Genomic DNA, 115,343 nt, shown 5'->3' on the forward strand with positions numbered 1-115,343 from the left:
AACACACTGTTGAGTTCTCAAGAAACGGACGCGTACACCATCACCCACACCCGACCAACCGGTCCGGCAGAACTCCGGGGCGTTCCATTTCGTATTTCAACCGTACAAGCCTATCAAGATTGTGTCAAATTGCTGACCGGCAGCTGTATTGTCACAAAACCTGTAAACTCGCTAGGATTCTCTCTGCCTCACTCTCGAGGCAACCCACTGAACCAACCCTGCCATCCAGGAAACAGCGAACTCAACCGGTTTTCCGGTGACCTACGCGGAGTCCGAACGCTCAGGTTCGTTCAGGTGGAGTGGCCCTGGGCCCGTCCGCCGATCGGCGTCCGGCTCGCTCCGGGGCATTGAAAAGATTATGCCCCCTTCGAAGCATCGTCAAATCAGCTGCTCCCGACAAAACCGCAGGTCAGCGCGGTTGCTTAGGAAAACCAGAAGCGTTCGCTACCGGAATGTTACTCAACAAGACGGTCGGCGCCCCGACCGGAGCCGGACGCCGACCGCTCGGGATCTTCCGCGTTGACCTGGCCAAAGGCCAAAAGCCAACAAAGGCCAGGACAACGCGGAAGATCCCCATCGCACCAGAGACCCGGGGAGCGGTGCGGATGTGCGGAAGAAAAGTCAGGGCGCGAGGATCTCGACGCCGCCGACGGAACGCTTGCCACGGCGCAGCACCAGGAAACGTCCGTGGAGCAGATCATCGGCGGACGGCACGTACGCCTCGTCGGTGACCTTGACGTTGTTGAGGTAGGCGCCGCCCTCCTTCACCGCTCGGCGCGCCTCCGACTTCGACTTGACCAGGCCACTCTCGGCGAGCAGGTCGACGAAGGACGCCCCCAAGGTGGGAACCTCCGCGCGCGGCACCTCGGCGAGGGCCTCCCCCAGCGTGCGCGCCGGCAACCCCTGCAGGGAGCCCTGGCCGAACAGGGCCGCCGAGGCGGCGATCACCGCGGCGCACTCGTCGGCGCCGTGCAGCAGCGTGGTGAACTCCTCGGCGAGCGCTCGCTGTGCCTCGCGCCCGGCGGGCCGCTCGGCGGCGGCCTTCTCCAGCCCTTCGATCTCCTCACGGGACCGGAAGCTGTAGATCTTGAGGAACTTCACCACGTCACGGTCGTCCGCGTTCAGCCAGAATTGGTAGAACGCGTACGGGGAGGTCATCTCCGGGTTGAGCCAGACCGCGCCACCGGCCGTCTTGCCGAACTTGGTCCCGTCGGCCTTGGTGATCAGTGGCACGGTAAGGGCGTGCACGTGGCTGCCCGTCACCCGGCGGATGAGGTCCGTTCCCGCCGTGATGTTGCCCCACTGGTCGCTGCCACCGATCTGGAGCGTGCAGCCGTGGCGCCTGTTCAGCTCCAGGTAGTCGTTGGCCTGCAGGATCTGGTAGCTGAACTCGGTGTAGCTGAGCCCTTCTCCGCCCAGTCGGGCCGAGACCGACTCGCGGGCGAGCATCCGGTTGACCGGGAAGTGCTTGCCGACATCGCGCAGGAAGTCGATCGCGGACATGCCCTCGGTCCAGTCGAGGTTGCTGACGAGGATCCCGGTCTTCTCGTCCGAGAAGTCAAGGAACTTCTCCACCTGGACGCGGATCCGCGCCACCCATTCGGCCACGACGTCGGAGGAGTTGAGCGAGCGCTCGGTGCTCCGTCCGCTGGGGTCGCCGATCAGGCCCGTCGCGCCGCCCACCAGGCCGATGGCCCGGTGGCCCGCCCGCTGGAGGCGGGTGAGGGTGAGCAGCGGGACCAGATTGCCGACGTGCAGGGAGGGGGCGGTCGGGTCGAAGCCGCAATAGACCGTGATCGGACCCTCGGCCATCGCCGCACGCAGGGCGTCGATGTCGGTGGACTGCGCGATCAGGCCGCGCCAGGCGAGGTCATCCAGAATGTCGGTCACGATCCTTGCTTTCCAATGCTCGAAGGGACATTTAGCGCTCTTGTACACCCTGCCCGATCACGGCACCACCACGCCACTCGAAACCCTTCTCGCGCACGAGGACAGCCGGGAGGAAGACCGACAGGGGAGAGCACGCGCGGCCTACCGGCGGCGTGGGACATGCGGGCGGTGGGGTGAGACCGTGGGCTCGCCGTCGATCCAGAAGCGCCACGGCGTCTCCTTTCCTGACGAGACGCCGGTGCGTGGCCCCGACAGGATGGACGACGCCTTGGCCGGTTCACCCTCGATCACGGAGAGTGATCCTGGGGCGCAGGCGTCGAGCCCGTTGTGCTCGCGGGTGAAGGCGAGCGCCACCGCCAGTCGCGCCGGCCCCCTGGCGAGATCGACCTCCCTGACGGGCTTGGTGCTCCCCGCGCCCCGGCGGGCCAGGGCGGTCTCCACGCCGGAGATCACCTCTCCGGCCCGCAGCAGCACACCGGAGCCGATCATCTCGGGAAGGCACGTGAGGTTGGCGCAGAAGTGCATACCGTACGTGAAATAGACGTACAGGTGGCCCGGTGGGCCGAACATCACCGCGTTACGTGGCGTCCGGCCCCGGTAGGTGTGCGACGCGGGATCCTCACCCGGCAGCCCGTAGGCCTCGACCTCGGTGAGGCGCAACGCGACCGGTCCGTGTACGAGCACCCGTCCCAGCAGGTCGGGGGCGACCTCGTGGGCGGGCCGGTCGAAGAAGCCGCGGGCCAGCGGCGCGTCGGACCGGCCCTCGTCCTGCATCAGCTTCCGCTCGCCCAGGCGGCCTGAGCGTCGACGATCTCTCGCAGCGCGATGAGCTGGCCGCGTACCCGGTCGGGTGCCGTACCGCCGTGCGCCTTGCGGGCCGCCAGGGCGCCGGGCACCGAGAGGACCTCACGGGAGTCGGGTGTGAAGTGCGGTGAGACCTTGGCCAGTTCCTCGTCGGTGAGCTCGCCGAAGTCCTTGTCGTTGACCTGGCACCAGACGACCAGATGCCCGACCGCCTCATGAGCCTCACGGAAGGCGACCCCCCTGCGGACCAGCAGCTCGGCCAGGTCGGTGGCGAGCGCGAACCCGTCGGGGGCCGAGGCCTCCAGCTTGGCGGTGTTGACGCGCATGGTCGCGACGAGCCCGGCCATCGCGGGAAGGACCAGCAGCAGGCTGTCGACGGAGTCGAACACCGGCTCCTTGTCCTCCTGCAAATCGCGGTTGTAGGTCAGCGGCAGGCCCTTGAGGGTCGTCAGCAGCGCCATGAGGTTGCCGATGAGACGGCCGCTCTTACCTCGGGCCAGCTCGGCCACGTCGGGGTTCTTCTTCTGCGGCATGATCGACGAGCCGGTGGAGTAGGCGTCGTCCATCTCGATCCAGCGGAACTCCTGCGAGGCCCACAGGACGATCTCCTCGCCCAGCCGCGACAGGTGCACGCCGATCATCGCCGCGTCGAACAGGAACTCGGCGGCGAAGTCGCGGTCGGCGACGGCGTCCATCGAGTTGGGCGCGGCGGAGTCGAAGCCGAGCTCTGCGGCCACGGCCTGGGGGTCGAGCGGCAGGGAGGACCCGGCCAGCGCTCCCGCTCCCAGCGGGGAGACGGCGGCGCGCCTGTCCCAGTCGCGCAGGCGATCGATGTCGCGGGCGAAGGCGTGCACGTGCGCCAGGAGCTGGTGGCCGAAGGAGACCGGCTGCGCGTGCTGCAGGTGGGTCATACCGGGGGCCGCGGTCTCCGCGTGCTCCTCGGCCTGGCTCATCAGCGCGGTCTCCAGCTCCACCAGCCTGGACACGATGTGCCTGACGTGGTCGCGGAGGTAGAGCCGTAGGTCGGTGGCGACCTGGTCGTTGCGGCTGCGACCGGCCCGAAGCTTGCCGCCGAGCGTGCCGAGGCGTTCCAGCAGGCCGCGCTCCAGCGCGGTGTGGACGTCCTCGTCGGCGACGGTCGGCCGGAACTCGCCCGCCTTGCAGGCGCGCTCCAGGTCGTCCAGGGCGCCGATCATGCGCGCCAGCTCGTCGTCGCTCAGCAGGTTCGCGCGGTGCAGCACCCTGGCGTGCGCGCGCGAGGCCATCAGGTCGTACGGCACCAACCGCCAGTCGAAGTGCACGCTCACCGAGAGCCTGGTCAGCGCGTCGGCCGGACCTCCTTCGAACCGGCCGCCCCAGAGCCGCATGGGCTTGCCACCATCAGTCACCGTTGTTCTCCCTCCCAGTTCAATCCGCGACCTTAGCCCAATCAGACCGATCGGGCGTCACGAGCGGAGGCAATCTTGGAGGGCAGGCTCCACAGCTCGACGAAACCCCTGGCGAGGGACTGGTCGAAGGTGTCGCCGGTGTCGTAGGTGGCGAGGTTGAAGTCGTACAGCGACGCCTCGGAGCGGCGCCCGGTCACGGTGGCCCTGCCGCCGTGCAGGGTCATCCGGATCTCGCCGGTGACGTGCTCCTGTGCCTCGGCGATGAAGGTGTCGAGGGCCTTCTTGAGCGGGGAGAACCAGAGGCCGTCGTAGACGAGCTCGCCCCAGCGCTGGTCCACCGACCGCTTGAAGCGGGCGAGGTCGCGCTCGACGGTGACGTTCTCCAGCTCCATGTGGGCGGTGATCAGGGCGATGGCGCCCGGCGCCTCGTAGACCTCTCGGGACTTGATGCCGACGAGCCGGTCCTCGACCATGTCGAGGCGGCCGACGCCCTGGGCGCCCGCGCGGCGGTTGAGCTCCTCGATGATCCGGAACGGGGTGAGGTGACGCCCGTCCAGCGCCACGGGGACGCCCTTGACGAAGCTGATGATGACCTCGTCCGCGTCGCGCGGCTGTGCCGGGTCGGCGGTGTAGGCGTAGATGTCCTCGATCGGGCCGTTCCAGATGTCCTCAAGGAAGCCGGTCTCGATGGCCCTGCCCCAGATGTTCTGGTCGATGGAGTACGGGTTCTTGTTGGACGTCTCGATCGGCAGGTTCTTCTTCTCGGCGTAGGCGATCGCCTTGTCCCGGGTCCACGCGTAGTCGCGGGCGGGAGCGATGACCTTGAGCTCGGGGTACAGGGCGGCCAGGCCCGCCTCGAAGCGGACCTGGTCGTTGCCCTTGCCGGTGCAGCCGTGCGAGACGTGGGTGCCGCCGAACTCCTTCGCCGCCGCGGCCAGGTGCTTGACGATCAGCGGCCGCGACAGGGCGGAGACCAGTGGGTAGCGGTCCATGTAGAGGGCGTTGGCCTGCAGGGCGGGCACGCAGAAGTCGGTGGCGAACTCCTCGCGGGCGTCCACGACGACGGACTCCACTGCGCCGCAGTCGATGGCGCGCTTGCGGATGACCTCCATGTCCTCGCCGCCCTGGCCGACGTCGACGGCGACCGCGACGACCTCGGCACCGGTCCTCTCGGCGAGGAAGGGAATGGCGACGGAGGTGTCGAGTCCTCCGGAGAATGCGAGTACGACCCGGTCGGTCATGATGGATATCTCCAAGATCTTGTTGGCACAGTGTCAGATGTTGCCAGGGATGACCGCCTGAGCAGGTTAAATACGTCGGTCGGCGTGCCGCAGCAATCCCTCGGCGACAGCTGCCCCGCCCATCGGGTCGCGGCTGATGACGAGAATCGTGTCGTCTCCCGCGACGGTACCGAGGATGGACTCCCAGTCGGCGTGGTCGATGGCGGAGGCGAGGAACTGCGCGGCGCCCGGCGGCGTACGGACGATGACCAGGTTGGCGGAGGCCTCGGCGGAGACGAGAAGTTCCTCCGCGAATCTGCTGAGCCTGGCGGCGGGCGACTCACCGGTGCCGAGCCTGGCGAGTCCTATCCGGCCGCCGCCCTCCCCCGGCAGGGCGTAGACCAGGGAGCCGTCCTCGGCGCGCAGCTTGAGCGCGCCGAGTTCGTCCAGGTCGCGGGAGAGGGTGGCCTGGGTGACCTCGACACCGCTCTCCAGCAGGAGTTTGGCCAGTTCTGGCTGGGATCTGACCGGTTGCCGCTGCAGGAGGTCGGCGATCCGTGCCTGGCGGGCGACCTTGGTCATCGGGATCGTCATGCGGGTCACCCGCCTCCGGGCGTGTCACCCGCGAGGTCGGCGTTCTGGGCCCCGTCGCGGCCCGCCATCGAGACCAGCCAGTACAGCAGGGCCTTCTGGGCGTGCAGCCGGTTCTCCGCCTGGTCCCACACCAGGCTCTGCGGGCCGTCGAGGACCTCGGCGGAGATCTCCAGGTCGCGGTAGGCGGGCAGGCAGTGCAGGACGACGGCGCCGGGGGCGGCCCGGCTCATCAGCGCGGCGTTGACCTGGTACGGCATGAGGTCGGCGATCCGCTGTTCCTTGCCGTCCTGCCCCATGGAGACCCAGGTGTCGGTGGCGATCACGTCCGCGCCCGCGGCGGCCTCGGCCGGGTCGGCGAGGACGGCGACGGATCCGCCGGTCTCGGCGGCGACCTCGCCGGCCCGCCGGAGGATCTCCGCGTCCGGCAGGTATCCGGCGGGGGTGGCGATCCGCACGTGCATGCCGGCGACGGCCCCGCCGAGCAGGTAGGAGTGGGCCATGTTGTTGGCCCCGTCTCCGAAGTAGGCCAGGGTGAGCCCCGCCGTCCTGCCGAAGTGCTCCCTCACGGTCTGCAGGTCGGCGAGGATCTGGCAGGGGTGGAACTCGTCGGTGAGGGCGTTGACCACCGGCACCGAGGACTCCGAGGCCATGGCCTCGATCCTCTCCTGGCCCGAGGTGCGCCACACGATCGCGCCCACCTGGCGTTCCAGGACTCGGGCGGTGTCCTCGATCGACTCGCCCCGGCCCATCTGGGAGGACCCGGCGTCGAGGATGAGGGGGAGCCCGCCGAGCTCGCCGATACCGACCGCGAAGGAGACGCGGGTGCGGGTGGAGTGCTTGTCGAAGAGGACGGCGACGGTCTGCGGGCCCTCGAAGGGGCGGTAGGCGTAGCGGTCCTTCTTCACGGCCTCGGCCAGGTCGAGCACCTGGGCCTGCTCTGCGGGCGAGAGGTCGTCGTCCCTCAGGAAGTGCCTGACGTGCGCCTGTCCGGCGAGGTTACTGGGCATCTGCGGCCTCGTCGAGGATGGCGGGAAGCGCGGCCACGAAGGCCGCGACCTGGGCGGATGTGATCACCAGCGGGGGCGCGAGCCGTACCGCGTCGGGCTGGAGGGCGTTGACCAGGAAGCCCGCGCGCTGCGCGGCGGCCTGGACCTGGGCGGAGCGGTCGTCACTCAGCACGACGGCCCGCCACAGCCCCCGGCCGCGGACACCGGCGAGCAACGGGTGGTCGATCGCGGCGATGCCCTCCGCGAGTTCGGCGCCGAGGGTCCGGACGTGCTCCAACAGGCCGTCCCTGTCAATGGTGTCGAGCACGGCGAGCGCGGCGGCGGCGGAGACGGGGTTTCCACCGAAGGTGGAGCCGTGGTCTCCCTGGGCGAGGACGGTGGCCGCCGTGCCGAAGCCGATGCAGGCGCCGATCGGCATGCCGCCTCCGAGGCCCTTGGCCAGGGTGAGCACGTCGGGCAGGATGCCCTCGTGCTGGTGGGCGAACCAGTGCCCGGTGCGGCCGATCGCCGACTGGATCTCGTCGGCGACGAGCAGCGCGCCGGTGGCGTCGCAGATCTCCCTCGCGGCCGTGAAGTAGCCCTCGGGCGGGGGCACGACGCCCGCTTCGCCCTGGGTGGGTTCGAGGAAGACCGCCGCGCACTCGCCGGTGACCGCGTTCTTGAGCGCGTCCGCGTCACCGTAGGGGACGAAGCGGACATCGATCGAGAACGGGCCGAACTGGTCGCGGATCGAGGGCTTGCCGGTCAGGGCGAGCGCGCCGAGGGTACGGCCGTGGAAGGCGTTCTCCGCGGCCACGAAGTAGGTGCGGCCGTTCGACTTCCCGTACTTGAGGGAGAGCTTCAGCGCGGCCTCGTTGGCCTCGGTACCGGAGTTGCTGAGGAACACCTTGGCCGGGGCTCCGAGCAGGCCGAGCAGGCGCTCGGCGAGCAGCACCTCGGGCTCGTGCAGGAAGAGGTTGCTGGTGTGGGCGAGGGTGGCGACCTGACGGGAGACGGCCTCCACCAGCGCGGGATGGGCGTGGCCGAGCGAGCTGACCGCGATGCCGCCGATCAGGTCGAGGTACTCGCGGCCGTCGACGTCCCAGACCCTCGCGCCCTCGCCTCGGGCCAGCGCCAACGGGGGCACGCCGTAGTTGGCCATGAAGGCGGCCTCGAAGCGCCTGGCGAGCGCCTCTCCTGCGGGGCTTTCCTGCGTGCTCACTCGTCGTTCCCCTTCAGCTGGGCGGGGGCCGCGGGCCGCCGCCTGACCGGCTCCGGCGCGGCCGCCGCCTCGGAGGCGTCCGGCAGCACCATGGTTCCTATGCCCTCGTCGGTGAAGATCTCCAGCAGCACCGAGTGGGGCACCCTGCCGTCGAGCACGTGGGCCCGTGACACGCCGCCCTGGACGGCGGTCAGGCACGCCTCCATCTTGGGGATCATGCCGCTGGACAGGCTCGGCAGGAGCTTCTCCAGCTCGGTGGCGGACAGCTGCTCGATGATCTCGTTCTCGTCGGTGCCGGGGCGCCAGTCGCGGTACAGGCCCTCGACGTCGGTCAGGACGATCAACTTGGAGGCCTGGAGCGCCACGGCGAGCGCGGCGGCGGCGGTGTCGGCGTTGACGTTGTAGACGGTGCCGTCGTCGCTGCGCGCGACCGAGGAGATCACCGGGATCCGCCCGTCGTCCAGCAGGGCTCGCACGGCTCCGGCCTCGACCTTGACGATGTCGCCGACCTGGCCGATGTCGACGCCGACGCCGTCCACGAGGGCGTGCTTGCGTACGGCGGTGAACAGGTGGGCGTCCTCGCCGGACATGCCGATCGCGAACGGCCCGTGCCGGTTGATCAGGCCGACCACGTCGCGGTTGACCTGGCCGACGAGGACCATCCTGACGACCTGCATGGCCTCGGGGGTGGTGACCCTGAGCCCCGCGGTGAAGGTGGACTCGATGCCGAGGAGGTCGAGCTGGGCGTTGATCTGCGGCCCTCCCCCGTGCACGATCACCGGCTTGAGCCCGGCGTAGCGCAGGAAGACGACGTCGGCGGCGAACTTCTCGCGAAGGTGCTCCTCGGTCATCGCGTTGCCGCCGTACTTGATGACGACGGTCGCGCCGTGGAAGCTCGCGAGCCAGGGCAGGGTCTCGATCAGCGTGGTGGCCTTCGTCAGTGCCTCGGCGCGTCTCATGTGGAGTACGCCGAGTTCTCGTGGACGTACTCCGCGGTGAGGTCGGTGGTGTGGATCGTCGCCGTGTGCGGTCCCGCCGACAGGTCGATGGTGATCGTCACCTCGCGCGGGGTGAGGTCGACCTTGGAGCGGTCGTCGCCCGCGGCGCCGCCCCTGCAGATCCAGATGCCGTTCATCGCCACGTTGAGCCTGTCGGGTTCGAAGACGGCGTCGGTGGTGCCGACGGCCGACAGCACCCGGCCCCAGTTGGGGTCCTCGCCGTAGATGGCGCACTTGAAGAGGTTGGAGCGGGAAACGGCGCGGCCGACGGTGACCGCGTCGTCCTCGGAGGCGGCTCCGACGACCTCGATGGCGATCGCCTTGGAGGCGCCCTCGGCGTCCATCAGCAGTTGGCGGGCGAGGTCGGCGCAGACGACGAGAAGGACCTGCTCGAACTCGGCGAGGTCGGGAACGACCCCGGAGGCACCGCTGGCCAGGAGCAGAACGGTGTCGTTGGTGGACATGCAGCCGTCGGCGTCGAGGCGGTCGAAGGTGACCCGCGTCACCTTACGGAGCACCTCGTCGAGTTGCTCGGCGGGCAGGTCCGCGTCGGTGGTGATCACCGACAGCATGGTGGCGAGGCCGGGGGCGAGCATGCCCGCGCCCTTCGCCATGCCGCCGACCATGTAGCCGCCCGCGCCTTTTCTGAAGGAGATCTTCGAGACGGTGTCGGTGGTGCGGATGGCGTCGGCGGCGGCCAGACCACCGTCCCTGGCGAGCTGGGAGACCGCGAGGTCGACCCCGGCCAGCAGCGAGTCCATCGGCAGCCGCTCGCCGATCAGGCCGGTGGAACAGACCGCGATCTCCCCCGCCGAGTCTCCCAGCGCTTCGGCGACCTTCTCCGCGGTGGCGTGGGTGTCCTGGAAGCCGAGCGGCCCGGTGCAGGCGTTGGCGCCGCCGGAGTTGAGGACGACGGCGTGAACCCGGCCTCCGGCCAGCACCTGGGCGGACCACAGGACCGGCGCGGCCTTCACCCGGTTGCTGGTGAAGACCCCGGCCGCGGCGCGCGAGGGGCCGTCGTTGACGATCAGTGCCAGGTCGCGGTCGGCGCTGGACTTGATCCCGGCGTCGACACCCGACGCCCGGAAGCCGAGAGGTGCGGTCACGCTCATGGGGCGACTCCATTGAGAGGTAGGCCGAACTCTTCCGGCAGGCCGAGGGCGAGATTGGCGCTCTGGATCGCGCCTCCGGCCGTGCCCTTGGTGAGGTTGTCGATGGCGACGACGGCGACGACGCGGCCCGCGCGCTCGTCCAGGACGACCTGGAGAGCGGCGGTGTTGGCGCCGAGGGTCATCGAGGTCGCGGGCCACTGGCCCTCGGGGAGCAGCCGCAGGAACGGCTCGTCCTTGGTGGCGGTCTCATACGCCTCGCGCAGGACCGCCGGGGTGAGGCCGGGCCTGGCGGGGGCGGTGCAGGTGGCGAGGATGCCACGGCTCATCGGCGCCAGCACGGGGGTGAAGGAAACGGTGACCGGCTCACCCGCCAGGGGGGAGAGGTTCTGCTCCATCTCCGGGGTGTGCCGGTGGACGCCGCCGACGCCGTACGCGCTGGCGGAGCCCATCACCTCGCTGCCCAGGAGGTTCGGCTTGGGCGCCCTGCCGGCCCCGCTGGTGCCGCTGGCGGCGACCACCACCACGTCGGGTCCGACGAGTCCGGCGGCGAAGGCGGGGAACATGGCCAGGGTGACGGCCGTCGGGTAGCACCCCGGCACGGCGATCCTCCGGGTGGCGCGCAACTCCTCGCGCCGCCCCGGCAGCTCGGGCAGTCCGTAGGGCCAGGTGCCCGCGTGGACGCCACCGTAGAAGTGCTCCCATGCGGCGGGGTCGGCGAGCCGGAAGTCGGCGCCGCAGTCGACCACGAGGGTGCGGTCGCCGAGCTGCTCGGCGACCGCGGCCGACTGCCCGTGCGGCAGGGCGAGGAAGACGAGGTCGTGGCCGCCGAGGGTCTCGGGAGTGGTCTCCAGCAGGATCCTGTCGGCCAGCGGGGCCAGGTGTGGCTGGTGGGCGCCGAGGGCGGTGCCCGCACTTGAGGCCGCCGTCAGCGCGCCGATCTCGATGCCGGGGTGGGACAGCAGCAGGCGCAGGAGCTCACCTCCGGCGTAACCGCTGGCACCCGCGATCGCCGCTCTCATCCGACCCCTCTCGATTTCTGCATAGTCATGCACTACTTCTCATGGACTTACTAGAAAGATTATGCATCTTGGAGGATTGCCATGCAAGCCCGGCGCGGCAGAGGCTCCCAGCCCCAGAAAAACCCCATCCAGGCGGAAAGATCAGAAAATCACGCTTCGCGACTTGTGAATACGGGCACGAGGTCATCGGTAATGTTTCGGCACTGTTGCACGTACCTACCGGTCGGTATCGTGACGTTTCCGGTCCCTCGTTCTCCGGGAGTGCGAACGCATGACTGTCACCCATGACCAGCTCCAAGCCCGGCTCACCGCGCCGGGGCAGCTTTTCGAGACGGAAGAGATCCTCAGCCACGGCGGGACCGTCAGAACCTGGAAGCACGCGCCCCGCGACTTCCGGGCACTTCTCGAGACGAGCAGGTTCCACGGCGACAAGGTCTTCCTGGCGTACGAGGACGAGCGCATCACCTACGAGGAGCACTACCGGCGGACCGCCACGCTCGCGCGACGCCTGGTGGACGACTACGGCGTGGTCAAGGGCGACCGGGTGGCCATCGCCATGCGCAACTACCCCGAATGGGTGATCGCCTTCTCGGCCGCGCTGGCCGCGGGGGCGATAGCCGTTCCGCTCAACGCGTGGTGGACACCGCAGGAGCTGGAGTACGGGCTTTCCGACTCGGGGGCCAAGGTGCTGATCGCCGACGGAGAGCGGGCGGCCGGGCTCGCCGGGCCGGGCCCGGCGCTCATCGTGACCCGCGGCGAGACACCCGAGGGCGCCCGCTCCTTCGAGGACGTGATGGGCGAGGTGGAGGCGGACGTGACGCTGCCCCCGGTCGACCTCTCCCCCGAGGACCCGGCGACGATCTTCTACACCTCCGGCACCACCGGCCGCCCCAAGGGGGCGCTCGGCAGCCACCGCAACCTCGGGCAGTCGCCGATGACCGTCGCCTACGGCATGTACCGGGGTGCGATCAGGGCGGGCAAGGATCCGGGTGAGACCTCGGGGCAGCGGCGGATCACCCTGCTCACCGTGCCGCTCTTCCACGCCACCGGCTGCTTCGCGGCGATGACCACCACCATGTTCAGCGGGGGTGGCCTGGTGCTGATGTACAAATGGGACCCGGGCCGTGCGCTGGAGCTGATCGAGCGCGAGCGGATCACCGGTCTCACCGGCGTACCCACCAACGTGTGGCAGCTCCTGTCGCACCCCGACCTGGGCAAGTACGACATCTCCAGCCTCAGTGGCCTCGGGTACGGCGGCGCCCCCGCCCCGCCGAAGCTACTGGAGCGCATCACCGCGCAACTGCCCAACCGCTCCTCCTCCAACGGGTACGGCATGACCGAGACCACCGCGCTCGCCATCAGCAACACCGGAGCCGACTACCTGGCCAAACCCGACAGCATCGGCCTGCCGATGGCCGTGGTCGAGGTGAGGATCACCGACCCGACCGGCGCCGAACTGCCGGTCGGCGCGATCGGCGAACTCTGCCTGCGCGGCCCGAACGTCATCCTGGGCTACTGGAACCGGCCCGAGGCCACCGCGGAGACCATCGTCGACGGGTGGCTGCACACCGGAGACCTCGCCAGGGTGGACGAGGAGGGATTCGTGTTCATCGTGGACCGGGCCAAGGACATGGTCATCCGCGGCGGCGAGAACGTCTACTGCGCCGAGGTCGAGGCCGCGCTGTTCGAACACCCGGCGGTCGAGGACGCCGCGGTGATCGGGATCCCCCACGAGGAACTGGGCGAGGAGGTCGGCGCGGTACTCCGGCTGTCGTCCCCGGCGAGCGACGAGGAACTGGGGGCCTTCCTGCGCGAGCGGATCGCCCCCTTCAAGATCCCGGTCAGGTTCTGGGTGCGCGAGACGGAGCTTCCCCGCAACCCCGGCGGCAAGATCCTCAAGACCCGGCTGCGCCAGGAGGTCCTGAACCTCTGACGCCCGCTCCACCCCCGGGCCCCGCACCCGTCGTCTCCCGCGAGGGCGGAAACGGTTTTCCGATACCCCACCACGGCGGTGACCCGTTCGGAAAATGATTTGCCCCCGCACGGGTCGCCGCCGAAACTAACTGCTCGTGCCGGAAAACGCCGATCGACCGATCAAATCCCTGCTTCGCCGCCTGGTGATGGATCTCAGCCCCCTGCGCGACTCACGTGACTTCCGGCTGCTCTTCGGCTCCGGCGTCATCACGATGTTCGGCACCTTTCTGACACTGGTCGCGGTCCCGCTGCAGATGAAGGAGCTCACCGGCTCCTACCTGGCGGTCGGCCTGGTCAGCGTGGCCGAGTTCGTCCCGATGGTGGTGTGCGGGCTCTGGGGCGGGGCGATCGCCGACGCCCTCGACCGGCGCAAGATCATTCTTCTCACCGAGGTGGGCCTCTGCCTCACGGTCGCGATCCTGACCCTCAACGCGCTGCTGCCGAAACCACAGGTCTGGGTGCTGTACGTGGTCGGCGCGCTCTCGGCCGGGCTGGGCAGCCTGCAGCGGCCCAGCCTGGAGGCGCTGCTGCCGCGCGTGGTCAAGCACGACCAGCTGACCGCGGCCGCCGCCCTCAGCGCCTTCCGGTGGAACCTGGGCGCCATCGTCGCCCCGGGTCTCAGCGGCCTGATCGCGGCCTGGTTCGGCGTCGCCGTCGCGTACGGCATCAACGTCGTGACCTTCCTGGCGTCCCTGGTCCTGCTCTGGATGGTCCGGGCCCAGCCGCGCTCGGAGGACGGCCCCGAAGCCTCGATCAGCTCCCTGATCGAGGGGGTCCGCTACGCCGTGGGCCGTCCCGACCTGATGGGCACCTATCTGGTCGACATCGCCGCGATGATCTTCGCGTTCTCCACCGCGCTGTATCCGTTCCTCGCCGACGAACTGGGGGCCCCCGAGGCTCTCGGGCTCTTCTTCTCCGCCTCCGCCATCGGCTCGCTGATCGCCTCGGTCACCTCCGGATGGACCGCGCACGTGCACCGGCACGGCCTCGGCGTGATCGTCGCGGCGGCCGTGTGGGGGGTGGCGGTGGCGCTGGCGGCGCTGATGCCCAAGGTCTGGGGCATCTTCGCCTTCCTGGCCGTGGCCGGGGCAGCCGACATGATCAGCGGTGTCTTCCGCTCGACCATCTGGAACCAGACCATCCCCGACGAGTTCCGCGGCCGTCTGGCGGGGATCGAACTGCTCTCCTACACCAGCGGCCCGATGCTCGGCAACGCCAGGGCCGGCCTGATGGCCCAGCTCGGCGGCACCCGCTTCTCCCTGGGCGCCGGCGGGTTGCTGTGCGTCGGCGCGGTGGCCGCGATGGCCGCGCTGCTGCCGAGGTTCCGCACCTACGACGCCCGCACCGACGAGTACGCGGTCAGGGAGCGCGCCCGCCGTGAGGAGGCCGCCCGCGCCTGAGACGGACACCGGCGAATATCCTCACGGAACGGAATCACATTGCTACCGTAAGGGCATGACGATCGACGTACGGAGCCCCGAGATGACGGAGTCCTCGCTGCCCGCCTGGGCCTTCCCCCCGCCGGAGGGGTTCGTCGCGGCGGACCTCGATCGCATTTCGCAATTGCCCGCACACACAGAGTTAATTGACGGAAGCCTGGTCTTCGTGAGTCCTCAGGCTTCTTTTCACACGAGCACCATGTATCTCCTGGAAACGGGTCTTAACCGGACCATTCCAAAAGATCTTCGAGCGCGCCGAGAGATGAGCGTCGTCCTGGGCGAGCGGCAGCGGCCCGAGCCCGACATCAGCGTCATCCATGCCTCCGCCGAGCACAGTCCGGAGCAGACCTTCTACCGGGCCGAAGACGTCGTGCTGGTGGTGGAGGTCATCTCCCCGACTCCAAGGAGCGCGACCGCGACCGCAAGCCGACGCTGTACGCCGAGGCGGGCATCGCACACTTCTGGCTGGTCGAGAACCAGTCGGGAAAGCCCGCCGTCTACGTCTACGAGCTCGACCCGGTCGCCAGGTCCTACGTTCTCACCGGTATCCACCACGACCAGCTCAAGATCTCGGCGCCGTTCGACATCGACATCGACCTGACGGACATCGACCGGCTCTAAAGCCTGGTCCCGCGCCCCGGACACCCCGAGGCGGGCTCCGCCGCACCGGCCGGACATATCCCCCGTCCCTGGCACCGGTCGGCGCCGCGTCTCACCAGCGCCTCACCCACTCTCGTGCCAGCCCTCGTGCCTCTCGGCCAGCGCCTCCAGCCGGGCAACCCCCTCCGGCGACAGCGCGCCGGAAGGGTCTTCGACCACCACCAGCCACTGAGCGTCCTCGGCGTCGTCCTCACCCGCGAGAGTCTCCCTCACCACCTCGGGCACCCCGACCACCGGGAACTCCCCTGCCACGCTCTCGGCGACCTCCTCGGCGGCGTCACGCTCGGCGAACACCAGCAGATGCCTCATCATCCCCTCCTGGGGAAAGCTCTTCTCCGCTCCGGGCGGGCGATCCGCCCCGAGCGACCGGCGAGGTATGCCATCGCCACCTCCCAGAAAACAGGCATCCCGGCCCGATACGGCGAAAAGGGGGCCCGGGACACACCCCGAGCCCCCTGTGAACCGGTCAGGCTCCGCGCTGTCGCGCCCCGGTGCGCTCCCCCGCCAGAGCCACGGCCGCGTCGCGGGCCGCGGTGGTCTCCTCCGCGGTGAGCGTCCGGTCGGACGCCCGGAAGCGCAGCGAGTAGGCGAGGGATTTTCCGCCCTCGCCCACCTGGGCGCCGGTGTAGACGTCGAACAGCCGGATCGACTCCAGCAGCGGGCCCGCGCCCTCGCGCAGCGCCGCCTCCACGGCGGCCACCGGGGTCGCCGCGTCGACGATGAGTGCGACGTCCTGACTCGCGACAGGGTAGGCGGAGATCGCCGGAGCCTGCGGCGAACCGGCGGCGAGCGACTCCAGCCGGGTCAGCTCCAGCTCCATCGCGCAGGTGCGCGGCGGCAGGCCGTACGCCTCGACGACGCGCGGGTGCAGCTCACCGGCGTGACCGACGAGCACGTCACCGGCGTACAGCGCGGCGCAACGGCCTGGGTGCCAGGGTTCGTGCCGGTCCGCGCGGACCTCAAGGGTGACTCCGGCCTCCGCGGCCACCACGCGGGCCGCCTCGACGGCGTCCGCCCAGCCGGCCGGGCGACCCTTGCTCCACCAGCCGGACGGCTCGAACTCCCCGGCCAGCACGACCCCGACCCGAAGCGGCTGGGCGGGTAGCGCGGACTCGATCGAGGCGAGCTCCTCCGGGCTCGGCCTGCGGTCGACGCCCAGCACGGGAGCGACGGAGGGCACGTCGGACGAGGGCCGGTAGACCAGACCCACCTCGAACAGCGCCACGTCGCCGAATCCCCGGCCCACGTTGCGTACCAGCGTCTTGAGCAGGCCCGGCAGCAGCGTCGTCCGCATCAGCGGCTCGTCCTCGCTGAGCGGGTTGGCCAGCCGTACGGCCATGCGGCGCGCGTCATCGGCGGGCAGCTGCAGGTTGTCGAGATCGTGCTCCCCGGTGAAGGGATAGGCGAGGATCTCGACGTACCCCGCGGCGGCCAGGGCGCGACCGACCCTGCGGCGCAGGCGCTGGCTCTCGCTGAGACCGGCGCCCGCAGGGGCGGCGGGCAGGATCGAGGGCAGGTTCTCGTAGCCCTCCAGCCTGATGACCTCCTCGGCGAGATCGTTCGGGTCGGTCAGGTCCGGCCGCCATGAGGGTGGGGTGACCGCCAGCATGTCGTCACCGGTGACCGCGAGTTTCGCGGCGATTCCGGCGGAGGCCGGGTCGCCCGTGGCGGCGGTGCCGCCTGCCGTGCCACTCGTCACCGACCCGGTCGCGGCGGCGGGGCTCTCCACCGTGCAGCCGACCTGCTCCAGGCGGCGGATCACCGTCTCGCGGTCGTAGGCGGTGCCCGCGACCCTGCCCGGGTAACCGCTCGGGACGGCGATGTGGACCGGTTCGACCTCCACCTCGGCGTGGGTGACGCCCGGCTGGATCGTACCGCCGCCGAGCTCGGCCAGCAGCTCGGCCGCACGCCAGGAGGCGTACAGCGGGAGCTCCCTGTCGACGCCCCGCTCGAAGCGCTTGGAGGCCTCGCTCACCAGGTTGTGCCGGCGCGACATGCGCGCGGTGCCGCTGGCGGAGAAGTGGGCCGCCTCGATCACGATGTCGGTGGAGGTGTCGGAGATCTCGGTGTGCAGGCCGCCCATGGTGCCGGCCATCGAGATCGCACCCGACCCGTCGGTGATCAGGATGTCGTCCGGGTGGAGCTTGCGGACCACGTGGTCCAGTGTCTCCAGCGTCTCGTCCGGCTCGGCCCTGCGCACCACGATCTCGCCGGTCAGCTTGGCCGCGTCGAAGGCGTGCAGCGGCTGGCCCATCTCCAGCATGACGTAGTTGGTGACGTCGACGGCGAGCGAGACCGGGCGCATACCGGCGCGGGAGAGCCGGGCGCGCATCCACAGCGGACTCGGCGCCGACGGGTCGAATCCGCGGATCTCGCGAAGCACGAAGCGGTCGCAGGCCGACGGGTCGGCGATCGAGGCCGGATAGGACGGGGCCGACGCGGCGGGCGGGGAGACGTCGGCGGGGTCGATGAACGCCGAGTCGAAGGCGGTGGCGGCCTCGCGGGCCACACCCCGGATCGAGAGGGCGTAGCCGATGTCCGGAGTGATCTCCAGCTCGATCACGTCGTCACGCAGGCCGAGCAACTCGACCACGTCCGCGCCGATCGGCGTGCCGGCGGGCAGCACGAGGATGCCGGGTGAGGAGTCGGCCATGCCGAGCTCCGCCTCCGAGCAGATCATGCCGTCGGACAGGCGCCCGTAGGTCTTGCGCGAGGCGATCTCGAATCCGCCGGGCAGCACGGCGCCGGGCAGCGCGACCGGAACGCGGTCGCCGGCCTCGAAGTTGGTCGCGCCGCAGACGATCTCACGCGGCGCGGCCTCCCCCACCTCGACCTGACAGTGGCGGATGGGCTTCTTGAAACCCTCCAGCGTCTCGAAGGAGATCACCTCGCCCACGACGACGTTCTTGATGTCGTGGCCGTAGGAGGTGACGGATTCGAGCTTGAGCCCGGCGGCGGTGAGCTTCTCGGCGATCTCGTGCGCCGTGACGGCGGGGAGATCGACATACTCCCGCAGCCATGAAAGCGGGACCTTCATCAGATCTCCATTCCGAAGGGAAGCGTGAAGCGGACGTCTCCCTCGACCATGTCGCGCATGTCCTCGACGTTGTGACGGAACATCAGGGTGCGCTCGACGCCCATACCGAAGGCGAAGCCGCTGTAGCGGGCGGGGTCGACGCCGCAGGCGACGAGCACCCGCGGGTTGACCATGCCGCAGCCACCCCACTCGATCCAGCCCTCCGACTTGCAGGTGCGGCAGTGCGGGTTGCCCGGCAGCGCGGAGGCGCCACGGCAGACGAAGCACTTCAGGTCCATCTCGGCGGAAGGCTCGGTGAACGGGAAGTAGTTGGGCCGGAAGCGGGTGGTGATGCCCTCACCGAACATCACCTCGGCGAACCGGTCGAGGGTGCCCTTGAGGTGGGCCATGGTCAGGCCCTCGTCGATCGCCAGCCCCTCGACCTGATGGAAGACCGGGGTGTGGGTGGCGTCGAGCTCGTCGGTGCGGAACACCTTGCCCGGCGAGATCACGTAGACCGGGAGCTCCCGGGTGAGCAGCGCCCGGATCTGGACGGGAGAGGTCTGGGTGCGCAGCACCTTGCCGGAGTCGACGGACTCCACGAAGAAGGTGTCGTGCTCCGAGCGCGCCGGGTGGTCGGGAGAGATGTTCAGCGCGTCGAAGTTGAACCACTCCCCCTCCAGCTCGGGCCCCTCCGCCACCTCGTAGCCCATCGCGACGAAGGCGTCGGCGATGCGCTCCTGAAGGGTGGTGAGCGGATGCCTGGCGCCGCGGGGGGCGCGGGTGGAGGGCAGTGTGACATCGACGGTCTCCTCGACGAGGACCCGCTCGTCGCGCTCGGCCTCCAGCTGTGCCTGCCGCTCGGCGAGGGCGTCGGCGACCGACCGGCGGGCGCCGCCGATGCGCTTGCCCGCCTCGGAGCGGGCCGCCGGAGGCAGCGCGCCGATCTCACGGTTGGCCAGGGCGATCGGCGAGCGGTCACCGGCGTGCGCGAGGCGCACCTGCTTGAGTTCTTCGAGGTCGCGCGCCGCCTTGATGGCGTCGAGCGCTTCGGCCTGCATGCGCGCCATCTCGTCGGCGTGCAGCGGGGTCACCTCGACCGGGTCGTAGTTTGACAAGAGAGAGCTCCGAATCCAGGGCTTGAGCGGCCATGAGTCTAGTCGGGTAAGCCCACCGGGCCGACATTCGCGATCAGGCGAAGTCGGGGGTGCCGGTGGGCACCATAAATCGAAACTCGGCGCCGCCCTCGGGCCCGCGCTGCACGGAGATGGTGCCGCCGTGAGCCTCGATCAGCCCCTTGACGATGAACAGGCCGAGCCCGGTGCCACCGCGACGGCGGGCGTTGCCCCGCCAGAACTGCCGGAAGACGCGCGTGACCAGCTCGGGCGGGATGCCCTCCCCCTGGTCGCGGACGGACACGCTCACTCCCCATTCACTCGGCTCGACGACTATTGTCACCGTACCGCGCCCGTGCCGCACCGCGTTTTCCATCAGGTTGGCGAGCACCTGATCGATCTTGTCCTGGTCGAGCCAGGTCTCGGGCAGCTCACCGCGCACCTGGAGCACGAAGCGGTCCTCCGGCTCGCCCGCGGCCACCCGGCCCGCGATGATCCTGGAGATCCTGGCCGGGACGTCGACCACCTGGCGGTGGATCTCCAGCCGCCCCGACTCGATGCGCGAGACGTCGAGCAGCTCGGTGATCAGCCGGGTCACCCGGTCGGCGTCGGCGTTGACGGTCTCCAGCATGACGAGCTTCTGATCGTCGGTGAAGCGGGTCCACTTGGCCAGCAGGGTCGCGGTGAACCCCTTGACGCTGGTCAGCGGGGAACGGAGCTCGTGGGCGACGGTGGAGACCAGGTCGGCGCGGCTGCGCTCCAGGCGGGCGCGGGCCCCGGCGTCGCGCAACGTGATGACCACCCGGACGACCGCGCCACCCCGCCTGGGCTCGCGCACCAGCCGGGCGGCCACCAGCAGCTCCTGGCCGCCGGAGGTGCGCAGCGGCAGCTCGGGCTGGCGGGCCCGGCTGGACAGGCCACCGTAGGGGTCGAACCACTTCCACCAGTCGCGCCCGTCGTGGTCGTGGAAGGAGAACACGTCGCGCAGGTGCCGCCCCGCGGCCCGCTCGCGGGTGACGCCGGTCAGACGGGCCGCGGACCGGTTGACGGTGAGCACACGGCCTTCACCGTCGGTCACCACGAGGCCGTCGGGAAGCTCGTCGACGTCGATCACAGAAGCGGCATCGGTGCTCCGCTCACCGGTGTGTTCGCCGTGCACGACCCCGCCTCCTCGACGCTACATCGCCGACAATAGCGGGTTTCTCACGCCGTACGGCAGCCTCGCCGGGCGGGCGGCGTCACCTGGGGCCGGGGCCGGTGCGCTGAGAACGGGCAGATGCATACAGACAGACCGCGGCGGCGGTCGCGAGGTTCAGGCTCTCCGCCCGCCCGTAGATGGGAACCCGGACGACCTCGTCCGCCAGCTTCAGGATCTCCTCGGGGAGCCCCCACGCCTCGTTACCGAAGATCCAGGCCGTCGGGCCCGACAGGTCCACGTCGTCCAGGGTCTGCCTGCCCGCGCCGTCGGCGGCGAGCACCCGCAGCCCGGCCCCCTTCAGGTGTTCCACGGCCCGCGCCACCGGGACGCCCGTGGTGACGGGAAGGTGAAACAGGCTGCCGGCGCTCGCCCGCACACACTTGCCGTTGTAGGGGTCGACCGAGGCGTCGGTGAAAAGGACGGAGTCGGCGCCCGCGGCGTCGGCCGTACGCAGCACGGTGCCCGCGTTGCCGGGATCACGGACGTGAGCCAGCACCGCCACCAGCGTGGAACCGGAGACGACGGAGGTGTCCAGGGGCACGTGCACGAAGCGGCACACGGCCAGCACCCCCTGGGGGGTGACGGTCTGGGCCAGTTCGGCCATCACCTCGCCACTGGCCCGATGGACGGGCACCCCCGCGGCGGTGGCGGCGGCGACGATGTCGGCGTGACGCGACTCGGCCTCGGCCGTGGCGAAAAGCTCCACCACGACCTCGTCCAGCGCCAGCGCCTCGCGGACCGCCTGCGGCCCCTCTGCCAGGAAGGAACGGTCGCGGTCCCTGAAGGCCCGCTTCGTCAGCCTCCGCGCGGCCTTGACCCGCGGCGACTTGATGTTGGTCAGCTCAGACCCGGCCATGCCCGTCCCCCAAGAATGCGAATGCGGCCCGCAGCGTCATCGCTGCGGGCCGCACGGTCGTCAGTACCTCGCTCAGCCGGCGACCGGCGCGTTCACGTCGGCGGGAAGCGCCTTCTTGGCGGCCTCCACCAGCGTCGCGAACGTGGCGGCGTCGTTGACCGCGAGGTCGGCGAGGATCTTGCGGTCGACCTCGATGGAGGCGAGCCGCAGGCCCTGGATGAGCCTGTTGTAGGTGATGCCGTTCTGGCGGGCAGCGGCGTTGATGCGCTGGATCCAGAGACGGCGGAAGGTGCCCTTGCGGTCCTTGCGGTCGCGGTAGGCGTACGTCATCGAGTGGAGCATCTGCTCCTTGGCCTTGCGGTACAGCCTGGATCGCTGACCCCGGTAGCCCTTCGCCCGCTCGAGAACGACCTTGCGCTTCTTTTTGGCGTTGATCGCCCGCTTCACGCGTGCCATGTGTATCTATCTCCCCGGGGGCGGTTACTTAGCGAGCAGCTTCTTGATCTTCTTGGCGTCGGCCTCGGAAAGCACGACCTCGGGCTTGAGACGACGCGTCAAGGTGGACGGCTTGTGCTCGTTGTAGTGCGCACGGTTGGCGCGGCGGCGCACAAGCTTGCCGGAACCCGTGAGCCTGAACCGCTTCTTCGCACCGCTGTGCGTCTTCATCTTCGGCATCTCAGCCGTCTCTCCCTCGATCGTGCCGATGTCCCGGGCCGGTAACCCAAGTCAAGGGCGTGCCTGACTACGAGACCGGACCCGGTCTCGGACTGATCTCGCGACTACCTGACGATCCAGGCTATGCGAGTTACTCCTGCGGAGCCGCCACCGCTCCGTTGACGGACACCTCGTCGTTGACGCGCGTCCCGTCCTCGGCCGATGACGCGTCCCCCGAAGGGTTCTCGTCATGTCGCGCCTTGGCGGCGGCCTTCTCGGCCTTGGCCTCGGCCTTCTTCTTGTGCGGCCCGATCACCATGATCATGTTTCGACCGTCCTGCTTGGGCTGGGACTCGACGAAGCCGAGCTCCGTCACGTCCTCCGCCAGCCGCTGCAGGAGCCGGAAGCCCAGCTCGGGCCGGGACTGCTCCCGCCCGCGGAACATGATGGTGACCTTGACCTTGTCGCCGGCCTTGAGGAACCGCACCACGTGACCCTTCTTGGTCTCGTAGTCGTGCGGATCGATCTTCGGCCGAAGCTTGATCTCCTTGATGATGGTGTACGCCTGGTTACGGCGCGCCTCACGTGCCTTCATCGCGGACTCGTACTTGAACTTGCCGTAGTCCATGAGCTTGCACACTGGCGGGCGAGCCGTTGCCGCGACCTCGACCAGGTCGAGGTCGGATTCTTGAGCCAGCTTCAAGGCGTCGCCGATGGAGACGATGCCCACCTGCTCGCCGTTCGGGCCGACGAGGCGGACCTCGGGCACGCGAATGCGGTCATTGATGCGGGGCTCGGCGCTGATGGGGCCTCCTAGGTTGCGATCCGCGGCCGTCCGGGAGGAGGCCGCAACATGCTCGATCGTGCCGGGAGGTCGTAGAACGCACACCCTGTTGAGGGCGTTCGAACGCAAGATGCCCCGCACGTCACGCATGCGGGGCCACATGAACTCGAAGGCTTCACGCCGTAAGCTCTGCCGGAGGTTTAACCCCGGTTGTGATCCTGACCTGTCAACCTTGCGGCCGACGAGGTGGGAGGACGACCTCCGCTTGCGCGTCCAGCAGGCACGCCGGACCGATCGAGTCGTTACTCTACCACAACAGCCTGCTCACACAGAATCATCCCGGCCCCGCGAGCGATCACTCCGCCGGAGCGGCACGCCTGACGATCTCGGCCTTACCCGCCTCGCGCATCGCCTCCACCGGCACGTCCGCGCGGCCGGTCATCATCTCGACCTGCCGGACCGCCTGGTGCAGAAGCATCGGGAAACCACCGACGACGATCCCGCCCCGCTCGGCCACGGCCACGGCCAGGCGGGTGGGCCAGGGCGCGTAGACCACGTCGAAGAGGGCGGGCACGCCCGCCAACGTCCCGGCGAAGTCGTCGGCCACACCGGAGGGCAGGGTCGAGACGACCAGGTCGACCTCGGTCGCGGTGTCGAGCTTGTCGAGGGTCCGCACCGAAAGGTCCATGCCCAGCCGCTCGGCCACCCGGGTGGTCTCCCCCGCCCTGGCGGGGTCGCGGACCACGAGGATCGCCTCGTCGAGGCCCAGCTCGCGCAGGGCGGCGAGCGCGGAGGCCGCCGTCGCCCCGCCGCCCAGGACGGTCGCCGCACGTGGCGGGGCCACGCCCGCCTCGGCGAGCGCCCGGACGATGCCGTACACGTCGGTGTTGTCCCCGTGCCGGACACCGTCGCGCAGGATCACGGTGTTGGCTCCGCCCACCTGGAGCGCGAGCTCCGAGACGGTGTCGAGCAGCGGCAGCACGGCCCGCTTGAGCGGCATCGTGAGCGAGAGCCCCGCCCAGTCTCCCTCCAGGCCGGCGAGGAGGGCGGGGAGTCCGGCCTCGTCGCACTCGATCGCCTCGTAGCGCCAGTCGTGCAACCCCATGCCCTCGTAGGCGGCGCGGTGCAGGTGAGGGGAGAGCGAGTGGACGATCGGCGACCCCAGGACCGCCGCCCTCAGCACCCGTTCACCTTGTTCCTCTCGTACTCGGCCTTGAGCACGAAGAAGTCGGACTCCGCCGAGGCGAACTTGGTGACGCGCTTCGCCGGACAGGTGGTCACGAACCAGACCCAGTCGCCCTTGGTGGGGTTGAGCGCCGCCTGGATGGCCTCGTCACCCGGGTTGGCGATCGGGCCGGGGGGCAACCCCAAGTGCTTGTAGGTGTTGTAGGGCGACTCGCTCTCAAGGTCCTTGTGGGACGCCTCGATGTTGTACTTGTTCAGCGCGTACATCACCGTGCTGTCCATCTCCAGCTTGCGGGGCGGGTTGCCGTCGAGCCGGTTGTAGATGACACGGGCCACCTTGCCCATGTCCTCCTTGGTGCCCGACTCGGCCTGGACGATGCTGGCGATCGTCATGATCTCGTGCGGGGTGTGCCCGAGAGCCTTCGCCTTGCCCCGCAGGTCGTCCTTGTCGGCGGTCTGGTTGAAGCGGTCGACCATCTTGGTCAGGATCTCCGAGGCCGTCATCTTGGGCGTGATCTCGTAGGTGGCCGGGAAGGCGTATCCCTCCAGCTTGCCCCTGGAGTAGGAGGGCAGGCCGAGCTCGCGGGTGTTTCTCGCGGCCTGCTGGAACTCCCGCAAGGGCTTGCCCGTCTGCTTGGCGAGCTGCTCAAGGGTGTCGCTCACGCGCAACCCCTCCTTGAGGGTGACCCTCTCCCGCAGCCGCTTGTCCGGGTCGAGGAGCTTGACGGCCTCGGCGGCCGCCATCTGCTTGCGCATGGTGTATTCGCCCGGTTGCAGGGAGGAGGTCTTGCCCGCGGCGGCGACGGCGTTGACGAATGCCTTCACGCTCTTCACCACCCCCTGCTCCTCCAGGGTCTGGGCGATGTCGGAGGCGCTGTCGCCGTCCTTGATCTCCACGACGACCTCGCCGCTCCCCTGGCCGGCATAGTCGTCGGGGGTCATCACGTCACGGACCCAGGTGTAGCCGTAGAATCCGGCGGCGCCGACTCCGCCGATCAGGACAATGATCGCGAGCATGGGGGCGAGGAAGCCGCCCCGGTTGCGGCGACGCTTCCTGCGGCGGCCTCGGCGGCCCGAGTCGCGGCCGGAGGACGCGTTGGAACCTCGGCGCGACCGACCTTCGTCGTCGGAGCCGACCAGGAAGTCCATATCGAGATCGTTCATAGAGGCGCTGGCCAATCTCCCGCTAGAGACGGCCTGGCGTCAAGCGGGTGTGCCGAACCGAAGGAGAGCACCCGGGAGGACGTCCCGGTGCTTCGGGAGCCGTCATCCGATCCGCGAGTGCGGGTCGCCGCCTGGGGCGGAACGAGGGGTATTCCGCCGGGCATCAACGCTTCCCGAGGTGTTTGTTCAGCTCTTCCCGGTATCTCACAAACTCACTCTCTGTGTCAGTGAATTTCGTGATTCTATGCTCCGGATCGATAGTGACAAACCAGAACCAATCACCTTGATCTGGCTGGAGTGCCGCGATCAATGCCTTCTCCCCGGGGTTCGCGATGGGTCCTGGTGGCAGGCCCGGTTTGAGGTAGGTGTTGTAGGGAGACCTTACCTCGGTATCCCTCTGCGAGACCTCCAGGGTTCTGCGTCCCTGTGCGTACAGCACCGTGGTGTCCATCTGGAGTGGCGTCCGGGCCCCGATCCTGTTGTAGATCACTCTAGCGATCTTCGGGTAGTCCGGATCCCGCCCACCCTCCGCCTGGACGATGCTCGCCACCGTGACGGCTTCCAAGGGAGACAACCCTTTCTTCTTTGCCCGTTTCCTCAGTTTCAGCTGAGCGGCCATCTGTTTGTAACGTTCCACCATCGCGGTGAGCACACCCGAGGCGGTCGTGGCGGGCTCGATCTCGTAGGTGGCGGGAAACAGGAAGCCCTCGGCGCTTTCTGCGTATCGGGGCAGGCCGAGCGCCCGTTCGTCGGCCGCGGCCCTGGCCAGATCGGCCCGGCGCATACCGGTCTGGTCGGCGAGCCTGTCGAGCAACTCGGGCAGGCGCAGCCCTTCGGAAACGGTGACCGTACGAACGATCCGCGACCCGGGCGCCATCAGCATGCCGAGCGCCGACAGTGCGTCCATGCCCCTGCGGAACCTGAAGCGCCCCGGGGGCAGGCTGGCCGTCCTGCCCTGCTCCTTCGCCACCGCGACGAACCCCCTGGCACTCGCCACCACCCCGGCGTCGGCGAGCACCAGCCCGATCTGGGCGGCACTCGCCCCCCTGGGGATCTCGACGACGACCGCCCCCGAGCCGGGGCCCTCGAAGTCGGCGGGCACGAGATAGGAGCGGATCATGACGAAGCCGGCCGTCCCCGTGGCGACGGCGAGCACGGACGTCCCGGCCACCAGCAACCACATCGGCCGCAGGCGATTCACCGAACGGACCCGCCGCCCGGTCTTCCGACGTCCCCTCCGCCCGGGGAGGGCCCGCCCGAGGTGGACCCGACGGGAACGCCCGGCGGCCTGCCGGTGGCGCGCTCGGCGTCCAGCGCGGCCTGGAGCAGCACGATGGCGGCCGCCTGGTCCACCACGCCACGTTGGTTCTTCGCCTTCACACCGCTGGCCCGCAGCCCCTGCTGGGCGGTGACGGTGGTCAGCCGCTCGTCGAACAGCCGCACCGGTATCGGCGCCAGCCGCAGCGAGATCCGGTTCGCGAAGTCGCGGGCGGCCTCCGCCGCCTGCCCCTCGCGCCCGGAGAGCGAGGTCGGCAGGCCGACCACCACCTCGACGACCTCGTACTCGGCCGCGATCTCCGCGAGCCGGTCGAGGTCACCCTTACCGCGCCGGACGGTCTCCACCGGCGTGGCCAGCAACCCCGAGGGGTCGCTGCGTGCCACACCGATGCGAACCGAGCCGACGTCGACGCCCAGCCGAATGCCGTTTCTCATCGTTTCCGTCCCCACCCCGGTGCCGGACACGGCGCGAGGGCGTCGTTCGTCGTCAGGTGAGCGTCTGCGCGATCGCCTGCTCGACGGCGGCGAGCGCCTCGCCGATCGCCTCGGGACGCACACCGCCGCCCTGCGCGACGTCGTCCTTGCCGCCACCGCCACCTCCGAGCGCCTTCGCGGCGACGCCGACCAGGCGGCCCGCCTTCAGGCCCCGGCCGCGCCCCGCCTCGTTGACCGCGGCCACCACGACCGGCCGGTCACCGGGGACACCGGCGACGACGACCACCGCGGCGCGATCGCCCGGGATCCGGCCACGCACGTCAAGCGCGAGCTTACGCAGGTCGTCGGGGGAGGTGCCATCAGGCGCGCGGTGCGTCACGACGGACACTCCGTGCAGATCGCGGGCCTTTTCCGCCATCTCCCCCGCACCGGCGAGCACCTGGGCCGAGCGCAGCGCGCCCAGCTCCTTCTCCGCGGCGCGCAGCCGGGTGACGATGCCCTCGATGCGCTCGGGCAGCTCCTCCCTGCGGGCCTTGAGCTGCTCGGACAGCTGGGCGACGAGCACGCTCTCCCTGGCCAGGAAGCGGAACGCGTCGAGGCCGACCAGGGCCTCCACCCGGCGCACACCCGCGCCGATCGAGGCCTCGCCCAGCACCTTGACCAGGCCCAGCTGCCCGGAGCTGGCGACGTGGGTGCCGCCGCAGAGCTCGCGGGAGTATTCGCCGACCTCGACGATGCGGACGGTGTCGCCGTACTTCTCTCCGAACAGGGCGAGCGCGCCCATCGCGCGGGCCTCCGCCTGGGAGGTGTGGAAGGCGTTGACCCGCAGGTCGTTGATGAGAACGGCGTTGACCTCGTCCTCGACGTCGCGCAGCACACTGGGCGGCACCGCGCCCGCGGCGGTGAAGTCGAAGCGGAAGCGGCCGGGGGAGTTCTCCGAGCCGGCCTGCGCCGCGGTCTCGCCCAGCGCGTTGCGGAAGCCGCGGTGCACCAGGTGGGTGGCGGTGTGGCTGCGGGAGATGGCCCGGCGCCGCTCGACGTCGATCTCCGCCTGGGCCTGGTCGCCCACCCGGATCTCTCCTGAGCGGACCTTGCCCCGGTGCACGACGACGCCGGAGACCGGGGACTGCACATCCACGATCTCCACCTCGGCCCCACCGGTGCGGATGACACCCTGGTCGGACAGCTGGCCGCCGCCCTCGGCGTAGAAGGGGGTGCGGTTCAGCACGACCTCGACCGCCGTGCCCGTGCCCGCCGCGGGCACGGAGACGCCGTCGACGAGGAGGCCGACGACCTCGGCCTCGGCCGTCACGTGGTCGTAGCCCAGGAACTCGACCTTGCCCGTCTTCTCCAGGAGCGTGCCGAAGATCGAGATGTCGGCGTTGCCGGTCTTCTTGGAGGCGGCGTCGGCCTTGGCGCGGTCGCGCTGCTCCTTCATCAAGCGGCGGAAGCCCTCCTCGTCGACCTGCAGCCCCTGCTCGGAGGCCATCTCCAGGGTGAGGTCGATCGGGAAGCCGTAGGTGTCGTGGAGCTGGAAGGCCTGGTCGGCCGCGAGCGTGGCCCGCCCCTTGCGCTTGGTCTCCTCGGCCGCCACGTCGAAGATCGCGGTGCCGGTGCGGAGCGTGCCGAGGAAGGACGCCTCCTCGGCGTCGATGACGCCGTGGATCTGCGGGGCGTCGGCCCTGAGCTCGGCGTACTGCTCGCCCATCACGTCGACGGTCACGGCGGTGAGCTCGTGCATGTAGCGCTCCTCGCCCGCACCGAGCAGGCGCAGGTTGCGGATGGCGCGGCGCAGGATGCGGCGCAGCACGTAGCCTCTGCCCTCGTTGGAGGGCAGCACCCCGTCGGCGACGAGCATCACGCCGGTCCTGACGTGGTCGGCGACCACTCGCAGTGACACGTCGGCGCGCTCGTCGCGGCCGTAGCGGGTCTTGGTGAGGTCGGCGGCCCGGTCGAGGATCTTGTACGTGGTGTCGATCTCGTAGATGTTGTCGACGCCCTGCAGGATCGCCGCCATGCGCTCCAGGCCCATGCCCGTGTCGACGCTCTTGGCGGGCAGCTCACCGGCGATGTCGAAGTCGATCTTGCTTCGGACCGCGCTGAGCTGGTACTGCATGAAGACGTTGTTCCACACCTCGAGGTAGCGGTTCTCGTCGGCGATCGGACCGCCCTCGCGCCCGTACTCGGGACCGCGGTCGTAGTAGATCTCGCTGCACGGGCCGCCGGGGCCGGGCACGCCCATGTGCCAGTAGTTGTCGGCGAGGTCGCGGCGCTGGATGCGCTCCTGCGGTACCCCCACCTTGCGCCAGATCTCGGCGGCCTCGTCGTCGTCGAGGTAGACGGTGGCCCAGAGGCGGTCCTCGGGGAAGCCGAACCCGCCCTCGGACTCGGGCCTGGTCAGCAGCTCCCAGGCGAACGGGATCGCCTGGTCCTTGAAGTAGTCGCCGAAGGAGAAGTTGCCGAGCATCTGGAAGAAGCTGGCGTGCCTGGTCGTCTTGCCGACCTCGTCGATGTCGAGGGTCCGCACGACCTTCTGCGCGCTGGCGGCCCGCCTGTAGGGCGGCTTCTGCTGGCCCAGGAAGTAGGGCTTGAAGGGCACCATGCCCGCGTTGACCAGAAGCAGTGTCGGGTCCTCGGCGATGAGGCTGGCCGAGGGCACGACGGTGTGCCCACGCTCCTCGAAGAAGCGCAGGAAGCGGCGGGCGATCTCTGCCGACTCCATGTCAGCGGCCATCCTTTACGTTGGAGTGATAGGAGTTTTCCACGCTGTCGAGCCCGAACCTGGAACGCAACTCGATTTCCCGCTCGGCCGCGCCTCGCAGGGCCTCCCCCGCGAGGTCACGTGCCTGGCCCAGGGCGCCGGTGGCGTTGTGCACGGCCCGCCGGGCCAGGTGGTTCGGGTGCAGTGCCTGAAGCTTACGCATGACCCACACCGCGCCGAACGCGCCCAGCCCCATGTAGAACAACCTGCGGATCATCGCGGGCGCCTCTCCAACGCCGGCGTGGCGAGCCTGGCGCGCCTGCGGGCGCCCAGGGCCCTGCGGACACCGTGGGTGAGGGCCGCGACCTTGATCATCGGTCCGGTGACCAGGTTCTGGGTGACGTCGCTGACCTTGGCCACGTGCCCGCTGACCTGCTTGACGTCCTTGGTGATGGCCTCGATCGCGACCAGCTGCCGGTTGGTCTCGCCGACCGCGGCCGAGACGTCCTCCAGCAGCGGCACGACACGGTCGCCCAGCTGGGAGACCATCTTGGTGGTCTCGGTGAGCAGCCGGGCCAGCCTGACCATGACGACGGCCATGAAGGACACCAGGATCGCCCAGGCCATCGCGGCGATCAGCCCCGCGACCTCTCCTGCGGTAAGCATGTGCGGACCCGCTCCCCTCACTGGTTCATAGGTGACCCCGGCCATGGTCGGGCGGATTGGCGAAACCCTATCGTGCCCGACATCGCTCATCCCCGCTCACCGCGCGCTTCGGAGGTGACCCTCGCGGGGGGCTACTCCCCGCGGAGGAAGGCCCGAATCCTGGACCAGCGGTCGGCGAAGCCCGCCTCGGCACCGTGACGGGTGGGCTGGTAGTAGCGCCGGTCCCTGAGCTCCTCGGGAGCGTATTCCTGGCGTACCAGGCCGTGCTCGAACTCGTGGGGGTATCTGTAGCCCCTGCCGTGGCCGAGCTGCTTGGCCCCCGCGTAGTGGGAGTCGCGCAGATGGTTGGGTACGTGGCCGATGTCGCCTCGCCGTACGTCCTCGGAGGCCGCGCCGATGGCGTTGATCACCGCGTTGGACTTGGGGGCCAGCGCGCAGTGGACGACGGCCTGGGCCAGGTTGAGGCGTCCCTCGGGCAGGCCGACGAACTCCACCGCCTGAGCGGCGGCCACCGCGATCTGCAGGCAGGTGGGGTCGGCCATGCCGACGTCCTCCGAGGCGAAGACGACGATCCTGCGGGCGATGAACCGGGGGTCCTCCCCCGCCTCGATCATCCGGGCGAGGTAGTGCAGCGCGGCGTCGGCGTCGGAGCCCCGCATGCTCTTGATGAAACCGCTGATCACGTCGTAGTGCTGGTCGCCCTGGCGGTCGTAGCGCACGGCCGCCTTGTCCACCGCCCGCTCCACCACCTCGACGGTGATCTCGCCGTCGGCGATCAGCGCGGCGGCCTCCAGGTAGGTGAGCGACCTGCGGGCGTCGCCGCCGGCGAGCCGCACCAGGTGCTCGGCGGCCTCGGGTGCGAGGCTCGCCCTCGCGTCCAGGCCGCGCGGGTCGGTGACCGCGCGCTCCAGCACCACCCGGATGTCGTCCTCCGACAGTGACTCCAGGGTGAGCAGCAGCGAGCGCGACAGCAGGGGCGAGATGACGGAGAAGAAGGGGTTCTCGGTGGTGGCGCCGATGAAGGTGACCCAGCGGTTCTCCACGGCGGGCAGCAGGGCGTCCTGCTGCGCCTTGTTGAAGCGGTGCACCTCGTCGACGAACAGGACGGTCTGGCGGCCGGACATGCCCAGCTCGCGCCGGGCCTGCTCGATGGCCGCGCGGACCTCCTTGACACCCGCCGAGACCGCGGAGACCTCCACGAAGCGGCGCTTGGTGACACCCGCCACCACGTAGGCGAGGGTGGTCTTGCCGGTCCCCGGAGGGCCCCAGAGGAACAGCGACATGGGCGCCTCGGCCTCGACGAGGCGGCGCAGCGGCGTGCCGGGGCCCAGCAGGTGCCGCTGGCCGATCACCTCGTCCAGGCTCCGGGGGCGCATTCGCACCGCCAGGGGCTCCTGGCCGCGATGGGCCTCCTCCGCCGCCGAGTCGAACAGGCTGTCCACGTCTGAGACAGTACCGCCGCCCGGCGGGGCCTCGGCCCTCGCGGGCGGCGGGACGCCGGCCCCCTCGGCGTCATGCGCCGTCATGCGACATCGCGGCCCCGGCCGGCTCAGCTCCAGACCGCGACGGCCCCGGTGTGCCCGCTCCGTACCACGTAGTAGATCGCCACGACGGCCAGGACCACGGTCAGCGCCGAGAGCGCCAATTCGGCCGTGCGTCCGAACCTGTCGCGGCGCGTGACGTGGACGAGAGCGGCCGAGGCCACCCCGAGGGCGAGGGAGACGAGCAGCAGCGGGACGCTGAAGTTCGCGTGTTCGGTGATGAGCTCGGCGAGCCGTCCCCCCGCGGAGGCGAAACGGCTCTCCTCCAGCGCCTCCCCGCTCTCTCGCGCCACGAAGACGCTCACCGGCACGACCGGGGCGAGTCCGACCACCGCCCAGGTGAGCACGGGCCGCGTGCGGGGCGCCAGCGCGTACACGGTGGCGAGCACCGCGAGGAGCGGTGTCAAGACCACTGCCGCGTGAACGACCAGGGGATGAAGAGGCAGGCCGAGGATCTCGTCGAACATGGGGGCGCTCCGGTGGTGCGTGGTTCATCATCTGCAGGTACGGATCCCACCATGAGCGGGTTATGGAGAGCGTGAAGAGGTCCCCTCTTTCCCTCCGTCCCCCTCTGATGAATTCCACCACTTACGTCCAGCACATCTTGGGGCCGGTACTCTTTTCGCCAGCCCATAACCATGGATCAGCAATCTTGGAGGACATAGCGGTGAGCGCCGAGGACCGCCAGAGCCAGCTGGCTCGGGAACACAAAGAGCGGCAGGCGAAGCGTGCTGCGCAGGCGACCACGTCGAAGCGCAACGTCGTCATCGGAGCGGTCGCCGCGGTGGTCGTCGTCGCGGGAGGATTGTTCGCCGGGGTGACCCTTCTGGGGGACGACGGTGACGACCCGAAGGTCAACGCCGCCGCCACCGGTTCGCCGTCTCCTTCGGAGACACCCGCCGCGACGCCCGAGCCGACCCCCACGGCCGCTCCGGCCAACACGAGGTGCACCTACCGCAAGGACACCAGCGGCAGCCCGATGAAGAACGTGGGCATGCCGCCGGCCAGGCCGAACCTGAAGCTGAAGACCATGACGATCGCCACCAACCACGGCAACGTCGTGATCGACCTGGCGACCCAGCAGGCCCCCTGCACGGTCAACTCCTTCGCCTTCCTGGCCAAGAAGCGCTTCTTCGACAACACCAAGTGCCACCGTCTGGCCACCCCGGAGAACTCCGGCGTGAGCCTGCTGCAGTGCGGCGACCCGCAGGCCAAGGCCGACGGGAAGAACCCCACCGACGGCCAGGGCAGCTCGGGGTACGTCTACGACAGCGAGAACCTCGACGGTGAGGTCTCCTACGCCAAGGGCACGGTCGCGGTGGCCCAGGCGATGGACGCCGTCAACGAGAACGGCAGCCAGTTCTGGATCTCGCTGGGGGACGACACCGAGCAGGTGGAGAAGGCCTACACGCCCTTCGGAGTCGTCTCCCAGGGCATGGAGATCCTCGACGAGATCGCCAAGGGCGGGTGGATCACCAACCCCGACGACATCACCGGTGACGGTGGTTCCAACGCCCCCAAGATCCCGGTGATCATCAAGAGCGTGCGGCTCTCCTAGCCGGACTCGCGGCGCATCGCCGCCACAGGACGCCCCGGCGGTCGGACGACCGCCGGGGCGTCCTCGCGTCCCGGCGGTCGTGGCCCCGGCCCTGCCGCCTCTGCCCGCGAACACGGGCGGCATGCGGCTCGCACAGGCCTCAGCGCGACCGTACGCGGATCGCGCCCCTCTCTCACCCCCTAGGGCGGAAAAACGCCATCGGCCGCCCAGGATGCCTGTGAGGGACGCACAGGACGACCTCCTCGACGATCGCCGGTCCGGGAATCGAGGAGGGTGAGGTCCTCTCTCACATCACCTCTTTCGCCGAGGACCGGCACCCCGGGCCCGCCCATGCCGGGCGCGCCACGACAGCACCACGACAGCACCACGACAAAGGCCCCCGGAACACCCGTCCGGGGGCCTCGTCACATCCGAATCAGGCGCCGGTCTTGGGCTTTCCGTCGACGCCAGCCTCCTTGCGCTGCTCCACCGTGATCGGGGTGGGCGCGCCGGTCAGCGGGTCGAACCCGGAGGCCGTCTTCGGGAAGGCGATGACGTCGCGGATGGAGTCGGTGCCCGCCAGAAGCATGCAGATCCGGTCCCAGCCGTAGGCGATGCCGCCGTGCGGCGGCGGGCCGTACTTGAACGCCTCCAGCAGGAAGCCGAACTTGCTCTCCGCGTCCTCCTTGGAGATGCCCAGCACGTCGAAGACGCGCTGCTGCATCTCGGCCCGGTGGATACGGATCGAGCCGCCGCCGATCTCCATCCCGTTGCAGACCATGTCGTAGGCGTAGGCCAGGGCCTCGCCGGGGTGGTCCTGGAAGGTGTCGGCCCACTCGGGCTTGGGACCGGTGAAGGGGTGATGGACCGCGGTCCAGCCGCCCTCGCCGTCCTCCTCGAACATGGGGGCGTCGACGATCCACAGGAAGTTCCAGGCCGACTCGTCGATCAGGCCGCAGCGACGGCCGATCTCCAGGCGGGCCGCGCCGAGCAGGTCGCGGGAGGCGGAGGCCGTGCCGGCCGCGAAGAAGATCGCGTCACCGTGCTCCGCGCCGACCTTCGCGGCCAGGCCGGATGCCTCGGTTTCCGACAGGTTCTTGGCGACCGGCCCGCCGAGCGTGCCGTCCTCGCCCACCAGCACGTAGGCCAGACCCCTGGCTCCGCGTGACTTGGCCCACTCCTGCCAGGCGTCCAGCTCCTTGCGGGTCTGCGAGGCACCGCCGGGCATGACCACGGCGCCCACGTACGGCGCCTGGAACACGCGGAAGGTGGTGTCCGCGAAGAAGTCCGTCATCTCGACGAGCTCCTGGCCGAAGCGCAGGTCCGGCTTGTCGGAGCCGTAGCGCGCCATCGCCTCCCGGTAGGTCATCCGGGGCAGGGGGGTCGGCAGGTCGTAGCCGACCGTCTCCTTCCAGATGCGGCCGATGAGCCGCTCGCCCAGGGCGATCACGTCGTCCTGGTCCACGAAGGACATCTCAACGTCGATCTGGGTGAACTCCGGCTGCCGGTCGGCGCGCAGGTCCTCGTCGCGGTAGCACTTGGCGAGCTGGTAGTAGCGCTCAAGACCGGCGACCTGCAGAAGCTGCTTGAACAGCTGGGGCGACTGGGGCAGGGCGTACCAGCTGCCCGGCTGGAGCCGGACCGGGACCAGGAAGTCGCGGGCGCCCTCCGGGGTCGAGCGGGTCAGCGTCGGGGTCTCGACGTAGGTGAACCCCTGCTCGTTCATCACCTCGTGGGCGAGGTAGGTGGCCCGGGAGCGAATGCGCATGGCGTGCGCGACCTGCTGGCGGCGGATGTCGAGGTAGCGGTACTTCAGCCGCGCCTCCTCCGAAATGCCCGTGGTGCCCTCGATGGGGAACGGCAGCGGCGCGGACTCGCTGAGCACCTCGACCTCGGAGGCGACGACCTCGATCGCGCCGGTCGGCAGCTCGGGGTTCTCGTTGCCCTCGGGGCGGACCCGCACCTCTCCGACGACCTTGACGCAGTATTCGGCGCGCAGGCCGTGGGCGTCGTCCTCCTCGCGGAAGACCACCTGGGCCGAACCCGAGGCGTCACGCAGGTCGATGAAGACCACGCCGCCGTGGTCGCGGCGTCGCGCCACCCACCCGGCGAGCGTCACCCGCTGCCCGGCGTGCTCCTCGCGCAGTGACCCCGCTTCGTGCGTGCGGATCATTTGTCCAGTCTCTCCTTCAACATCGTGACGATCTCAGCGAGCGGTACGGCGGTCTGGTCTCCGCTGGCCAGGTCCTTGACCTGCGCGGTCCCCTCGGCGATGTCTCGATCGCCGAGGATCACCGCGTAGCCGGCCCCCGAGCGGTCGGCGCCCTTCATCGCGCCCTTGACGCCCTTGCCGCCGAACGACATGTCGGCGGCCAGGCCCGCCCGGCGCAGCTCGGTGACGAGCAGGAACATCCGGCGGCGCGCCTCCTCGCCCAGCGGCACACCGTACACCCGCACGCGTGCCTCGGCGCTCTCGTCCCCGAACAGGCCCTCGGCCTCCATCGCCATCACCGTGCGGTCGACGCCCAGCGCCCAGCCGACGCTGGGCAGGGCGGGTCCGCCGAGCATCTCGCTCAGCCCGTCGTAGCGGCCCCCGCCCCCGACCGCGGACTGCGAGCCGAGCCCGTCGTGGACGAACTCGAACGTGGTGCGCGTGTAGTAGTCGAGGCCGCGGACCAGCCGGGGATCGTCGGTGTAGGCCACGCCCGAGGCGGTCAGCAGCGAGCGGACCTCCTCGTGGTACGCCTTGCACGCCTCACACAGGTGGTCGACGACCAGCGGCGCCCCGGCCAGCCGGGCCTGCACCTCGGGGCGCTTGTCGTCGAGCACGCGCAACGGGTTGATCTCGATCCGCTGCCGGGTGGGCTCGTCGAGGTCGAGGCCACGCAGGAAGTCCTGGAGTGCGGCCCGGTACACGGGACGGCACTCCTTGTCGCCCAGCGTGTTGATCAGCAGCCGGACCCCGGTGAGTCCCAGGGCGGCGTAGCCGTCGACGGCCAGCAGGATCAGCTCGGCGTCGAGCGCCGGATCCTCCGAGCCCAGCGCCTCGGCGCCGACCTGCCAGAAGTGGCGGTAGCGGCCCTTCTGCGCCCGCTCGTAGCGGAACTGGCTGCCCGAGTACCAGAGCTTCACCGGCAGCTGCCCGTTGTGCAGGCCGTGCTGGAGGACCGCCCGCACCACCGACGCGGTGCCCTCGGGGCGCAGCGTGATGGAGCGCCCGCCCTTGTCCTCGAAGGTGTACATCTCCTTGGAGACGATGTCGGTCGACTCGCCGACACCGCGGACGAACAGCGCGGTGTCCTCGAAGACCGGGGTCTCGATGTAGCCGTAACCCGCCCGGCGTGCGGGCTCGGTGAGCGCCTCGCGCACGGCGAGCGCCCGCTCGGAGCGTGGCGGAAGCCAGTCGAAGGTGCCCTTGGGCGCCTGCAAAGTCATTGTCTAAAGTCCCCTGCCGGGGCCGCGGTCGTGCCCGGAGGACGCGGAGTCCGCGCCCGCGGCCGCCCTCGCCTCCGCGAGATACGGGTTGGTGGCACGCTCGTGACCGATCGTGGTCTGTGGTCCGTGGCCGGGCAGGACCACCGTGTCCTCCGGCAGCGGCAGGCACTTGGCCGCCAGGCTGCGCAGGATGGTGGGGTAGTCGCCGCCCGGGAGATCTGTGCGGCCGATGGAGCCGGCGAACAGCAGGTCGCCCGAGAACAGCACGTCCGGGATCTCCTCGGTGCTGGGCAGCCTGAACGTCACCGACCCCCTGGTATGGCCGGGAGTGTGGTCGACGGTGAGCTCCAGGCCGGCGAGCCGCAGCACTTCGCCGTCGGCGAGCTCGCGCACGTCGTCGGGCTCGGTGAAGGTGAGCCCCCCGAACAGCTGCTGCTTCGTCGAGAGCGACAACCCCTTGCCGGGGTCGGAGAGCAGCTCGCGGTCCTCCGGGTGGATCCACGCGGGAACGTCACGCGCGCCGCAGACCGGGGCGACCGACCACATGTGGTCGATGTGCCCGTGGGTGACCAGCACCGCGACCGGTTTGAGCCTGTGCTCGCGCAGCAGGTCGTCGAGGGCGCCGACGGCGTTCTGACCGGGATCGACGACCACGCACTCCTCGCCCGCGGCGGGAGCGACGACGTAACAGTTGGTCTGGAAGGACCCTGCGGGAAAGCCGGCGATGAGCATCTGCCTCAGCTGATCTCGTCAAGAATGCGGATGGGAATGTAACCGAAGGGTACCGGTGCGGGTCGGCGGGCTGCGAACCATTACCCATTGGCCGATACGATTCGCCCACCTCATTAAGTACTACTCGGCACTCGGGAGGGCGAAGCGGTGAGCGGCAAGGAGCGCCAGAAGCAGTTGGCGCGCGAGCACTACGAGCGTCAGACGCAGCGACGCGTCGAACGCGAGGCCAAGGCCAAGCGCAACGCGATCATCGGCAGCACCGTGGCCGGTGTGGTCGTGGTGGCGGGCGTGATCGCCGCGACGACCCTGTTCGGGGGCTCCGACACGACGGCCGCGACCACCGACCCGGCCCCGTCGGACAACGCCTCCCCGGCCACGTCGGAGGCCGCGGGAGCGCAACCGAAGGCCTTCGACCCGGCCAGCGGCACCTGCGGCTACGTCGCGGACGCCGGCGGCGGTCCGGCCAAGAACGTGGGCCTGCCCCCGGAGAAGGCCGACCTGACGCCCAAGACGATGACCCTCAAGACCAGCCAGGGCGACATCGTCATCGAGGTGTCGGCGGAAAAGACACCGTGCACGGTCAACTCCTTCGCCTTCCTTGCGAAGAAGAAGTATTTCGAAGGTTCCAAGTGCCACCGGCTGGGTTCCGACCAGTTCCCGATGCTGCAGTGCGGCGACCCGCTGGCCAAGGCCGACGGCAAGAGCCAGACCGACGGCCAGGGTGGTCCCGGCTACCGTTTCGTGAACGAGAACCTGGAGGGCGCGAAGTACACGCGCGGCGTCGTGGCCATGGCCAACAGCGGTCCCGACACCAACGGCAGCCAGTTCTTCATCGTGTTCGGTGACGCCCCGCTGAGCCCGGACTACACACCGTTCGGTACGGTCACCAAGGGTCTGGAGATTCTGGACAAGGTGAACAAGGCGGGTGTCATCACCCCGGGCCCCGACGGCACGGGGGCGCCCAAGGAAACCGTGGAAATCAAAGACGTGACAATGTCCAGCTAGAGCTGACGTAATACATACAAGGGGCGGTAAGTCCCGAAAGGCTGATGAAAGTGCGGGAGGACACGGTGAGCACCGACCCGTGGGGCCGGGTAGACGACGACGGCACCGTCTACGTACGTACGGCTGAGGGAGAGCGGGCCGTCGGGTCCTGGAAGGCCGGCGAACCGGAAGAGGCGCTTGCCTACTTCCATCGCAAGTTCGACGAGCTGGCCGGGCAGGTCGCCCTGCTGGAACAGCGGGTTCGTGGCACCGACCTGCCACCCGCCCAGGCCGAGGCGACGATCGTCAAGCTCCGAGAGGCGATCACCGACGCGCACGCGGTCGGCGACCTCGACGCGCTGCTGAGCCGCCTCAACGCCCTCACGGAGCTGGTCGCCCAGCGCCGTGAGGAGGTCAAGGCGGCTCGCGACGTGGCCAGGGCCGAGGCCAAGGGCATCAAGGAACGGATCGTCGCCGAGGCCGAGCGCATCGCCGAGGACACGACCCACTGGAAGACCGGTGGTGAGCGGCTGCGCCAGCTGATCGAGGAGTGGAAGGCCGCCGAACGCATCGACCGGGTGACCGAGGCGGCGTTGTGGAAGCGCCTGTCGGCGGCCCGCACGGCCTTCGCCAAGCGGCGCAAGGCATACTTCGCGGGGCTGGACGAGCAGCGCGAGGGCGTGCGTTCCACCAAGGAGCGCATCGTGGCCGAGGCCGAGACACTGGCCTCGTCCACCGACTGGGGCGCCACCGCGTCGGCCTACCGAGAGCTGATGCAGGAGTGGAAGAGCGCGGGCAGGGCCTCCCGCGAGGTCGAGGACGAGCTCTGGGGCCGCTTCAAGGGTGCCCAGGACCAGTTCTTCCAGGCGCGTTCGGCCGTCTTCGCCGAACGCGACGCCTCGCTGGCGGCCAACGCCGAGATCAAGGAGCAGCTCCTGGTCGAGGCGGAGAAGATCCTTCCGGTCACCGACGCCCGCGCCGCCCGGGGCGCCCTGCGCAACCTCCTGGAGCGCTGGGAGGCCGCGGGCCCGGTTCCGCGCGAGCAGCGTGACCGCCTGGAGGGTGGCCTGCGCAAGATCGACGAGGCGGTCCGCAAGGCCGAGGAGACGGAGTGGAAGCGCTCCAACCCCGAGGCAAGGGCTCGTGCCCAGAACACGGTCGACCAGCTGCGCAAGTCGATCGCGCAGCTGGAGAGCCGTCTGGTCAAGGCGAGGGACGCGGGTAAGGACAAGGACGTCAAGGACGCCGAGGAGGCTCTGGCCGCCCGCCGTTCCTGGCTGACGGAGGCGGAGCGCACGCTCGCCGAGTTCTCCTGACACCCGGCGCCCTCACCGGCTGACGCGTCCCACGGGGCCGCGGGGAGCACTCCCACCAGGGAGTGCTCCCCGCGGCCCCGCCGCCTGTGGCGGGCGGGGCACGCCGAGCCGGCCGTAAGACGGACGAGACGGTTTCGAGGGACCGGAGTCGTCGAGTCTGCGGCCACACTCCATGAGGCGGCCTGAGAGGGCCGCAAGGGACAAAGCGGGCTGTTGCCCGGTTCTCGGATCCCATGCCCCGTGAGGCCGCCTGGGGCGCCGCAGGCGCCCCTTTTCAGGCCATATCCCACGAGGCGGCGCGCGTGGGGAATCTGCCCCCACCTCATGAGGCGATCCGAGAGGAGACAGGGGACGGAGCGGGAGAACCTCAGGAACTGGCGCCGCTGACCCGGTAGACGTCGTAGACACCCTGGATGTTGCGGACGGCCTTCAGGACGTGGCCCAGGTGCTTGGGGTCGCCCATCTCGAAGGTGAACTTGCTGATCGCCACCCTGTCCCTGGAGGTCGTCACCGACGCCGACAGGATGTTGACGTGCTGGTCGGAGAGGGTGCGGGTCACGTCGGAGAGCAGGCGGGGCCGGTCGAGCGCCTCGACCTGCAGCGCGACCAGGAACACCGAGTCGTCGGCGGCGGACCAGGCGACCTCGACCAGGCGGTCGGGCTCGGACTGGAGCTGGTCCATGTTCGGACAGTTGGTGCGGTGCACCGACACGCCGTGCCCGCGGGTGACGAAGCCGACGATCTCGTCACCGGGTACGGGCGTGCAACATCGTGAGAGACGCACCCAGACGTCGGAGTCGCCCGCGACGACCACACCCGCGCCGCCGCTGCCGCGAGGGCGCCCGCGCAGCTTGGTCGGTACGGAGGTCTCGGCGATGTCGTCCTCGGCACCCTCCACGCCCCCGATGGACGTCACGAGCTTCTGCACGACCGTCTGCGCGGCCACGTGGCCCTCACCGACGGCCGCGTAGAGCGCGGAGACGTCCGGGTAGCGCAGGTCCCTGGCGAGGGCCAGGAGGGACTCTCCGGACATCAGGCGCTGCAACGGCAGGCCCTGCTTGCGCATCGCGCGGCCGATCGCCTCCTTGCCCGCCTCGATCGCGGTCTCGCGGCGCTCCTTGGAGAACCACTGCCGGATCTTGTTGCGGGCCCGGCCGGACTTGACGAACTTCAGCCAGTCGCGCGAAGGGCCCGCGTCCGGCGACTTGGAGGTGAAGATCTCCACGGTGTCGCCGTTGCCCAGACGTGACTCCAGGGGCACCAGGCGACCGTTGACCCTCGCCCCGATGCAGCGGTGGCCGACCTCCGTGTGCACGGCGTAGGCGAAGTCGACGGGCGTCGCGTTCTCCGGCAGGGCGATGACCTGGCCCCTGGGGGTGAAGACGTAGACCTCCGAGACCGACAGGTCGAACCTGAGCGACTCCAGGAACTCTCCCGGGTCGGCGGTCTCCTTCTGCCAGTCGAGAAGCTGGCGCAGCCATGCCATGTCGCTGGCGGGCTTCAGCTTCGCCCCGGGAGGCCCCGAGATGGTCATGTCCTCCTTGTACTTCCAGTGCGCCGCCACGCCGTACTCGGCCCTGTGGTGCATGCCGTGGGTGCGGATCTGCAACTCCACCGGCTTGCCCTCGGGGCCGATGACCGTGGTGTGCAACGACTGGTACATGTTGAACTTGGGCATCGCGATGTAGTCCTTGAACCGGCCGGGGACCGGGTTCCATCGCGCGTGGATCGTGCCGAGCGCCGCGTAGCAGTCGCGGACCGAGTCGACCAGCACCCGGATGCCCACCAGGTCGTAGATGTCGTCGAAGGCGACGTCCCTGGCGATCATCTTTTGGTAGACGGAGTAGTAGTGCTTGGGGCGTCCCTTGACGGCCGCGCGGATCTTGGCGTCGCGCAGGTCACCGGAGACCTTCTCGATGACCTCCTGCAGGAACAGGTCCCTGCGCGGGGCCCGCTCCGACACCATCCGGGCGATCTCGTCGTACCGCTTGGGGTAGAGCATGGCGAACGCGAGGTCCTCCAGCTCCCACTTGATGGTGTTCATGCCCAGCCGGTGGGCGAGCGGCGCGAAGATCTCCAGAGTCTCCCGCGACTTCTGGTGCCGCTTGTGCTCGGGCAGGTAACGCATGGTGCGCATGTTGTGCAGCCGGTCGGCGAGCTTGATCACCAGCACCCGGATGTCGCGCGACATCGCCACGACCATCTTGCGCACGGTCTCGGCCTCGGCCGCGGCACCGAACTTGACCTTGTCGAGCTTGGTGACGCCGTCGACCAGCAGCGCGATGTTGTCGCCGAAGTCCGAACGCAGCTCGTCCAGGCTGTAGGCGGTGTCCTCGACGGTGTCGTGCAGCAGCGCCGCGCACAGCGTCTCGTCGTCGGTGCCGAGCTCGGCCAGGATCGTGGCCACCGCCAGCGGGTGGGTGATGTACGGATCACCGCTCTTGCGCTTCTGGTCGCGGTGATGGTAGGCCGCCACGTCGTAGGAGCGCTCGATGAGCCGCAGGTCCGCCTTCGGGTGGGTCGCGCGGACCGTACGAAACAGCGGCTCCAGGACCGGATTCATACCGCCACCCCATTGCCCCCCAAGACGTGCGAGCCTTCGCCTTACCGCCGGCTTCTCCTCAGCGGCTCCGGACACGGCGGAGCCGGCATCGCCTGCTGGGACGGCCGTCTCGGGACCGCCACCGTCGGCGGTCACGTCGGGGACGACCACATCGCGGGGCACTCAGACTCCTTACGTTCGAGTCCAGATCCCTACAGTGTATCCAGACCAGGTTGTGTGCTTTCGTTCGCGGGGGCGATCAGACGACGACGAGGGAGTGCAACTCCACGTCGGTCAGACGCTCCCGGCCCTTGAGGAAGGCCAGCTCCATGAGCACGGCGATGGCGACGACGTCGGCGCCCGCCCTGCGGACCAGCTCCACCGTCGCGCACGCCGTACCTCCCGTGGCGAGCACGTCGTCGACGATGAGAACGCGCTCCTGGGGTGCGAAGGCGTCCCGGTGGACCTCGATGACGGCGGAGCCGTACTCCAGATCGTAGGACGCCTCAAGCGTCTCGGAGGGCAGTTTGCCTTTCTTCCGTACCGGGACGAAGCCCGCGCCCGCCCGGACGGCGACCGGGGCCGCCAGGATGAAACCCCGCGCCTCGATGCCGACGATCTTGTCCACCTCGTACAGCCCGGCCAGTTCCTCGATCACCGCGGTGAACGCCACCGGGTCGCCGAGCAGGGGGGTGATGTCCTTGAACAGCACCCCGGGCTGCGGGTAGTCGGGCACGTCGCGGATACGGTCGAGGATCAGGCTGCTCAGTTCGGTCATGGGCGGCGCTCCTGTGGAGGTGTCGGGGCGGAGGACACCGGGGCGGCCCGGCGGTGTCCGGAGGGTGTCGTGTCGGAAGGGCTCTGACCGCGAGTGTCGCAAGGTCCGGGAAGAGCCGAAGGGGCTGGAGGGTAAGGAAAACGCCTCCGCTCCCTGCGAGGGGAGCGGAGGCGCGGACGTGCCCGTACTTACTTCTTCTTCCGCTTGCCGCCGGCGGAGTCGGCTCCGCCGACGACCGTGGCGGCGCCGTTGGAGGCCCCGGCGGCGACCGGCTGACGCACCGTCTTGATCCCGGAACTCCCCCCGCGGGAGGCGATCCTGCGGGCGAGCGCCTGGTAGCGCGGCTCGCGCTCCTTGAGCGTGACCAGCAGCGGTGTCGCGACGCACAGCGAGGAGTAGGTGCCGACGAGCATGCCGACGAACAGGGCCAGCGACAGGTCCTTCAACGTTCCGGCACCGAAGAGCGTGGTGCCGATGAAGAGGATCGCCGCGACCGGCAGGATCGCCACCAGGGTGGTGTTCAGCGACCGGATCAGCGTGTGGTTCAGCGCGTTGTTGGCGGCCTCGGTGTAGGTCAGCTTGGAGTTCGTGCCGAGCTTGGCGGTGACCTCCTTGATCATGTCGAAGACGACGACGGCGTCGTACAGCGAGTATCCGAGGATCGTGAGGAAGCCCAGCAGGGTCGCCGGGGTGACCTCGAAGTTGGACCAGGCGTAGACACCGGCGGTGATCACCAGGTCGTGCAGCAGCGCCACGACGGCGGCCAGCGCCATCTTCCACTCGAAGGCCATCGTCAGGTACAGGATGATCGCCAACATGAAGACGATCAGCCCGATGATGGCCTTGTTGGCCACCTGACCGCCCCACGAGGCGCCGATGACCTGCAGGTTGACCTGGTCCGCCGGCATCTTGAACTCGGTGGCCACCGCCTTCTGCACCGCGGTGACCTGGTCGGCCGGGAGGCTCTCGGTGGTGACCCGCCAGCCGTTCTGGGTCGTCTGCGCGATGATCTGGTGCGCACCGGCCTCGGTGAACGTGGCGCGCACCTGCTCGATGTTGGCGGTCGGGGCCTTGAAGGAGAAGACGGACCCGCCCTTGAACTCCACGCCCAGGTTGAGGCCGTTGACGACCAGACCGGCGATGGAGACCAGCAGCAGGATTGCGGAAAGGGAGTACCAGAGCTTCTGGCGGCCGACGAAGTCGACGTCGATTTCGCCCCGGTACAGCCGGCGCGCGATGCCGGACATCAGGCCTCCTGCGGAACGGTCTTGGGTGCGACGGTGGTCTCGCTCATGCGCTCGGCGTCGAGCCCGGAGAGCTTGTGCCCCTTGGCGAAGAACTTCAGCTTGGCCAGCATCGCGACGAACGGCTTGGTGAACATGAACACCACCGCGATGTCGATGAGCGTGGTCAGGCCCATGGCGAAGGCGAAGCCGGCCACGCCTCCGACCGCCAGGAAGTAGAGCACCACGGCGGCGATGAACATGACGGCGTCGGCGATGAGGATCGTCCGCCGGGCGCGAACCCAGGCGACCTCGATGGCCGTACGCAGCGAGCGCCGGCCCTCCTTCATCTCGTCGCGGATGCGTTCGAAGTAGACGATGAACGAGTCCGCGGTGATACCGATCGAGACGATCAGTCCGATGACGTGCGGCAGCGAGAGGCGGAAGCCCGCGAAGACGCCGAGCAGCACGACGGACTGGTAGGTCAGGATCGTGGCCACCAGGAGGCTCAGCACCGACACGACGCCCAGACCCCGGTAGTAGAGCATCGAGTAGATCACGACCAGCAGGAGGCCGATCGCGCCCGCGATGAGGCCGCCGCGCAGCTGGTCGGCGCCCAGCGTGGAGGAGACCTCCTCGATGGAGCTCTTCTCGAACTTCAGCGGCAGCGCGCCGTACTTGAGCTGGTTGGCCAGCTCGTCGGCCGTCACCTGGTTGAAGCTGCCGGAGATCTGCGCCCGGCCGCCGGTGATGGGCTCCTGGATGACGGGCGCGGAGATGATCACACCGTCGAGGACCATGGCGACCTGGTTGCGGGGGGCCTGCGAGTTGAAGGCGGTGGTGGTGACCTTCGACCACTGGTCGGGGCCCTGGCCCTTGAAGGAGAGCTGGACGAGCCACTCACCGGTGGTCTGGTCGACGCCGGAGGACGCGGTGTCGATCGAGGTGCCGGTGACGGCCGCCTTCTCCAGCACGAACTTGGTGCCGCCGTCCTGGCTGCAGCCCACGTACTGCTTGTCCGGCGCGTCCTGGGCACCGCGGCCCGCGTCCTTGGCGCAGTCGAGCGCCTGGAACTGTTTGAGCGCCTCCGGGTCGATCCCGGTGGGGTCGACGCCCGCCATCGGGTCGTCGGCCGCCGTCGGCGGAGCCGTCGGCACGGCGCTGGTCTCGGGCGCGGCACTCGCGTCCGGCTTGGCGGACTTGTCACCGCTCGGCTCGGCGGAGGGCGCGGCGGTGGCGCCGGGGCTCGGGTTGGTGAGTGCCGACGACAGGGCGCGACCGGCCGGAGAGGCGCCCGTGTCGGGCGCGGCGGTCGCGTCGGGCTTCGGAGTCACCGACTCGGCGGGCTTGGGCTCCTTGGACCCCTTACGCCCGGATTCGGTGCTCGAAGGAGACGGCGTCGGCGTCGGCGCCTCGGTGGAGAGCTGCCCCGGGGGCGGAGGTGACCCGGCCCCGATCGCCAGCACTTGGCGGAACCTCAGCTCCGCGGTGGTGCCGACCAGCTTGACGACTTCCTCCTGGCCTGCTCCGGGAACGGAGATGACGATGTTGTCACCGGATTTGGCGACCTCGGCGTCGGAGATGCCGCTGCCGTTCACCCGCTCACGGATGATGTTCACGGCGAGGTCGAGGCTCTCCTGTGAGGGAGCGCCCCCGTTCGGCGTGATGGGCTGGAGCGTCACGGTCGTGCCGCCGGCGAGGTCGAGGCCATACTCCGGCGTGTACGCCTTGTTGAGGAGCATCGTCCCGCCCATGGCGAGAATGATCGCCAGAAGCACCAGGAGCATGCGCCCCGGTCTGCTCTGGCCGCTAGTCGGTCGGGCCACTGGTCGTCAGTTCTTTCGGTTATAGGGGGTGGGAGGTGAGGCTACTCACGGCTTCTTGCTCGTCGTGTCGTGGTCTGCACCCTGCTGTTCCGCCGTCTCCGCGAAATCGCGGTCGGCAGCCTTGACATTCTCCTCCTCCGCGTCGTCAACGGGAACCAGGACACGGCCGATCGCCGCCTTGACCCAGCGAGTCTCCACACCGGGGGCGATCTCCAGGATCACGTCCTCGTTGTCGATGGCCACCACGGTCCCGAAGAGACCCGTCGTGGTCATGACACCGGTGCCCGGTGTGAGACTGTTCTGCATTTTGACCTGCTCCTGCTGCCGCTTGCGCTGCGGCCGGATAAGCAGGAAGTAGAACACCACGACCATGAGAGCGATCATGATCAGGCTCGAATAGTTGCCGCCCACAGGGCCGCTCCTTTTCTTGAAGATTGACCGGCGGAAACCGGACGTCACATACGACCACGCCGCTCAGCACGTCAGCCTACACAGCCAGCCAAGGCTCGGAGTTTAGGCGAGCTGTTAAGAGCGCGGCAACGAAGTCACGATTCGGCTCGCAGGGAAGTTCCCATTTCGATACAGTTGTCATCGTTCTGTGATCAACCCCGTACGACTTCCCTACCGACTCTCAACGTTAGATTTGCCCGGGATCATCCTCAAGATCGATGAGAAACGAGGCACCGAAGGCGTCGGGCGGGGGAACCAGACCCAGGTGGGTCCAGGCCGCGGCGGTCGCGACCCGGCCGCGGGGGGTGCGGGCGAGGAGTCCCTGCCGCACCAGGAACGGCTCGGCGACCACCTCGACCGTCTCGGGCTCCTCCCCCACGGCCACCGCCAGCGTCGACAGCCCCACCGGCCCGCCGCCGAACTTGCGCAGCAGTGCTCCGAGCACCGCCCGGTCGAGCCGGTCGAGCCCTTCGGCGTCGACCTCGTAGAGGTTGAGCGCGGCGGAGGCGACATCCCGGGTGACCACACCCTCGGCGCGTACCTCGGCGAAGTCGCGGACCCGGCGCAGCAGACGGTTGGCGATGCGGGGGGTGCCCCGGGAACGGCCGGCGATCTCGCGGGCGGCGTCGCCGGGGAGCGCGACGCCCAGCAGGCGCGAGGAGCGGTGCAACACCTCCTCCAGCTCGGCGACCCCGTAGAAGTCCATGTGCGCGACGAAACCGAAGCGGTCGCGCAGCGGCGCGGGGAGCATGCCGGCCCGGGTGGTGGCGCCGACCAGGGTGAACGGGGCGATCTCCAGTGGGATCGCGGTCGCCCCCGGCCCCTTGCCCACCACGATGTCGACGCGGAAGTCCTCCATCGCGAGGTAGAGCATCTCCTCGGCGGGCCTCGCCATGCGATGGATCTCGTCGATGAAAAGGACCTCGCCCTCCGAGAGGGTCGACAGGATCGCCGCGAGGTCGCCGGCCCGCTCCAGCGCGGGGCCGGAGGTGATCCGGATGGGTACGGAGAGCTCGGTCGCGATGATCATGGAGAGGGTCGTCTTGCCCAGTCCGGGGCCGCCGCTCATCAGCACGTGATCCGGCGGCCTGTTGCGTCGCAACGCGCTCTGCAACACCAGCGACAGCTGCTCGCGCACCCGTGCCTGGCCGATGAACTCCTCCAGCCGCTTGGGCCGCAGAGCCGCCTCGATATATCTCTCGTCGCCCTCGGCGTCCGGCGACACCAGATCACGGTCGGAACTCACGACACCCCTCCCTCGTCCCGCCGTACGGCGGAACCACCCGCACCCCTCATCGCACGCTCAGTGCGCGAAGGGCGGCCTTGAGCAGGGGCGCCACCTGAGGGGTGCGGCCCTCGGCCATCTCGGCGTCGGCCTGGGGCTCGACGGTGGCGACCGCCTCGTCGGCGTCTCGCGCCGAGTAGCCCAGACCGACCAGCCCCGAGTGGACCTGCCCCCGCCAGGCGGGCGCGACGGCCCTGCCGTCGAGTGCGGCGCTGACGGCCTCCTCGGGAGTGCCGAGCTTGTTCTTGAGGTCGACGATGATCCGCTGGGCACCCTTCGGCCCCACCCCGGGAACCCTGGTCAGCGCCTTGACGTCGGCGGAGGCCACGGCCACCCGGAGCGCGTTGGGAGTGTGCACGGCCAGCATCGCGAGGGCGACCTTGGGGCCGACCCCGCTCGCCGTCTGCAGCATCTCGAAGGTGCCGCGCTCGTCCTCGGTGGCGAAGCCGAACAGCGTGAGCGACTCCTCGCGGACCACCAGCGAGGTGGCCAGCCTGGTCTCCTCCCCCGTCCTGAGCGTCGCCAGGGTGCCCGGCGTGCAGTGCACGAGGACTCCCACCCCGCCGACCTCGACGACCGCACCGTCGGGCGCGATCGCGGTCACCTGTCCTCGCACCGAGGCGATCACTTCGCGGTTCCTCTCGGGTGTCCGGCCCTGCCACGACCTCGGAAGTAGGCGGCGGGGGTCGTGCCGGGACCACTGGCGGCCTTCGCGGCGGCCTCGGCCAGCCTGCTCTGTGCCCCGCCCCGCCACACGTGGCAGATCGCGAGGGCGAGCGCGTCGGCGGCGTCGGCGGGCTTGGGCATCGCGTCCAGCCGCAGCAGGCGGGTCACCATCGTGCCGACCTGCCGCTTGTCCGCCGTGCCGCTGCCGGTGATGGCGGCCTTGACCTCGGACGGCGTGTGCAGCGCGACCGGCAGGCCCCTGCGGGAGGCGCACAGGATCGCCACGGCGGAGGCCTGGGCGGTGCCCATCACGGTCCTGAGGTTGTGCTGGGCGAAGACCCGCTCCACGGCCACCGCGTCGGGCCGGACCTCGTCGAGCCACTGCTCGATGCCCGCCTCGATCGCCACCAGCCGGGCGCCGATCTCGTCGTCGGCGGGGGTGCGGACGACCCCCACTCTGATCAGGCTCAGCGGTGCGCCGGGCCGCCCCTCGACGGCGCCGAGCCCGCATCGGGTGAGCCCCGGATCAACCCCCATCACCCGCAACTCGGGCAATCGCACCGACACGCCTCCGCTCGCCGAACATCTGTTCGGTGGCAGACTCTACCGCGTGAGAGCATCCCGCGCACCGCTCTCCCACGGCCCGTCGGAAGGCGGAGCGGCGGGCGCCGGCTCACCGGCTCCAGGGGATCCGTCTCACAGGTGCTGGGTGGCGGGTTCGGCGTCACGGTCGTTCCCTGCCCTGTCGCGCAGCAGGTCCAGGCGGTTCATCACCGGCGAGGCCGAGATTCCGTGGATCACCAGGGAGGCCACCGCGGTGAAGGCGACCACGGCCCAGATCTCCTCGGCGGGTACGCCGAAGTCGGCCTGGCCGAGGGCGTAGGCGAGGTAGAACAACGAGCCGATGCCGCGGACACCGAAGAACGCCGCCACGGCGCGCTCGCGCGGCCCCGCCCTGCCTCTCAGCATGGAGAGCCACCCGAGCAGCGGCCGGATGACGAGCAGCAGCAACAGGCCGACCGCGGCGCCCCGCCAGGTGAGCGCGGACAGGCCTCCCACCGCGACGAAGCCTCCGAGCAGCAGGAGCAGCCAGGCGGTGAACAGCCGCTCGATCTGCTCTATGAAGCCGTGCAGCACCCCGTTGTAGCCGTGGCTGCGCTCGGCCGCCCTGATGGCGCAGGCGGTCACGAACACCGCGATGAAGCCGTACCCGTGCACCAGCTCGGTGAGGCCGTAGGCCAGGAACGTCGCGGCCAGCGCCACGAAGCCGTCGCGGTGCTCGGCCAGCCGCAGGTCGGGCTTCTCGGTACGGAAGAACAGCCGCCCCAGCCCTTTGCCGATCAGCAGGCCGCACACCACGCCCGCGACGCACCGGTAGAGCAGGTCCACCAGCGCCCACTCGCCGATCCAGTCGGTCCCCCCGCTGACGGCCAGCGCGATGGCGGCGTACACCAGAGGGAAGGCCAGGCCGTCGTTGAGGCCCGCCTCGGAGGTGAGGGCGAAGCGGACCTCGTCGTCGGCCTTCTCCGAGTCGACGGGCTCGCCGACCTGCACGTCGGAGGCGAGCACCGGGTCGGTCGGCGCGAGGACCGCGCCCAGCAGCAACGCCGCCGCGAGGGGCCAGCCGAGCAGGCCGTACGCGGCGGCGGCCACGGCGAGGACGGTGAGCGGGAGCGTCCACCCGAGCAGGCGCCAGGTCGAGGACCAGCCGCGCCGCCCGAAGGGACGGTTGATGGCCAGCCCCGCGCCCATGAGCGAGACCAGCACGCAGATCTCGGTGACGTGCTCGACCAGTGTCCGGTGGACCACCGGATCGGGATCGGGCAGTTCCAGGGGCAGGGCGTAGAGGACCAGGCCGACCAGCAGGCAGGCGAGGGGCAGCGAGAAGGGGCGGCGGTTGAGAAGTCGCGGCAGTGTGGCCGCGAGCAGCGCGGCAACGCCCGCCACGGCGAAGATGAGGTCAGGATTGCCCATTGTCCGCGTGATCTGCCCTGGACCACGCGGACAAACCTCACGAGCAGTGCGAGGTCCGAAATCTCGGACTACGCGTCGAGCTTCTCCATGACCTCGTCGGAGACGTCGAAGTTGGCCCAGACGTTCTGCACGTCGTCGCTGTCCTCAAGGGCGTCGATCAGCCTGAAGACCTTGCGGGCGCCCTCCTCGTCCAGCGGGACGTTCAGCGTCGGCATGAAGCTGGACTCGGCCGAGTCGTAGTCGATCCCGGCCTCCTGCAGGGCCTTGCGGACCGGGACGAGGTCGGTGGCCTCCGAGACGACCTCGAACTGGTCGCCCAGGTCGTTGACCTCCTCGGCGCCCGCGTCGAGGACCGCGACCAGCACGTCGTCCTCGGCCAGCTCGCCCTTGGGGACGAGCACGACGCCCTTGCGGTTGAACATGTAGGACACCGAGCCGGGGTCGGCCAGCGAGCCGCCGTTGCGGGTCAGCGCGACGCGGACCTCGGAGGCGGCGCGGTTGCGGTTGTCGGTGAGGCACTCGATCAGCACCGCGACACCGCCGGGGGCGTAACCCTCGTACATGATGGTCTGCCAGTCGGCGCCGCCGGCCTCGAGACCACCGCCGCGCTTACGGGCACGCTCGATGTTGTCGATCGGGACCGAACTCTTGCGCGCCTTGGTGATGGCGTCGTACAGCGTCGGGTTGCCGTCCGGATCGGGTCCGCCCGTCCGAGCCGCGACCTCGATGTTCTTGATGAGCTTGGCGAACAGCTTGCCGCGCTTGGAATCGAGCGCGGCCTTCTTGTGCTTCGTCGTCGCCCATTTGGAGTGGCCGGACATCCCCTAGAGCTCCCTCACCATCTCAGCGAAATATGAATGCACACCGACATCCCCGGTAAGTTCCGGGTGGAAGGACGTGGCGAGCAACGGTCCTTGCCGGACCGCGACGATCCTATCCCCAGGTTCGGCCAGCGCCAGCACTTCGACCTCCGAACCCACGGATTCCACCCAGGGGGCGCGGATGAAGACGGCCCGCGTGGTGCCGCGACCGGCGAAGTCGATGTCGGCCTCGAAGGAGTCGACCTGGCGGCCGAAGGCGTTGCGGCGGACGACCATGTCGATGCCCCCGATCGTCTGCTGGCCTTCGATCCCGCCCTCGATCCGGTCGGCCAGCATGATCATCCCGGCGCAGGAGCCGTAGGCGGGCATCCCCGCCTTGATCCGCATCCGAAGTGGTTCGAGCAGTTCGAAGGTCTCTGCGAGTTTCCACATCGTGGTGGACTCCCCGCCGGGGATGACGAGGCCGTCGACCGCCTCCAGCTCGCGGGGGCGCCGTACGGTGACCGCTCTCGCGCCCACCGCCTCCAGGGAGCGAATGTGCTCGCGCACGTCTCCTTGCAGCGCGAACACGCCGATCGTGGGGACGATGGTCACCGATGGTCCTTCCCGCTGCGGCTGGAGTGCCCCTTCAGCGTATGGCCACCCCTCGGACGGCCCCAAACCGGTTCGTGCTCCGGTTCGGCTCGGAAATCCGGGCCGTGACGGCCCGGCCCCGTTCCCCGGCGGCGGCGCCGTGCTCCTCGGGGCGGGATCGCGGAGCACGTGACCACGAGATCGGCCCCCTGCGGAGGAAGGGCGACCCCCATGACGGAGATCGCCCTTTTCCCGGAGTCTCATCGGGCTTCCCGAAGGCTCCCTGCCCCTCGAGGAAAGCCCTGAAAGCTCTGAAAGCCCTACCAGCCGCGCTCGGCCAGCCGGTGCGGGGCCGGGATGTCGTCGACGTTGATGCCGACCATCGCCTCGCCCAGCCCCCGGGAGACCTTCGCGATGACATCGGGGTCGTCGTGGAAGGTGGTGGCCTTGACGATCGCGGAGGCACGCTCGGCGGGGTTGCCGGACTTGAAGATGCCCGAGCCGACGAACACGCCCTCGGCGCCGAGCTGCATCATCATCGCCGCGTCGGCCGGGGTGGCGATGCCGCCGGCGGTGAACAGCACGACCGGCAGCTTGCCGGTCCTGGCGACCTCGGCGACCAGCTCGTACGGCGCCTGGAGCTCCTTGGCCGCGACGTAGAGCTCGTCTTCGGGCAGTGAGCCCAGACGCTTGATCTCGCCCCTGATCTTGCGCATGTGGGTGGTGGCGTTGGAGACGTCGCCGGTGCCGGCCTCTCCCTTGGAGCGGATCATCGCCGCGCCCTCGGTGAGGCGGCGCAGCGCCTCACCCAGGTTGGTCGCACCGCAGACGAAGGGCACGGTGAACTGCCACTTGTCGATGTGGTTGGTGTAGTCGGCGGGGGTGAGCACCTCGGACTCGTCGATGTAGTCGACGCCGAGCGACTGGAGCACCTGCGCCTCGACGAAGTGGCCGATGCGGGCCTTGGCCATGACCGGGATCGAGACGGCGGCGATGATGCCGTCGATCATGTCGGGGTCGCTCATCCGGGAGACGCCGCCCTGGGCGCGGATGTCGGCGGGCACCCGCTCAAGGGCCATGACGGCGACGGCACCGGCATCTTCGGCGATCTTGGCTTGCTCGGCGTTGACGACGTCCATGATGACGCCGCCCTTGAGCATCTCTGCCATGCCGCGCTTGACCCGGGCGGTTCCGGTGACGGTCGTCTCGCTGACTTCGGGCGTGCTGCTGGACACGGTCTTCTACCTCACGACGGCTGGCTGCGGACACGAGCCGTCCGGGGACGGCCAGTACGTCTTCCATCGTAGGCGCTGGCGGCCTGACCCCTTACACGACGCCCTGTCGCCCTTGGGCGATCTTCTTGGACAGTATGTAGGGCTTGCGCGTCAGGGGATGACGGGTTTGGCGGAGGCGAGCACGATCCAGACCTGCCCCGGGGCGAAGTTCATCGGCTCGCCCGTCTCGGTGGTGAAGACGGTGCCGTCCTTCTCGTCCGGCCGCGACCAGCGGGCCTTGAACGCCTGCCCGTCGCGGAGCACGATCGCCCTGCCCTTGCCCGTGCTGTGCACCAGCGGGGTGTAGCTCTGGTTCTTGTCGTGAAACTGCGAGCGCTCCGTCTTGGTGTACTGCACGACGATCGTGGGCGCGCCGAGCTGGCCGCCCTCGGCCGCCATGTCCTTCTTGCCGTCCTGCCAGATCAGCCACTTGCCCGCCGTCTCCGACCAGCCGAAGGTGAAGCGCGCCGCCGGGTACTTCACGCTGTACGTCTTGCGCGACACGCCGCCCTCGGGGGCCTCGCCGAAGGTGAACCCGACGTCCTTGGCCTTGCTCGCCTTGGGCGCCCCTGCCAGCAGATCCTTGGTGTTGGCGAACAGGTTGTAGGGGGCGTAGCGTCCCGGCTGGCGGAAGTAAGCGCCCGGCTCCCTGCTGTCGGAGACGTCGAAGAGCGGGGCCTCGGCGATGAAGGGGAGCATCTTGGTCTGCGCGCCCGAGTAGGCGAAGGCCGGCCTGCCGAACTGCGGGACGATGTGCAGGTCGGAGATGCGGGCGCTGCGGACCGGGCCGACCTTGGCCGGGATCTTCGAGGAGAAGATCGCCATCAGGCGGGTGAGGCCCGCCTCGACCTGCTCGACGTAGACGATGTCGGCGCTTTTCAGGCCGAGCTGCGGCTTGCCCGCCGAGGTGTTCTCGATCTTCACCGCGAGCACCGCCCTGCGCGCCGCGCCGGGCAGGCCGGTGAAGGGGTGCGTCGGCTCGGGCGTGGGGGTCGGGTCCGCGCTCGGCTCGCCTGCCGCGCCCGCGGGGCTTCCCGGCGAGGCCGGCCCGTCGGAGGAACAGGCCGCGGCCGGGGCAAGGATCGCGACTCCCGCCAGCGTGACGGCGATCATCCGGGACACCCGCACGGCTCATCTCCTCAAGTCGGCCACTCGGTCACTCGATCACTCAGTCAAGAATCGCCAAGAGCTTACCGGTGTCCGACTTGTCAGATACTCCAGTTTATGTGCGCCTTATTTATCCCTATTCAGCAGCCAGGGCCTTCGGGGGTACATCGTCGATCTCGAAGAAGGCCGGATACTCGGTGTGCCCCGCCAGCCGCAGCGTGCGGGCCAGCCAGCGGCGCTGCGCCGTCCGGGTGACGCTCACCGCGTTGTTGTAGAACCGCCGGGAGTACAGGACCTTCGCCACAGCGGCGTCCAGCTCCTCGATCAGCTCCGATCCGGCCGGGGTGTCGGCCAGCCGGTCACGGAAGCGCTCCTGGTCGACGACGGCGCGCAGGGCGCGCGACAGGTCGCTCTCGGCGTGCTCGCGCTCCTCGGGACCCGCCGTACGGGCCTCGTGGGCGGCCGCGGCCAGCACCAGGCTCGTCGCCGGGTCCAGCAGCCGGGAGGCCGCCAGCTCCAGGCTGACGGCGGTCCTCCGCACCAGGGCGGCGTCCAGGGACTCGCGGGCCAGCTCCAGCCGGATGTGCAGCCGGTCGAGCCGCCCCGCCCGCCAGGAGATGTAGACGGCGAGAAGCACCACGATCGCGCCCGCCACCAGGACCAGCGTGGTCGTCGTCACAGCGCGTCATTCCTCTCGGCCGGCGTACTCGCCGACTCTCCCCCGGCTCCGCCCCCGGCCGGGCCCACGCCCGCCACCGCGCCTTCCGCAGGGCCCTCCGCCGGACCTGTCACCGCGTCCTCCTCGACCCCGGCCGTGCTCGCCACGGTCTCGTAGACCCGCAGGACGTCGCGGGCCACCGTCGACCAGTCGTACTTGCGCACGGCGTGGCGGGCGGCCTGCGACAGCCTGGCCCGACGTTCGGGATCGTCGAGCAGCGCGGCGGCCTCGCGAGCGAGCGACGCGGCGTCGCCCGTCTCGAACAACGCCCCCGCCCCGCCGTCGTCGAGCACCTTGCGGAAGGCCGGGATGTCACTCGCCAGGATCGCCGCGCCCGCCGACATCGCCTCGGTCAGCACGATGCCGAAGCTCTCACCGCCCAGGTTGGGCGCGCAGAAGACGTCGACGGTGTGGTAGGCGCGCACCTTGTCCTCCTCACTCACCATGCCGAGCAGGCCGATCCGGTCATGAAACGCGGCCGGAACCCGCTCCAGCACCTCGTCGGCGTCGCCGGGCCCCGCCAGGAGCAGACGCAGCGACGGCCGCTCGGCGGCGAGCAGGGCGAACGCCTCCAGCAGCACCGGCAGGCCCTTGCGCGGCTCGTCCATCCGGCCCAGGAAGCCGATCACCTCGCCCTCGTCCCAGCCGGGGAGCCGCTCGCCCTCGGTGTAGCGGCTCACCGTCACCCCGTTGGGGATGAGCACGGCGTCGCCGCCCATGAACTCGACCAGGGTCTTCCTCGCGGCGTCGGAGACGGCGATCCTGCCGCCGATCTTCTCCAGCGCGCTCATGATGACCGGCACCCCCACCGAGAAGGAGCGGGAGTTGCCGTACGAGGCGTGGAAGGTGGCCACGATCGGCCCCCTCGCCACCCAGCAGGCGAGCAGGCCCAGCGAGGGGATCGCCGGTTCGTGCACGTGCAGCACGTCGAAGCGGCCCTCGCGCACCCAGCGGCGCACCCGGTTCGCCGACAGGAATCCGAACGACATCCTGGCCACCGACCCGTTGAAGGGCACCGGGACGGCGCGGCCGGCCGAGATCACGTACGGGGGCAACTCCGCGTTCTCCGCGGCCGGGGAGATCACCGAGACGTGGTGGCCGTCGGCCATGAGCGCCTCCGCCAGGTCGCGGATGTGCACCTGGACGCCGCCCGGCACGTCCCACGTGTAGGGGCAGACGATGCCGATCCTCATGCCCGGGCCTTCCTGGGCTCCAGGTCCTCGAGCCAGAGGCGCTGGAGCATGTGCCAGTCCTCGGGGTGCTCGGCGATGCCCTTCTCGAAGACGGTGGCGAGGCTCTGCATCACGACGGCCACCTTCTCCTGCCTGCTGCCCTCGGCCGGGATCGCGATCTCCTCGTGGAACTGCAGCCCCCAGCCGTTCTCCTCGAAGTAGGGGATCGCCGGGATGAGAGCGGCCCCGGTGTGCACGGCCAGCAGGCCGGGACCGGCGGGCATCCGCGTGGCCGCCCCGAAGAACTGCACCTCGACTCCCTTCGCGGTCAGGTCGCGCTCGGCGGGAAGGGCGACCGGCAGACCGGCGCGCAGGCGCTGCGCCAGGGTGCCGAAGGTGTGACCGTCACCGCCGGTGAGCGGCAGCACCTCCATGCCGAGCCCTTCGCGGAAGGCCGTGTAGCGGTGGAACAACGACTCGGGCTTGAGCCGCTCGGCGACCGTGGTGAACGGGTGGCCCGTACCGGCGAACCAGGCGCCCGCCTGGTCCCAGTTGCCCATATGCGGCAGGGCCAGGACCACGCCACGCCCCCTGGCGAGGTTGTCGTAGACGGGCTCGGCCCCGGCCACCCGCATGCGGGAGACGAGCTCGTCGACGGGAATCGAGGGCAGCCGGAACACCTCGTGGAAGTAGCGGAAGTAGGAGCGCATGCCGTCGCGGCTGAGTGCCCGGATCGCCGGGTCACCCGGCGAGGTGCCCTTGACCCTGGCGAGGTTGGCCTCAAGCCTGAGCACCGACTTCCCGCGACGCTTCCACAGCCGGTCGGCGGCGGCACGGAAGGCCCAGGCGGTGAGCCTCTCCGGCAGGCGGGGCACGATCGTCCAGCCGGCGCCGAACGCCGCCGCGACGAGACGATCCTGGGGGGAGGGCTTGTCGGTCATCGCTCTTTCCGATCGGCGGAGGGTCGGTGGAGGGTCCGTGGCTGGTCAGCGGAGGGTGCGTGGCGGGGTGGAGACGGCCTGCCGGCGCACGTGCAGCAGGCGCTGGCCGACCGTCACCGCGCTGGCGGCGGCGAGCAGCCAGAGCCCCGCGGCGAGGATGTAGGGCACGCCCAGACCGCCCAGGCCCGCGGAGACCAGGCCCACGACCAGACGCTCGGGCCGCTCGGCGAAGCCGACGTCGCACGTCATGCCCAGCGCCTCGGCCCTGGCCTTGACGTACGAGACCACCGCACCCGCGACGAGGCAGAAGAGCGCGACCCCCGCCAGCACCCGCTGCTCGCTCACGACGAACCAGAACACCAGCCCGGAGAAGATGCCGGCGTCGCCGACCCGGTCCAGGGTGGAGTCGAGGAAGGCGCCCCAGGTGCTTCCGGGGCCCGTCATCCTGGCCATCACCCCGTCGAGGAGGTCGGCCAGCACGAAAAAGGTGATCACCATCGTACCGGCGAACAGCTCGCCCCTCGGGTAGAAGAACAGGGCCGCGGCGACGGTGCCGAGCGTGCCGACGGCGGTGACCGCGTTGGGGCTGATCCCGTGGCGGGTGAGTGCCCTGCCCAGCGGGGTCAAGAGCCTGGTGACGGCGGGGCGCAGAAGTTTCAACATCGCGCTCCGATCGTAGGCCACCCGGCCCTCGCGCGTGCGTCGGCGGTGGGGGTGGCGTGCCCCGGAGAAACGGCGTTCGCGGGGGCGGCCGGGACGACCCCGACACTTAGCGATCCGGTCTCACTCTGGCAAGAGGATCGCCTCACCCCTCTTGTGATATTCGCCACATGGGTATTTGGTGAACAGACCGAGTCCACGCGACATGAGGACCGCAGGGACCGCAAGGACTGCGAGGGCTCGGTAGCGGACCCCGGGGGTGTGGCCCCACCAGGCCGCGGCCCCTTCGGCAACGACGCGGGAGGCGATGTGGCGGAAAGAGCGACCGGCGGAACAGCGGGAGCCGCGGGGAGAGCACCCACGGCCGACCGGCCGGACATGATACGAAACGTCGTGCTGGTCGGCCATTCCGGCTCCGGGAAGACAACGCTCGTGGAGGCGCTGCTGGCCGCGACCCGGACCGTCCAGCGGCCCGGCAGGGTCGAGGACGGCACGACCGTGAGCGACTTCGACGAGGTCGAGGTGCGCCAGCAACGCTCGGTGAACCTGACCGTGGCCCCCGTGGTCCACAACGACATCAAGATCAACCTGCTGGACACGCCCGGCTACGCCGACTTCGTCGGCGACCTGCGCGCCGGACTGCGCGCGGCCGACGCGGCGCTGTTCGTCGTCTCGGCCGTCGACGGCGTGGACGGCCTGACCAGGATGATCTGGGACGAGTGCGCGGCGGTCGGGATGCCCCGCGCGGTCGTGATCACCAAGATCGACCATCAGCGGGCGAACTTCGAGGACACCCTCGCCGCCTGCCAGGACGCCTTCGGCGACGGTGTGTCCCCGCTCTACCTGCCGGTGGTGACCAACGGCAAGGTGAACGGCCTGATCGGCCTGCTGAGCCAGAGGTTCTACAACTACGCGACCGGCACCCGGACGGAGAACTCCCCCGGCCCCGCCTACGCCGACCAGATCGAGCTCTACCGGGGCGCCCTGATCGAGGGTGTCATCCAGGAGAGCGAGGACGAGTCCCTGATGGACCGCTACCTCTCCGGTGAGGAGATCGACACCAAGGCGCTCATCGAGGACCTGGAGAAGGCCGTCGCGCGCGGCGGCTTCTACCCCGTGCTGGCCGCGGGGGCGGGCGTGGGCGCCCTGGAGATCCTGGAGCTCGTCACCCAGGGGTTCCCCTCGCCGCCCGAGCACCCCATGCCCGAGATCATGTCGATCGGCGGCGAACCCGTCTCCGGCATCACCTGCGACCCCGAAGGCCCCCTCGTCGCCGAGATCGTCAAGACCACCAGCGACCCGTACGTGGGCAGGATCAGCCTGGTGCGGGTCTTCTCCGGCACGCTGCGCCCGGACATGACGGTGCACGTCTCGGGGCACGGCCTGTCCGACCGCGGGCACGAGGACCACGACGTGGACGAGCGCATCGGCGCGCTCTCCTCGCCGCTGGGCAAGCACCAGCGGACGATCGCCAAGTGCGTGGCCGGGGACATCGCGGCGGTGGCCAAGCTGTCGCGCGCGGAGACCGGTGACACCCTGTCCGACCGGGACAACCCGCTGCTGATGACGGCCTGGTCCATGCCGGAGCCGCTGCTGCCCGTGGCGATCCAGCCCAGGTCCAAGGCCGACGACGACAAGCTGAGCCAGGCGCTGCAACGGCTGGTCGCCGAGGACCCCACCCTCAGGCTGGAGAACAACCCCGAGACCCGCCAGCTCGTGCTGTGGTGCATGGGCGAGGCCCACACCGACGTGCTCCTCGACCGGCTGAGCAGGCGGCACGGCGTGGAGGTGGAGAAGACCGAGCTGCGGGTGCCGCTCAGGGAGACCTTCGGCGGTAGCTGCCAGGCCCTGGGCCGCAACGTCAAGCAGACCGGCGGCCACGGCCAGTTCGCCGTCTGCCACCTGGAGGTCGAGCCCCTGCCGTCCGGCGGCGGCTTCGAGTTCGTGGACAAGATCGTCGGGGGTGTGGTGCCGCGCCAGTTCATCCCCTCGGTGGAGAAGGGGGTCCGCACCCAGATGCAGCGCGGCGTGCTCGCCGGGTACCCCATGGTGGACGTGCGGGTCACGCTGTACGACGGCAAGGCCCACTCGGTCGACTCCTCCGACATGGCGTTCCAGATCGCCGGGGCGCTCGCGCTGAAGGAGGCCGCGGCCAAGGTGCCCATGCTGCTGCTCGAACCGGTGGACGAGGTGTCCATCCTGATCGCCGACGACCACGTCGGCGCGGTGATGTCCGACCTGTCCTCGCGCAGGGGCCGCGTGCTCGGCACGGAGCCGGTGGGCGTCGGGCGCACCCTGGTCAGGGCCGAGGTGCCCGAGCTGGAGATCACGCGATACTCGATCGATCTGAGATCCATGTCGCACGGGACGGGGACGTTCCGCCGGGTCTTCCTGCGTTATGAGCCGCTTCCCCCACATCTGATGGACAAAATCACCGGCTGACAGAGCGGTGACGCGTGTGCCGGACGGTGCCCCACCTCACAGGAAGGGCGCACCGTCCGGCACGCGCGTCACAACATGCGCTCATGTAACGGAGTCATCACGAAAGGATTTCGTTTTTCCGGTCAGAGCACACCGGTGCTGGTGCCACACTGGGGAACCATGCGAAACGGACGCCCTCTTCTGGCCGCTGCCGCCCTCGCCGTCCTGACCACGGGGGCCGCCTACACCTTCGGTCCCGAGGCCGCACCCGCCCGGCCGAAGGCCGACAAGAGCTCGGCGGCCTCGTCCGAGACGGCCGGCGCGACGACCGCCGCCTCGGCGCGCTGCGACGTCGACGCGAAGTACCCCAAGCGGCAGCTGCGCGGAGTATGGATCGCCACGGTCAAGAACATCGACTGGCCCTCGCGCACCGGTCTGTCCCCGGCCCGCCAGCAGGCCGAGTACGTCAAGATCCTCGACGACGCGGTCAAGCGGCGGTTCAACGCGGTGTTCGTCCAGATCCGCCCCGCCTCCGACGCGCTGTACAAGTCGGACCTGGAGCCGTGGTCCCAGTATCTGACCGGCACGGTGGGCAAGGACCCCGGCTGGGACCCGCTGCCCTTCCTCGTCGCCGAGGCCCATCGGCGCGGCCTGGAGTTTCACGCGTGGTTCAACCCCTACCGCGCGTCCGCCGACGGCGACCTGTCCAAGCTGCCCGCGGGGCACCCCGCCCGGCTCCACCCCGAATGGATCGTGAAATACGGGGGTCTGGCCTACTACAACCCCGGCCTGCCCGCGGTCCGCGACTATGTCACCAAGGTCGTCAAGGACGTGGTGACCCGCTACGACGTCGACGGGGTCCACTTCGACGACTACTTCTATCCCTATCCCGTCGCGGGCGCGAAGTTCGCCGACGGCGCCGCCTTCGCCAAGTACGGCAAGGGCGCCACGCTCGCCGACTGGCGCCGCGCCAACGTCAACAAGCTGATCGCGCAGGTCGACAAGACCGTGCACGAGGTCAGGAACAGCGTGAAGTTCGGTGTCAGCCCGTTCGGGATCTGGCGCAACAAGTCCGAAGATCCCAGCGGCTCGGCCACCGGCGGCATGTCCGCGTACGACGCCATCTACGCCGACGCCCGTCACTGGATCAAGAAGGGCACGGTCGACTACGTCATCCCCCAGCTGTACTGGCCGCGCGGACTCAAGATCGCCGACTACGACGTTCTGATGCCGTGGTGGGCCAACGAGGTCAAGGGCACCGGCGTGCACCTCTACATCGGCCAGGGCCTTTACCGTGTCGGCGCCACCGACACCGCCGCCTGGACCAAGCCCGGCGAGATGTCCTCCCACCTGACGCGCAACCGCAAGTACGAGCAGGTCGCCGGTGATGTCTACTTCAGCGCCAAGCAGCTCGCCACCAACCCGCTGGGAGCGATCGACCGCGTCGCCAAGGACCACTACAGCCGCCCCGCGCTGCTGCCGCTGATGAAGGACCGCGGCGGCCAGGCTCCGGCCAAGCCCGCCGACGTGCGGCTCCAGGGCACCTCGCTCGCCTGGAAGAGCTCTCCGGACGCCCGTTCGTACGCGATCTACCGGATCGCCTCGGGCAAGCCAGGAGACTGCGCCATCGCCGACGCCCGCAACCTGGTCGCGGTCGTGCCCGCGGCGGCCGGCGACCGCCAGGCCTTCACCGCGACGGGTGGCGGCACCTACCTGGTCACCGCCCTGGACCGCCTGCAGAACGAGAGCGATCCCAGCACGGCCAAGAACGGGACCTGAGAACCCGATCCCCGCCGGTCTCCTGACCCGCTGGACCGGTGACACGATCTTGCCCTACGGTTCCAGCACCTGGCAGGAGCCTGAAGGGGAGGTCGTTCGTGAAGCGGACGCTTGTCGCGCTCGCGGTGGTGCTGGGCCTGCTGTGGCCGGGGGCCGCGCAGTCCGCCACTCGAGTGGACGGACGGGTGGTGCTGATCGGCATTCCCGGCCTGCGGTGGAGTGACCTCAGCCCCGCCGGCACTCCGAACCTGTGGCAGCTCGCCGAGCGGAGCGCGGTCGGGTCCCTCTCGGTCCGCACGGTCGGCAGGGTCACCTGCCCCTACGACGGGTGGCTGACGGTGTCGGCAGGGGTGAGATCAGCGGTCGGCCACGGCTGTGGACTCCCCCCGCTGCCCGAGCCCGACGAGGCGGGCGCGGTCATCCCCGGCTACGAGTACCTGCACCGGGTCGCCGGCCAGCGCAACGCGGGCGCCCTCGGCGAGGCCGTTCACGCCGCCGGTGAGTGCACACTGGCGATCGGCCCCGGGGCCGCGCTCGCGCTCGCCGACCGCTCGGGCAGGGTCGACGTGTACGCCCCCTCCCCCGCCCAGATCCGCGCCGACGCGCTCACCGGGTGCCGGGTGATCGCCGTCGACGTCGACGACCTCATCAGGCCGTACATGACCGGCGACCGGCTGCCCCGGGAGGAGGACAGCCTCACCGCGCGGGAGCGGGCCGCGGCGCTCCGTCTCGCCGACGCCAAGGCGGGGGCGGTGCTGAGCATGCTGCCCGAGGACACCCGGGTGCTGCTGGCGGGCCTGTCCGACCACGGCGGCAACCCGCACCTGCGGGTGGCGATGATGCGCGACGAAGGCGTCTCCGGCCGCTTCCTGGGCGCGGCCTCCACTCACCGCGACGACACCACGATCCTGCCGGACATCACCGCGACGATGCTCTCCCTGACGGGCGTCGCGGCGCCGCCGGGTGTGATCGGGGTTCCCTGGCAGGCCGCCGAGAGGCGTACCGGCGGCACCGAGACGGCGCGGGTCGCGCTGGATCGGGCCGACGTGGCCGGGGAGACGATAAGAGACGTGGGCGGGATCTTCTTCACCACCGTCGCGGTGCTGCAGGTCGCGTTCTACCTGATCGCCTTCCTGCTGATGCGCCGCAGGCGAGGGCTGAGCGGTATCCGCGTCGCCGCGGTCGCGCTGGCCTCGGTGCCCGTGTCGACGTACCTGGTGAACCTCACCCCCTGGCATCACGCGGGCTCGCCGGTGCTCGCGCTGGTCGGCGGAATCGCCGGATGCGCGCTGCTGCTGGCCGCGACCGCGCTGGCGGGGCCCTGGCGCCGGGCGCCGCTCGGGCCGCTGGCGATGGTGGCGGGGGTGACCGCGGCGGTGCTGGCGGGCGACCTGCTGACCGGGACGACCCTGCAGCTCAACAGCGTGATGGGCTACAGCGCCGTGGTCGGAGCCCGCTACTACGGGCTGGGCAACATCCCGTTCGCGCTCTTCGCCACCTCGGTGCTGCTGTTCGCCGCCACGATCGCGCACCGGCTGACGCGCGCCGACCGCGCCGACCGCGCGGACGCGCCGGCGGACCGGCCGGCCCTCGGCGATCACGCCGATGCCCCCGTGGAGGATCGACCCGAGCACGAGGGCGCCACGGTCGCCGTCGTGACGGCTCACCCGGCGGGCGGGAGCCGCGCGAGTGTGGTCGCGGCCGTCGTCGTGGCGGTGCTGGGCGGTTTCGCGATGATCCTGGGCGGCTGGCCGGGCGTGGGCAGCGACTTCGGCGGAGTGATCGCGTTCGTGCCGGGCATCGCGGTGACCGCGCTGCTGATCGCGGGCAGGCGGGTGTCGATCGTCAAGCTGGGCGCGTTCTGCGTGGCGGGCGGCGTCATCGTGATGTCCATCGCCTACCTCGACTATCTGCGTCCCGCGGGCTCGCAGACGCATCTGGGCCGCTTCGTCGGCCAGGTGTTCACCGGAGAGGCCCTGGAGGTGATCGGCCGCAAGTTCGGCGCGATGCTGGGTACGCTGCTCAACCCCAACCTGATGCCCGTCGTGATCGCCGCGGTGGCCTTCCTCGTCTACGCGCTGCTACGCCCGGAGCAGGCGAGCGCGGGGGTGCTGCCCGCCGCGTTCGCGCACTCCCCCGCGCTGCGGGCAGGGCTGATCGGCACCCTGGTCAGCGGGGTGGTCGGCATGCTGGTCAACGACTCGGGGGCCGCGGTGCTGTCCATGGCATTGGCACTCGCCGTGCCGCTGACGCTGTCGGCGGGCATCAAGGCGCTGGACGAGGACGTGCCGCGCTACGAGGAGCCGGGCCAGCAGCCGGCGAGCAACTCCCTGGTGTCGCGCAGCAACTGAGGAAGCACCCTGGTCTGGCCGACGACGGGCATGAAGTTGGTGTCGCCGCCCCACCGGGGCACCACGTGCTGGTGCAGGTGGGCGGCGATCCCGGCGCCTGCCACGCCTCCCAGGTTCATGCCCACGTTGAAGCCCTGCGCACCGCTCGCCTTACGCAGGGCCACCAGCGCCCGCCGGGTGAAGTCGGCGAGCTCGAAGGTCTCGGCCTCGTCCAGGTCCGTGTAGTCGGGCACGTGCCGGTAGGGGCAGACCATCAGGTGGCCGGAGTTGTAGGGGTAGAGGTTGAGCAGCGCGAAGACCTTCTCTCCCCGGGCGACGACCAGGCCGTCCTCGTCGCTCATGCGGGGGATCTCGCAGAACGGGCAGCCGTCCTCGGGGCCGGAACCCGCCGGTTTGCCCGCTCCCTTGATGTAGGCCATCCGGTGGGGGGTCCAGAGTCTCTGGAACGCGTCCGGTGTCCCCGCTCCGTGCTGCGCCTCCGGCTCGTTGCTCATGGCCGCCAGCATATTGCCACGCCGATTACCGCCGTCTCGCGCCTCCCCCTGCGCCTTCTCGGGCCTCCCCGCGCCTCCGAAAGGCCCGGAAACCTCGCGGGGCCCCATGGCCCGTGGCGCCTCAGGCCCCCCGTGGAAAGGTTTCCGAGCCCTCCACGGGAGACCTTCTGCCGCCCAGAGGGCTCAGACCTGGACGCGGCGCTCGATCGCGTCGACGATCTCGGCGATCGCCTCGTCGACCGGCACCCCGTTCTTCTGCTCGCCGTTGCGGAAACGGAAGGAGACCGCGCCGTTGGCGATGTCGTCGTCGCCCGCCAGGAGCATGAAGGGCACCTTGGACTTCTGGGCGTTGCGGATCTTCTTCTGCATGCGGTCGTCGGAGGCGTCGACCTCGATCCTGATGCCCCGCTCGCGGGCCTTCTTGGCCAGGTCCTGAAGGTAGGGCGCGTGGGCCTCGGCGATCGGGATGCCGACCACCTGGACCGGCGCGAGCCAGGGGGGGAACGCGCCCGCGTAGTGCTCGACCAGAACGCCGAAGAAGCGCTCGATCGAGCCGAACAGCGCCCGGTGGATCATGACGGGCTGCTGCCGGGAACCGTCGGTCGACTGGTACTCCAGCTCGAAGCGCTGAGGCAGGTTGAAGTCGAGCTGGATCGTCGACATCTGCCAGGAGCGGCCGATCGCGTCACGGGCCTGCACGGAGATCTTCGGCCCGTAGAACGCCGCGCCGCCCGGGTCGAGCACCAGATCCAGCTTCTCGGACTCGGCGACCTCGCGCAGGGTCTCGGTCGCCTCCTCCCAGTCCTCGTCGTTGCCGACGAACTTGACCGGGTCCTTGGTCGACAGCTCCAGGTAGAAGTCGTCGAGGCCGTAGTCGCGCAGCAGGTCGAGCACGAAGCGCAGCAGCGACTTCAGCTCGTCGCGCATCTGCTCACGGGTGCAGTAGATGTGCGCGTCGTCCTGGGTGAGACCGCGCACGCGGGTGAGGCCGTGCACCACGCCGGACTTCTCGTAGCGGTAGACCGTCCCGAATTCGAACAACCGCAGCGGCAGTTCCCGGTAGGAGCGCCCGCGCGCCCGGAAGACCAGGTTGTGCATCGGGCAGTTCATCGGCTTGAGGTAATACCTCGCGCCTTCCAGCTCCATGGGAGGGAACATGCCGTCGGCGTACCAGTCGAGGTGACCGGAGATCTTGTAGAGGTTCTCCTTGGTGATGTGCGGGGTGTTGACGAAGGAGTATCCCGCCTCCTCGTGCCGCCTGCGCGAGTAATCCTCCATCACGCGGCGGATCACGCCGCCCTTGGGATGGAAGACCGGCAGGCCAGAGCCCAGCTCGTCGGGGAAGGAGAACAGGTCGAGCTCGGCGCCCAGCTTGCGGTGGTCGCGCTTCTCGGCCTCCTCCAGCAGGTGGAGGTATTCGTCCTGCTTCTCGCGCGACTCCCACGCGGTGCCGTAGATCCGCTGGAGCTGCGGGTTCTTCTCGCTGCCCCGCCAGTAGGCGCCGCCGGAGCGCATCAGCTTGAACGCCGGGATGGACCGGGTGGTCGGCACGTGGGGGCCGCGGCACAGGTCCTTCCAGCGCAGCTCACCGGTCTTGGCGTCGAGGTTGTCGTAGACGGTGAGCTCGGCACCGCCCACCTCGACGCTCTCCTCGTCGGCCGCGCCGCCCTTGAGGCCGATCAGCTCCAGCTTGTACGGCTCCGAGGCGAGCTCCTCGGCGGCCTGCTCGTCGGAGACGGGTCTGCGGGAGAAGAGCTGCCCCTGCTTGACGATCTCGCGCATGCGCTTCTCGACGCGCTTGAGATCCTCGGGGGTGAACGGGTCCTTGACGTCGAAGTCGTAGTAGAAGCCGTTCTCGACCGGCGGGCCGATGCCCAGCCTGGCCTCAGGGAAGATCTCCTGGACGGCCTGGGCCATGACGTGCGCGGTGGAGTGGCGGACGATGGCGCGCCCGTCGGGGCTGGCCGCGGGGACCGGCTCGATCACGTCGCCCTCGGCCACCGGGGCCGCGAGGTCCTTCAGCTCGCCGTTGGCGCGGGCGGCGACCACCGAGCGGCCGTCCGCCTCCAGCGCCTCTCCGTACGTCGTGCCTCCCGCCACCACACGCGCTGCTCCGGCGATGGTGACACGAAGTTCTGGCACGGCGGACACTGTTGCTCCCTGGGAGAGGTCGACGAATGGTCTGGGAATCGATGCTACCGGTGTCGGCAACGCGATTTCTCAGGCGTCGCGGCTCCGGCGGTAGCCCAGGGAGGTCAGCTCGGCCCGGGTGCCGCGGAAGACGTTGCGGTCGAGGGGCCTGTTCGAGTGCTGGTGGATCGTCCACCTGTCCCACGGCCTCGGCACCTCCGGCCTGCCCCGGGGGTGGTCGGGCGCGGCGATCCACAGCGGATAGGGCTCCAGCCCGGCGCAGTTGCCGTTCCGCGCGAACGACAGGAACGTGTAGATCACCGGCTTGACCCCGGCGAGCGCGATGACCGCCTGGCACCAGACGCGGGCGAACCGCGCCACCCTGTGCGCCGGCAGGTGATCGTTGGTCTCCAGGTCGAGGGCGAGCAGGTCCCCCCTGCGCAGCCCTGCCTGCCGCACGATCCGCAGGAAGTGCACCGCCTGCGCCTCCGGGTCTCCCGCGGGACGGGCGAAGTGGTAGGCGCCGCAGACGATCCAGCTCTCGCGCATGCCGTTCCAGTTGGTGGCGAACCACTTGTCGGTGAAGGTGCTCCCCTCGCTGGCCTTGGCGAACGCGAAGGAGACTCCGCCCTTCGCGTGCGCGCCCCAGTTGACGGCGCCCTGCCAGTTCGACACGTCGATCCCCTGCAACATGGCCGCCAGGCTAACCGTCGGACGGCGCGGGGCACACGCCTGACGCTCCCCTCGGCGTACTGCCATTGCGGCGGCTTTGGCTAGGCTTGGTTGGCGTGAACGCAGCAGCCCAGACCTCCGGCGCCTACGCGGCCGGCATCGCGACCATCACCTTCGGCGGAACAGTGCTCGACACGTGGTTTCCGTCCCCGCGGCTGGGCGAGCCTCCCTCGCCGGGCACCACGCGGCTGACCGAGCGGGAGGCGGCCGAGGAACTCGGTTCCGAAGTCGCCGCGCTCCTCGGCCCTGACGAGGACCGTGGCGTGGAGGTGGTCGCGGTGCGCACCGGTATCGCGAAACTGTCGGAGGCGCCCGCCGACGCCCACGACGCCTACCTGCGCCTGCATCTGCTGTCGTCGCGTCTCGTCCAGCCGCACGGCCAGAATCTGGACGGGCTGTTCGGCCTGCTCAGCAACGTGGTGTGGACCAGCCACGGGCCGTGCGCCGTCGAGGGCTTCGAGCAGGTGCGGCTCCGCCTGCGCGCCCGGGGTCAGGTGACCGTCTACGGGGTGGACAAGTTCCCCCGGATGGTCGACTACGTGCTGCCCACCGGCGTCCGGATCGCCGAGGCCGACCGGGTCCGCCTCGGCGCGTACCTGGCGAGCGGCACGACCGTGATGCACGAGGGCTTCGTCAACTTCAACGCCGGGACGCTCGGCACGTCCATGGTCGAGGGCCGCATCTCGGCGGGCGTCGTCGTGGGCGACGGGTCGGACGTCGGCGGTGGTGCCTCGATCATGGGCACCCTGTCCGGCGGCGGCAAGCAGGTCATCTCCATCGGGCGGCGCTGCCTGCTGGGCGCCAACAGCGGCGTCGGCATCTCCCTGGGCGACGACTGCGTCGTGGAGGCGGGCCTCTACGTCACCGCCGGGACCAAGGTGACCCTGCCCGAGGGACGGGTGGTCAAGGCGTCCGAGCTCTCCGGCGCCTCCGGTTTGCTGTTCCGCCGCAACTCCACTTCGGGCGCGGTCGAGGCCGTGCCCCGTACGGGGACGAGCGTGGAGCTCAACAGCGTCCTGCACGCCAACGACTGACCGCCCGGTCGTCGGCTCTCCGTCCGGGAGCGGCTCCGGGGAGCGCGTGGCTCGCCGCCCTCGCGGAGCCGCGGGGACGCCTCTCCGGGGCCGCCCCGCGAGGGCTCGGATGTTCGTCCGCGGGCCCCTCAGCTGACAGGGTGGCCCCACGGGGCCGACGGGGCCGACGGGGCCGACGGGGCCGCTGGGGTCACAGCCCTCATGCCTAAGCGGGTGCGGTCCGCGCTGGAAGGATTCGGATGACCGGTCAGGGGATGGCGGGCGACGGTGAGATCGGTGAGGGCGGTGAGAGCACAGCCGGGGCGGTGGCCCGGTGGGTGACCGGGCTGTTCGCGCCGCAGGTGCTGGTCATCGGGCTGCCTCCGCTCGTCGGGCTGACGGCAGACGGCTGGCCCGGTGCCGTCTGGGGCCTGGTGGCCTCGGCCCTGTGCGGTGGGATCCCGGCCCTGGTGATCCTGAACGGGGTCCGTTCCGGGCGCCTCGACTCCCACCACCTGGTCGACCGGGCGAGCCGTACGGTTCCGCTGCTGGTCGCGGTCGCCTCGGTGGTCGTCGCGCTGACGCTGCTGATCCTGCTGGGTGCCCCCCGGCTTCTGGTGGCCACGGTGACCGCGATGCTGGCCGCGCTCGCGGTGACGGTCCCGATCACCTTCCGGTGGAAGATCTCCTTCCACGCGGCCGTGTCGGCGGGCACCGTGGTGGTGCTGGCCCATGTGCTGCCCGCCGCGCCCACGCTGGTCGCGGGCGCGCTCGTCGTGGCGACGGTGTGCTGGGCGCGGGTCAGGCTCACCCACCACACACCCGCCCAGGTCGCAGCGGGGACCGCCGTCGGGGCGGGGACGGCGTGGGCGGCCCTGAGCGCCTTCGGCGTCTGAGCGGGCCCCCTACGTGGGTGGCAGGGGAGAAAGAGCCCTCGGAGGATCGACGTCACCGGCGGCTGCTCGCGGGGCGCCGGGCGGCAGGGGCGTAAGAGCCTTCACAGGAGGCTCTTGAGGAACTCCCGCGTCCGGGTGCCCGGGGAGTACTCGGCGGCGACGAAGTCGGTGACCCCGGCCTTGGCGAGCGCCTCGATCCGCGCCGACACCTCGTCCTCGTCTCCGACGATCGCCACGTCCGCCGGCCCTTCGGCGCCCTCCCTGTCGAGCATCGCCCGGTACGACGGCAGCTGGCCGTAGATCTCGAATCGCTCGGCGGCCAGTGCTCTCGCCGCCTCGACGTCGTCGGTGACACAGACGGGCAGCGCGCACACGATCCTCGGCTCGGGGCGCCCCGCGGCCCGAGCGGCCTCGGTGACGGCGGGGGCGACGTGCTCGGCCACCGTCTTGGCGCCGGTCATCCACAGCACGGTGCCGTCCGCCACCTCCCCGGCCAGCCTGAGCATCCTCGGGGCCAGGGCGGCGATGAGCACGGGCATGTCCCTCGGGCCCGGCGTGTTCAGGCCCAGCCGTGCCGTGAGGGTCTCCCCCTCGAAGGAGACGTTCTCCCCGCGTACGAGCGGCATCAGGATCGACAGGTACTCGCGCATGTGGCGGGCGGGCCGCTCGAAGCTCATGCCGTAGATACCCTCGATCACGATCTGGTGCGAGAGGCCGATGCCGAGGGCGAGCCGCCCGCCGAGGGCGGCGTTGACGGTGAGCGCCTGCTGGGCGAGGGCCGCCGGGTGGCGCGGGTAGGTCGGGACGACGGCGGTGCCGAGCTCGATCCCCGGCACCTGGCTTCCGGCCACGGCGAGCGCCGTCAGGGCGTCGAGGTCGAACGTCTGGGACATCCAGACGGAGGAGAAGCCGTCATCGGCCCCGCGGGCGATGCTTTCCCGCACGTCGCCGAGCGCGTCCGGTTTCTGGGAGCCGCTGAGGAACAGTCCGAATCGCATCGCTACAGAACTCCATTCTAGTAAGTTTCCCCCAGTCTAGATCGATCGCGGCGAGCACACGGTGACCCGGACACGGCGAGTCACGGGCGCACGGCGCGAACGGCCGGGGAGGGCTCACGGGAGTTCGGTGAACCGCTCCACCTGCTCGATCTTGCCCGCGATGACGATGACGTCCCCGTACCCCAGCACGGTCCCCGCGTCGGCGTAGGTGAACTCGTCGTACTGGCCCTTCACGCACACCACGGTCACGCCGTACTTGCGCCGCAGGTTGGACTCGCCCAGGGGCACGCCGACGTACTCGCGGGGCGGGCGGGTCTTGACCACCGCGTAGTCGCCGTCCACCTCCATGTAGTCGAGCATCCGCCCGTTGAGCAGGTGGGCCAGCCGCTCACCCATGTCGTGCTCGGGAAGGATCACGTGATGGGCGCCGACCCGCTCCAGGATGCGGCCGTGCTCGCGGCTGATCGCCTTGGCCCAGACGTCCTCGATCTCCAGCTCGACGAGCAGGGACGTGGTGAGGATGCTGGACTCCAGGTCGGTGCCGATCGCGACCACGGCCCGGTAGAAGTCGGGTACCCCTATCTGCCGCAGCGCCTCGATGTCGGTGGAGTCCGCGACGACGACGTGGGTGAGCTTTCCCGCCAGGCTCTGCACCACCTTGGGGCGGTTGTCGATCGCCAGCACCTCGGTGCCCCTGCGAAACAGCTCGACCGCGAGGGAGCTGCCGAAGCGGCCGAGCCCGACGACCACCACCGGATCGTTCCTTCTGTCAGCCAACGATCGTCCTCTTTCGGGAGTCCGCGGCCACGGGGGTCCGCCAATGCGAGGAGCCCGGAGGCGGACGACAGCCTCCAGGCTCCTCTATGCGTCTCACTGGGCGGGCCCTCAGGCCCGAATTCGCCCGATTCTATCTCAGGGGAACTCCAGAAGGGTTTCCTCGCCCTCCTCGGCCTCCCCCGCGGATCCCGCGAGGGTGTCGAGAACCTGCCGGCCGTACTTGGCCAGCTTGTTCTCCCCAACCCCGCTCACCGTGCCCAGCTCGGCCAGGGACGATGGTGCCCTGGTCGCGATCTCACGCAGGGTCGCGTCGTGGAAGATCACGTACGCGGGCACGCCCTGCTCCTTCGCGGTGGCCCCGCGCCAGGCGCGGAGCAGCTCGAACGCCGGGATCGCCTCCTGCGGCATCTCGACGGGCTCGGCCCGGCGCGAGGTGGAGGTCGCCGAGGACCGGGAGGCCTTGGCGGCGCGCGGCGCCCTCTCCGGCTCACGCCGCAGCGGTACCTGGCGTCTGCGGCCCAGGACCTCCGCGCTCGCCTCGGTCAGCACCAGCGTGCCGTAGTCGCCCTCCACGGCGAGCAGTCCCTGCGCCAGCAGCTGGCGCACCACGCCGCGCCACTCGGCCTCGCTCAGCTCCGTGCCGATGCCGAACACCGTCAGCCCGTCGTGGTCGTGCTGGATGACCTTCGCCGTCTTCCTGCCGAGGAGGATGTCGATGATCTGACCGGCGCCGAACTTCTGTCGGCGTTCGCGCATGAGCCGGAACACGGTCGACAGGACCTTCTGCGCGGCGACCGTGCCGTCCCACGACTCCGGAGGCGACAGGCAGGTGTCGCAGTTGCCGCAGGCGGTGCCCTCCTGGCCGAAGTAGGCGAGCAGCCGCACGCGGCGGCACTCGACCGCCTCGCACAGGGCGAGCATCGCCTCCAGGTGGGTGGCGAGTCGGCGCCGGTGGGCGTCGTCGCCCTCGGAGGTGTCGATCATCTTGCGCTGCTGCACGACGTCCTGGAGGCCGTACGCGAGCCACGCGGTGGAGGGCAGGCCGTCGCGCCCGGCCCTGCCGGTCTCCTGGTAGTAGCCCTCGACGGACTTGGGCAGGTCGAGGTGGGCGACGAAGCGCACGTCGGGCTTGTCGATGCCCATGCCGAACGCGATCGTGGCGACCATGACGAGGCCGTCCTCGCGCAGGAAGCGCGCCTGGTTGGCGGCGCGGACGCGGGCGTCGAGCCCCGCGTGGTAGGGCAGCGCCTCGATGCCGTTCTGCACCAGGAACTCGGCGATCTTCTCGACCGAGTTGCGCGACAGGCAGTAGACGATGCCCGCGTCGCCCGCGTGCTCGGTGCGCAACAGCTCCAGCAGTTGCCGCTTGGGCTCGTTCTTGGGAGCGATGCGGTACTGGATGTTGGGACGGTCGAAGCTCGCCACGAAGTGGCGGGCCTCTTCCAGGCTGAGGCGGGAGGCGATCTCGGCGTGGGTGGCCCTGGTGGCCGTCGCGGTCAGCGCGACGCGCGGCACGTCGGGCCAGCGCTCGTGCAGCGCGGACAGGGCGAGGTAGTCGGGCCGGAAGTCGTGCCCCCACTGGGCCACGCAGTGGGCCTCGTCGATCGCGAACAGCGAGATCACTCCGCTGTCGAGCAGCCGCAGCGTCGCGTCGACCCGCAGGCGCTCCGGCGCCAGGTAGAGCAGGTCCAGCTCTCCGGAGAGGAAGGCCGACTCGACGGCGCGGCGCTCCTCGAAGTCCTGGGTGGAGTTGAGGAACCCGGCCCGTACGCCGAGGGCGGTCAGGGCGTCGACCTGGTCCTGCATGAGCGCGATGAGCGGTGAGATCACCACTCCCGTGCCCTTACGCACGAGGGCGGGGATCTGGTAGCACAGCGACTTGCCACCACCGGTCGGCATGAGCACGAGGGCGTCGCCTCCGGAGACGACATGCTCGATGATCTCCTGCTGGCCCGCCCGGAACGAGTCGTAGCCGAAGACGCGCTGCAGGACCCGCGACGCGTCGCTCGCCTCGGGGCCGTTCTCGGGGGAAGCCATCGGGACAGTGTACGAGGATCTTCCCGCCGGTCGGCGACGAACAGGCCGCGAACGCGGGCGTCGCCCGGCACCACACCAGGCCATACCCGGCTGTATGAGGCCAAGGCATCGGCGCGGGGCGGGGGTGTACCGGTTCCGGACCGGTTCGGCGGAAGTGGAAGCGGAAAAGGCGTCGCCGGGAGGGGCGGACCTCCCGGCGACACCGCTTTTCCTACTGTTCTCCCCCGGCCCTCCTTCGGGTCTCCTGGGGGATCACGGGTTGACGTTGATCGTGAAGGTCGACGTCGTGTTCTTGACGTTCTGGAAGTTGTCGCTCATCCGGAGGTTGTTGAACGTGGCCGAACCGACCGCCGGGCCCTGGCCCGGTTCGGGCATCTCGTTCGCCCAGACGGCCCAGCCGGACTTGGCGTCGAAGGCGTCACCGCTCTTCCTGGCACCGGTGATCGAGACGTTCGTGAAGATCGTGTCGGTGACCGGGTTCTGCGGCTGACCGCCGACGTAGTTGGTCTGGAACATGATGCCGCCGTAGGTCGGGTCCACGATGTCCACGTTGCTCACGCGGATGCCCTGGAAGACCTTGGAGGCGGAGAAGACCCAGATCGCCGGGAAGACCTGCTGTCCCCAGAAGTGACCGCCGGCACGGACGATCGAGATGTTCTCGAACCTGGTGGGCGGGCTGGCGCCGAAGCCGTTCATCGGGTAGCCGAAGTCCAGCGAGCTGATCGTGATGCCGGAGTAGACGAGGGTGTCGGCGATGTAGATGTTCCTGAAGACGTTGTCGTACCCGCCGTAGACCGCGACGCCCGCGGCCCGCCAGGTCAGGATCGACGTCAGGTTCTCGTAGACGTTGCCGCGCATGTCGGCGCCGCCGGCGTCGATGGCGGAGAACAGCGCGAAGCTGTCGTCTCCGGTGGCACGGGCCTCGTTGTTGCTGACGAGGTTGTCGGTGCTGCCGTTGGTCATGTTGATGCCGTCGGCGAACATGTTGCGGATGCGGGAGTTCTTGATCGTCACCCGGTCGGTGTTGGCGCCCCAGTAGAGGCAGACCATGTGCTCGTTCCAGATGTTGTCGATCACCACGTCGGCGACGTTGGCGAAGTCGAACACCTTGCCCGGCCCGTCGATGCGGGAGGTGTAGTTGCCGAAGTAGGCGAAGTTCGCGAAGGACGAACCGTTCGCGCTGGCCTCGGCGCGGAAGCCGATGTCGGTGTTGTCCTGGTTGCCGGGCGCCCGGAACTGGGTGTACCAGGGGCCGGCGCCGACGACCTTGACGGCCTTGCCGTAGACCTGGAACTTGCTCGCCGTCTGGTAGGTGCCCGCAGGGAGATAGACGCCGACCAGGGTGCCGGTGGTGTCCATCCGCACCCGGTCGAGGGCGTTCTGCACGTCCTGGTGGGTGAAGCCGGTGGGGGTCGTGTACCTGGCGGGGTCGGGGTTCGCGATCGGCGAGACCTGCTCGGTGTTGATGAAGTCGATCGCGTACGTCGTGGTGTTGGCGGGGTCCTTCTGCAGCCTGATCCTGCTGCCTGCCGGGACGGTGGTCCCCAGCATGACGTTGGCCTCGTCGTAGATGTGACGTGGCCCGCCGGAGCCCGGCGAGTTGTTGGGGCCGGCCTCGGGGCCGTACAACCAGGCGTACTTGGACGTCAGGTTGATCGGTTTGAGGAAGGTGCCGTTGACGTAGATGTTCAGCGTCGAGTCGATGCCTCCGCCGCCCGGGGCGTCGGGGATGGAGAAGCGGGTGACCAGGGTGTTGGTGCTCGCCTTGGTGGTGAACTCGACGTAGCTGCCCGTGCTGTTCAGCGTCACGGCCCTGCGGCCCGACGCCTCACCCGCCACGTCGCCGATGGTGCGGTTGGGGCCGACCACCACCGCCCCGCCGCCGACGACGGCGTCCTCGGCCTCGTACATCTCGTACGGCATGTTGGCGCCACGACCGACGAAGAGCGGCTGGGTGGTGGTGTTGTTCGCCCGCTTGACCGGCAGCTCGTTGGCGTCGTCGGCGAGGACCGTCCTGACGGTGAACTTGCCGTTCGCCGCCGTCCAGGTGCCCAGGTTCACCGGGCTCGTGGTGGCACCCGGTGCGATCACGCCGGTGTGGGAGCCGGTCAGGGTACGGACGACGGTGCCCGCCTCGTTGAGCACGGTGAGCGTGATGCCGTGGGCGCCGCTCGCGGAGGCGAGTGTGCCCTGGTTCTTGATGGCCACCGAGAAGGTGACGACGTTGCCTCCGGCCGGGTTGCCGGGGGTCCAGCCGGTCGTGGCGACCAGGTCGGAGGTGTCGACCGGCCTGACCACGAGCGGGGCGGAGCTCGTGAAGGTGTTGTTCGACTCGTTCTGCTCGATGACGGTGTTGTCCTCGTCGACCTTGGCGCTCAGCGGGTAGCTGCCCGCGTCGCGGGGACCGGCGACGGCCGAGACCGTGGCGGACGCTCCGGCGGCCAGCCCGGCGACCGGGGCGGTGCCGACCTTGGTGGTGCCCAGGTAGAAGTTGACGTTCGTCGCGCCGGAGGCCGCGGAGCCTCCGTTGCGCACCGTGGCCGAGAGCGTGACGGAGTCGGTCTCGACGGGGGACGCGGGGGACGTGGTCACACCGGTGATCGTCAGGTCCGGGTTCGGCGCCGGGGTGCCGATGACCTGGAACTCGGCGACCTGCCCGGCGGGAGCGCCGCTGTTCGAGGTGAACCTGAGCTGGACGTCGGCGTAGGCACCGCTGACCGGGATCGTCACCGTGTTGCCAGAGGCGGGGTCGAAGGTGTGGTTCGTCGCGGCGGCCAGGGTGGTGAAGGTGGTCGAGCCCTGTCCCCGCCCGAGAACCTGGATGTTCTGCGTGCGCGTCGCCCAGACGCTGTCGGGGTTCAGCTTCACCACGACCGAGCTGAGGGTGGCGTTCGCGCCGAGGCTCACGGTCAGCGTGTTGGGGTAGCTGCCGCCGTTGCCCTCCCAGTAGGTCGCCGTGTTGTCGTCGTTGGCGTTGGCGGCCACGAAGGTGAAGACCGAGGAGGAGGCGGTGATCGCCTTGCCGACGGCCAGGTTCGACCCCGGCGGGGTGCTGCCCGTACGGGTGACGGTGTTGCTGTTTCCCGACTGGTTGCCCGCGGCGTCCTTGGCCTTGACGTGGTAGGAGACCGTCGCGGTGGCCGGCTGGGTGTCGGTGTAGGTCAGGACGTTGCCCGCCACACTGGCGCGCAGGGCGTTGTTGGCGTAGACGTCGTATCCGGTCACGCCGACGTTGTCGGTCGAGGCGTTCCAGGTCAGCCTGATCTGGCCCGAGCCCGGCTCGGTGTGGGCCAGGTTCGACGGCGTGCTCGGCGGCGTCGTGTCACCGCCTGAACCGGGTCCGTACACCTCGAACTCGGAGAGCTGACCGGCGGGCCAGCCCGTGTTCGCGGTGATGTTCAGCCGGAGGTAGCGGGCGCTGGTCGTGGCGAAGTCGATCGTCACCGTGTTGCCGGTCGCCGGGTCGAAGGTGCGGCCGGCGGAGCCGGCGACGGTTGTGGTGGGCGTGGCGCTCGTGCCCGCCAGCACCGACAGGGTCTGCGTCCTGGTGTTCCAGGCAGCCACGGGCGGCAGCTTCAGGACGACCTGGTTGACGCTGGTCACGGCTCCGAGGTCCACCTGAACCCACTGCGGGAAGGTGTTGTTGCTGCTCTCCCAGTAGGTGGTGGCGTTGCCGTCGGTGACGTTGCCCGCGCCGTAGGGGGCGTTGACACTGCTGGAGGAGGCCGCCTTCCCCACCGCCAGGTTGGGGCCGGCCGCCGCCGAGGCCGGTGCGGTGACCGCCCCGGCCAGAGCGAGCAGGCTGGTCGCGGCCATCGCCGCCATCAGCCGTAACGCCAGGTACTGCTTTCTCATCGCGTTCCTCTATCTCTCGTCTGGAACGACAGGGTCGGGAGGGAGGCCGCGGCCTCCGCCGCGCGACGCGCTCGGCACCCGGGGGTGGTCTCGCCCATGAGGCGCCGATCCCCGGTCCTCTTCTTCCGGGTCCTCGGAATCCGGCGGGCCGGCCGTGGGAGCCGTGTCGGCCGAGCCGCGAGCCGTGCCTCGTTCGTCGCTGGGGGTGCTGGTCGCCGTTTGCGCCGGTGTCCCTCTTCTCGAGACGGTCGGCGGGACGAGCGACGGTGAACGTCGGATCTGTCGGTGAGTCCCGGACGGGAGGTGTCCGGGACGGCGGGCCCTGACCGGTCGCGGCTCGGGACGCTCCGCCGGGCGCGGGCCACGACGCCCTGTTGTCGACGGCCGTTCAGCGTCGGCGCGGGGGGCGATGAGTGTCGCAACCGGGACCGCCAGGGCGGCGATCGGCCGCGCAATGCCGAGAGCGACATCACCTGGGACCTCTCCGAAGGGGTGGGAGAGATGCGCCGAAGCAGCACATCACTGCCGCAAGTTGCAGAGAACAGAGAGAATTTAACGGGAGTTTGCAATATTTTTGCACTGCGCTGGCCAAAGGTTACATACGTGCTACGGCCGCGTCAACGGGTCGAGAAGGGCGTCTCACCTCGCCCCGAAGCCTCCTGTGCCGCCCGGCCCGCCCTCCTGCCCCGGAGGCCGAAGAGGACCGCCCGAGCGGCGGCGACCGCCTCCGGCGCCGTGCTCCCCCGGAGACCGGACGTCCGCCCGGTCCAGGAGACCGGGGAATCCGGCGCCGAGACACTCACCGAGGGACGGCCTGGGGCGCCGAAAAGACCTCTCCGGCGAGCGACCCGGTTTTCACCGGAAGTGAAAGAAGTGGAAGAAGCAGAATGAGGCGGCATGTCGAACAGCGGTCGGCGCCGGCCATCGGCCACCTGTGGTGAAACCACTAGTCAGTTATCGCGTGCGACTCGATAAGGTCAAATCCTGTGGGCCGCAATGTGATTGAGCGCCGAGTCCTGAGTCAGGATCCGGCAGACAATGGCTGAGCCAACGACGTGTCCGATGTCGAATTTCGGCTCCGGATGTGAAGACCGTCGATTACCGCTATTTCAAGACGCCGGAAGACTCGGGTTAACGAATGTCGAGGCGGACAAGTCGAAAGGACGGGCGTAGCCATGACTCTGGTGGTACGGGATCCCACTGCACGAATCGAGCGCTTCCGCGTCGACGGTTTCGTTCGGGTCGGACCGATACTCGACCAGGACGTGGTCAGCCGGCTCAAGGCGGGCGCCACGAGGTTGATCTCGCGTTTTACCGACCTGGGTTATGTCTCCGACGACTACTGGCACTTCGACGTCGACGGGCAACCGCCGGTGCTGTATCGCATCCACAACCTGGAGAAGCAGGACTGGCCAGAAGCCGAGTTACTCTACCGACCCGAACTCGGCCGTCTCGCCGCCGAATTCATCGGAGAGCCGGTCGTTCCCACGGCGTTCGCCCTTGTGCTCAAGGAACCACGGCGCGCGGCCGGTGTGCCGTGGCACCGTGACCGTCCCCACCTCGCTCCGCACACCGTGTGCAACATAAGCATCTGCCTGGACGCAGCGGGCCCCGGCAACGGTTGTCTGGAGGGCGTTCCCGGCTCCCACCTGCTGCCCGTCGACGTGGCCGTCGAGGCCGTACGGGACGCCGGCCCACGGGTGCCGGTGCCCTCCGAGGAGGGGGACGTCGTGGTGCACGACGTCCGGCTCGTGCACGGATCCGGCCCGAACCCCAGCGATCGATGGCGCCGAACCATCGTCATCGAGTTCGCCGATCCAGCGATCTCCCTCGAGCCCTGACGTCGCGGTGGCCCGTCCGCGTCGGGAAGAAAGGTCGGACAGCTTGAAGCCGAATGCCGCGGCACGACCACGCGACGCGGTGATCCCGGAATGTCACATCCGCATACCGTACGAGGAGTGCCGGCGGTGGTGAGCCTGCTGGATTGGGTGTCTGCGGTGGGTAAGAAGTCGCGCTTGGGTGGCCGACCGGCCACCGCGGCGGAGCCCTCGCTCCACGAGGTCATGGCCGAGCGTTTCCGCGAGCGGACCAGGCCGCGCCGCGGAGACTGGGCCTACGTCCACTTTCTCGACCTCCGCGAGGCGCTCGCCGAGGCGCTGCGCGACGCTTCCGGCGTCTGGCTCGACTATGGCTCGGGCACGTCGCCGTACCGTGAACTGTTCGCGGTGGCCGAGCTGCAGACGGCCGACATCCCCGGCGGTGAGTCCTACCGCGCCGATCACGCGCTCGACCGCGACGGCAACTGCCCGGCTCCCGACGGGGCCTTCGACGGCGTGCTGTCCACCCAGGTTCTGGAGCATGTCACCGACGCGGACGCCTACCTGCGCGAGGCGTTTCGGCTGTTACGGCCCGGCGGCCGGCTGGTGTTGTCCACCCACGGTGTGTGGGAGGAACACGGCGGTCAGGATCTGTGGCGCTGGACGGCCGACGGCTTGGCCCTGCAGGCCAGGCGAGCCGGGTTCGTGGTCGACCGGACGGTGAAGTTGACCTGCGGTCCGCGCGGGCTGCTGTTCCTGCTCCGCTGGTACGGGCGCGACCACGGCTGGCCCGGTGGCGGCCCGGTCGGACTGGTCCTCCGGACGCTGTGGCTGGTGGACCGTCTCCTGCCCAAGGCGATGGATACGTACCTCGACCGGGCGTTCGGAGATCTCCGCCACCGAGAGGGCCCGGAGAGCACCTTCTACCTGGACATCCTGCTCATCGCCGGAAAACCCGAAAGCGCGGCAGCCGACGCGAGGGACACCGCTGTGGCGAGAGAGACCGGTACGTGAGCCGACCTGCGACGGTTCACGGCGAGGACGTGCCGCGGTTGATCACGGCTCGGGCCTCCACCGGGATCTTCTCCTTGATCGTCATACCCCGCGTCGAGGAAGCCGAGCCCTGGGCGTTCCCGATGAGTCGATCGCAAACCCGGAGGTGCGCATGCCGATCCACGCCCGACCACAGATCCCGCTCATCCAACGCCTGCTCTCCTTGGCGGACGCCCCCGACGCCGCCGCCCGGCTCGCGGCCGAGGATCCGGAGTCGGTCGTGGCCGCGACCATCGGCGAAGTGTCCGGCCGCGCGGGCCTGTACCCCGGGCCCGGGTCACCGGTGATCGTCCAGTTCGAAGTGGACGTCCCGGGCTCGGGACGGATTCCGTACCTGCTGACCGTCGGTCCCGGCGGTCAGCAGGCGCGCCCTGGCCGGGTCGACGACCCGTGGGTGTGTCTCAGGTACGACCTGCCGGCGCTGGTCCGTGACGTGTTCGGGCCGAGTGACCCGCGCGCCGGAGCCGACCGCGAGGTGGTGATGAAAGACGAGCCCGGGCCGGCCGAGTACAAGCCCGACGATCCGTGGATGGTTCAGCGTGACGAGGCGACCCGAGCGGCGTATCAGGTCCTGCAGGCGTGCGGCCCGTACCGCGGGGACCTGACTGCTCTGGCCGTGCGCTTCGGCTCGGACAAGTGGGGCGGGCACTGGTACACCTCACACTATGAGCGGCATCTGGGCAGATACCGCGATCAGCGGATGACCGTGCTGGAGATCGGCATCGGCGGCTATCACGACCCCGGCGCAGGAGGCACCTCCCTGCGCATGTGGAAGCACTACTTTCACCGAAGCATGGTGTACGGGCTCGATGTGTACGACAAGTCGCTGTTGGACGAGCCGCGAATCATCACGATCCGCGGGGATCAGGCCGACTCGGCGTTCCTCACCGACCTCGCGGCGCGGTACGGCCCGTTTGACATCGTGGTCGATGACGGCAGTCATGTCAGCAGCCACGTCATCACCGCGTTCAACGCGCTCTTCCCGCACGTAGGTCCCGGCGGCATGTATGTGATCGAGGACCTGCACACTTCGTATTGGCCCGAATGGGGAGGAAACGGCGTCGACCTGGCCGATCCCGCCACGTCGGTCGGTTTCCTGAAGACGCTTGTCGACGGTTTGCACCATCGCGATCGTCTTCATGAAGGCCCCTACGAGCCGTCCTACACGGACCGAGGCGTGACCGGGATCCATCTGTACCACAACCTCGCGTTCATCGAGAAAGGCCGCAACACCGAACAGGCGAATGCCGGGTGGCGACCGCGGCATGACCCGATGCGCGACCTGCCCGCGCCGTACCGGAGTATGGGGAAGTGAGAAGCTGATGCGCGTCGTACTGGTAACCATGGCGCTACGGCTGCCGACCGATCCAAGCCAGTGGATCACCGTTCCGCCGCAGGGCTACGCGGGAATCCACTGGATCGTGGCCAACCACATGGACGGCCTGCTGGAGCTCGGCCACGAGGTGTTCCTGCTCGGCGCGCCGGGCACCACGCCCGCCTCACCGGCGGTCACCGTGGTGGACGCCGGCGAGATCGAAGACATGTACGCCTGGCTGAACGGCCCGGAGGCGTCGACCGTGGATGTCGTGCACGACTTCTCCTGCGGGCAGATCGACCCTGACCGGCTCCCGGCGGGAATGGCATACCTCTCCACCCATCACCTCACCGGCCGGCCGACGTATCCGCGCAACTGCGTGTACGCCTCGTACGCCCAGCGCGCCCAGGCCGGAAACGACATCGCGCCGGTGGTACGCATCTCGGTCAATCAGGCGCGCTACCAGTTCCGGGCCGACAAGGACGACTACCTCCTCTACCTGGGGCGCATCTCGGAGTGGAAAGGCGCTTACGAGGCCGCCGCGTTCGCATCCGCCGCCGGGCGCCGTCTGGTCATGGCCGGACCGTCCTGGGAGGAGCAGTATCTGCGGCGGATCGAGCGCGACTTCGGGGACACCGTCGATTTCGTCGGCGAGGTGGGGGGTGAGCGACGGCTGGAACTGCTTTCCCGCGCGGCCGCGATCATGGTGCTGTCCCAGAGCACGATGGGCCCCTGGGGTGTGGTGTGGTGTGAGCCCGGGTCGACCGTGGTGTCCGAGGCCGCCACGTGCGGCACCCCGGTCATCGGTACTTCCAACGGCTGCCTGGCCGAGATCGTGCCGTCGGTCGGGGTCGTCGTCTCTGAAGGCTCGTCGTTCACACCCGCGCAGGCTCGTGCCTCGTTGGCCGGTCTGCCCGAGCCGAGCTCCGTCCGGGCCGCAGCGCTGCGGCAGTGGGATCACGTCGTCGTCGCCAAGCAGTTCGCGACGATCTACCACGAGGTGCTCGCGGGTCACACCTGGTCCTGACCGCCCCCGTGTCCGCCACCTGGGCGGTGCGAACGGCACGTCGAGCGGCGGCGCCCGGCTGCACGGCGGCCCGATCGGGCAGGCGCGCGGCCGGCGAGGGCTCATCCGGGTCGCGGGAATCCGCGAATCCGAGAATCCGAGAATCAAGGTCACGCCAATCCATGATCCGTTACCCGGAAGGACTCATTGCGGCAAGTGCGGCACAGCGACCATGTGAAATTCGACTCTCACGCGGTTTGTCGTGAAATTATAGGCAATCCCCTAATTTACACCCCGGTCTAGTGCTCACGGTGAACCGGTCCGCGTATCCTGTGCATCGGGAGACGTCCTTAGGAGAGGAGACGACTTGAGCGGGGCGAGCACCATCGACCGTCGTACTCTGGAGGAGTTCCGCCGTAATGGATTCGCGATCTTACCCCAGGTGGCGAACGAGTCCGAAGTGGCGTGGTTACGGGAAGTGTACGATCGCTTGTTCGTCCAGCGCGGAATTCCGGGCGCGGAGAACTACTACGACATCGCAGGCCAGGCCGACCGCGAAGAGTCGCCATTGCTGCCACAGATAGTCCGGCCAGAGAAATACGTTCCAGAATTGCTGGAAAGCGCGCATTTCGCACGGTGCCGGGCTATCGCGTCGGCCTTTCTGGCCATCCCCGAGAACGAGTTGGAATTCTACGGACACGCCATTTTGAAACCGCCCCGGTACGGTGCCCCGACACCCTGGCACCAGGACGAGGCGTACATGGACCCGCGGTGGAGCCGTCGTGGGCTGAGTATCTGGACGACGTTGGACGATGCCACGGTCGAAAGCGGCTGCCTGCACTACCTGCCCGGCGGCCACCTCGGTCCGGTGCTCCCCCACCACCACATCGACAACGACGACCGTATCCGCGGTCTGATGACCGACGAGGTGGACCCGGCTGCCGGGGTCGCATGTCCGCTGGCGCCCGGCGGCGCGGTGATGCACGACTTCCGGACCCCGCACTACGCCGGACCGAACCAGACCGGCCAACCACGGCGCGCGTACGTACTGGTGTTCATGAGTGCCCCGGTCGAGGTCACCGACCCGGAACATCGGCCCTGGATGACGTGGGCGTGACCGGCATGCCGGTCACGCCCCCGGGGCGTACGCCTCACGCCCGGCCCCTCGGCATCACGGTGAGGTGACCCGCCACGGTCTGGCCGAACCCGGCGTGCCGATGGAGGTCTCCGGCGACGAGGACGCGGGCCCACGTCATCAGGCCACCCCACGCCCCGTGCGCAGCACCCGGTGGCTGCGCCGACGCTCCACGATCGTCGGTGCGTGGCCCGCCAGCCACTTGAGCGCCGCCACGGTCTCGCGCGCGCCGGTCGCCGCGTCGACCCTGCCGACCACACTCTTGCCGAACAAGTCCGCCACCAGCCAACGGGTGGCCAACCGGGCCGCCTTGACCGGACTCCAGTCGACGTCGGTGAGCAGGTAGTAGTAGCGATTACGTCGCATGTGCACCCGGGTATAGGCGCTACGAGTGGTGGCACCGCCGCCACCGTAGTGCTGGATGCCCTCGTCGAGCAGCAGAGCCACCCGCCAGCCCGCCCACCTGGCACGCCGGCAGAGGTCCACCTCCTCGTAGTACGTGTGAAAGACCTCGTCGAGTATGCCGATCTCGCGTAACATCGCCGCCCGCGCGAACAACGCCGCCCCCTGGATATAGGCGTGCTCAAGGGTCCGCGGCGCCCGCCCCTCGAAGCTGCTCGCCGGAGACGGGTGATCCAGCCGGTCACCCGCGAACGCGTGCTGCTCCCCCAGCCACAGCGCGATGTTCGTCCAGGCGTTGAACTCGACCAGTTCGTCCGACTCGGCGTCATAGCAGTACTGCAGCGGCCCGATGATGCCGTACTCCGGCCATCGCTCGGCGAATTCGACCATCGTACGAATCAGCCGTGGCGGGGTCCAGGTGTCCGGGTTGACGAGGAAGACGTAGTCGGCGCCGTCGGCGAGCGCCGTCCGGATGCCCACGTTGTTGGCCCCGGTGAACCCGAGGTTGGCGGGATTGCGGGTGATCTTCACCTGCGGGAACTCCCGCGCGACCATATCGACGCTGCCGTCGGCGGAGGCGTTGTCGACGAAGTGGACGTCCAGGTCGAAGCCTTCGGTGTCGCTGTCGAGCAGCGACGCGAAGCAGCGGCGCAGCCATTTGATCTCGTTGGTGCCAACCGTGATCGTCGCAACACGCCTGCGTCCCGATGTCATCGGCCCGCCTCTCTACTTCAGCACGTCGAGGACGTCGGTGGGCAGGGGCATCGCGGCGATCTCATCGGCGAGGTCACGGGCCCCGGTGGCGTAGACCGGGTCGGTCAGCAGATCTCCGGCCGCCCGCGTTACGGCGTCCGGGGTGTCCTCCCCGGGCGGCAGCGTGATCGCGACGCCCCTGGTGGCCAGCGAGCGAGCCCAGTCGATCAACCGGCTCTCCTGCGGGATGATCAGCTGCGGGACACCGGCGTGCATCGCCGTCAGCGCGGTCATCGTGCCGGAGTGGTGCACGATCAGGTCGCAGGTGGGCAGCACCACGTCCAGCGGCATCCAGCCCGCGTTGGCGACACCGCGCTCGCCGCGCAGCAGGACACCCACCTCGTCGGGGGCTGCGACGACCAGTTCGACATCGAGCTCCGCGAGCGAGGCCACCAGGTTGCGCAGCAGGCCGGTGCCGTGTGTGGGCGTGGCCAGGCTGCCCGCGGTCATCAACACCCGGCGGCGCTCGCCCGGGGCGAGCATCCACGGTTCGAGCGGGCGTTGCTCGTTGACGGGCGTCCACCGCATGGGCTGCACCGGTGCGCCCTCGGGCCGGATGCTCTCCGGGAATATGTCGATGGCCAGGTCGAAGTCCGGAACGCGGTCCAGGCCAAGCGCGCACAACTCGGGCTGTAGCTCGTCGTCGACGCCGGGGTGGGTGCCCTCCCGATCCGCCGGTGTCCCGGTGAGCAGGTGGCGCACACAGGGCAGGTCGAAGTGGGCGGCGAGGACGGGCCCTGCGTAGGCGTGCGGCCCGCAGACGAGGACGTCCGGCCGCCAGGAGGTGATCAGGGTCCGCAACCGGTCGAGGCTCGCGGCGGCCAGCCTGCCGAACATCCGGCCGACGAAGATCGACAGCTCGGCGCCGTCGCTGGGAATTCGTAGCGGATCGCCCACGCGATCCGTCGTCATCAGCTGCGTCAACGACAAAGGGCTCGTCATCATGGCGGGCACGCCGACACTCGCCGCCGCGGCGACGGCCTCCTCCGTGGAGGCGAGAATGACGTCGTGACCGCTTGCCCGTGCGGCGATCGCCAGGGGAGCAAGACCAAATACGTTTGATTTCGCCGGCCCCGGGATAAACAGCATCTTCATGAGACCTCCACTCGAAGTCGAGACAATGTAGCGGCGCCGACGGCGTGCACACCATACCCATCGACTAAAGTCCGGTCAGTTCGAGTGATTCGACTAGACTTGGTCGCCGACTCTCGTTTGACGCCTTACCGGTAACTCTTGTTCATATATCTTGGCTTTGCATATCGAAAGAGCGGGGATGTGGTCACGGACTCGCGCCGGCCGTCGGGAGCCGAAAATGAAACGGGCGATATCAAGCGACACTGCGTATTTGAGTACGTCAGATCTCCGGACACCGATCTCACCTGAGGGCGAGATGATGGTGGACCTGCTGACCGGTTTCACCAGCGGAATCCGGGCAGAGGCTCGCGCGAACGACCAGAACGGCGTTTTCCCGGTGGACACGTTTCGCGGGTTCGCCAAGGTCGGCCTGATGGGCGCGGCCGTGCCCGCCGAACTGGGCGGTCTCGGCGTCAACCGACTGTACGACCTGGCGGTGGGATTGCGCGTCCTGGCCGAGGCCGACGCCTCGACGGCCCTGGCCCTGCACGTCCAGCTGAGCCGCGCGCTGACGTTGACCTACGAGTGGCGCCACGGCGCCCCTGCCGCCTCCGCGTTGGCCGAACGGTTGCTGCGGGCCATGGCCACCGGCGAGGCGGCCGTCTGCACCGGGCTGAAGGACGCCCCTGGCGTGGTGACCACGCTCACCAGGGACGCCTCGGGTGGCTGGCGGCTGTCCGGCCGCAAGACACTGGTCAGCATGGCACCGATCGGCACACACTTCTTCGTGCACGCGCTGCGGCGCGACGGCGATGTGCCAAGACTTGCCGTCCCCCTCCTGAGCCGGGACACCCGCGGGCTGACCGTACGGCCGGACTGGGACGGTCTCGGCATGCGGGCCTCCGGCACGCTGGACGTCGATTTCGACAACTGTCCGGTACCGGAGGCCGACATCCTCGACCGGGGTCCGGTGGGATCACGCCGGGACGCGGTGCTGGCCGGGCAGACCATCAGTTCGATCACCATGCTGGGTATCTACGCGGGAATCGCCCAGGCGGCCAGGGACATCGCGGTCGAGCATTGCGCCAAGCGCGGCCCGGACGTCTCCTCGGGCGTGCGTTCCACCATCGCCGAGTCCGATGCCCGGCTGTACGCGCTGCGCACGGCGACCGCCGCCGCACTGCTCAACGCCGACCTGCTCAACGACAAGTACACGATGGACCTCGACGAGCGGGGACGACGGATGATGACGCCGTTCCAATGGGCGAAGATGACGGTCAACGACCTGACCTTGCGCGTCGTCACCGACAGCATGTCGATGGTCGGCGGTCAGGCGTACTCGGCCGGCCACCCACTGGCACGCCTCTACCGCGACGTACGGGCAGGCGGGTTCATGCAGCCCTACAGCTACGCCGACGGCGTCGACTATCTCAGCGGTCAAGCACTGCGCCTCGATCGAGACAACGACTACATGAGTGTCCGGGCAGTCCGCTCCCAGACTCAGTCCTAGGAGAGGCAGAGACATGGCAATTCGGGTGTGGGACTACCTAGCGGAGTATCACCAGGAGCGGGCCGACCTGCTCGACGCGGTTGAGAAGGTCTTCCGGTCCGGCAACCTCATACTCGGCGAGAGTGTCGACGGGTTCGAAAACGAGTTCGCCGCCTACCACGGCATGCCCCACTGCATCGGGGTGGACAACGGCACCAACGCGATCAAGCTGGCCCTGCAGGCGATGGGCGTCGGACCGGGCGACGAGGTGATCACCGTGTCCAACACGGCGGCACCGACGGTGCTGGCCATCGACGCCGTCGGCGCCAGGGCCGTCTTCGTCGACGTTCATGAGCAGGACTGCCTCATGAACGTGGACCGGGTGGCCGAGGTGATCACTCCGCGGACCAAGGCGGTGTTGCCCGTACACCTCTACGGCCAGTGCGTGGACATGACGTCCTTGACGCGGCTCGCGGCCGACCACGGCCTGCTCATACTCGAGGACTGCGCCCAGGCGCACGGTGCCCGGCAGCACGGCAGGACGGCGGGCACCATGGGCGACGCCGCGGCGTTCTCCTTCTATCCCACCAAGGTGCTGGGCGCCTACGGGGACGGCGGTGCGGTGGTCACCGCCGACGAGGCCCTCGACAGCAGCCTTCGGCGGTTGCGCTACTACGGCATGGAGAAGGTCTACTACGTCGTCAAGACACCCGGCCACAACTGCCGCCTCGACGCGGTGCAGGCAGAGATCCTGCGGCGTAAGCTCACCCGGCTGGACGCCTACATCGAGGCCAGGCGCGCGGTGGCCCGCCGCTACGCCGAGGGGCTCGGCGACATCCTCGACTCCACCGGCCTGATCCTGCCGTCGGTGACCGCCGGGAACGAGCATGTCTACTATCTCTACGTCGTGCGTCACCCGCAGCGCGACACCATCATCGAACGGCTCAGGGCCTACGACATCACCCTGACCATCAGCTACCCCTGGCCGGTGCACACGATGACCGGGTTCACGCAGCTTCGCTACGCCGACGGCTCGCTCCCGGTCACCGAACGACTGGCCGGAGAGGTCTTCTCCCTGCCCATGTACCCGTCGATGCCGCAGGACCTCCAAGACAAGGTGATCGGCGCGCTCCGCGAGGTCCTGGAAACCCTTTAGCGGTTCGGCTTCGAGCCGGTCGGCCGCAGGTCGTCGGTCCCGGTTTCCCGGAACGCCGGTTTGAAATTCACCCCTGCGGACCTGACTTTTCGACAGGCCGGCAACCGCCTCTTCGGTCACCGCCGTACCGTTGTTCCATTCCCCCAACGAGCCCTGGGCGTACCCGCGGCCCATCGGCATTCCTCACTCGTTTATTCCGGCACGACAGCGATCACGACAGAAAATCGCCCGGTGTGCGAACGCTCCACTAAAGCTCCCACTAGACATTCCCCCGAATTGTTGAACGCCATTTTCCGCCCGCCGTAGGGTGTGGTTCGGTAAATTATCCCGCCTCTCGATGAGGAGATTCATGGTCACCAAGGTCTTGGTCATCGGTGGCGGTCCGGCCGGGTCGACCGCGGCGGCACTGCTCGCACGTGCGGGCCTGTCCGTGACGCTGCTGGAGAAGGAAAACTTTCCTCGCTACCACATCGGCGAGTCCATCGCGTCGTCGTGCCGGACAATCGTCGATTTCGTCGGCGCGCTGGACGAGGTCGACGCCCGCGGCTACACCGAGAAGAACGGTGTGTTGCTGCGGTGGGGCAGGGAGGACTGGGCCATCGACTGGGCCGAGATCTTCGGCCCCGGCGTGCGGTCCTGGCAGGTCGACCGCGACGACTTCGACCACGTACTGCTGACCAACGCCGCCAAACAGGGCGCCCGGGTCATTGAGGGCGCCGAGGTGAAGCGCGTGGTCTTCGAGGGCGACCGCGCCGTGGCTGCGGAGTGGTCCGAGTCGCACACCGGTGAGCCGCGCACCACCCGTTTCGACTTCGTCGTCGACGCCTCCGGCCGGACCGGTCTGATTCCCGCCCGGCATTTCAAGCACCGGCGGGCGAACGAGACGTTCAAGAACGTCGCCATCTGGGGCTACTGGCAGGGAGGATCTCTGCTTCCCAGCTCGCCGAAGGGCGGGATCAACGTCATCTCGGCCCCGGACGGCTGGTACTGGGTGATCCCGCTGCGCGACAACCGCTACAGCGTCGGATTCGTCTGCCACCAGACGCGGTTCCTTGAGCGCCGTTCGGGGCACGCGTCCCTGGAAGCGATGCTGGCCTCGCTGGTCGAGGAGTCTCCGTCGGTGCGCGGTCTGCTCGCGAACGGGACCTACCAGCCGGGCGTCCGGGTCGAGCAGGACTTCTCCTACGTCGCCGACAGTTTCTGCGGCCCGGGTTACTTCGCCGCGGGCGACAGCGCGTGCTTCCTGGACCCGCTGCTGTCCACCGGCGTACACCTGGCGCTCTACAGCGGCATGCTCTCCGCGGCGGCCATTCTGGCCACCGTCAACGGCGACGTCGACGAGGAGCAGGCCCGCGCGTTCTACGAGACGCTCTACCGCAACGCCTTCGAGCGCCTGTTCACACTGGTCGCGGCCGTCTACCAGCAGCAGGCGGGCAAGGACAACTACTTCGCCCTGGCCGACAGGCTTGTCGGCGACCACGCCGAGACCGACTACGAAAAGGTGGACGGCTCCAGGGCCTTCGCCCAGCTGATCGCCGGGCTCGCCGACATGGGCGACGCCGTGGCCGGCCGCGCTCCCGAGCCGCAGATGCCCGACGGCGACGCGGACAACTCCGTCGACCGCCTGTTCGTCGCCGCCGAGCAGGCCCGCAGGATGGCCGAGACGCACACCCCCAAGTCCCCGGTCAGCGAGGCGCTCAACAGGCTCGACGGACATGAGCTGTTCGACCCGGACACCGGCCTGTACCTGATGACCAGCCCCCGGCTCGGCATCGGACGAAGCCGGCCGGCGGAACCCGTGACCCGGACCTCGCCCCCACCGCCGTCCCAGGCCCACGGCGAGGAACCCTCGACGTGAGCGGGCAGCGGGTGATCGACCCCCTCGATCGCAACGACGAGTACGACCGGCTCACCATCCAGATCATCGAACAGGTCTGCACCACGACCGCCGGGTGCGTCGACCTCGGCGCGGGCGTCGGCGAGATCACCCAGCACCTGGTGCGGGTGGCGCCCGAGGGCAGGCACTTCGCGATCGAACCGCTGCCCGCCTTCGCCGACGAGTTGGCGGCCAGGTTGCCTTCAGTCGCGGTGATCAGGGCCGCCGCCGCCGACACCACGGGCTCACAGAGCTTCGTGCACGTGGTGTCCAACCCGGGCTACAGCGGCCTGCGCAGACGCCCCTACGACCGGCCGGCGGAGACCCTGCGCGAGATCACCGTCGACACCGTGCGCCTGGACGACGTCATCCCACCCGATGTGCGCATCGACCTGGTCAAGCTCGACGTCGAGGGAGGCGAGGTGCTGGCTCTGCGAGGTGCGCGCCGCTCACTGCGTCGCGACAAGCCGGTGATCGTTTTCGAACACGGCGGCGACCATGTGATGCGCGAGTACGGCACCACAACGGACGATCTCTGGTCGTTGCTGGTCGACGGGCTGGGGTACCGGGTGTTCACCCTGCCGGCCTGGCTGGCCGGGCAGCCCGCGATGGATCGCGCGTCATTCGCGAGGGCGTTGGAGCGGGACTGGTATTTCGTGGCGGACTGCGCTGGTCCGAATTCACCACCGCCGAACGGAAGGGGTTCAGGTCATGAATCCTGTCACTAAGGTACGCACCGACAGCAGGGTTCCCGAATGCGACATCCGGCGGACCGGACTGTTGCCCGAGCACGTCACCGCCTTCCGCCGGCAGGGAGTGCTCGCCGTTCGCGGGCTGCTCACGCAGGAGGAACTCGCCGACGTACAGCAGGCCGGGAAGACGCTGATCGATCGGGCATGGTCGACGCGGTCCATGGACGACACCGTCTGGACCCTGGAGCCGCACCTGCCGGACGCCGCGCCGGTACGGATCGAATACGTGGTGGACAAGGCCCGTCCGATCGCCATGCTGGCCGGTCACCCGTTGCTGCTACAAATCATGGAACAGCTCGTCGGGCCCAACCTCATCCCGACCTGGGACAGCATGGTCTTCAAAACCCCGGCCGGGGCTCCCCGGCTCGCCTGGCATCGCGACGCCGGGTTGTACGCCGACGCGGTCGGCGTCACCGGAGCGGGTCGCGTCATCGACGCCGGGATCTATCTCGATCCCGCCCCCGAGGACAACTGCGTCTGGTGCATCCCGGAATCCAACTACTGGGACGACGAGCGGATCAGGACCACCGCGGATCGGCTCAACGCCAGCGAGTGGGACACCACCGGTGCGGTACCCGCCGTGATGCGGCCGGGGGATGTGCTGCTGCACAACATCCTCACCCTGCACGGCGCCCCCGCCGTGGTCGGCAAGCAACGCCGCGTCGTCTACTTCGAGTTCCGGCCCGCCGAGGTGGAGTGGCAACTGGGCCCGCACACCGAGGACTACGTCGGCCTCAAGCAACAGGTCCTGCGTTCCTGCGTTCGGATGCGTGCGGCCGAATCGCGATTCCGCGACGAGGAACCGTTCGACTACCGCCCCGCCCACTCCTTACGGCACTGGGCGCGCAAGCCGGAGCTCGCCACATTCCGGGTTCCGCATGAAGAGTACTGGCGATGGTGAGCCGAGGGGCGTTTCCATGAGTACTGAAGTCAACGGTGACGGCGGCGCCACGGACAAGACCTTGTGCGTCCTGCCGTGGATTCATCTCTGCGCCTCCATCGACGGCGTCTACGGCCGGTGCTGCGTCGACAACGCGATGTACCACAACGAGTTGTACGACCAGCAGGAGGAGCCCGTCTTCCAGCTGAACGACGACGCGATCGGCTGTTCGCCTGGTTCGCGATACGCCGAGGACAACCCGGATCGGGTGATGGGACTCCAGGAGGCGTTCAACAGCCCCAACATGAAACGGACCCGGCTGGCGATGCTGAGCGGCCAGCGCGTCGACGCATGCAAATACTGCTATTTCCGGGAAGACCACGGCGCCCAGTCCTATCGGCAGAACATCAACCAGCGATTCGAACATGAGCTCGACACTCTCGCTGCCCGCACCGCCCAGGACGGCACCGTCGAGGACTTTCCGTATTTCCTCGACATCAGGTTCGGCAACACCTGCAACCTGCGGTGCGTCATGTGCACCTATCCGGTGAGCTCGGCGTGGGGCGCCAAGCAGCGGCCATCATGGTCCTCCGCGGTGATCGACCCCTACCGCGCCGACGAGGAACTGTGGCGGACCCTGCGGGCGAACGCACACCTGATTCGGCGACTGTACTTCGCGGGCGGCGAGCCGTTCATGCAGCCGGGTCATTACGCGTTGCTCGAACTCCTCGTGGAAACCGGGAACGCGGGCAATGTCGACGTGGCCTACAACTCCAACCTCACGGTGTCCCCCGACAACGCGATCAGCCTCTTCCCGCACTTCAAGAGCGTCGGCATCGGTGCCTCCTGCGACGGCGTGGGCGAGGTGTTCGAGCGGATCAGGACCGGCGGGAAGTGGCAGGTGTTCGTGGACAACGTGCACAGGCTCAAGACCCAGGTGGACGTCTGGCTCCAGGTGTCGCCGCAGCGGGACAACCTGTGGGACCTGCGAAACCTGCTCGAGTTCGCTCGCGCGGAGGGACTGGACATCGACCTGGCCAACGTCGTGCAGTGGCCGCGGGAACTGTCGGTCACCAGCCTCACCGACGAGGAGAAGGCGCGTGCCACCGGGGAGCTCACCGAGCTGATCGCCTGGTGCGCCGAGCTGAGCTGGGACAAGCCGGCCGCCCACCTCGGCGCCCTGCGTTCGTTCATGAATTCGCTGGATCCGACGAACCTGGTCGACGAAGGAGCGTCATGACCGGGTAACGGGGTCCGCCGGGCAGGCGCCTACGGCATCAGGAAGCCGATGGAGTGCGGCACCCGATTCGGCGGGCGCCCCTTGGGCATTGACCGCCCTTTCCAGGAAAGCGGTGTCGCGCTACATCGGCGGCCATGTCATCAGCCGGTACGTCGCCACCCGATCGACGTCCAGTCGATGTGCTCGATCGTGTCGGTGATCTTGTTGGTCTCCCGGAACTCCCTGATGGCCGCCCGGCAACCGGGCAGGACGTGGTCGTCCACGATGACGAAGCCACCGACCGAAAGCTTGGGATACAGGTTGACCAGCGCGTCCATTGTGGACTCGTACAGGTCTCCATCCAGGCGCAGCACGGCGAGGGAGCGCACCGGCGCGGTCGGCAGACTGTCCCTGAACCAGCCCTCCAGGAAGACGACTTGATCGTCCAGCAGGTCGTACCGCTCGAAGTTCTGCCGCACCTGCTCGATGGACACGCCCAGCACCGAGTTCTCGTTGTGCAGCCCGAGTTCCACGTCAAGCGGGTGGCTGGAGCGGTCGGTGTGCGGGATGCCCTGGAAGGAGTCGGCCACCCATACGCGCCGGTCGGTGATGTTGTTCGCGCGGAGGAAGGAACGCATGAAGATGCACACACCGCCACGCCACACTCCGGTTTCGATGAAATCGCCCGGCACCTCGTCTTCGATGACCTGTCGCATGCAGCGCTCGAGGTGGTCGAGCCGAATCCTGCCGACCATGGTGTGCGCGACCGAGGGCCAGTCCTTGCCTTTTTCCCGCAGCGAATCCTTGTAGCCATCGGCCTGCTGCTGCCCTATGGGAAGCGGCGCGTCCTGGTAGATGGTGTTCGTCAGCGTCTTCTTCATCAGGTCGAGATAAAGTTCGGCGCCTGTGTTCATGGTTTCCTCGCACTGTAGATTTCCGAAATTCCATGGCACTATCGGGTCTCCGCTTACCGGGAAGCGTGTCCGTCCCCACTCCACCGCGGCCCCCGCGAGGACTCGGTTCCCCCGTGGTTCGCCCTTTTTCGACAACGGCGAGACCGCGGTAGAAGCGAATGGCTTTGAACTCGGCGCCCCCTGGCCCGGCGGTCGCCCTCGGCGAGAATCTCTTCGTGGCCGGTACCGTCCAGCGGCTTCTTCGAGAAGCCCGTCTCGTCCACCGCGATGGCGGCGACCTGCCCCAACTCGATGCCTGCGATGCCGGCGTCGAGGCCGCTCCCGAGCAAGACGCCATGCAGGATCCGCACATACGCATGGTAGCGATGCGAATCTCAAGGAATCCCTAGATAATTCGCGAAATCCGCGAGATAGCGCGGATCCGCCGGCGTCACCGGATTGCCACCAGAACCACTCTGCGACGATCTGGCCGGCGAGCGCTATTTATAGGGAAATCATGAACCTTTTCTCGGTACTCTCGCGGAGAGCCCAGTCATCGACATCAAGTGAGCGGTAAGTAAGGGAGATTTCGATGCGGATTCTGTTCACCGTGTCCAACTGGGCCGGACACTACATGTGCATGATCCCGCTGGCCTGGGCGTTCCGGGCGGCCGGACACGAGGTTCGGGTCGCCTGCCCGCCGCAGCAGGTGCAGGGAGTCATCTCCACGGGGTTGATGCCGGTGTCGGTGCTCGACGCGGCCGACATGATGGAGAGTGCCCGGCTGGCGTACTGGGTGCAGGCGATCAACACCCCGCCGCAGAGCGGCGAAATGCCGCTGCCACTGCACCCGTTCACCGGGCAGGCGCTGGACTCCGTACGCGACTTCGACACCGGCACGCTCAGCGACTTCTGGAAGAAGACCATCGCCGCGGTCCAGCGTAGCTACGACAACGCCGTTGACTTCGCCGCTTCCTGGCGCCCCGACCTGGTGGTGCACGACCTCATGGCCTCCGAGGGCGCGCTGATCGGCGCGCTGTACGAGGTGCCCAGCGTGTACTACGGGCCGGGCTTCATCGGCACCGTGGAGACCGAACCCGGCCTCGACCTGGTGTCCTCCGATCCCCTGTCCTGCTTCGCGAAGTACGGCGTGAACTGGACACGCCGCAGTATCGGGTACGCGGTGGACCCGTCGCCGGACGTGGCCATTCCCCCGATGGGCGACGCGCTGCGGATTCCCATCAGGTACCAGCCGTACAACGGATCCCAGGACGTGGATCCGTGGTTGCTGGGGCCGGTCAAGGGAAAACGCGTCTGCGTGGTGTGGGGGAACTCCGCGACCGGGGTGTTCGGCGAGCGGCTGCCCGCGCTCCGCCACGCCGTCGAGTCCGCCGCCCAGCTGGCCGCCGAGGTGGTGCTCACCGCCGCGGTGGCCGAGGTGGACGGTCTGGGTTCCCTGCCCCCGAACGTGCGGGTGCTGCGTAACTGCCCGTTGGAACTGATCCTGCCCGGCTGCGACCTGATCATTCACCACGGCAGTGCCAACTGCCTGATGAACGGCCTCGCGATGGGCGTCCCGCAACTGTCCCTGGCCCTGAACTACGACGCGCAGATCTACGGCAGGCGGATCGACCCGCAAGGCGCGACCAAGACGCTGCCCGGCCTTCTGATCGACAGCGAGGCGATCGACAAGGCCCTCGCCGAGGTGCTGTTCGACCACAAATACCGGCGTCGCGCGGTCGAGCTGAGCCGGTCCATGGCCGCCGCGCCGACCGCCGCACAGGTCGCCGACCTGCTTACCACCCTGGCCCGCACCGGCGAGTTGACCGCCGCCGACGTCGCCGGTCTGGTGGCCGGCCGGTGACGGTCACCGGACCGGCGACGTCCGGGTCGTCCACGCCGCCAGGACATCACACGAGAAACCACGAGGGAGGCCGTATGAACAACACGGAAGGCACGGCGACCGTCAAGGCGAAACCGCCGCTGCAGAGCATGGGTGACCTCAACCTGATATGGGAGTGGAACTCCCCGGAGGAGATGCAGGTGCAACTGGCGGGCACCCAGGCTCGCGAGGAGTATCTGCGCGACCGCGTCGACCGGGCGAACTGGATCGCACAACGGCTGCGGCTGACCCCGGACTCGGAGATCTTCGAGATCGGCAGCGGTGAGGGAATCATGGCCAACGTGGTCGCCCCTCAGGTGCGACGGCTGCTGTGTACCGACGTGAGCCAGTCGTTCCTGGCCAAGGCACGACTCACCTGCCGGGAACACACCAATGTCGACTACCACCACATCCAGAACGACTTCCTCGCGACACTGCCGTCGGCGAGCTTCGACGCGGGGTTCTCCCTCAACGTCTTCATCCACCTCAACGTCTTCGAGATCTATCTCTACTTCCGGCAGATCGCCCGGATCCTGCGCACCGGCGGCCACTTCGGTGTCAACTTCCTCGACCTCGGCGCGTCGACCCAGAGTTTCTTCCACTTCTACGCGGAGCGCTACGAGCAGGCGAATCCCTTCGAGTTCAAGGGCTTCCTGGCCTGGCACGGAGTCGACCTGATCGCCAAGATCGCCGTGGAGGCCGGACTGACGCCGCTGCTGGACGAATTCGTCAACGAGGACGGGGTCTGCTTCCTGATTCTGCGGCGCGACGAGGAGCCCGCCGCATGAGCCGTCGGCCGCTCGGTCCGGAGTGCCGCTGATCTCCCGCTCTGCCTGTGGAGCGGGCGGCCCGAGCCCCCAGGCGTTCGACCTGGGCCGAGCGGCGCCGGACGCCGGTCAGGCCCCGGTCGACCAGGTTCGGGAGCGGGCGCTGACGCCGCGGACGGGTCAGCGGCCTCCCGTCAGGAACGGAGAGCCGATCAGGAGGCAAGGGTGAGTGAGGGTCGCATCGTCGTGGTCGGCGGCACCGGATTCCTAGGGCGCCGGATATGCAAGGACCTCGTCGCGGAGGGACGGGACGTGCTCGTCGTGGCGAGGAACGCGGCCCGGTCCGCTCCCGGGTACCGGTTCAGGGCCGTCGACGTCTCCGAAACACCGACCGGGGAACTGGCGGCCGTACTGGCCGCCGAGCACCCGGACACGGTGATCAACGCGACCGGCGGCAAGTGGGGCCTGACCGGCCGCGAGCTGGAGGCCAGCTGTGTCGGGGCGACCCGGCACATCCTGGCGGCACTGGAAAAAACCCGGTTGGTGCCCCGGCTGGTGCACCTTGGCTCGGTGTTGGAGTACGGGCACCTCGCGCCGGACGGTACCGAGTCCACCCAGCGATCGCCTGGGCCGGCCTCCGACTATGACCGGTTCAAGTCGGCCGCGACCGAGGCGGTGCTGTCGGCCGCTGCGGTCGGGACCGTGGACGCGGTGGTACTGCGGCTGGCCAATGTCGCCGGTCCGGGTGCACCTCCGGCGAGCCTGCTCGGCCGTGTGGCCGACCGCCTGGCCGCCGCGGCCGGCCGCGGCGAGGCCGCGATGATCGAGCTGACCGCGCTGCAAGCCCGCCGGGACTATGTGGATGTCCGGGATGTCTCCGACGCGGTCCGCGCCGCGACGCGGATCACCGGTCGGCACACCCCGATCGCCATCGGCCGCGGCGAGGCCGTCCCGGTGCGTACGCTGGTCAACATGCTCGTCGAGGTGAGCGGGGTGCCGGCCACCATAGTCGAGCGTCCTGCCCCGGACCTGTCCGCGGACACCGACGACTGGACACGGGTCGACCCCCGGCCCGCGCGTGACCTGCTCGGCTGGACACCGCGAAGGACGTTGCGCGACTCGGTCCACGAGCTCTGGCGCGAGGTGATGGAGCGGACGCCCTTCCCGCCGTCCCGCACCGGAAGGAGAGCGTAGTGCGGACAGGAAACGGGCATGAGGGGGCGGTTACGACGTGCCGAACTCGTGAGTCCGCGAGCTGAAGATCACCGGGCTGTAGACGGCCGCAGGACCGTCCGGACCGATCCGCGCAAAGGAGGAGGCGCCGTCCCACAGGGAACACGCGCCGGGCCGGGCCGTTCCATCGCGATCTCCTCAGCGGAAGAACGCCAGCAGATCTTTGAGCAACCGCGGGTAGCCGTACGCCTCGCGGAGCGTGTCCTGGATGTCGCCCACGATGCGCGCGTGGCGCTCGTAGTCCACGCTCATGCGGGCGAGCGCGGTGGCGGGATCGGAGCCGAGCCTCAGGTGCTCAGCGGCGTCGCCGTATACCGAGACCATGAACTCCGCCTCGGGCGGGACGGCGGGAAGGCTTCCCGACGCAAGGGTCTCGAACAGCCGGGCGGTGAGGAGGCCCGTACCGCTCACCAGCGAGCTGACGAGAATCGGGGAGATCAGTGACCGCCCCATCTCCTCGATGACGTGCCCGAAGGGCACGGGCGGATGGACCTCGACACCTTGACCGCGCAGCCAGCCGGGCTCGCTGAGGGTGATCTCCTCGAAGCCCGGGCAGGTGTCACCGTCCCACCAGCGGCCGCAGACCCGCAGCGACTTCAGAGGCGGTTCCGCCCGCTTCGCCGCCGCCATGACCTCGGCCAGCGGTTGCCAGCGGCCCCAGTTGCTGCCGATGTACTGCAGGTCGTAGTCGGGCTTGCGGTCCGGGCTCAACGGGTGCCGCACCGGGGGCAACCCGAAGCACTTGAAGAACTCCGCGCCGGGGGGCAGCGGTCCGGCCACCTTGGGCTGCAGGATCAGGTCGCTCAGCGTGGAGTAGAGCACCTGCCAGCTCTCGGCCGAGTATTTGCGCGCCTCCACCTGGACACCGTCGGCGATGCCCCAGTGCCCGTCGAAGTCGACGATCAGCCGCCGGTCCCTGGGGACCGAGCAGGCCATCTCGATCTGCTCGGCGGACAGGAATTGCCGGGCCTCGAACATGAGGACCAGATGCGTGCACCAGCGCACGTCATGCTCCACCGGCAGGTGCCTCGGAACCTCGTCGTCCATCCGCGACAGCGGACCGCTGATCCGGATGTCGCAGCCGGCCTCGTCGGCCGCGCGCACGTAAGCGGCCACGGTCTGGCTGAATCCCGCCTGCCAGTGAAAGTTCCCGGAGATCAGGATCCGCGGGCGAGTCACCGTTCCTCCGCCTTTCGCGTCCGCTTCGACGTCCCTCGTGCGGCTCCTCTCGCTGCCTTCGTCAAATCCGCCCCCCCTGCGGATACGCGGTGGCCCACCAGCCGAAGGTTCGCCGTAATCCCTCGGAGACGGATATCTCTGGCTTCCAACCGAGAAGTGCTCTGGCCAGCTCGATGTCGGGACAACGCCGGTTCGGCTCGTCTGTCGGCAACTGCTGGGAGACCGTGCGGAGTTCGGCCCCGGCCTCAGCGGCGATCAGTTCGGCGATCTCCCTCACGGTGAGTTCCTGGGTGGCGCCGATGTTCACCGGCCCGGGTACCGTGCTGCACATCAGGGCAAGCAGGCCCTTGACCGTGTCGTCCACGTAGCACAGGGATCTGGTCTGTTCGCCGGAGCCGTTGATGGTCAGCGGCTCGCCGGCCAGGGCCTGGTCGATGAAGGTCGGCACGACGCGGCCGTCGTTGCGGCGCATCCTCGGCCCGAAGCTGTTGAACAGCCGGGCGATGGCCGTGTCGGCGCCGAGCGTCCGCCGATAGGCGGCCGTCAGCGCCTCGGCGTAGCGCTTGGACTCGTCGTACACCGCTCGCGGCCCCACGGGATTCACATTGCCCCAGTAGGACTCCGGCTGGGGGTGCTGGGCGGGATCGCCGTACACCTCCGAGGTGGAGGCGAGGACGAAGCGCGCCCTGTGCGCAGCGGCCACCCGCAGCGCGTTCTCCGTTCCCGCCGACCCCACCCGCAGCGTCTCCAGCGGCATGCGCAGGTAGTCCAGCGGCGACGCCGGCGAGGCCAGGTGGACGACGTGGTCGACCGGCCCGTCTATGGTGAACGGCTCGGTCACGTCATGGCGGATCAGGCGGAAGCTGGGCGACCGCTCCACGCCCGCCAGGTTGCCCGGCTCGCCGGTACACATGTTGTCCACACAGATCACGGAGCAGCCCTGCGCGACGAGTGCCTCGCAAAGATGGGAGCCGATGAAACCGGCCCCGCCCGTGACGACCGCGCGAGCGCCTTTCAGGCTCCTCATCGGGCCACCAAGAGTTCGTGAACTCGATCACGATGGTTCTGCGCCACCTGGCTCACTGGACCGGCTCCTTCCTGCACGCGGCGACGATGTCGCACACCTCCGCCGACACCCGCTCGTGCAGGACCTCGATCTCGGTGAAGCCCGCGTTCTTCAACGCCGCGAAAAGCGACGGGCGATCCAGCCAGCGCACGTCCACGCTGAGCCCGCGGGCCTGGGGTTCGGGATGTCCCTCGCGGACGTTCTTGACCGCGTACCCGGCCAGCGCGTCCAGCCCCTCGGAAGTGCCCCAGTAGTGGGTCGAGAGGTACAGGCCGCCGGCGACGCTCGCGATCTTCTCCAGCAGGGCCCACGGTTCCTGGACGTGGTACATCAGCCCCGCACACAGCACCACGTCGAACGCGCCGAGCTCGGCGAAGTCGAGGCGCTCGACGTCGGCGAGCCTGAGTTCCACGTTGGTCAGACCGAAGACCTCCACCACGAACTCGGCGCGGCCCAGGTTCTCCTGGCGCCCTTCCAGCGCCAGGACGGAAGTTCCCGGGCGCCGTGCCAGCGCCACGGTGTCGGCCCCTTCCAGCGCGCCGAGTTCGAGAATTCTACCGGCCTGGGGAAAAGCGGCGAAGAATGCCTTGGCCCGCTGCTCCGGGTCCTGGCTCAGCAGATAGTCGTGGGAAGATCCTTCGGCATAACGCACCCCGTTGTATTCAAATCCGTTGACCCATGGCTCCAGCTCGCGCACGCGGCGCTGAATTTCCTCGGCGTCCATCACAATCCTTATCGGTTCGCCCGGTGCAAAGTGCCGGTGTTTTCCAGTCTCTTCTCTACCAGCCGCGCCCATTCCGGAACCCGGTCGCCGCCGATTTCCAGGTCGAACGACGACTGCAGTTCCGCAGGACCGACGGATGCCGCCCATTTCGCGGTCCGCGCGAGCCCTTCGGTCAAAGGCGTGTCCGCCCAGTTCCCGAAGATGGAGCGCGCCTCTTCCGTGGCGGTGTAGGCCACCGTCACCTCGTTCCTGGACGGCAGGTGGGCGATGGGATGCTCGGGCACCCCGGCGGCCGACCGCACGGCCAGCGCCAGCTCCAGCACGGTGTTGGTGCTCGCCGATCCCACGTTGAGCACCCGTCCCCAGGCACTCTCGGTCTCGGGGGCCCGGCTCACCACGTTCACCACGTCCCCGATGTAGGTGAAGGCCCGCACCTGGCCGCCGTCGCCGTACACCGTGATCGGCTCACCGCGCATGATCTGGTTGAAGAAGATGGCCACCGCGTTGCGGTAGGGGTCGCGCATGTTCTGCCACTCGCCGTACACGTTGTGCATGCGGAAGGCGGTGAACGGAAGCCCCTGCATCCGCATCGTGATCTCAAGCTCGCGCTCGATGACATGCTTGGCGTTGCCGTAGCTGTCCACCGGCACCGGAACCGAGGACTCCCGCATGGGGGTCTGGCCGTGGCCGTACACCGCTACCGACGAGGCGAAGCAGAAGAACGACACCCCCGTCTGCAGTGCGGCGTTGATCAGGGTGATGCTGCCCATCACGTTCGTTCCGTAGTTGAGGCTCTTGACCGAGTGGCTGATCGCCTCGGCGGCGAACGCGGCGAAGTGAAACACCCGATCGAAGCGGCGCTCGTGGAACAGGGTGTCCACGAGGGCGGTGTCGGTCACGGAACCGACGACCAGCTCCGCCCCGGCCGGAACGCGGCTTTCGCTGCCTCCGCTGAGATCGTCGAGAACGGTGACCGTGTGACCGTTCTCGAGCAGACGCTCAGCCAGGTGGGAACCGATGAAACCGGCTCCCCCGGTCACCAGGCAGTGGGTCATCCAGCCTCCTCGGGCTACGCGACGGCGCGCGATTGCTTGAGCGGTTCCCACAGGTCACGGTGGGCTTCGTACCAGCGGACGGTCTCGATCAGGCCGTCCTCGAAGGCGACGCGCGGCTCGTATCCCAGCCGCCGCAGTTTGGCGTCCGACAATGAATATCGGCGGTCGTGTCCCTTTCGGTCCTGGACGCGCTCGACCCGGTCCCAGCCGACTCCGCAGGCGTCGAGCAGCCGCCGGGTAAGCTCGATGTTGGTCAGCTCGGCGGTGCCCGCGATGTGGTAGACCTCCCCCGGCTCGCCACGCTCGGCGACGAGTTGAATGCCACGGCAGTGGTCGTCCACATGGATCCAGTCACGGACGTTGGCGCCGTCTCCGTAGAGGGGCACCGTCAGGCCTTGCAGCAGCCGGGTGGCGAACAACGGAATGATCTTCTCTGGGTACTGGTACGGGCCGTAGTTGTTGCCGCAGCGAGTGATGCTGACCGGTAGCCCATGGGTGCGGAAGTACGCCCGGGCGATCAGGTCGCCACCGGCCTTGGCCGCCGAATAGGGAGAGTTGGGTGCCAGCGGGCTGTCCTCGTCCCACGAACCGGTCTCGATGCTGCCGTAGACCTCGTCGGTGGAGACCTGAACGACGCGGATGCCACCCGCGTCCAGACACGCCTTCAGGAGGCACTGAACGCCCAGCACATTGGTGCGCACGAACGCGGCGGAGTCGGCGATCGACCTGTCGACGTGCGACTCGGCGGCGAAGTTGATCACGACGTCGTGACCGGGCACGAGGTCGGCGAGCAGGTCCTCATCGCAGATGTCGCCCTGTACGAAGACGAGCCGATCCTTGACCGGTTCCAGGTTGGCCGGGTTGCCGGCGTAGGTCAGCCGGTCGAGGACCGTCACCTCGGCCCCGCGCCAGGCCGGATAGGCGCCGGACAGCAGCGCGCGGACGTAGTTCGAGCCCACGAAACCGGCGCCACCGGTGACGAGAAGGCGGGGCATCAGTGGCCTACCTGCACGTCGCTGTGGTCGCCCAGGATGAACCTGTGGGTCTTGGAGACGTCCTGGGTGGCGACCACCCGCGTCTCCCTGCCGATAAGTGACCGCTCCAGGCGGGCGACGCTCTCGATGTGGGCGCCGCGCAACACGATCGAGTGCTCGATCTCACTGTCGATCACCACGCAGTCTCGGTCGATGGAGGTGAACGGCCCTACGAAGGAGCCGTGGACCACCGATCCGGCGCCGAGGACGACCGGGCCAACGATCTTGGAGTCGGTGACGACGGCGCCCGCTTCCACGACGACGTGGCCGATCAGTTCGCTGGCCGTGTCCACCTCGCCCGCCACCGCAGGCTCGATGCCCTCCAGGACGAACCTGTTCACCGCGAGGATGTCCTGGACGCTGCCGGCATCGCGCCAGTAACCCGAGGTGACCACCGAATCGACCCGGTGGCCGTGATCGATCAGCCACTGGATCGCGTCGGTGATCTCCAACTCGTTCCGCCCGGACGGCGTGATCTCCACGACCGCCTGGTGCACGGTCGAGTCGAAGGCGTAAACGCCGATGAGGGCCAGGTCGCCCTTGGGATGCCGAGGCTTCTCCTCGACGCCGACGATGGCGCCGTCCTCGCTCAGCTCCGCCACCCCGAACGCCTGCGGGTCGGTCACCTTCGTCAGCATGACCTGCGCACGCGGGCCTTCGCGGCGGAAGCGGTCCACGAAATCGTTGATGCCGCCGACGACGAAGTTGTCACCCAGGTACATGACGAAGTCGTCGTCCGCCAGGTACTCGCGTGAGATGACCACGGCGTGCGCCAGCCCGCGCGGCTCAGGCTGGAAGATGTAGGTCACCTCCAGCCCGAACATCGAGCCGTCGCCGACCGCCGCCTCGATCTCTTTCCCGGTGGTGTCACCGACGACGATTCCCACCTCACGGATGCCCGCGTCCCGAATCGATTCGAGACCGTAAAACAGTACGGGCTTGTTGGCGATGGGGAGAAGTTGCTTGGCGAATGTGTGTGTGATCGGACGTAAGCGTGAGCCGATTCCGCCCGCCAGCACAAGCGCCTTCACGAGTCGACTCCGACGGACGGGCCGACAGTGGCAGGCTGTTTCACGTAGGCTCCAGTGGTGTCGGCGATCTGGATTCTTCGCAAAGCTACCAAATTCGGATTCATAATTTCCCTACTATCGTCCTCCGGCCCGACGGAAAGATCCGGACGTCACTGATTTCACCGTCTTCCAATAACCGAAAGCGCTTATTTTTCGGGAAATTATCTTCTGCTGCCGTCAGACCTCTGCCAGCAGCCCGGTCAGATAGTCGGCGATGCCCTGGACCGTGGGCCGCTGCCAGAACAGGGTGGCCGGCAGGCTCTGCCCCAGACGTTTTTCCAGCCTCCGGCGGATCACCACCGTCATGACCGAGTCGAGTCCCTGCTCGGCGAGTGGGCGCCGGAGATGCAGGTCCGCGGCGGACAGCCGCATCTCCGTCGCGATCTGGTCTCGCACCTCCTCCAGCACGTGCTCGCGCAGCCGCTCGGGCGGCAGGTCGGCGAACGGCACTGCCTCCTCGGCCGTCCCGGGACCGTCCTCGGCCGACGCGGGCGCGTCGATCACCTGGTAGCGCAGGCCGACCACGCTCGCGAGCACATGCCCCGCCTCATCGACGACCACGGCGTCGACCACGTCGGGCCGGTTTTCATCGAGCACCACCTCGATGGTCGCGGTCTCCGGCGGCGCGCCGGCCGTGACCATCTCCTCGATGTGGACCGCCATTCGCAGCAGCCGAACCCCTGGGAAGGCGACCGGAGCTATGGACATCACCGCGTCCAGCGCCGACGCCCAGGTGCTCGCGTCGGCGAAGCACACGCGTGCTCGCAGGACACGGTTGCCCGACAGCAAACTCTCGATGGTCCATTCGAAACCGGTCGACGGCACGCCGACCTCGGTCAACGCCCGGCGCACCAGGCCGGGGTCGGCCGGTTCGAGGCGATACTCCGCGGCGTCCACCAGCGAACCGGGCGCGTGCGCGGGTTGCTCACCGACCCTGGCCTCGGCGTGGACGAGCCAGGCGGGATCCTCCCCACCGTCGTCACCGGCCATGCGTGACGCCAGCCGTACGGCATTGCCGTCCTGGACGACCTGGACCTCCCTGAGGTCGGCCGTGATCAGCGGGTGGTGCATCGCGAGCTCGGCCAGCACCGGCGATCGGCCATCGCGCACGGCCACGTCGAGGAAGGTGACGGCGAACACCGCGGCGGGAACGATCTCCACGCCGTTCAGCGCATGGCTGCCCGGATACGGGCGGCTCGCGTCGTCAAGCGCGGTCTGCCACACCAGCAGCGGGCTTCCGGCGATGCTGGTTCTGGTGCCCAGCAGGCTGGCCGAGGCCACGCTGTGGCCTCGGCCCCTCACCCGCGTCCGCGGACCCGGGCGGTGCCAGTGCGTACGGTGCCGCCACGGATAGACCGGCAGCGTGGCCGGCTCGCCCTTCGGGTGCAGCGCCCGCCAGTCGACGGCGATCCCGCCGCAGTGGGCCTTGGCCACGGCGGTGAGGAAGGTACGGGCTTCCGGGGTGTGCCTGCGCAGAGTCGAGCCGACGAAGGCGTCCTCCACACCGAGCTCGGCCAGAGTCTCGTGGATGGAGTGCGTCACCACCGGATGCGGGGAGATCTCGAGGAAGGCGCGGTGGCCGTCGGCGACGGCCTCACCGACGGCGGCGGCCAAGCGCACCGGGTTGCGAAGGTTCGCCGCCCAGTAGGCGCCGTCGGCCGTCATCGCCGCCCGCGGATCGTCCAGGGCGGTGGTGTAGATCGGAATACGGGCCTGCTTCGGCGTGAGGTCGGCCGCCGCGGCCGCGAGGTCGTGAAGCAGCGGGTCCATGTGCGGGCTGTGGAAGGCCACGTCGGAGGAGACGCGGCGGACCCCGACGCCCTCTCGCGGCCACTGCTCGATCAGCGCCTCGATCGCGTCCCGGTCGCCGGACACCACCGTGGAGTGCGGCGAGGAGGCGATCCCCGCCACCACGTCCGTCCGGTCGCCCAGTCGCGCGGCGGCCTCCGTGAACGGCAGCGTGACCATCGCCATCGCCCCCTTGCCGGAGACCCGGCGCAGAAGCGCCGAACGCCGACAGATCAGCCGGGCCCCTTCCTCCAGCGTCAGGACCCCCGCGGTGACGGCCGCGGCGATCTCGCCGACGGAGTGCCCGATGACGGCGTCCGGGCTCACCCCGCGAGAACGCCAGAGCGCTGCGAGCCCGAGCTGCATCGCGAAGATCATGGTCTGGACGCGGTCGACGTCGTCGAGCGCGTCCTCCAGCAGCACCTGCCTCGGGGAGAACCCGATCTCCTCGCGGTAGATGGGCTCCAGAGCCTCGATCACCTGCGCGAACGCCGGCTCGGCCAGCAGATCGCGGCCCATGCCCGGCCACTGGGAGCCGTGCCCCGAGAAGACCCAGACCGGCCTGGCGTCCTCACCGACAGGTGAACCCGCGACGACACCGTCCGTGGACTCCCCTGCGGCCAGCGCGCGCAGTTCCCCGACGAGCTCGTCGCGGCCCGCGGCCACCACCACCGCTCGCTCGGCCAGGTGCGAGCGGCGCAGGGCCAGCGTGTGCCCGATGGAGGCCAGGTCCCCACCCTGCTCGATCTGGTCGGCCAGGGCCTCGGCCATGGGCTGGAGCGCGGACGGCGACGCGGCCGAGAGGGGAAAGAGCGTCTCGGCTTCGCGCGTGTCCTCTCGCTGTGGCGTCGCCCGGGCCGGGGCCTGCTCCAACAACACGTGCGCGACGGTCCCGCCGTACCCGAAACCGGACACGCCCGCGCGGCGCGGATGGCCGCGCTCGGGCCACGGGATCCGGCCGGTCACCAGCTCCAGCCCCAGCCGATCCCACTCGATCGCCGAGTTGATCTCGGTGGCCAGCACGGTGGACGGGATCTCGGCGCGGTCCAGTGCCAGGACCGCCTTGATGACACCGGCGACGCCGGCCGCGCCCTCCAGGTGGCCGATGTTGGACTTCACCGAGCCGACCAGGCAGGGATCCGTCTGGCCGACGCCGTAGACGGCGCCGATCGCCGCCGCTTCCATCGGATCACCGAGCGGGGTTCCCGTCCCGTGGGCCTCGATGTAGTCCACCGTGCCCGGCTCGATCCCGGCGGCCCGCAACGCGCTTGTCATGACATGTTCCTGCGCCTGGCCGCACGGCGCCATGATCCCGTTGGTCCTGCCGTCCTGGTTGACCGCGCTGCCGCGCAGTACGGCCAGCACCCGGTCACCGTCGCGCTCGGCATCGGCCAGGAGCTTCAGCACCACGACACCGCAGCCTTCGCCGCGGCCGTAGCCGTCGGCGGAGGCGTCGAACGACTTGCTGCGCCCGTCAGGGGCGAGCGCTCCCGCGGCGTCGAGTGTGAGCGACTGTCCGGGCGAGACGAGCAGGTTGACGCCGCCGGCGAGCGCCACGGTGCTCTCCCCCAGGCGCAGGCTCTGCGCCGCGAGGTGCAGGGCCACCAGCGAGGCGGAGCACGCCGTGTCCACCGTCATGCTCGGCCCGCGCAGGTCCAGGGCATGCGAGACGCGGTTGGAGACCGCGCAGTTCGCGGAGCCGATACCGGTCCAGGCGTCGAGGCTCGGCAGGTCCTCCATCTGCCGGCCGCCGTAGTCGTAGGTGCAGATGCCCGCGAAGACGCCCGTGTCGGTTCCGGCCAGTGCGCGGGGCGGGATGCCCGCGTACTCCAGCGCCTGCCAGGCCACCTCAAGGAAGATCCGCTGCTGCGGGTCCATCAGTTCGGCCTCGCGCGGGGAGATACCGAAGAACTCCGCGTCGAAGCCGTCGATCCCGCTCAGGAAGTTGCCCGCCCTGATGACCCGCCGCAGCATGGTCTCGAACTCGGGCCCAAGGTCCCCGTAGGCGTCCCAGCGGCCTTCCGGCACCTCTCCCACGGTGGTCTCGCCACGGGTCAGCAGGTCCCAGAACGCGTCGGGCGAGTTGACGTCTCCCGGGAAACGGCAGCCGATGCCGATCACGGCGAGCGGTTGGTGGGCCGCCTGAGGCGACTGGAGCACGGTGGACTTCACGGATATCCTCTGCTGTCGGCTTTCTAGGCCCATGCGGTCTGCTCCAGGACCTGGACGATCGCGCAGGACAGGACGAGGCCTGGCGCGGTTCCGAGCATCAACATGTGCTCTCCCGGCCTCAGTTCGCCGGTGCGGACCAGATGCTCGAAGGAGAGAATGTGGTCGCTCGCCCCGCAGTGCCCGACGGTGCGGCCGAACTCCCAGGTCGAACGGTCCATCGGCAGGTCCCACGCGGCCATGACGCGCTGCTCGACGACCTCCTTGGAGTAGTTCATGAAAGCCACCCGGGCGATGTCGCCCATCTGGATGCCCGACTCCTCGAGCGCCCGGCCGATCAGGGCCGTCATCTGCTCGGGCATCGTGGCCATGGCCGCCGCCGCGGGGCTCTGAGTGGCGAACTGCTGGCCGATCCTGGCACTGAAGTCCGTGGGCCGCCCGCGGGTGATGCTTGGCGGGAACAGCGGCTCGTCACCGCGGTGCAGCGCCTCGGCCTCGGGGATCGTCTTGGAGCACACCGAGCGAAGCCTCGCGAACCCCGGTCCCTTGGTCAGTACGAGGGCTGAGGCGGCGTCACCGCCGATGAATCCGGGCCCCATCCGCCAGCGGTTGACCAGCGGCGTGCCGTAGTTGTCCGCGGCGACGAGCAGCGCGCTACTGCGCTCCGGTACGGCCAGCAGACAGCCGGCCGCGAGTTCCATCGCGGCCATCATGCCGTTGCAGCCCTGCCGTATCTCCAGCGCGAGCAGGTCGCCGCCCACCAGGTGCCTCTGGAGATAGGAGTGCGGCGGCCAGCCGTCCGGCCCCTGGTGCCAGGTGCTGGCGTACAGGAGAAGGTCGAACCCCAGAGGTGAACCGCCCCATCGCTTGACCGCCTGCTGCGCGGCACGCAGGGCCATCTCCGGGGGTGGGATCTCACCGGCGATCGCGGTCCCGCCGAGTTCGTGCATCTCGACGTCCTCGGAGGGATAGTGGCCGTTCGCGACGGCCCACTCCACGCTCACGGTCGGGGGTATGAAGGTCCCAAGCGCGCCGATGAAGATACCTGGTGTGCGCACGAGTCCGTCTCCTCAGGGGATGATCTCCATCTGGGCCATCATTCCGAGCGCGGAATGCTCGGGGAAATGGCAGTGGTACATGTAACGGCCCAGGTAAGGGGTGTCGAAGGTCATCTGGATGCGCACCGACCCCATCGGTGACACGTAGACGGTGTCCTTGAGACCCGCGTCCTCGGGCAGCGGCGGGCCGTCGTTCCTGCCGATCACCTGGAACTGCAGCAGATGAGTGTGGAAGGGGTGGTCGAAGGGAAACGGTGACACGTCGGCGTTGACGATGTTCCAGATCTCCGTGGCGCCCTGCTTGATCTGTGTGTCCACCCTGTAGGGGTCGAACGGCCTGCCGTTGATCAGGCCGATGGGGGGCCTGACCGACATGTCCATGCTCATGACCATCGTGCGTTCGACGGTGGCGGCGGCGAGCGCCGGCAGCGGAACCAGGTTGTCGGGCACGTCGCTGTGGTCGGAGCGGCCGTGCGCCCGCGACACGTCGAAGCGCAGGATCGGGTTCTCCCCGTCGTACAGATACAGCGGGCCGTGTCCCAGGTGGGGGGCGAAGTCCACGACGATCTCCACTCGCTCGCCCGAGGAGACCTCCAGTTCCGTCCGCTCCACCGGTGCGGGCAGGAGCCCTCCGTCGGTTGCGATCTTCGTCATCGGCACGCCGCCCATGTTCAGCCGGAAGACGTGCTTGAGGGCGGAGTTCAGCAGCCGGAACCGGTACCTGCGCGCGGCGACCGGCAAGTACGGCTGCGCCTTGCCGTTCACCAGGATGGTGGTCCGGTTGTCGGGGTGGCCGAAGACCAGGGCGCCGTCCTCGTCGAACTGCGCGTTGCGCAGCATGATGGGCACGTCGTACGCGCCGTCGGGCAGGTTGAACCGCCGCTCGGCCCTGTCCTCGATCAGGTAGAAGCCGTGCAGGCCGCGGTAGATGTGGTCGGCTTCCAGGCCATGTGTGTGGTCGTGGTACCACAACGTCGCGGCACGCTGCGCGTTCGGATATTCGTAGGCCCTCGTCTGCCCGGGCGGGATGAGGTCCATGGGGTGGCCGTCGTTCTCCGGCGAGACGTGGCCGCCGTGCAGGTGCACGTTGGTCGGCCCGTCCAGCTCGTTCGTGAAGGTCACCCGCGTCCGGCGGCCTGTCCTGGCCCGGATGGTCGGGCCGACGAACTGGCCGCCGTAGGTGAGCACGGGGGTGCTCAGGCCCGGGACGAGTTCCGCCTCGGCGGCCCTGACGGGCAGCGTGTAGATGTCGGTGTCCGAGGTCCTCTGGGACGGCCTGAGCGTCGCGGGCACGGGCATCCGCTGAGTGAACGGGGTGAACGTCACGTTGGTGGCGTCCACCGCTGCGGCGCTCCCCCCGTGGCCGGCGTGATGTGCGTTCGCGGTGGGCGGTGGCGGAGAGAACAGGTCCCCGGTGAGCGGCAGGACCGCGGCACCACCCAGCGCGGTGGCCCCGAGGGTGACGAAACGCCGTCGATTCAGCATACGGATTCCTCGTTCAGCGGGTCCGGCCGATGCCCAGTGTGGGGACGGTTCTCAGGTACAGGCCGGTGACGGAGTCGAACAGGTCGTGGGCGTCGAGCTTGCCCGGCGCCTCACTGACAGGAGCCTTCGGCGTGTTACCCGTGGCCATGAGCCTGGCCTGTTCCGCCGCCAGGAAGAGCTGGTCAACCGAGTTGTCGGCGTGCGTGGAGGAGTCGGCCTGGCTCTCGTGCCTGCCTTCCATGGCGTCGTCCATGTCCGCGATTCCGGCGACGAGCTGGGCGAAGGCTCTGGCCCCGTCCACCTTCTCGTACTCGATCTCCCCCCTCTCGTTCACCAGCGCGTCGGCCAGGCCGAAGTACGCCTCCTTGCCCGCCTGCTGCTGGTAGACGCCGGCGACGAGGGTGAACAGCCGGTCGTAGGCGTTGCGGTACAGGGAGTCATAGAAAGCGCGGGCCTCTTCCTCGCCGACCTCGCCCTCGACGGTGGCCAGGATCGAGGCCGCGGCCAGCATGCCGCTGTAGAGCGCCAGATGCACCCCGGTGGACAGCAGCGGATCGAGAAAGCAGGCGCTGTCGCCCGCGGCGAAGTATCCAGGACCGCAGAAGGAGTCGGAGACGTAGGAGAAGTCCTGCTCGACGCGGACACCGGGCTGATAGGTCCCGTTTTCGAGCAGGCCGCGCACCGACGGGGACTCCTCGATCAGCGACGCCAGCATCGCCTCCAGCGACTCGTGTTCCTTGCGCCGTTCCAGGAACCGCGTCTGATGGCAGACGAACCCCACGCTGTACCTGTCGCCGCGCAGCGGAATGACCCAGTACCAGCCGTCGGGAGCGGAGATGACGTTGATGCCGCCCGACGGGGATCCGGGGAGCAGCGAGCCGCCCTGCCAGTAACCCCAGATGGCGACGTTCTTGAACGTTTCCGTCGGACGGCGGTGCTTGAAGTGCTGTGAGGGGATCAGCCCGGCCCGGCCCGACGCGTCCACGATGAAGTCGTACGCGCCGGTGCGCGACTCGCCCGAGACCGGATCGACCCATTCGGCGCCCACGGCCCGGTCGCCGTCGAACAGCACCTTCTTCACCGCGGCGCCCTGGACCACCGTGGCGCCCTGCTTCACCGCGTTGTTCAGCAGGACATGATCGAATTCATCGCGATCGACCTGCCAGGAGCGCACCCCGGTGCCGAAGATCTTCGCCCAGTCGATCGCCCAGTCTTCCTTGCCCCAGCGCAGCAGCACGCCGGTCTTCTCGGTGTAGCCGCAGGCGTTCACCTCGTCCAGCGCGCCCACGTAGTCGACGATCGTCCGGCACGAGGACGCGATGGACTCGCCGATGTGGTAGCGGGGAAACGTCTCCTTCTCCAGCAGGTGCACCGACAGACCCGCTCTGGCCAGCAGGGCCGCCGCCGTGGAGCCAGCAGGACCGCCGCCGATGACCAAGACCGTGCTTGGCATTGAGCTCCAATCATAAAGCCGAAACAATGTCATCCGACCTAATGACCACTCACTCTACGGTCGGCGAAAATCCAGATCAATGGTGCCGGAAACATCTAGTGGAACATCTAGTATGCAACTCGCCAACCGGCCCTGACAGCATTCTTTGCTATCGTTTTCTCGCGACCCCTGTGAGGATGGCCATGGACAACATGTATGACCGGAGTCCGCTTTGGGAGCGGTACGGAAAAACTCGGATGACAAAAGAGGCGGTAGCGGACCTCGCCAACTTCAAGTCGAACGAGGTGAACTTCAAACTCGCACTTTGGGATCCGCGAGTCAATGGCGTGCGATATTTGAAGACTTTGATTCACGCCTTGAGCTCCGAGCTGAGCGCGGCCAATTGGATGAGGCTCCGCAGAATCCGCAACCGGGAGCTGGGCAACCCCATCGCCATCAGGTACGACGGCGAGACGGTCTGCCTGGATTACCTACAGGCCGTGTTCGAGGTGGAGTTCATCTCGGCCGGCACCGAGCTGGACGGCGCGACGGTCGTGGAGATCGGCGCGGGTTACGGCCGGACCTGCCACGCGATGCTGTCCAATCACGATGTCGCCGGTTACCACATCATCGACCTGGATAATTTGCTGCCGTTGTCCCGCGGCTACCTACGCGCCGTTCTGGACGACAGGCAGTTCGCGAAGGTCCATTTCCATTCTGTGGATGACGTGACCACCCTTTTTCGCGACCACCGCTTCGAGCTTTGTGTCAACATCGACTCATTCGCGGAGATGAACGCGGAGACGGTGTACGCGTATCTCGCCCGCATCGCGGAAAGCTGCCACCACCTCTACGTGAACAATCCGGTCGGGAAGTATATGGACAGGAATCTGGACGGCCACTCCCAGGGGAACGAGGTGGTCACCCTGGCGCTGCGGACAGGACTTCTGCGCGACATCATTGATATTCACGACAACCAGGTGGTCGAGTCCCAGTCACGTAAGTTCGTCACCGCCTATCTGCCCGGTGACGACTGGCGTTGCGTCGCCGAGGGCCGGACGGTCCCGTGGCCGTACTACTGGCAGGCGCTCTACCGGAACGAAAGATGACCCGGCCGCTGATCACGGTGCTCGGCGCCTCCGGGTTCGTGGGTTCCGCGGTGCTGGCGGCGCTCGCCGAACGCCCCGTCACCGTGCGGGCCGTCGCGCGCAGGCCTGCGGCGGTGTCGTCGACGGGTCGGGCCGACTTTGAGACGCGCACGGCCGACCTGACCGTCCCCGGTAACCTCTCGGCCGCGGTGGCAGGGGCGGACGCGGTGGTCAATCTCGTGCTCGACGCCGCGGGCTGGCGCGGCGCCGACCCCTTCGCGAGCGCCCGGGTCAACGTGGGCGTGATGCGCGATCTCCTCGACTGCCTCCGGGCGTCCCCCCGGCGGCGGCCCCCCGTGGTCGCCTTCGCCGGTTCCGTCTCCCAGGTGGGCCTGGTGTTCAAGACGCCTATCGACGGCACCGAGCCCGATCGTCCCCAGACCGTCTACGACCGCCAGAAGCAGGCGGCGGAGAACCTGCTGAAGCGGGCCTCGCGCGCGGGCGTCGTCCGAGGGCTCTCCCTGCGACTGCCCACGGTGTTCGGCGGCGGCGGCGCCGACCGGGGGGTCCTGGCGACGATGGCGCGGCGAGCCCTGGCCGGCGAATCGATCGACATGTGGCACGACGGGACGGTGGAGAGGGACCTGCTCCACGTCCGCGATGTGGCCGACGCCTTCGTGGCGGCGCTTGATCACGCCGACTCCCTGACCGGCCGTCACTGGCTGCTCGGGCGGGGTCGTAGCGAGCCGATCGGCGAGGTCTTCAGGACCATCGCCGAGCTGGCGTCCGCGCACACCGGGCGGCCACCCGTGCCGGTGGTCTCCGTCCCGCCCCCCGCCGGCGCCCCGCGCACCGACTTCGCCAGCGTGGCGGTGGACGCCACCGCCTTCCGCTCGGTCACGGGATGGCGTCCCCGGCTGCCCCTGCGCGAGGCTCTCATCGCGATGACACGGGCTCTTGCCGAAACTTCGCCGTCAGTTCACGGCAACGCCGGTAGTCGGGCAGCAGGCCCAGGCTCCGAGCCTGTTCGAGGCTCGGTGCCGCCCGGTCGCGGTCAGACAGGATGACCTCGATACCCTCGGGCAAGGGGAGCCGCAGCGCGGGGTCGAAGGGCGACAGCGCCAGCTCGTTCTCCGGCACGTACTCCTGCGACAGGGTGTAAGACATCATGCTGTCGTCCTGCAGCGCGACGAACAGATGGCCGACGCCCACGGGAAGGTAGAGGGAGTCGCGGTTCGCGGCGTCGAGGGTGACGCAGTCCCACTGACTGAACGTGGGGGAACCGACCCGCACGTCCACGACCACGTCCAGCACCCGCCCCCGGGGACAGCAGACGAGTTTGGCCGTGCCCGGCGGGGTGGCCGTGAAGTGCACACCCCGCACGACGCCCCTGCGGGAGACGCTGTAGCTGATCTGGCCCACCGGGAACAACGCATGCCCGACCGTCTCGGCGAACACCGACTTCAGAAACGGCGAGAGAAAGAAGCCTCGCTCATCCGGGTACACAGCCGGGGCGAACACGAAGGCGCCCTCGACTGCCAGCTCACGCGCCTGCAATGTGGACCTCGGGGACATAGAGGATCCACTGCCCGCCCGCCCTGCGGAACTCCTGCTCCTTGGCCATGATTTCCTCGGCGTGGTTCCATGCGAACAGCAGCGCGTAGTCGGCGGCTTCGGCGGCGAAGGCGTCCGGCGACCGGACGGGGATGTGCATCCCCGGTGTCAGCCGTCCCTGCTTGGCCGGCGTCGTGTCGCACACCCACGCCACCAGGTCGGGGCCGATGCCGCAGAAGTTGGTCACGGTGGCGCTCTTGGCCGTCGCGCCGTACGCGACGACTGTCTTCCCCTCGTCCTTCAGCCGGCGCAGCAGGCCGACCAGATCGTCGCGGATGCCGTGGATGTCGGCGACGAAGCGGTGCAGCCGGCGCAGGTCCGACAGGCCGCGCGCGTCCTCCTCGGCGATCAGTCGCGCAAGGGCCTCCGAGGGGCGGCGCGCCCCGGCGCGGGCGATCGTGTAGCGCACCTCGCCGCCGTGCACCGGCAGCCGCTCGGCGTCGATCAGCTCGAACCCGAAGCGTGCCGCCATCGCCTGCACCG

95 protein-coding genes and 1 pseudogene (1 of these 96 running past the window's edge) are annotated in these 115,343 nt (G+C 69.2%); 27 read left to right on the plus strand and 69 right to left on the minus strand.

Annotated features, from left to right (window positions below; genetic code table 11):
* Window positions 1-621 precede the first annotated feature (621 nt).
* The 10 genes from tyrS to argC form a co-directional block, all read right to left on the minus strand.
* Window positions 622-1,890 carry a tyrosine--tRNA ligase gene (gene tyrS, locus ACIBH4_RS32080; RefSeq protein WP_362767010.1) on the minus strand — a complete coding sequence of 423 codons (1,269 nt, stop codon included), beginning with the start codon at window positions 1,888-1,890 and terminating at the stop codon, window positions 622-624.
* Between the two features lie 141 nt (window positions 1,891-2,031).
* Window positions 2,032-2,664, minus strand: a complete 633-nt coding sequence (locus ACIBH4_RS32085; protein WP_362517713.1) for a DNA-3-methyladenine glycosylase — start codon at window positions 2,662-2,664, stop codon at window positions 2,032-2,034.
* Window positions 2,664-4,061, minus strand: coding sequence for an argininosuccinate lyase (argH, locus tag ACIBH4_RS32090; protein ID WP_362518039.1), 1,398 nt, complete (start codon window positions 4,059-4,061; stop codon window positions 2,664-2,666). The genes ACIBH4_RS32085 and argH overlap by 1 nt, the downstream gene beginning before the upstream one ends.
* Before the next feature lie 62 nt (window positions 4,062-4,123).
* Window positions 4,124-5,323: an argininosuccinate synthase gene (locus ACIBH4_RS32095; RefSeq protein ID WP_362517717.1), complete on the minus strand. Its 1,200-nt coding sequence runs from the start codon at window positions 5,321-5,323 to the stop codon at window positions 4,124-4,126.
* 66 nt (window positions 5,324-5,389) lie between these two features.
* A complete protein-coding gene (locus tag ACIBH4_RS32100) occupies window positions 5,390-5,896 on the minus strand; it encodes an arginine repressor (protein ID WP_350949187.1) in 507 nt (168 codons plus the stop codon).
* 5 nt (window positions 5,897-5,901) lie between these two features.
* A complete protein-coding gene (gene argF / locus ACIBH4_RS32105; protein ID WP_362517721.1) occupies window positions 5,902-6,903 on the minus strand; it encodes an ornithine carbamoyltransferase in 1,002 nt (333 codons plus the stop codon).
* Window positions 6,893-8,044, minus strand: coding sequence for an acetylornithine transaminase (locus ACIBH4_RS32110; RefSeq protein WP_362767057.1), 1,152 nt, complete (start codon window positions 8,042-8,044; stop codon window positions 6,893-6,895). The genes argF and ACIBH4_RS32110 overlap by 11 nt, the downstream gene beginning before the upstream one ends.
* A 56-nt stretch (window positions 8,045-8,100) precedes the next feature.
* Window positions 8,101-9,063 carry an acetylglutamate kinase gene (gene argB, locus ACIBH4_RS32115; RefSeq protein ID WP_362517724.1) on the minus strand — a complete coding sequence of 321 codons (963 nt, stop codon included), beginning with the start codon at window positions 9,061-9,063 and terminating at the stop codon, window positions 8,101-8,103.
* A complete protein-coding gene (argJ, locus tag ACIBH4_RS32120) occupies window positions 9,060-10,214 on the minus strand; it encodes a bifunctional glutamate N-acetyltransferase/amino-acid acetyltransferase ArgJ (protein ID WP_362517727.1) in 1,155 nt (384 codons plus the stop codon). Before argJ ends, argB begins: the two co-directional genes overlap by 4 nt.
* Window positions 10,211-11,233 carry an N-acetyl-gamma-glutamyl-phosphate reductase gene (gene argC / locus ACIBH4_RS32125; protein WP_362517730.1) on the minus strand — a complete coding sequence of 341 codons (1,023 nt, stop codon included), beginning with the start codon at window positions 11,231-11,233 and terminating at the stop codon, window positions 10,211-10,213. The genes argJ and argC overlap by 4 nt, the downstream gene beginning before the upstream one ends.
* 271 nt (window positions 11,234-11,504) lie before the next feature.
* Between argC and ACIBH4_RS32130 the strand changes: the two genes are divergently transcribed.
* From ACIBH4_RS32130 to ACIBH4_RS32140, 3 genes are all read left to right on the plus strand, one after another.
* The gene (locus ACIBH4_RS32130) at window positions 11,505-13,166 is read left to right on the plus strand and encodes a class I adenylate-forming enzyme family protein (RefSeq protein ID WP_362517733.1); all 1,662 of its coding nucleotides are present in this window, start codon (window positions 11,505-11,507) and stop codon (window positions 13,164-13,166) included.
* A 187-nt stretch (window positions 13,167-13,353) separates the two neighbouring features.
* Window positions 13,354-14,607 (plus strand): MFS transporter, encoded by a 1,254-nt coding sequence (locus ACIBH4_RS32135; RefSeq protein ID WP_362767013.1) that lies wholly within the window; start codon window positions 13,354-13,356, stop codon window positions 14,605-14,607.
* An 82-nt stretch (window positions 14,608-14,689) separates the two neighbouring features.
* Window positions 14,690-15,247: a Uma2 family endonuclease gene (locus ACIBH4_RS32140; protein WP_362767060.1), complete on the plus strand. Its 558-nt coding sequence runs from the start codon at window positions 14,690-14,692 to the stop codon at window positions 15,245-15,247.
* A 122-nt stretch (window positions 15,248-15,369) separates the two neighbouring features.
* Here the strand turns inward: ACIBH4_RS32140 and ACIBH4_RS32145 are convergent, their stop codons facing one another.
* The 17 genes from ACIBH4_RS32145 to ACIBH4_RS32225 all read right to left on the minus strand — a co-directional run bounded on the left by ACIBH4_RS32145 (window position 15,370) and on the right by ACIBH4_RS32225 (window position 32,366).
* Entirely contained in the window at window positions 15,370-15,615 is a 246-nt protein-coding gene (locus tag ACIBH4_RS32145; RefSeq protein WP_362517739.1) for a hypothetical protein, read from the minus strand.
* Window positions 15,616-15,772: 157 nt separating this feature from the next.
* Window positions 15,773-18,343, minus strand: coding sequence for a phenylalanine--tRNA ligase subunit beta (locus ACIBH4_RS32150; protein WP_362517742.1), 2,571 nt, complete (start codon window positions 18,341-18,343; stop codon window positions 15,773-15,775).
* The gene (gene pheS / locus ACIBH4_RS32155) at window positions 18,343-19,392 is read right to left on the minus strand and encodes a phenylalanine--tRNA ligase subunit alpha (RefSeq protein WP_362767063.1); all 1,050 of its coding nucleotides are present in this window, start codon (window positions 19,390-19,392) and stop codon (window positions 18,343-18,345) included. The genes ACIBH4_RS32150 and pheS overlap by 1 nt, the downstream gene beginning before the upstream one ends.
* Before the next feature lie 121 nt (window positions 19,393-19,513).
* Window positions 19,514-20,596 carry an ATP-binding protein gene (locus ACIBH4_RS32160; protein WP_362517744.1) on the minus strand — a complete coding sequence of 361 codons (1,083 nt, stop codon included), beginning with the start codon at window positions 20,594-20,596 and terminating at the stop codon, window positions 19,514-19,516.
* Between the two features lie 79 nt (window positions 20,597-20,675).
* A complete protein-coding gene (locus tag ACIBH4_RS32165; RefSeq protein WP_362517747.1) occupies window positions 20,676-21,491 on the minus strand; it encodes an RNA methyltransferase in 816 nt (271 codons plus the stop codon).
* A 72-nt stretch (window positions 21,492-21,563) separates the two neighbouring features.
* The gene (gene rplT / locus ACIBH4_RS32170) at window positions 21,564-21,947 is read right to left on the minus strand and encodes a 50S ribosomal protein L20 (RefSeq protein WP_012892552.1); all 384 of its coding nucleotides are present in this window, start codon (window positions 21,945-21,947) and stop codon (window positions 21,564-21,566) included.
* A 24-nt stretch (window positions 21,948-21,971) separates the two neighbouring features.
* Window positions 21,972-22,166, minus strand: a complete 195-nt coding sequence (rpmI, locus tag ACIBH4_RS32175) for a 50S ribosomal protein L35 (RefSeq protein WP_362517752.1) — start codon at window positions 22,164-22,166, stop codon at window positions 21,972-21,974.
* 130 nt (window positions 22,167-22,296) lie between these two features.
* Window positions 22,297-22,950: a translation initiation factor IF-3 gene (gene infC, locus ACIBH4_RS32180; protein WP_362518051.1), complete on the minus strand. Its 654-nt coding sequence runs from the start codon at window positions 22,948-22,950 to the stop codon at window positions 22,297-22,299.
* Between the two features lie 334 nt (window positions 22,951-23,284).
* On the minus strand, window positions 23,285-24,109 hold the full coding sequence (locus tag ACIBH4_RS32185) for a shikimate dehydrogenase (RefSeq protein ID WP_362518054.1): 825 nt from the start codon (window positions 24,107-24,109) through the stop codon (window positions 23,285-23,287).
* Entirely contained in the window at window positions 24,106-25,278 is a 1,173-nt protein-coding gene (gene mltG / locus ACIBH4_RS32190) for an endolytic transglycosylase MltG (RefSeq protein WP_362517755.1), read from the minus strand. The genes ACIBH4_RS32185 and mltG (ACIBH4_RS32190) overlap by 4 nt, the downstream gene beginning before the upstream one ends.
* Window positions 25,279-25,441: 163 nt before the next feature.
* Window positions 25,442-26,479, minus strand: coding sequence for an endolytic transglycosylase MltG (mltG, locus tag ACIBH4_RS32195; protein WP_362517758.1), 1,038 nt, complete (start codon window positions 26,477-26,479; stop codon window positions 25,442-25,444).
* Entirely contained in the window at window positions 26,476-26,991 is a 516-nt protein-coding gene (gene ruvX / locus ACIBH4_RS32200) for a Holliday junction resolvase RuvX (protein WP_362517761.1), read from the minus strand. The genes mltG (ACIBH4_RS32195) and ruvX overlap by 4 nt, the downstream gene beginning before the upstream one ends.
* A gap of 52 nt (window positions 26,992-27,043) precedes the next feature.
* Complete coding sequence (alaS, locus tag ACIBH4_RS32205; protein WP_362767016.1) at window positions 27,044-29,713, minus strand: alanine--tRNA ligase; 2,670 nt, start codon at window positions 29,711-29,713, stop codon at window positions 27,044-27,046.
* Between the two features lies 1 nt (window position 29,714).
* Window positions 29,715-29,969, minus strand: a complete 255-nt coding sequence (locus ACIBH4_RS32210; protein ID WP_362517767.1) for a hypothetical protein — start codon at window positions 29,967-29,969, stop codon at window positions 29,715-29,717.
* Window positions 29,966-30,358 carry a DUF948 domain-containing protein gene (locus tag ACIBH4_RS32215; protein ID WP_362517770.1) on the minus strand — a complete coding sequence of 131 codons (393 nt, stop codon included), beginning with the start codon at window positions 30,356-30,358 and terminating at the stop codon, window positions 29,966-29,968. The genes ACIBH4_RS32210 and ACIBH4_RS32215 overlap by 4 nt, the downstream gene beginning before the upstream one ends.
* A gap of 131 nt (window positions 30,359-30,489) precedes the next feature.
* On the minus strand, window positions 30,490-31,800 hold the full coding sequence (locus ACIBH4_RS32220; RefSeq protein ID WP_362517773.1) for a replication-associated recombination protein A: 1,311 nt from the start codon (window positions 31,798-31,800) through the stop codon (window positions 30,490-30,492).
* A gap of 107 nt (window positions 31,801-31,907) precedes the next feature.
* Entirely contained in the window at window positions 31,908-32,366 is a 459-nt protein-coding gene (locus tag ACIBH4_RS32225) for a DUF2231 domain-containing protein (RefSeq protein ID WP_362767019.1), read from the minus strand.
* Between the two features lie 200 nt (window positions 32,367-32,566).
* Here ACIBH4_RS32225 and ACIBH4_RS32230 point away from each other — a divergent pair, with 200 nt between their 5' ends.
* On the plus strand, window positions 32,567-33,457 hold the full coding sequence (locus ACIBH4_RS32230; RefSeq protein WP_362517780.1) for a peptidylprolyl isomerase: 891 nt from the start codon (window positions 32,567-32,569) through the stop codon (window positions 33,455-33,457).
* Window positions 33,458-33,872: 415 nt separating this feature from the next.
* On the opposite strand, the gene aspS is transcribed toward ACIBH4_RS32230, so the two are convergent.
* Genes aspS through ACIBH4_RS32245 form a run of 3 tightly spaced genes read right to left on the minus strand, consistent with a single transcriptional unit; the run spans window position 33,873 to window position 37,603 of the window.
* Window positions 33,873-35,609 carry an aspartate--tRNA ligase gene (gene aspS / locus ACIBH4_RS32235; protein WP_362767022.1) on the minus strand — a complete coding sequence of 579 codons (1,737 nt, stop codon included), beginning with the start codon at window positions 35,607-35,609 and terminating at the stop codon, window positions 33,873-33,875.
* The gene (gene hisS, locus ACIBH4_RS32240; protein ID WP_362517785.1) at window positions 35,606-36,871 is read right to left on the minus strand and encodes a histidine--tRNA ligase; all 1,266 of its coding nucleotides are present in this window, start codon (window positions 36,869-36,871) and stop codon (window positions 35,606-35,608) included. The genes aspS and hisS overlap by 4 nt, the downstream gene beginning before the upstream one ends.
* Window positions 36,872-36,874: 3 nt before the next feature.
* Entirely contained in the window at window positions 36,875-37,603 is a 729-nt protein-coding gene (locus ACIBH4_RS32245; RefSeq protein ID WP_362517788.1) for an MBL fold metallo-hydrolase, read from the minus strand.
* Window positions 37,604-37,750: 147 nt separating this feature from the next.
* Here ACIBH4_RS32245 and ACIBH4_RS32250 point away from each other — a divergent pair, with 147 nt between their 5' ends.
* A complete protein-coding gene (locus tag ACIBH4_RS32250) occupies window positions 37,751-38,608 on the plus strand; it encodes a peptidylprolyl isomerase (protein ID WP_362517791.1) in 858 nt (285 codons plus the stop codon).
* Between the two features lie 65 nt (window positions 38,609-38,673).
* Complete coding sequence (locus ACIBH4_RS32255; protein WP_362517794.1) at window positions 38,674-39,903, plus strand: DUF349 domain-containing protein; 1,230 nt, start codon at window positions 38,674-38,676, stop codon at window positions 39,901-39,903.
* A gap of 367 nt (window positions 39,904-40,270) precedes the next feature.
* On the opposite strand, the gene ACIBH4_RS32260 is transcribed toward ACIBH4_RS32255, so the two are convergent.
* From ACIBH4_RS32260 to pgsA, 17 genes are all read right to left on the minus strand, one after another.
* Complete coding sequence (locus ACIBH4_RS32260; protein ID WP_362517797.1) at window positions 40,271-42,466, minus strand: bifunctional (p)ppGpp synthetase/guanosine-3',5'-bis(diphosphate) 3'-pyrophosphohydrolase; 2,196 nt, start codon at window positions 42,464-42,466, stop codon at window positions 40,271-40,273.
* 238 nt (window positions 42,467-42,704) lie between these two features.
* Entirely contained in the window at window positions 42,705-43,223 is a 519-nt protein-coding gene (locus tag ACIBH4_RS32265; protein ID WP_350949158.1) for an adenine phosphoribosyltransferase, read from the minus strand.
* 188 nt (window positions 43,224-43,411) lie between these two features.
* Window positions 43,412-44,470 (minus strand): protein translocase subunit SecF, encoded by a 1,059-nt coding sequence (gene secF, locus ACIBH4_RS32270; protein ID WP_362517801.1) that lies wholly within the window; start codon window positions 44,468-44,470, stop codon window positions 43,412-43,414.
* Window positions 44,470-46,233 (minus strand): protein translocase subunit SecD, encoded by a 1,764-nt coding sequence (gene secD / locus ACIBH4_RS32275; RefSeq protein WP_362517804.1) that lies wholly within the window; start codon window positions 46,231-46,233, stop codon window positions 44,470-44,472. The genes secF and secD overlap by 1 nt, the downstream gene beginning before the upstream one ends.
* Window positions 46,234-46,317: 84 nt before the next feature.
* Window positions 46,318-46,683 (minus strand): preprotein translocase subunit YajC, encoded by a 366-nt coding sequence (yajC, locus tag ACIBH4_RS32280; RefSeq protein WP_362517807.1) that lies wholly within the window; start codon window positions 46,681-46,683, stop codon window positions 46,318-46,320.
* 226 nt (window positions 46,684-46,909) lie between these two features.
* Window positions 46,910-47,968: a Holliday junction branch migration DNA helicase RuvB gene (ruvB, locus tag ACIBH4_RS32285; protein WP_362517810.1), complete on the minus strand. Its 1,059-nt coding sequence runs from the start codon at window positions 47,966-47,968 to the stop codon at window positions 46,910-46,912.
* Window positions 47,969-48,014: 46 nt separating this feature from the next.
* A complete protein-coding gene (gene ruvA / locus ACIBH4_RS32290; protein ID WP_362517813.1) occupies window positions 48,015-48,635 on the minus strand; it encodes a Holliday junction branch migration protein RuvA in 621 nt (206 codons plus the stop codon).
* On the minus strand, window positions 48,632-49,219 hold the full coding sequence (gene ruvC, locus ACIBH4_RS32295) for a crossover junction endodeoxyribonuclease RuvC (RefSeq protein ID WP_362767066.1): 588 nt from the start codon (window positions 49,217-49,219) through the stop codon (window positions 48,632-48,634). The genes ruvA and ruvC overlap by 4 nt, the downstream gene beginning before the upstream one ends.
* A gap of 150 nt (window positions 49,220-49,369) precedes the next feature.
* The gene (locus ACIBH4_RS32300; protein ID WP_362767025.1) at window positions 49,370-50,647 is read right to left on the minus strand and encodes a cation:proton antiporter; all 1,278 of its coding nucleotides are present in this window, start codon (window positions 50,645-50,647) and stop codon (window positions 49,370-49,372) included.
* Window positions 50,648-50,715: 68 nt separating this feature from the next.
* A complete protein-coding gene (locus ACIBH4_RS32305) occupies window positions 50,716-51,468 on the minus strand; it encodes a YebC/PmpR family DNA-binding transcriptional regulator (RefSeq protein ID WP_362517820.1) in 753 nt (250 codons plus the stop codon).
* A 3-nt stretch (window positions 51,469-51,471) separates the two neighbouring features.
* Window positions 51,472-52,062: a pyridoxal 5'-phosphate synthase glutaminase subunit PdxT gene (gene pdxT, locus ACIBH4_RS32310; RefSeq protein ID WP_362517823.1), complete on the minus strand. Its 591-nt coding sequence runs from the start codon at window positions 52,060-52,062 to the stop codon at window positions 51,472-51,474.
* Window positions 52,063-52,361: 299 nt separating this feature from the next.
* Window positions 52,362-53,276 (minus strand): pyridoxal 5'-phosphate synthase lyase subunit PdxS, encoded by a 915-nt coding sequence (gene pdxS / locus ACIBH4_RS32315; RefSeq protein WP_362517826.1) that lies wholly within the window; start codon window positions 53,274-53,276, stop codon window positions 52,362-52,364.
* A gap of 150 nt (window positions 53,277-53,426) precedes the next feature.
* The gene (locus ACIBH4_RS32320; RefSeq protein ID WP_362517829.1) at window positions 53,427-54,443 is read right to left on the minus strand and encodes a DUF3048 domain-containing protein; all 1,017 of its coding nucleotides are present in this window, start codon (window positions 54,441-54,443) and stop codon (window positions 53,427-53,429) included.
* A gap of 115 nt (window positions 54,444-54,558) precedes the next feature.
* Window positions 54,559-55,101 carry a hypothetical protein gene (locus tag ACIBH4_RS32325; protein WP_362517832.1) on the minus strand — a complete coding sequence of 181 codons (543 nt, stop codon included), beginning with the start codon at window positions 55,099-55,101 and terminating at the stop codon, window positions 54,559-54,561.
* Complete coding sequence (locus ACIBH4_RS32330; RefSeq protein WP_362517836.1) at window positions 55,098-56,333, minus strand: glycosyltransferase family 4 protein; 1,236 nt, start codon at window positions 56,331-56,333, stop codon at window positions 55,098-55,100. Before ACIBH4_RS32330 ends, ACIBH4_RS32325 begins: the two co-directional genes overlap by 4 nt.
* The gene (locus ACIBH4_RS32335; protein WP_362517839.1) at window positions 56,330-57,253 is read right to left on the minus strand and encodes a phosphatidylinositol mannoside acyltransferase; all 924 of its coding nucleotides are present in this window, start codon (window positions 57,251-57,253) and stop codon (window positions 56,330-56,332) included. The genes ACIBH4_RS32330 and ACIBH4_RS32335 overlap by 4 nt, the downstream gene beginning before the upstream one ends.
* Window positions 57,254-57,298: 45 nt before the next feature.
* Window positions 57,299-57,916, minus strand: a complete 618-nt coding sequence (gene pgsA / locus ACIBH4_RS32340; protein ID WP_362517842.1) for a phosphatidylinositol phosphate synthase — start codon at window positions 57,914-57,916, stop codon at window positions 57,299-57,301.
* A 306-nt stretch (window positions 57,917-58,222) separates the two neighbouring features.
* Between pgsA and ACIBH4_RS32345 the strand changes: the two genes are divergently transcribed.
* The 3 genes from ACIBH4_RS32345 (at window position 58,223) to ACIBH4_RS32355 (ending at window position 64,464) form a co-directional block, all read left to right on the plus strand.
* Window positions 58,223-60,355: an elongation factor G-like protein EF-G2 gene (locus ACIBH4_RS32345; RefSeq protein WP_362767027.1), complete on the plus strand. Its 2,133-nt coding sequence runs from the start codon at window positions 58,223-58,225 to the stop codon at window positions 60,353-60,355.
* Between the two features lie 159 nt (window positions 60,356-60,514).
* Window positions 60,515-62,113, plus strand: coding sequence for a family 10 glycosylhydrolase (locus tag ACIBH4_RS32350; protein WP_362767029.1), 1,599 nt, complete (start codon window positions 60,515-60,517; stop codon window positions 62,111-62,113).
* A gap of 98 nt (window positions 62,114-62,211) precedes the next feature.
* Window positions 62,212-64,464, plus strand: a complete 2,253-nt coding sequence (locus tag ACIBH4_RS32355) for a hypothetical protein (protein ID WP_362767032.1) — start codon at window positions 62,212-62,214, stop codon at window positions 64,462-64,464.
* Here ACIBH4_RS32355 and ACIBH4_RS32360 read toward each other — a convergent pair.
* The 3 genes from ACIBH4_RS32360 to ACIBH4_RS32370 all read right to left on the minus strand — a co-directional run bounded on the left by ACIBH4_RS32360 (window position 64,407) and on the right by ACIBH4_RS32370 (window position 67,781).
* Window positions 64,407-64,958, minus strand: coding sequence for an HIT domain-containing protein (locus ACIBH4_RS32360; RefSeq protein WP_362517854.1), 552 nt, complete (start codon window positions 64,956-64,958; stop codon window positions 64,407-64,409). The genes ACIBH4_RS32355 and ACIBH4_RS32360 overlap by 58 nt on opposite strands.
* A gap of 183 nt (window positions 64,959-65,141) precedes the next feature.
* Window positions 65,142-67,109, minus strand: a complete 1,968-nt coding sequence (gene thrS / locus ACIBH4_RS32365; protein WP_362767035.1) for a threonine--tRNA ligase — start codon at window positions 67,107-67,109, stop codon at window positions 65,142-65,144.
* Window positions 67,110-67,178: 69 nt separating this feature from the next.
* A complete protein-coding gene (locus ACIBH4_RS32370; RefSeq protein WP_362517859.1) occupies window positions 67,179-67,781 on the minus strand; it encodes a glycoside hydrolase family 25 protein in 603 nt (200 codons plus the stop codon).
* A 95-nt stretch (window positions 67,782-67,876) separates the two neighbouring features.
* Between ACIBH4_RS32370 and dapD the strand changes: the two genes are divergently transcribed.
* Window positions 67,877-68,854, plus strand: coding sequence for a 2,3,4,5-tetrahydropyridine-2,6-dicarboxylate N-succinyltransferase (gene dapD, locus ACIBH4_RS32375; protein WP_362767038.1), 978 nt, complete (start codon window positions 67,877-67,879; stop codon window positions 68,852-68,854).
* Between the two features lie 239 nt (window positions 68,855-69,093).
* Window positions 69,094-69,729 (plus strand): hypothetical protein, encoded by a 636-nt coding sequence (locus ACIBH4_RS32380; protein ID WP_362517866.1) that lies wholly within the window; start codon window positions 69,094-69,096, stop codon window positions 69,727-69,729.
* A 101-nt stretch (window positions 69,730-69,830) separates the two neighbouring features.
* On the opposite strand, the gene ACIBH4_RS32385 is transcribed toward ACIBH4_RS32380, so the two are convergent.
* From ACIBH4_RS32385 to ACIBH4_RS32400, 4 genes are all read right to left on the minus strand, one after another.
* Entirely contained in the window at window positions 69,831-70,727 is an 897-nt protein-coding gene (locus ACIBH4_RS32385; RefSeq protein ID WP_362517869.1) for an LLM class F420-dependent oxidoreductase, read from the minus strand.
* 114 nt (window positions 70,728-70,841) lie between these two features.
* On the minus strand, window positions 70,842-71,504 hold the full coding sequence (locus tag ACIBH4_RS32390) for a TrkA family potassium uptake protein (RefSeq protein ID WP_362517872.1): 663 nt from the start codon (window positions 71,502-71,504) through the stop codon (window positions 70,842-70,844).
* A 135-nt stretch (window positions 71,505-71,639) separates the two neighbouring features.
* On the minus strand, window positions 71,640-73,541 hold the full coding sequence (gene recQ, locus ACIBH4_RS32395; protein WP_362517875.1) for a DNA helicase RecQ: 1,902 nt from the start codon (window positions 73,539-73,541) through the stop codon (window positions 71,640-71,642).
* Between the two features lie 252 nt (window positions 73,542-73,793).
* On the minus strand, window positions 73,794-77,396 hold the full coding sequence (locus ACIBH4_RS32400; RefSeq protein WP_362517878.1) for a discoidin domain-containing protein: 3,603 nt from the start codon (window positions 77,394-77,396) through the stop codon (window positions 73,794-73,796).
* Between the two features lie 1,175 nt (window positions 77,397-78,571).
* Here ACIBH4_RS32400 and ACIBH4_RS32405 point away from each other — a divergent pair.
* The 5 genes from ACIBH4_RS32405 to ACIBH4_RS32425 all read left to right on the plus strand — a co-directional run bounded on the left by ACIBH4_RS32405 (window position 78,572) and on the right by ACIBH4_RS32425 (window position 83,704).
* Window positions 78,572-79,237 carry a phytanoyl-CoA dioxygenase family protein gene (locus ACIBH4_RS32405; RefSeq protein WP_362517881.1) on the plus strand — a complete coding sequence of 222 codons (666 nt, stop codon included), beginning with the start codon at window positions 78,572-78,574 and terminating at the stop codon, window positions 79,235-79,237.
* A 129-nt stretch (window positions 79,238-79,366) separates the two neighbouring features.
* The gene (locus ACIBH4_RS32410) at window positions 79,367-80,227 is read left to right on the plus strand and encodes a class I SAM-dependent methyltransferase (protein ID WP_362517884.1); all 861 of its coding nucleotides are present in this window, start codon (window positions 79,367-79,369) and stop codon (window positions 80,225-80,227) included.
* Window positions 80,228-80,378: 151 nt separating this feature from the next.
* Entirely contained in the window at window positions 80,379-81,581 is a 1,203-nt protein-coding gene (locus ACIBH4_RS32415; protein ID WP_362517887.1) for a hypothetical protein, read from the plus strand.
* Between the two features lie 7 nt (window positions 81,582-81,588).
* Window positions 81,589-82,608 carry a glycosyltransferase gene (locus ACIBH4_RS32420; protein ID WP_362517890.1) on the plus strand — a complete coding sequence of 340 codons (1,020 nt, stop codon included), beginning with the start codon at window positions 81,589-81,591 and terminating at the stop codon, window positions 82,606-82,608.
* A gap of 346 nt (window positions 82,609-82,954) precedes the next feature.
* Window positions 82,955-83,704, plus strand: a complete 750-nt coding sequence (locus ACIBH4_RS32425; RefSeq protein WP_362517893.1) for a phytanoyl-CoA dioxygenase family protein — start codon at window positions 82,955-82,957, stop codon at window positions 83,702-83,704.
* Window positions 83,705-83,842: 138 nt separating this feature from the next.
* Here ACIBH4_RS32425 and ACIBH4_RS32430 read toward each other — a convergent pair whose 3' ends face one another.
* Together ACIBH4_RS32430 and ACIBH4_RS32435 are read right to left on the minus strand one after the other, a co-directional pair.
* Window positions 83,843-84,838 (minus strand): glycosyltransferase family 2 protein, encoded by a 996-nt coding sequence (locus tag ACIBH4_RS32430; protein ID WP_362517896.1) that lies wholly within the window; start codon window positions 84,836-84,838, stop codon window positions 83,843-83,845.
* Between the two features lie 12 nt (window positions 84,839-84,850).
* Window positions 84,851-85,972 carry a nucleotide disphospho-sugar-binding domain-containing protein gene (locus ACIBH4_RS32435; RefSeq protein WP_362517899.1) on the minus strand — a complete coding sequence of 374 codons (1,122 nt, stop codon included), beginning with the start codon at window positions 85,970-85,972 and terminating at the stop codon, window positions 84,851-84,853.
* A gap of 250 nt (window positions 85,973-86,222) precedes the next feature.
* Here ACIBH4_RS32435 and ACIBH4_RS32440 point away from each other — a divergent pair, with 250 nt between their 5' ends.
* The 6 genes from ACIBH4_RS32440 to ACIBH4_RS32465 all read left to right on the plus strand — a co-directional run bounded on the left by ACIBH4_RS32440 (window position 86,223) and on the right by ACIBH4_RS32465 (window position 93,344).
* The gene (locus ACIBH4_RS32440; RefSeq protein ID WP_362517902.1) at window positions 86,223-87,461 is read left to right on the plus strand and encodes an acyl-CoA dehydrogenase family protein; all 1,239 of its coding nucleotides are present in this window, start codon (window positions 86,223-86,225) and stop codon (window positions 87,459-87,461) included.
* Between the two features lie 13 nt (window positions 87,462-87,474).
* Entirely contained in the window at window positions 87,475-88,596 is a 1,122-nt protein-coding gene (locus ACIBH4_RS32445; protein WP_362517905.1) for a DegT/DnrJ/EryC1/StrS family aminotransferase, read from the plus strand.
* A 349-nt stretch (window positions 88,597-88,945) separates the two neighbouring features.
* Window positions 88,946-90,454: an NAD(P)/FAD-dependent oxidoreductase gene (locus ACIBH4_RS32450; RefSeq protein WP_362517908.1), complete on the plus strand. Its 1,509-nt coding sequence runs from the start codon at window positions 88,946-88,948 to the stop codon at window positions 90,452-90,454.
* Window positions 90,451-91,200, plus strand: coding sequence for an FkbM family methyltransferase (locus tag ACIBH4_RS32455; RefSeq protein WP_362517911.1), 750 nt, complete (start codon window positions 90,451-90,453; stop codon window positions 91,198-91,200). The genes ACIBH4_RS32450 and ACIBH4_RS32455 overlap by 4 nt, the downstream gene beginning before the upstream one ends.
* Entirely contained in the window at window positions 91,184-92,125 is a 942-nt protein-coding gene (locus ACIBH4_RS32460; RefSeq protein WP_362517914.1) for a phytanoyl-CoA dioxygenase family protein, read from the plus strand. The genes ACIBH4_RS32455 and ACIBH4_RS32460 overlap by 17 nt, the downstream gene beginning before the upstream one ends.
* 16 nt (window positions 92,126-92,141) lie before the next feature.
* Window positions 92,142-93,344 (plus strand): twitch domain-containing radical SAM protein, encoded by a 1,203-nt coding sequence (locus ACIBH4_RS32465; protein ID WP_362517917.1) that lies wholly within the window; start codon window positions 92,142-92,144, stop codon window positions 93,342-93,344.
* Between the two features lie 140 nt (window positions 93,345-93,484).
* Here the strand turns inward: ACIBH4_RS32465 and ACIBH4_RS32470 are convergent, their stop codons facing one another.
* On the minus strand, window positions 93,485-94,237 hold the full coding sequence (locus ACIBH4_RS32470; protein ID WP_362517920.1) for a TylF/MycF family methyltransferase: 753 nt from the start codon (window positions 94,235-94,237) through the stop codon (window positions 93,485-93,487).
* A gap of 571 nt (window positions 94,238-94,808) precedes the next feature.
* Between ACIBH4_RS32470 and ACIBH4_RS32475 the strand changes: the two genes are divergently transcribed.
* From ACIBH4_RS32475 to ACIBH4_RS32485, 3 genes are all read left to right on the plus strand, one after another.
* Window positions 94,809-96,080 carry a nucleotide disphospho-sugar-binding domain-containing protein gene (locus tag ACIBH4_RS32475; RefSeq protein WP_362517923.1) on the plus strand — a complete coding sequence of 424 codons (1,272 nt, stop codon included), beginning with the start codon at window positions 94,809-94,811 and terminating at the stop codon, window positions 96,078-96,080.
* A gap of 74 nt (window positions 96,081-96,154) precedes the next feature.
* Entirely contained in the window at window positions 96,155-96,886 is a 732-nt protein-coding gene (locus tag ACIBH4_RS32480; RefSeq protein ID WP_362517926.1) for a class I SAM-dependent methyltransferase, read from the plus strand.
* Window positions 96,887-97,090: 204 nt separating this feature from the next.
* On the plus strand, window positions 97,091-98,059 hold the full coding sequence (locus ACIBH4_RS32485) for an NAD(P)-dependent oxidoreductase (protein ID WP_362517929.1): 969 nt from the start codon (window positions 97,091-97,093) through the stop codon (window positions 98,057-98,059).
* A 177-nt stretch (window positions 98,060-98,236) separates the two neighbouring features.
* On the opposite strand, the gene ACIBH4_RS32490 is transcribed toward ACIBH4_RS32485, so the two are convergent.
* The 10 genes from ACIBH4_RS32490 to ACIBH4_RS32535 all read right to left on the minus strand — a co-directional run bounded on the left by ACIBH4_RS32490 (window position 98,237) and on the right by ACIBH4_RS32535 (window position 112,179).
* Window positions 98,237-99,277, minus strand: coding sequence for a hypothetical protein (locus tag ACIBH4_RS32490; protein ID WP_362517932.1), 1,041 nt, complete (start codon window positions 99,275-99,277; stop codon window positions 98,237-98,239).
* Window positions 99,278-99,338: 61 nt separating this feature from the next.
* Window positions 99,339-100,304, minus strand: coding sequence for an NAD-dependent epimerase/dehydratase family protein (locus tag ACIBH4_RS32495; protein WP_362517935.1), 966 nt, complete (start codon window positions 100,302-100,304; stop codon window positions 99,339-99,341).
* A 52-nt stretch (window positions 100,305-100,356) separates the two neighbouring features.
* Window positions 100,357-101,067, minus strand: coding sequence for a class I SAM-dependent methyltransferase (locus tag ACIBH4_RS32500; protein WP_362517937.1), 711 nt, complete (start codon window positions 101,065-101,067; stop codon window positions 100,357-100,359).
* Between the two features lie 8 nt (window positions 101,068-101,075).
* Entirely contained in the window at window positions 101,076-102,122 is a 1,047-nt protein-coding gene (locus ACIBH4_RS32505; protein ID WP_362517940.1) for an NAD-dependent epimerase/dehydratase family protein, read from the minus strand.
* A 14-nt stretch (window positions 102,123-102,136) separates the two neighbouring features.
* Entirely contained in the window at window positions 102,137-103,117 is a 981-nt protein-coding gene (rfbB, locus tag ACIBH4_RS32510; RefSeq protein ID WP_362517943.1) for a dTDP-glucose 4,6-dehydratase, read from the minus strand.
* The gene (locus ACIBH4_RS32515; RefSeq protein WP_362517945.1) at window positions 103,117-104,187 is read right to left on the minus strand and encodes a glucose-1-phosphate thymidylyltransferase; all 1,071 of its coding nucleotides are present in this window, start codon (window positions 104,185-104,187) and stop codon (window positions 103,117-103,119) included. Before ACIBH4_RS32515 ends, rfbB begins: the two co-directional genes overlap by 1 nt.
* A gap of 216 nt (window positions 104,188-104,403) precedes the next feature.
* The gene (locus ACIBH4_RS32520; RefSeq protein ID WP_362767041.1) at window positions 104,404-108,186 is read right to left on the minus strand and encodes an acyltransferase domain-containing protein; all 3,783 of its coding nucleotides are present in this window, start codon (window positions 108,184-108,186) and stop codon (window positions 104,404-104,406) included.
* A gap of 23 nt (window positions 108,187-108,209) precedes the next feature.
* Window positions 108,210-109,241: a ketoacyl-ACP synthase III family protein gene (locus ACIBH4_RS32525; RefSeq protein ID WP_362517950.1), complete on the minus strand. Its 1,032-nt coding sequence runs from the start codon at window positions 109,239-109,241 to the stop codon at window positions 108,210-108,212.
* Window positions 109,242-109,253: 12 nt separating this feature from the next.
* Window positions 109,254-110,726 (minus strand): multicopper oxidase family protein, encoded by a 1,473-nt coding sequence (locus ACIBH4_RS32530; RefSeq protein ID WP_362517953.1) that lies wholly within the window; start codon window positions 110,724-110,726, stop codon window positions 109,254-109,256.
* A 13-nt stretch (window positions 110,727-110,739) separates the two neighbouring features.
* Window positions 110,740-112,179, minus strand: a complete 1,440-nt coding sequence (locus ACIBH4_RS32535; protein ID WP_362517956.1) for an NAD(P)/FAD-dependent oxidoreductase — start codon at window positions 112,177-112,179, stop codon at window positions 110,740-110,742.
* A 182-nt stretch (window positions 112,180-112,361) separates the two neighbouring features.
* Here ACIBH4_RS32535 and ACIBH4_RS32540 point away from each other — a divergent pair, with 182 nt between their 5' ends.
* Together ACIBH4_RS32540 and ACIBH4_RS32545 are read left to right on the plus strand one after the other, a co-directional pair.
* Complete coding sequence (locus ACIBH4_RS32540; RefSeq protein WP_362517959.1) at window positions 112,362-113,267, plus strand: putative sugar O-methyltransferase; 906 nt, start codon at window positions 112,362-112,364, stop codon at window positions 113,265-113,267.
* A pseudogene (locus ACIBH4_RS32545) lies at window positions 113,264-114,172 on the plus strand (NAD-dependent epimerase/dehydratase family protein); the annotation flags it as partial. The gene ACIBH4_RS32540 and the pseudogene ACIBH4_RS32545, both read left to right, overlap by 4 nt.
* Before the next feature lie 10 nt (window positions 114,173-114,182).
* Here the strand turns inward: ACIBH4_RS32545 and ACIBH4_RS32550 are convergent.
* Together ACIBH4_RS32550 and ACIBH4_RS32555 are read right to left on the minus strand one after the other, a co-directional pair.
* Complete coding sequence (locus tag ACIBH4_RS32550; protein WP_362517962.1) at window positions 114,183-114,821, minus strand: dTDP-4-dehydrorhamnose 3,5-epimerase family protein; 639 nt, start codon at window positions 114,819-114,821, stop codon at window positions 114,183-114,185.
* On the minus strand, window positions 114,790-115,343 hold the end of the coding sequence (locus ACIBH4_RS32555; protein WP_362767045.1) for a class I SAM-dependent methyltransferase. The gene runs 670 nt beyond the window's last position; 554 of the gene's 1,224 nt are visible here — the last part of the coding sequence; the start codon falls outside the window, past its right edge; it ends in the stop codon at window positions 114,790-114,792. The genes ACIBH4_RS32550 and ACIBH4_RS32555 overlap by 32 nt, the downstream gene beginning before the upstream one ends.

It is taken from the genome of Streptosporangium sp. NPDC050284 (assembly GCF_044459525.1).
Classification (GTDB): domain Bacteria; phylum Actinomycetota; class Actinomycetes; order Streptosporangiales; family Streptosporangiaceae; genus Streptosporangium.

What these genes read in the sequence shown, in the direction of transcription:
- ACIBH4_RS32530 (WP_362517953.1), bottom strand. Translation starts at nt 110,726, where the DNA reads ATGCTGAATCGACGGCGTTTCGTCACCCTCGGGGCCACCGCGCTGGGT.
- ACIBH4_RS32350 (WP_362767029.1), top strand. Translation starts at nt 60,515, where the DNA reads ATGCGAAACGGACGCCCTCTTCTGGCCGCTGCCGCCCTCGCCGTCCTG.
- ACIBH4_RS32380 (WP_362517866.1), top strand. Translation starts at nt 69,094, where the DNA reads ATGACCGGTCAGGGGATGGCGGGCGACGGTGAGATCGGTGAGGGCGGT.
- ACIBH4_RS32095 (WP_362517717.1), bottom strand. Translation starts at nt 5,323, where the DNA reads ATGACCGACCGGGTCGTACTCGCATTCTCCGGAGGACTCGACACCTCC.
- ACIBH4_RS32450 (WP_362517908.1), top strand. Translation starts at nt 88,946, where the DNA reads ATGGTCACCAAGGTCTTGGTCATCGGTGGCGGTCCGGCCGGGTCGACC.
- ACIBH4_RS32495 (WP_362517935.1), bottom strand. Translation starts at nt 100,304, where the DNA reads ATGAGGAGCCTGAAAGGCGCTCGCGCGGTCGTCACGGGCGGGGCCGGT.
- ACIBH4_RS32360 (WP_362517854.1), bottom strand. Translation starts at nt 64,958, where the DNA reads ATGAGCAACGAGCCGGAGGCGCAGCACGGAGCGGGGACACCGGACGCG.
- ACIBH4_RS32150 (WP_362517742.1), bottom strand. Translation starts at nt 18,343, where the DNA reads ATGAAGGTCCCGCTTTCATGGCTGCGGGAGTATGTCGATCTCCCCGCC.
- ACIBH4_RS32100 (WP_350949187.1), bottom strand. Translation starts at nt 5,896, where the DNA reads ATGACGATCCCGATGACCAAGGTCGCCCGCCAGGCACGGATCGCCGAC.
- ACIBH4_RS32430 (WP_362517896.1), bottom strand. Translation starts at nt 84,838, where the DNA reads ATGACATCGGGACGCAGGCGTGTTGCGACGATCACGGTTGGCACCAAC.
- ACIBH4_RS32215 (WP_362517770.1), bottom strand. Translation starts at nt 30,358, where the DNA reads ATGCTTACCGCAGGAGAGGTCGCGGGGCTGATCGCCGCGATGGCCTGG.
- ACIBH4_RS32405 (WP_362517881.1), top strand. Translation starts at nt 78,572, where the DNA reads ATGACTCTGGTGGTACGGGATCCCACTGCACGAATCGAGCGCTTCCGC.
- ACIBH4_RS32385 (WP_362517869.1), bottom strand. Translation starts at nt 70,727, where the DNA reads ATGCGATTCGGACTGTTCCTCAGCGGCTCCCAGAAACCGGACGCGCTC.
- argF (WP_362517721.1), bottom strand. Translation starts at nt 6,903, where the DNA reads ATGCCCAGTAACCTCGCCGGACAGGCGCACGTCAGGCACTTCCTGAGG.
- ACIBH4_RS32210 (WP_362517767.1), bottom strand. Translation starts at nt 29,969, where the DNA reads ATGATCCGCAGGTTGTTCTACATGGGGCTGGGCGCGTTCGGCGCGGTG.
- rplT (WP_012892552.1), bottom strand. Translation starts at nt 21,947, where the DNA reads ATGGCACGCGTGAAGCGGGCGATCAACGCCAAAAAGAAGCGCAAGGTC.
- ACIBH4_RS32300 (WP_362767025.1), bottom strand. Translation starts at nt 50,647, where the DNA reads ATGGGCAATCCTGACCTCATCTTCGCCGTGGCGGGCGTTGCCGCGCTG.
- secF (WP_362517801.1), bottom strand. Translation starts at nt 44,470, where the DNA reads ATGTCCGGCATCGCGCGCCGGCTGTACCGGGGCGAAATCGACGTCGAC.
- ACIBH4_RS32330 (WP_362517836.1), bottom strand. Translation starts at nt 56,333, where the DNA reads ATGAGGATCGGCATCGTCTGCCCCTACACGTGGGACGTGCCGGGCGGC.
- pheS (WP_362767063.1), bottom strand. Translation starts at nt 19,392, where the DNA reads ATGGCGCGCATGCAGGCCGAAGCGCTCGACGCCATCAAGGCGGCGCGC.
- secD (WP_362517804.1), bottom strand. Translation starts at nt 46,233, where the DNA reads ATGCTCCTGGTGCTTCTGGCGATCATTCTCGCCATGGGCGGGACGATG.
- argH (WP_362518039.1), bottom strand. Translation starts at nt 4,061, where the DNA reads ATGCGGCTCTGGGGCGGCCGGTTCGAAGGAGGTCCGGCCGACGCGCTG.
- argC (WP_362517730.1), bottom strand. Translation starts at nt 11,233, where the DNA reads ATGAGAGCGGCGATCGCGGGTGCCAGCGGTTACGCCGGAGGTGAGCTC.
- ACIBH4_RS32475 (WP_362517923.1), top strand. Translation starts at nt 94,809, where the DNA reads ATGCGGATTCTGTTCACCGTGTCCAACTGGGCCGGACACTACATGTGC.
- recQ (WP_362517875.1), bottom strand. Translation starts at nt 73,541, where the DNA reads ATGGCTTCCCCCGAGAACGGCCCCGAGGCGAGCGACGCGTCGCGGGTC.
- alaS (WP_362767016.1), bottom strand. Translation starts at nt 29,713, where the DNA reads ATGGAGTCGGCAGAGATCGCCCGCCGCTTCCTGCGCTTCTTCGAGGAG.
- ACIBH4_RS32505 (WP_362517940.1), bottom strand. Translation starts at nt 102,122, where the DNA reads ATGACCCACTGCCTGGTGACCGGGGGAGCCGGTTTCATCGGTTCCCAC.
- ACIBH4_RS32085 (WP_362517713.1), bottom strand. Translation starts at nt 2,664, where the DNA reads ATGCAGGACGAGGGCCGGTCCGACGCGCCGCTGGCCCGCGGCTTCTTC.
- hisS (WP_362517785.1), bottom strand. Translation starts at nt 36,871, where the DNA reads ATGACTTTGCAGGCGCCCAAGGGCACCTTCGACTGGCTTCCGCCACGC.
- ACIBH4_RS32335 (WP_362517839.1), bottom strand. Translation starts at nt 57,253, where the DNA reads ATGACCGACAAGCCCTCCCCCCAGGATCGTCTCGTCGCGGCGGCGTTC.
- ruvX (WP_362517761.1), bottom strand. Translation starts at nt 26,991, where the DNA reads ATGAGAAACGGCATTCGGCTGGGCGTCGACGTCGGCTCGGTTCGCATC.
- ACIBH4_RS32460 (WP_362517914.1), top strand. Translation starts at nt 91,184, where the DNA reads ATGAATCCTGTCACTAAGGTACGCACCGACAGCAGGGTTCCCGAATGC.
- ACIBH4_RS32260 (WP_362517797.1), bottom strand. Translation starts at nt 42,466, where the DNA reads ATGAATCCGGTCCTGGAGCCGCTGTTTCGTACGGTCCGCGCGACCCAC.
- ACIBH4_RS32165 (WP_362517747.1), bottom strand. Translation starts at nt 21,491, where the DNA reads ATGGCCGGGTCTGAGCTGACCAACATCAAGTCGCCGCGGGTCAAGGCC.
- ACIBH4_RS32500 (WP_362517937.1), bottom strand. Translation starts at nt 101,067, where the DNA reads ATGGACGCCGAGGAAATTCAGCGCCGCGTGCGCGAGCTGGAGCCATGG.
- ACIBH4_RS32550 (WP_362517962.1), bottom strand. Translation starts at nt 114,821, where the DNA reads ATGTCCCCGAGGTCCACATTGCAGGCGCGTGAGCTGGCAGTCGAGGGC.
- ACIBH4_RS32435 (WP_362517899.1), bottom strand. Translation starts at nt 85,972, where the DNA reads ATGAAGATGCTGTTTATCCCGGGGCCGGCGAAATCAAACGTATTTGGT.
- ACIBH4_RS32130 (WP_362517733.1), top strand. Translation starts at nt 11,505, where the DNA reads ATGACTGTCACCCATGACCAGCTCCAAGCCCGGCTCACCGCGCCGGGG.
- ACIBH4_RS32420 (WP_362517890.1), top strand. Translation starts at nt 81,589, where the DNA reads ATGCGCGTCGTACTGGTAACCATGGCGCTACGGCTGCCGACCGATCCA.
- ACIBH4_RS32265 (WP_350949158.1), bottom strand. Translation starts at nt 43,223, where the DNA reads ATGACCGAACTGAGCAGCCTGATCCTCGACCGTATCCGCGACGTGCCC.
- argB (WP_362517724.1), bottom strand. Translation starts at nt 9,063, where the DNA reads ATGAGACGCGCCGAGGCACTGACGAAGGCCACCACGCTGATCGAGACC.
- ACIBH4_RS32135 (WP_362767013.1), top strand. Translation starts at nt 13,354, where the DNA reads ATGGATCTCAGCCCCCTGCGCGACTCACGTGACTTCCGGCTGCTCTTC.
- mltG (WP_362517755.1), bottom strand. Translation starts at nt 25,278, where the DNA reads ATGAACGATCTCGATATGGACTTCCTGGTCGGCTCCGACGACGAAGGT.
- ACIBH4_RS32465 (WP_362517917.1), top strand. Translation starts at nt 92,142, where the DNA reads ATGAGTACTGAAGTCAACGGTGACGGCGGCGCCACGGACAAGACCTTG.
- ACIBH4_RS32225 (WP_362767019.1), bottom strand. Translation starts at nt 32,366, where the DNA reads ATGTTCGACGAGATCCTCGGCCTGCCTCTTCATCCCCTGGTCGTTCAC.
- ACIBH4_RS32400 (WP_362517878.1), bottom strand. Translation starts at nt 77,396, where the DNA reads ATGAGAAAGCAGTACCTGGCGTTACGGCTGATGGCGGCGATGGCCGCG.
- ACIBH4_RS32305 (WP_362517820.1), bottom strand. Translation starts at nt 51,468, where the DNA reads ATGTCCGGCCACTCCAAATGGGCGACGACGAAGCACAAGAAGGCCGCG.
- ACIBH4_RS32140 (WP_362767060.1), top strand. Translation starts at nt 14,690, where the DNA reads ATGACGGAGTCCTCGCTGCCCGCCTGGGCCTTCCCCCCGCCGGAGGGG.
- rfbB (WP_362517943.1), bottom strand. Translation starts at nt 103,117, where the DNA reads ATGCCCCGCCTTCTCGTCACCGGTGGCGCCGGTTTCGTGGGCTCGAAC.
- ACIBH4_RS32110 (WP_362767057.1), bottom strand. Translation starts at nt 8,044, where the DNA reads ATGGCCAACTACGGCGTGCCCCCGTTGGCGCTGGCCCGAGGCGAGGGC.
- ACIBH4_RS32145 (WP_362517739.1), bottom strand. Translation starts at nt 15,615, where the DNA reads ATGAGGCATCTGCTGGTGTTCGCCGAGCGTGACGCCGCCGAGGAGGTC.
- ACIBH4_RS32470 (WP_362517920.1), bottom strand. Translation starts at nt 94,237, where the DNA reads ATGAACACAGGCGCCGAACTTTATCTCGACCTGATGAAGAAGACGCTG.
- ACIBH4_RS32535 (WP_362517956.1), bottom strand. Translation starts at nt 112,179, where the DNA reads ATGCCAAGCACGGTCTTGGTCATCGGCGGCGGTCCTGCTGGCTCCACG.
- aspS (WP_362767022.1), bottom strand. Translation starts at nt 35,609, where the DNA reads ATGATCCGCACGCACGAAGCGGGGTCACTGCGCGAGGAGCACGCCGGG.
- rpmI (WP_362517752.1), bottom strand. Translation starts at nt 22,166, where the DNA reads ATGCCGAAGATGAAGACGCACAGCGGTGCGAAGAAGCGGTTCAGGCTC.
- pgsA (WP_362517842.1), bottom strand. Translation starts at nt 57,916, where the DNA reads ATGTTGAAACTTCTGCGCCCCGCCGTCACCAGGCTCTTGACCCCGCTG.
- argJ (WP_362517727.1), bottom strand. Translation starts at nt 10,214, where the DNA reads ATGAGCGTGACCGCACCTCTCGGCTTCCGGGCGTCGGGTGTCGACGCC.
- ACIBH4_RS32480 (WP_362517926.1), top strand. Translation starts at nt 96,155, where the DNA reads ATGAACAACACGGAAGGCACGGCGACCGTCAAGGCGAAACCGCCGCTG.
- ACIBH4_RS32540 (WP_362517959.1), top strand. Translation starts at nt 112,362, where the DNA reads ATGGACAACATGTATGACCGGAGTCCGCTTTGGGAGCGGTACGGAAAA.
- ACIBH4_RS32445 (WP_362517905.1), top strand. Translation starts at nt 87,475, where the DNA reads ATGGCAATTCGGGTGTGGGACTACCTAGCGGAGTATCACCAGGAGCGG.
- ACIBH4_RS32415 (WP_362517887.1), top strand. Translation starts at nt 80,379, where the DNA reads ATGCCGATCCACGCCCGACCACAGATCCCGCTCATCCAACGCCTGCTC.
- ACIBH4_RS32245 (WP_362517788.1), bottom strand. Translation starts at nt 37,603, where the DNA reads ATGCTCATCGCCGGCTTTCCCGCAGGGTCCTTCCAGACCAACTGTTAC.
- ACIBH4_RS32370 (WP_362517859.1), bottom strand. Translation starts at nt 67,781, where the DNA reads ATGTTGCAGGGGATCGACGTGTCGAACTGGCAGGGCGCCGTCAACTGG.